At 70.7% G+C, this 115,343-nt stretch carries 92 protein-coding genes and 7 pseudogenes (2 of these 99 cut by a window edge); 52 read left to right on the top strand and 47 right to left on the bottom strand.

Features of this window, described 5'->3' with window-relative positions; all coding sequences use genetic code 11:
- The 5 genes and pseudogenes from ACZ58V_RS32560 to ACZ58V_RS32540 all read right to left on the bottom strand — a co-directional run.
- A protein-coding gene (locus ACZ58V_RS32560) for a hypothetical protein (protein WP_468195675.1) crosses the window boundary here: on the bottom strand, nt 1-86 show its 5' portion. 616 nt of this gene lie to the left of the window's left edge; only the first 86 of its 702 coding nucleotides appear in the window; the start codon lies at nt 84-86; its stop codon lies beyond the left edge, outside the window.
- A gap of 83 nt (nt 87-169) precedes the next feature.
- Complete coding sequence (locus ACZ58V_RS32555; RefSeq protein ID WP_468195672.1) at nt 170-922, bottom strand: transposase family protein; 753 nt, start codon at nt 920-922, stop codon at nt 170-172.
- 515 nt (nt 923-1,437) lie between these two features.
- Nucleotides 1,438-1,716: pseudogene (locus tag ACZ58V_RS32550) on the bottom strand (leucine zipper domain-containing protein); the annotation flags it as partial.
- Between the two features lie 101 nt (nt 1,717-1,817).
- On the bottom strand, nt 1,818-3,449 hold the full coding sequence (locus ACZ58V_RS32545; RefSeq protein ID WP_471294550.1) for an MFS transporter: 1,632 nt from the start codon (nt 3,447-3,449) through the stop codon (nt 1,818-1,820).
- Nucleotides 3,450-3,543: 94 nt separating this feature from the next.
- Entirely contained in the window at nt 3,544-4,560 is a 1,017-nt protein-coding gene (locus tag ACZ58V_RS32540; protein ID WP_471294782.1) for an NAD(P)/FAD-dependent oxidoreductase, read from the bottom strand.
- A 417-nt stretch (nt 4,561-4,977) separates the two neighbouring features.
- On the opposite strand from ACZ58V_RS32540, the gene ACZ58V_RS32535 reads away from it, so the two are divergent.
- A complete protein-coding gene (locus ACZ58V_RS32535; protein WP_471294548.1) occupies nt 4,978-5,601 on the top strand; it encodes a TetR/AcrR family transcriptional regulator in 624 nt (207 codons plus the stop codon).
- 481 nt (nt 5,602-6,082) lie between these two features.
- Nucleotides 6,083-6,376: a hypothetical protein gene (locus tag ACZ58V_RS32530; protein ID WP_471294546.1), complete on the top strand. Its 294-nt coding sequence runs from the start codon at nt 6,083-6,085 to the stop codon at nt 6,374-6,376.
- Nucleotides 6,377-6,628: 252 nt separating this feature from the next.
- Here the strand turns inward: ACZ58V_RS32530 and ACZ58V_RS32525 are convergent, their stop codons facing one another.
- Nucleotides 6,629-7,252, bottom strand: coding sequence for a TetR/AcrR family transcriptional regulator (locus ACZ58V_RS32525; protein WP_468195662.1), 624 nt, complete (start codon nt 7,250-7,252; stop codon nt 6,629-6,631).
- A gap of 183 nt (nt 7,253-7,435) precedes the next feature.
- On the opposite strand from ACZ58V_RS32525, the gene ACZ58V_RS32520 reads away from it, so the two are divergent.
- From ACZ58V_RS32520 to ACZ58V_RS32500, 5 genes and pseudogenes are all read left to right on the top strand, one after another.
- The gene (locus tag ACZ58V_RS32520; RefSeq protein ID WP_468195659.1) at nt 7,436-7,858 is read left to right on the top strand and encodes a nuclear transport factor 2 family protein; all 423 of its coding nucleotides are present in this window, start codon (nt 7,436-7,438) and stop codon (nt 7,856-7,858) included.
- A 132-nt stretch (nt 7,859-7,990) separates the two neighbouring features.
- A complete protein-coding gene (locus ACZ58V_RS32515) occupies nt 7,991-8,407 on the top strand; it encodes a nuclear transport factor 2 family protein (protein WP_471294542.1) in 417 nt (138 codons plus the stop codon).
- A 73-nt stretch (nt 8,408-8,480) separates the two neighbouring features.
- Nucleotides 8,481-9,071, top strand: a complete 591-nt coding sequence (locus ACZ58V_RS32510) for a flavodoxin family protein (RefSeq protein ID WP_468195655.1) — start codon at nt 8,481-8,483, stop codon at nt 9,069-9,071.
- Nucleotides 9,072-9,285: 214 nt separating this feature from the next.
- A pseudogene (locus ACZ58V_RS32505) lies at nt 9,286-9,384 on the top strand (Rrf2 family transcriptional regulator); the annotation flags it as partial.
- Nucleotides 9,385-9,464: 80 nt separating this feature from the next.
- Nucleotides 9,465-10,217, top strand: coding sequence for an SDR family NAD(P)-dependent oxidoreductase (locus ACZ58V_RS32500; protein ID WP_471294539.1), 753 nt, complete (start codon nt 9,465-9,467; stop codon nt 10,215-10,217).
- Here the strand turns inward: ACZ58V_RS32500 and ACZ58V_RS32495 are convergent.
- On the bottom strand, nt 10,214-10,651 hold the full coding sequence (locus tag ACZ58V_RS32495; protein ID WP_471294536.1) for a recombinase family protein: 438 nt from the start codon (nt 10,649-10,651) through the stop codon (nt 10,214-10,216). The genes ACZ58V_RS32500 and ACZ58V_RS32495 overlap by 4 nt on opposite strands.
- A gap of 620 nt (nt 10,652-11,271) precedes the next feature.
- On the opposite strand from ACZ58V_RS32495, the gene ACZ58V_RS32490 reads away from it, so the two are divergent.
- The 5 genes from ACZ58V_RS32490 to ACZ58V_RS32470 all read left to right on the top strand — a co-directional run bounded on the left by ACZ58V_RS32490 (nt 11,272) and on the right by ACZ58V_RS32470 (nt 15,140).
- Nucleotides 11,272-11,676, top strand: coding sequence for a hypothetical protein (locus ACZ58V_RS32490; protein ID WP_468195632.1), 405 nt, complete (start codon nt 11,272-11,274; stop codon nt 11,674-11,676).
- Nucleotides 11,673-12,497: a hypothetical protein gene (locus ACZ58V_RS32485; protein ID WP_471294534.1), complete on the top strand. Its 825-nt coding sequence runs from the start codon at nt 11,673-11,675 to the stop codon at nt 12,495-12,497. Before ACZ58V_RS32490 ends, ACZ58V_RS32485 begins: the two co-directional genes overlap by 4 nt.
- Before the next feature lie 38 nt (nt 12,498-12,535).
- A complete protein-coding gene (locus tag ACZ58V_RS32480; protein ID WP_468195627.1) occupies nt 12,536-13,057 on the top strand; it encodes a roadblock/LC7 domain-containing protein in 522 nt (173 codons plus the stop codon).
- 68 nt (nt 13,058-13,125) lie between these two features.
- On the top strand, nt 13,126-13,500 hold the full coding sequence (locus tag ACZ58V_RS32475; RefSeq protein WP_189727443.1) for a roadblock/LC7 domain-containing protein: 375 nt from the start codon (nt 13,126-13,128) through the stop codon (nt 13,498-13,500).
- A 98-nt stretch (nt 13,501-13,598) separates the two neighbouring features.
- Nucleotides 13,599-15,140, top strand: a complete 1,542-nt coding sequence (locus ACZ58V_RS32470; protein WP_471294531.1) for an FAD-dependent monooxygenase — start codon at nt 13,599-13,601, stop codon at nt 15,138-15,140.
- Between the two features lies 1 nt (nt 15,141).
- Here ACZ58V_RS32470 and ACZ58V_RS32465 read toward each other — a convergent pair whose 3' ends face one another.
- The 6 genes from ACZ58V_RS32465 to ACZ58V_RS32440 form a co-directional block, all read right to left on the bottom strand.
- Entirely contained in the window at nt 15,142-16,122 is a 981-nt protein-coding gene (locus tag ACZ58V_RS32465; protein WP_471294529.1) for an alpha/beta fold hydrolase, read from the bottom strand.
- A gap of 101 nt (nt 16,123-16,223) precedes the next feature.
- A complete protein-coding gene (locus tag ACZ58V_RS32460) occupies nt 16,224-16,718 on the bottom strand; it encodes a lamin tail domain-containing protein (protein WP_468195621.1) in 495 nt (164 codons plus the stop codon).
- A 148-nt stretch (nt 16,719-16,866) separates the two neighbouring features.
- On the bottom strand, nt 16,867-18,231 hold the full coding sequence (locus tag ACZ58V_RS32455; protein WP_468195620.1) for an FAD-dependent oxidoreductase: 1,365 nt from the start codon (nt 18,229-18,231) through the stop codon (nt 16,867-16,869).
- 127 nt (nt 18,232-18,358) lie between these two features.
- Nucleotides 18,359-21,094: a SpoIIE family protein phosphatase gene (locus ACZ58V_RS32450; protein ID WP_471294526.1), complete on the bottom strand. Its 2,736-nt coding sequence runs from the start codon at nt 21,092-21,094 to the stop codon at nt 18,359-18,361.
- Between the two features lie 190 nt (nt 21,095-21,284).
- Nucleotides 21,285-21,830 carry a hypothetical protein gene (locus ACZ58V_RS32445; protein ID WP_468195616.1) on the bottom strand — a complete coding sequence of 182 codons (546 nt, stop codon included), beginning with the start codon at nt 21,828-21,830 and terminating at the stop codon, nt 21,285-21,287.
- A gap of 28 nt (nt 21,831-21,858) precedes the next feature.
- Nucleotides 21,859-22,242: an ATP-binding protein gene (locus ACZ58V_RS32440; RefSeq protein ID WP_471294524.1), complete on the bottom strand. Its 384-nt coding sequence runs from the start codon at nt 22,240-22,242 to the stop codon at nt 21,859-21,861.
- Between the two features lie 295 nt (nt 22,243-22,537).
- Between ACZ58V_RS32440 and ACZ58V_RS32435 the strand changes: the two genes are divergently transcribed.
- Complete coding sequence (locus tag ACZ58V_RS32435) at nt 22,538-22,768, top strand: DUF397 domain-containing protein (RefSeq protein ID WP_454641476.1); 231 nt, start codon at nt 22,538-22,540, stop codon at nt 22,766-22,768.
- Nucleotides 22,769-22,824: 56 nt separating this feature from the next.
- Entirely contained in the window at nt 22,825-23,739 is a 915-nt protein-coding gene (locus tag ACZ58V_RS32430) for a helix-turn-helix domain-containing protein (RefSeq protein WP_468195611.1), read from the top strand.
- A gap of 53 nt (nt 23,740-23,792) precedes the next feature.
- On the opposite strand, the gene ACZ58V_RS32425 is transcribed toward ACZ58V_RS32430, so the two are convergent.
- Together ACZ58V_RS32425 and ACZ58V_RS32420 are read right to left on the bottom strand one after the other, a co-directional pair.
- The gene (locus tag ACZ58V_RS32425; protein WP_468195609.1) at nt 23,793-24,620 is read right to left on the bottom strand and encodes an SAM-dependent methyltransferase; all 828 of its coding nucleotides are present in this window, start codon (nt 24,618-24,620) and stop codon (nt 23,793-23,795) included.
- 139 nt (nt 24,621-24,759) lie between these two features.
- Nucleotides 24,760-26,166: a GH1 family beta-glucosidase gene (locus ACZ58V_RS32420; protein WP_468195607.1), complete on the bottom strand. Its 1,407-nt coding sequence runs from the start codon at nt 26,164-26,166 to the stop codon at nt 24,760-24,762.
- A gap of 120 nt (nt 26,167-26,286) precedes the next feature.
- On the opposite strand from ACZ58V_RS32420, the gene ACZ58V_RS32415 reads away from it, so the two are divergent.
- Complete coding sequence (locus ACZ58V_RS32415; RefSeq protein ID WP_471294519.1) at nt 26,287-27,969, top strand: hypothetical protein; 1,683 nt, start codon at nt 26,287-26,289, stop codon at nt 27,967-27,969.
- A 16-nt stretch (nt 27,970-27,985) separates the two neighbouring features.
- Here ACZ58V_RS32415 and ACZ58V_RS32410 read toward each other — a convergent pair whose 3' ends face one another.
- From ACZ58V_RS32410 to ACZ58V_RS32395, 4 genes are all read right to left on the bottom strand, one after another.
- Nucleotides 27,986-28,168 (bottom strand): hypothetical protein, encoded by a 183-nt coding sequence (locus ACZ58V_RS32410; protein WP_471294516.1) that lies wholly within the window; start codon nt 28,166-28,168, stop codon nt 27,986-27,988.
- A gap of 95 nt (nt 28,169-28,263) precedes the next feature.
- The gene (locus ACZ58V_RS32405; RefSeq protein WP_471294513.1) at nt 28,264-29,007 is read right to left on the bottom strand and encodes a YoaK family protein; all 744 of its coding nucleotides are present in this window, start codon (nt 29,005-29,007) and stop codon (nt 28,264-28,266) included.
- Nucleotides 29,008-29,364: 357 nt separating this feature from the next.
- Complete coding sequence (locus tag ACZ58V_RS32400) at nt 29,365-29,487, bottom strand: LysE family transporter (protein WP_468195602.1); 123 nt, start codon at nt 29,485-29,487, stop codon at nt 29,365-29,367.
- A gap of 51 nt (nt 29,488-29,538) precedes the next feature.
- On the bottom strand, nt 29,539-29,727 hold the full coding sequence (locus ACZ58V_RS32395; protein WP_468195600.1) for a hypothetical protein: 189 nt from the start codon (nt 29,725-29,727) through the stop codon (nt 29,539-29,541).
- Between the two features lie 110 nt (nt 29,728-29,837).
- On the opposite strand from ACZ58V_RS32395, the gene ACZ58V_RS32390 reads away from it, so the two are divergent.
- From ACZ58V_RS32390 to ACZ58V_RS32330, 13 genes are all read left to right on the top strand, one after another.
- On the top strand, nt 29,838-30,281 hold the full coding sequence (locus ACZ58V_RS32390) for a DUF6086 family protein (protein WP_471294509.1): 444 nt from the start codon (nt 29,838-29,840) through the stop codon (nt 30,279-30,281).
- Nucleotides 30,282-30,732: 451 nt separating this feature from the next.
- The gene (locus ACZ58V_RS32385) at nt 30,733-38,214 is read left to right on the top strand and encodes a hybrid non-ribosomal peptide synthetase/type I polyketide synthase (protein ID WP_471294506.1); all 7,482 of its coding nucleotides are present in this window, start codon (nt 30,733-30,735) and stop codon (nt 38,212-38,214) included.
- Nucleotides 38,211-39,467: an MFS transporter gene (locus tag ACZ58V_RS32380; RefSeq protein ID WP_468195592.1), complete on the top strand. Its 1,257-nt coding sequence runs from the start codon at nt 38,211-38,213 to the stop codon at nt 39,465-39,467. Before ACZ58V_RS32385 ends, ACZ58V_RS32380 begins: the two co-directional genes overlap by 4 nt.
- Nucleotides 39,464-42,967 carry an amino acid adenylation domain-containing protein gene (locus tag ACZ58V_RS32375; RefSeq protein WP_471294503.1) on the top strand — a complete coding sequence of 1,168 codons (3,504 nt, stop codon included), beginning with the start codon at nt 39,464-39,466 and terminating at the stop codon, nt 42,965-42,967. Before ACZ58V_RS32380 ends, ACZ58V_RS32375 begins: the two co-directional genes overlap by 4 nt.
- Nucleotides 42,960-45,671, top strand: a complete 2,712-nt coding sequence (locus ACZ58V_RS32370; protein ID WP_471294501.1) for a beta-ketoacyl synthase N-terminal-like domain-containing protein — start codon at nt 42,960-42,962, stop codon at nt 45,669-45,671. The genes ACZ58V_RS32375 and ACZ58V_RS32370 overlap by 8 nt, the downstream gene beginning before the upstream one ends.
- Nucleotides 45,668-47,758: an amino acid adenylation domain-containing protein gene (locus ACZ58V_RS32365; RefSeq protein WP_468195585.1), complete on the top strand. Its 2,091-nt coding sequence runs from the start codon at nt 45,668-45,670 to the stop codon at nt 47,756-47,758. The genes ACZ58V_RS32370 and ACZ58V_RS32365 overlap by 4 nt, the downstream gene beginning before the upstream one ends.
- Nucleotides 47,755-48,537 carry a thioesterase II family protein gene (locus ACZ58V_RS32360; protein ID WP_471294498.1) on the top strand — a complete coding sequence of 261 codons (783 nt, stop codon included), beginning with the start codon at nt 47,755-47,757 and terminating at the stop codon, nt 48,535-48,537. The genes ACZ58V_RS32365 and ACZ58V_RS32360 overlap by 4 nt, the downstream gene beginning before the upstream one ends.
- A gap of 16 nt (nt 48,538-48,553) precedes the next feature.
- Nucleotides 48,554-52,267, top strand: a complete 3,714-nt coding sequence (locus ACZ58V_RS32355) for a non-ribosomal peptide synthetase (protein WP_471294496.1) — start codon at nt 48,554-48,556, stop codon at nt 52,265-52,267.
- Between the two features lie 61 nt (nt 52,268-52,328).
- On the top strand, nt 52,329-53,534 hold the full coding sequence (locus ACZ58V_RS32350; protein WP_468195578.1) for a hypothetical protein: 1,206 nt from the start codon (nt 52,329-52,331) through the stop codon (nt 53,532-53,534).
- 90 nt (nt 53,535-53,624) lie between these two features.
- Complete coding sequence (locus ACZ58V_RS32345; protein WP_471294493.1) at nt 53,625-54,743, top strand: serine hydrolase domain-containing protein; 1,119 nt, start codon at nt 53,625-53,627, stop codon at nt 54,741-54,743.
- Nucleotides 54,744-54,887: 144 nt separating this feature from the next.
- Entirely contained in the window at nt 54,888-55,655 is a 768-nt protein-coding gene (locus ACZ58V_RS32340) for a class I SAM-dependent methyltransferase (protein ID WP_468195573.1), read from the top strand.
- A 36-nt stretch (nt 55,656-55,691) separates the two neighbouring features.
- On the top strand, nt 55,692-56,045 hold the full coding sequence (locus ACZ58V_RS32335) for an antibiotic biosynthesis monooxygenase family protein (protein ID WP_468195570.1): 354 nt from the start codon (nt 55,692-55,694) through the stop codon (nt 56,043-56,045).
- A gap of 158 nt (nt 56,046-56,203) precedes the next feature.
- Nucleotides 56,204-56,377 (top strand): CsbD family protein, encoded by a 174-nt coding sequence (locus tag ACZ58V_RS32330; protein WP_184586600.1) that lies wholly within the window; start codon nt 56,204-56,206, stop codon nt 56,375-56,377.
- A gap of 33 nt (nt 56,378-56,410) precedes the next feature.
- Here the strand turns inward: ACZ58V_RS32330 and ACZ58V_RS32325 are convergent, their stop codons facing one another.
- The 5 genes from ACZ58V_RS32325 to ACZ58V_RS32305 form a co-directional block, all read right to left on the bottom strand.
- Nucleotides 56,411-56,896, bottom strand: coding sequence for a S26 family signal peptidase (locus ACZ58V_RS32325; protein WP_468195568.1), 486 nt, complete (start codon nt 56,894-56,896; stop codon nt 56,411-56,413).
- The gene (locus tag ACZ58V_RS32320; RefSeq protein WP_468195566.1) at nt 56,896-58,803 is read right to left on the bottom strand and encodes an ABC transporter ATP-binding protein; all 1,908 of its coding nucleotides are present in this window, start codon (nt 58,801-58,803) and stop codon (nt 56,896-56,898) included. The genes ACZ58V_RS32325 and ACZ58V_RS32320 overlap by 1 nt, the downstream gene beginning before the upstream one ends.
- Nucleotides 58,800-59,354: a thioredoxin domain-containing protein gene (locus tag ACZ58V_RS32315; protein WP_471294490.1), complete on the bottom strand. Its 555-nt coding sequence runs from the start codon at nt 59,352-59,354 to the stop codon at nt 58,800-58,802. Before ACZ58V_RS32315 ends, ACZ58V_RS32320 begins: the two co-directional genes overlap by 4 nt.
- Before the next feature lie 70 nt (nt 59,355-59,424).
- Entirely contained in the window at nt 59,425-60,000 is a 576-nt protein-coding gene (locus ACZ58V_RS32310) for a MauE/DoxX family redox-associated membrane protein (protein WP_471294486.1), read from the bottom strand.
- A gap of 107 nt (nt 60,001-60,107) precedes the next feature.
- Nucleotides 60,108-60,299: a hypothetical protein gene (locus tag ACZ58V_RS32305; RefSeq protein ID WP_189727417.1), complete on the bottom strand. Its 192-nt coding sequence runs from the start codon at nt 60,297-60,299 to the stop codon at nt 60,108-60,110.
- Nucleotides 60,300-60,591: 292 nt separating this feature from the next.
- Here ACZ58V_RS32305 and ACZ58V_RS32300 point away from each other — a divergent pair, with 292 nt between their 5' ends.
- On the top strand, nt 60,592-61,785 hold the full coding sequence (locus tag ACZ58V_RS32300; RefSeq protein ID WP_471294484.1) for an XRE family transcriptional regulator: 1,194 nt from the start codon (nt 60,592-60,594) through the stop codon (nt 61,783-61,785).
- Between the two features lie 9 nt (nt 61,786-61,794).
- Here ACZ58V_RS32300 and ACZ58V_RS32295 read toward each other — a convergent pair whose 3' ends face one another.
- Genes ACZ58V_RS32295 through ACZ58V_RS32280 form a run of 4 tightly spaced genes read right to left on the bottom strand, consistent with a single transcriptional unit; the run spans nt 61,795 to nt 67,342 of the window.
- Nucleotides 61,795-62,808: an ABC transporter ATP-binding protein gene (locus ACZ58V_RS32295; protein ID WP_468195555.1), complete on the bottom strand. Its 1,014-nt coding sequence runs from the start codon at nt 62,806-62,808 to the stop codon at nt 61,795-61,797.
- The gene (locus tag ACZ58V_RS32290) at nt 62,801-64,846 is read right to left on the bottom strand and encodes a dipeptide/oligopeptide/nickel ABC transporter permease/ATP-binding protein (protein ID WP_471294481.1); all 2,046 of its coding nucleotides are present in this window, start codon (nt 64,844-64,846) and stop codon (nt 62,801-62,803) included. Before ACZ58V_RS32290 ends, ACZ58V_RS32295 begins: the two co-directional genes overlap by 8 nt.
- A gap of 14 nt (nt 64,847-64,860) precedes the next feature.
- Complete coding sequence (locus ACZ58V_RS32285) at nt 64,861-65,787, bottom strand: ABC transporter permease (RefSeq protein ID WP_471294477.1); 927 nt, start codon at nt 65,785-65,787, stop codon at nt 64,861-64,863.
- A gap of 13 nt (nt 65,788-65,800) precedes the next feature.
- On the bottom strand, nt 65,801-67,342 hold the full coding sequence (locus tag ACZ58V_RS32280; protein ID WP_471294475.1) for an ABC transporter substrate-binding protein: 1,542 nt from the start codon (nt 67,340-67,342) through the stop codon (nt 65,801-65,803).
- A 217-nt stretch (nt 67,343-67,559) separates the two neighbouring features.
- Between ACZ58V_RS32280 and ACZ58V_RS32275 the strand changes: the two genes are divergently transcribed.
- Nucleotides 67,560-70,721 (top strand): RICIN domain-containing protein, encoded by a 3,162-nt coding sequence (locus ACZ58V_RS32275; protein WP_471294473.1) that lies wholly within the window; start codon nt 67,560-67,562, stop codon nt 70,719-70,721.
- Between the two features lie 66 nt (nt 70,722-70,787).
- On the opposite strand, the gene ACZ58V_RS32270 is transcribed toward ACZ58V_RS32275, so the two are convergent.
- Nucleotides 70,788-72,233, bottom strand: coding sequence for a glyceraldehyde-3-phosphate dehydrogenase (locus ACZ58V_RS32270; RefSeq protein WP_468195542.1), 1,446 nt, complete (start codon nt 72,231-72,233; stop codon nt 70,788-70,790).
- A 146-nt stretch (nt 72,234-72,379) separates the two neighbouring features.
- Between ACZ58V_RS32270 and ACZ58V_RS32265 the strand changes: the two genes are divergently transcribed.
- Complete coding sequence (locus tag ACZ58V_RS32265; RefSeq protein ID WP_471294470.1) at nt 72,380-73,264, top strand: hypothetical protein; 885 nt, start codon at nt 72,380-72,382, stop codon at nt 73,262-73,264.
- A 16-nt stretch (nt 73,265-73,280) separates the two neighbouring features.
- Here the strand turns inward: ACZ58V_RS32265 and ACZ58V_RS32260 are convergent, their stop codons facing one another.
- Both ACZ58V_RS32260 and ACZ58V_RS32255 read right to left on the bottom strand, forming a co-directional pair.
- On the bottom strand, nt 73,281-73,640 hold the full coding sequence (locus ACZ58V_RS32260) for a 3-hydroxybutyrate oligomer hydrolase family protein (RefSeq protein ID WP_471294468.1): 360 nt from the start codon (nt 73,638-73,640) through the stop codon (nt 73,281-73,283).
- Nucleotides 73,641-73,652: 12 nt separating this feature from the next.
- Nucleotides 73,653-74,990, bottom strand: a complete 1,338-nt coding sequence (locus ACZ58V_RS32255) for a CitMHS family transporter (RefSeq protein WP_468195533.1) — start codon at nt 74,988-74,990, stop codon at nt 73,653-73,655.
- A gap of 165 nt (nt 74,991-75,155) precedes the next feature.
- Here ACZ58V_RS32255 and ACZ58V_RS32250 point away from each other — a divergent pair, with 165 nt between their 5' ends.
- The 6 genes from ACZ58V_RS32250 (at nt 75,156) to ACZ58V_RS32225 (ending at nt 82,181) form a co-directional block, all read left to right on the top strand.
- Nucleotides 75,156-76,079: a LysR substrate-binding domain-containing protein gene (locus ACZ58V_RS32250; RefSeq protein WP_468195531.1), complete on the top strand. Its 924-nt coding sequence runs from the start codon at nt 75,156-75,158 to the stop codon at nt 76,077-76,079.
- A gap of 119 nt (nt 76,080-76,198) precedes the next feature.
- A complete protein-coding gene (locus tag ACZ58V_RS32245; protein WP_471294466.1) occupies nt 76,199-77,419 on the top strand; it encodes a CaiB/BaiF CoA transferase family protein in 1,221 nt (406 codons plus the stop codon).
- Nucleotides 77,409-78,374, top strand: coding sequence for an HpcH/HpaI aldolase/citrate lyase family protein (locus ACZ58V_RS32240; RefSeq protein ID WP_471294464.1), 966 nt, complete (start codon nt 77,409-77,411; stop codon nt 78,372-78,374). The genes ACZ58V_RS32245 and ACZ58V_RS32240 overlap by 11 nt, the downstream gene beginning before the upstream one ends.
- Before the next feature lie 152 nt (nt 78,375-78,526).
- On the top strand, nt 78,527-78,964 hold the full coding sequence (locus ACZ58V_RS32235) for a Fur family transcriptional regulator (RefSeq protein ID WP_189727404.1): 438 nt from the start codon (nt 78,527-78,529) through the stop codon (nt 78,962-78,964).
- A gap of 51 nt (nt 78,965-79,015) precedes the next feature.
- The gene (katG, locus tag ACZ58V_RS32230; RefSeq protein ID WP_471294462.1) at nt 79,016-81,241 is read left to right on the top strand and encodes a catalase/peroxidase HPI; all 2,226 of its coding nucleotides are present in this window, start codon (nt 79,016-79,018) and stop codon (nt 81,239-81,241) included.
- Between the two features lie 166 nt (nt 81,242-81,407).
- A complete protein-coding gene (locus ACZ58V_RS32225) occupies nt 81,408-82,181 on the top strand; it encodes a carbonic anhydrase (protein WP_471294460.1) in 774 nt (257 codons plus the stop codon).
- 46 nt (nt 82,182-82,227) lie between these two features.
- On the opposite strand, the gene ACZ58V_RS32220 is transcribed toward ACZ58V_RS32225, so the two are convergent.
- On the bottom strand, nt 82,228-83,625 hold the full coding sequence (locus ACZ58V_RS32220; protein WP_471294458.1) for a Tat pathway signal sequence domain protein: 1,398 nt from the start codon (nt 83,623-83,625) through the stop codon (nt 82,228-82,230).
- A gap of 115 nt (nt 83,626-83,740) precedes the next feature.
- Complete coding sequence (locus ACZ58V_RS32215; RefSeq protein WP_471294456.1) at nt 83,741-85,459, bottom strand: VanW family protein; 1,719 nt, start codon at nt 85,457-85,459, stop codon at nt 83,741-83,743.
- Between the two features lie 218 nt (nt 85,460-85,677).
- On the opposite strand from ACZ58V_RS32215, the gene ACZ58V_RS32210 reads away from it, so the two are divergent.
- From ACZ58V_RS32210 to ACZ58V_RS32200, 3 genes are all read left to right on the top strand, one after another.
- Nucleotides 85,678-86,943 (top strand): glycosyltransferase family 4 protein, encoded by a 1,266-nt coding sequence (locus tag ACZ58V_RS32210; RefSeq protein WP_471294454.1) that lies wholly within the window; start codon nt 85,678-85,680, stop codon nt 86,941-86,943.
- Nucleotides 86,940-87,749 carry a transferase gene (locus ACZ58V_RS32205; protein WP_471294452.1) on the top strand — a complete coding sequence of 270 codons (810 nt, stop codon included), beginning with the start codon at nt 86,940-86,942 and terminating at the stop codon, nt 87,747-87,749. Before ACZ58V_RS32210 ends, ACZ58V_RS32205 begins: the two co-directional genes overlap by 4 nt.
- Before the next feature lie 187 nt (nt 87,750-87,936).
- The gene (locus tag ACZ58V_RS32200; RefSeq protein WP_468195509.1) at nt 87,937-88,599 is read left to right on the top strand and encodes a YceI family protein; all 663 of its coding nucleotides are present in this window, start codon (nt 87,937-87,939) and stop codon (nt 88,597-88,599) included.
- A gap of 22 nt (nt 88,600-88,621) precedes the next feature.
- Here the strand turns inward: ACZ58V_RS32200 and ACZ58V_RS32195 are convergent, their stop codons facing one another.
- The 4 genes from ACZ58V_RS32195 to ACZ58V_RS32180 all read right to left on the bottom strand — a co-directional run bounded on the left by ACZ58V_RS32195 (nt 88,622) and on the right by ACZ58V_RS32180 (nt 92,016).
- Nucleotides 88,622-88,930 (bottom strand): molybdenum cofactor biosysynthesis protein, encoded by a 309-nt coding sequence (locus ACZ58V_RS32195; protein ID WP_471294450.1) that lies wholly within the window; start codon nt 88,928-88,930, stop codon nt 88,622-88,624.
- 269 nt (nt 88,931-89,199) lie between these two features.
- Nucleotides 89,200-90,201, bottom strand: a complete 1,002-nt coding sequence (locus ACZ58V_RS32190; protein WP_471294780.1) for an MASE1 domain-containing protein — start codon at nt 90,199-90,201, stop codon at nt 89,200-89,202.
- Nucleotides 90,202-90,260: 59 nt separating this feature from the next.
- Nucleotides 90,261-91,091 carry a PP2C family protein-serine/threonine phosphatase gene (locus ACZ58V_RS32185; RefSeq protein WP_468195502.1) on the bottom strand — a complete coding sequence of 277 codons (831 nt, stop codon included), beginning with the start codon at nt 91,089-91,091 and terminating at the stop codon, nt 90,261-90,263.
- Nucleotides 91,092-91,170: 79 nt separating this feature from the next.
- A complete protein-coding gene (locus ACZ58V_RS32180) occupies nt 91,171-92,016 on the bottom strand; it encodes a DUF817 domain-containing protein (RefSeq protein WP_471294447.1) in 846 nt (281 codons plus the stop codon).
- A 101-nt stretch (nt 92,017-92,117) separates the two neighbouring features.
- On the opposite strand from ACZ58V_RS32180, the gene ACZ58V_RS32175 reads away from it, so the two are divergent.
- Entirely contained in the window at nt 92,118-92,723 is a 606-nt protein-coding gene (locus ACZ58V_RS32175; protein ID WP_471294445.1) for a DUF998 domain-containing protein, read from the top strand.
- 78 nt (nt 92,724-92,801) lie between these two features.
- Here ACZ58V_RS32175 and ACZ58V_RS32170 read toward each other — a convergent pair whose 3' ends face one another.
- Nucleotides 92,802-93,338 (bottom strand): cupin domain-containing protein, encoded by a 537-nt coding sequence (locus tag ACZ58V_RS32170; protein WP_471294442.1) that lies wholly within the window; start codon nt 93,336-93,338, stop codon nt 92,802-92,804.
- 192 nt (nt 93,339-93,530) lie between these two features.
- Here ACZ58V_RS32170 and ACZ58V_RS32165 point away from each other — a divergent pair, with 192 nt between their 5' ends.
- Nucleotides 93,531-94,445: a threonine ammonia-lyase gene (locus ACZ58V_RS32165; RefSeq protein WP_471294777.1), complete on the top strand. Its 915-nt coding sequence runs from the start codon at nt 93,531-93,533 to the stop codon at nt 94,443-94,445.
- 65 nt (nt 94,446-94,510) lie between these two features.
- On the opposite strand, the gene ACZ58V_RS32160 is transcribed toward ACZ58V_RS32165, so the two are convergent.
- Nucleotides 94,511-95,119 carry a pyridoxamine 5'-phosphate oxidase family protein gene (locus ACZ58V_RS32160; protein WP_471294439.1) on the bottom strand — a complete coding sequence of 203 codons (609 nt, stop codon included), beginning with the start codon at nt 95,117-95,119 and terminating at the stop codon, nt 94,511-94,513.
- A gap of 280 nt (nt 95,120-95,399) precedes the next feature.
- Here ACZ58V_RS32160 and ACZ58V_RS32155 point away from each other — a divergent pair, with 280 nt between their 5' ends.
- On the top strand, nt 95,400-95,750 hold the full coding sequence (locus ACZ58V_RS32155) for a transglycosylase family protein (protein WP_468195490.1): 351 nt from the start codon (nt 95,400-95,402) through the stop codon (nt 95,748-95,750).
- Nucleotides 95,751-95,794: 44 nt separating this feature from the next.
- On the opposite strand, the gene ACZ58V_RS32150 is transcribed toward ACZ58V_RS32155, so the two are convergent.
- Together ACZ58V_RS32150 and ACZ58V_RS32145 are read right to left on the bottom strand one after the other, a co-directional pair.
- Nucleotides 95,795-96,331 carry a GNAT family N-acetyltransferase gene (locus ACZ58V_RS32150; RefSeq protein ID WP_471294436.1) on the bottom strand — a complete coding sequence of 179 codons (537 nt, stop codon included), beginning with the start codon at nt 96,329-96,331 and terminating at the stop codon, nt 95,795-95,797.
- A 60-nt stretch (nt 96,332-96,391) separates the two neighbouring features.
- Nucleotides 96,392-98,257, bottom strand: a complete 1,866-nt coding sequence (locus tag ACZ58V_RS32145) for a SpoIIE family protein phosphatase (RefSeq protein WP_471294432.1) — start codon at nt 98,255-98,257, stop codon at nt 96,392-96,394.
- Nucleotides 98,258-98,573: 316 nt separating this feature from the next.
- Here ACZ58V_RS32145 and ACZ58V_RS32140 point away from each other — a divergent pair, with 316 nt between their 5' ends.
- From ACZ58V_RS32140 to ACZ58V_RS32110, 7 genes and pseudogenes are all read left to right on the top strand, one after another.
- Nucleotides 98,574-102,749, top strand: coding sequence for a HAMP domain-containing protein (locus tag ACZ58V_RS32140; protein ID WP_471294430.1), 4,176 nt, complete (start codon nt 98,574-98,576; stop codon nt 102,747-102,749).
- Nucleotides 102,746-103,339, top strand: coding sequence for a response regulator (locus tag ACZ58V_RS32135; RefSeq protein WP_468195481.1), 594 nt, complete (start codon nt 102,746-102,748; stop codon nt 103,337-103,339). The genes ACZ58V_RS32140 and ACZ58V_RS32135 overlap by 4 nt, the downstream gene beginning before the upstream one ends.
- A gap of 115 nt (nt 103,340-103,454) precedes the next feature.
- Nucleotides 103,455-105,554 (top strand): telomere-associated protein Tap, encoded by a 2,100-nt coding sequence (gene tap / locus ACZ58V_RS32130; RefSeq protein ID WP_471294428.1) that lies wholly within the window; start codon nt 103,455-103,457, stop codon nt 105,552-105,554.
- A 3-nt stretch (nt 105,555-105,557) separates the two neighbouring features.
- Entirely contained in the window at nt 105,558-106,115 is a 558-nt protein-coding gene (gene tpg, locus ACZ58V_RS32125) for a telomere-protecting terminal protein Tpg (protein WP_471294425.1), read from the top strand.
- 75 nt (nt 106,116-106,190) lie between these two features.
- Nucleotides 106,191-106,946, top strand: a complete 756-nt coding sequence (locus tag ACZ58V_RS32120; protein ID WP_471294423.1) for a VOC family protein — start codon at nt 106,191-106,193, stop codon at nt 106,944-106,946.
- Between the two features lie 287 nt (nt 106,947-107,233).
- Nucleotides 107,234-107,707 (top strand): annotated as a pseudogene (locus tag ACZ58V_RS32115) (dihydrofolate reductase family protein); the annotation flags it as partial.
- Between the two features lie 214 nt (nt 107,708-107,921).
- Complete coding sequence (locus tag ACZ58V_RS32110) at nt 107,922-108,104, top strand: amidase family protein (RefSeq protein WP_471294421.1); 183 nt, start codon at nt 107,922-107,924, stop codon at nt 108,102-108,104.
- A 261-nt stretch (nt 108,105-108,365) separates the two neighbouring features.
- Here the strand turns inward: ACZ58V_RS32110 and ACZ58V_RS32105 are convergent.
- Both ACZ58V_RS32105 and ACZ58V_RS32100 read right to left on the bottom strand, forming a co-directional pair.
- Nucleotides 108,366-109,358 (bottom strand): annotated as a pseudogene (locus ACZ58V_RS32105) (type I glutamate--ammonia ligase); the annotation flags it as partial.
- A gap of 413 nt (nt 109,359-109,771) precedes the next feature.
- A pseudogene (locus ACZ58V_RS32100) lies at nt 109,772-111,290 on the bottom strand (amino acid permease).
- 928 nt (nt 111,291-112,218) lie between these two features.
- On the opposite strand from ACZ58V_RS32100, the pseudogene ACZ58V_RS32095 reads away from it, so the two are divergent.
- Nucleotides 112,219-112,329: pseudogene (locus ACZ58V_RS32095) on the top strand (IS5 family transposase); the annotation flags it as partial.
- Between the two features lie 72 nt (nt 112,330-112,401).
- On the opposite strand, the gene ACZ58V_RS32090 reads toward ACZ58V_RS32095, so the two are convergent.
- The 3 genes and pseudogenes from ACZ58V_RS32090 to ACZ58V_RS32080 all read right to left on the bottom strand — a co-directional run bounded on the left by ACZ58V_RS32090 (nt 112,402) and on the right by ACZ58V_RS32080 (nt 113,964).
- A complete protein-coding gene (locus ACZ58V_RS32090; protein WP_471294418.1) occupies nt 112,402-112,755 on the bottom strand; it encodes a hypothetical protein in 354 nt (117 codons plus the stop codon).
- 127 nt (nt 112,756-112,882) lie between these two features.
- Nucleotides 112,883-113,370: pseudogene (locus ACZ58V_RS32085) on the bottom strand (lamin tail domain-containing protein).
- Between the two features lie 288 nt (nt 113,371-113,658).
- Nucleotides 113,659-113,964 carry a helix-turn-helix domain-containing protein gene (locus ACZ58V_RS32080; protein ID WP_468195472.1) on the bottom strand — a complete coding sequence of 102 codons (306 nt, stop codon included), beginning with the start codon at nt 113,962-113,964 and terminating at the stop codon, nt 113,659-113,661.
- Nucleotides 113,965-114,028: 64 nt separating this feature from the next.
- Here ACZ58V_RS32080 and map point away from each other — a divergent pair, with 64 nt between their 5' ends.
- Entirely contained in the window at nt 114,029-114,796 is a 768-nt protein-coding gene (gene map / locus ACZ58V_RS32075) for a type I methionyl aminopeptidase (protein ID WP_471294415.1), read from the top strand.
- Between the two features lie 301 nt (nt 114,797-115,097).
- Here map and ACZ58V_RS32070 read toward each other — a convergent pair whose 3' ends face one another.
- Nucleotides 115,098-115,343 carry the 3' portion of an aldo/keto reductase gene (locus tag ACZ58V_RS32070; protein ID WP_471294413.1) on the bottom strand. It continues 744 nt past the right edge of the window, so only the last 246 of its 990 coding nucleotides appear in the window; its start codon lies off the right edge, out of view; the stop codon is at nt 115,098-115,100.

Here is a 115,343-nt window from a genome sequence, read left to right as displayed (position 1 = left end):
AGGTCTTCGGGGACCGCGTACGGTGCGTTCCTGGTCGTGCGGGTCCACGGATTGAGCACCTGATCCTCCGCTATCCGCGTCGTCATGGCATGCAAGCCTACGAGCATCCTGCGAGCGGACCGTCACCGTGCCGGTCAGCCATCGGCGCAGGGAGCCCTTCCCATCTTGATCAGGTGGCGAGTTCGAGGGCAACGACGGCACGGACAGCGGCTGTGATCCGGGTGGTGCTGCAGCGGAGTTTCCGCAGGAGCCGCCAAGACTTGAGGATGGCCATGGCGCGTTCGCCGAGGCTGCGGATCTTGGCGTGATCGCGATTGTGGCGTCGGCGCCAGCCGCGCAGGTGCTTGCCACGGATCGGGACACGGATCGCAGGGCCGGCGCCCTGGTACGCCTTGTCGGCCCAGCACTTGATGTCGTCTGCGGCGAGGGCGGCGGGTATGCCGTGGGTCCGGGCCGCGGTCAGGTCGTGTGTGGCTCCCGGCAGTGCGTCCGAGGCCCAGATCAGGCGTCCGGCGGGATCGGCGAGGACTTGCACGTTCATCCCGTGGTGCTTCTTCTTCCCGGAGTAGTACGGCTGGTCGGCGGCGATGCGGTCGATTGGTAGCACGGTGCCGTCGAGGATCACGTACGCCTTCTTCCGGACGGTCGTCATGGCCTGCTCCAGCGTGGGCGCGAGGGCGGCCAGCAGGTCGACGGCCTCGTGTAAGTAGCGGTAGGCCGTGGCGATCCCGATGCGGAGACCCGCGGCAAGGCGAGCGTAGGTGTCGCCGCAGCGCAGGTGGGCCAGGACGAGCAGGGCCTGCCGGCCGCAGGTCAGGCGACGCCAGCGTGAACCGATCCGACGACGGTGACCTGCGAGAAGACCGGAGAGATGCCCCAGAGTGCGGCTGGACAGATCGATGCCGGAGGGGTAGACAAGCACGCGAAAGCTCCTGGCGGACTGGTGATCTAAGCCGTGAACCCGTCTACCAGGAGCCTTCTTCATGCCCGCCGCCGGGGCTGCCAGCCCAACCACCCGTGAGGTTGGAAGAGGTTCACTCTGCCAGCGGCCGGCTGGCTACCGCCGATCCCGAAAGCCTGGCGGTGCACAGCGCACTTGTGCGTGCCGACGAGGTCCGCCGGCTCACCGTAAGCAGGCTGTTGGAACGTGCGGCGCAGGTCGAACTGGGAGACACGCGATGGCAGCTGTCCCCGTTGAGGGCGTAGGACAGGTTCTTCGGGGGTGTGGCTCTGCGGTGGATCGTTGCGATCGACTCGTTGACTAGGGGTACAAGTGCGTGCATTTCCTGTTCGGCTGCCTTCGGGTCTCCGGTACTGGACCGTGGTAGATGACGATCTTGAGGTCGTCGGGGACGCTGACCATTTCCTGCGGGAGATTCGGCTGGCGCGAGGGCGGGCGGAGCTGACGACGAAGGCGTACGCCGAGGCTCTCGTCTTCGGGCCGATACGTGCCGGGCCCAGCTTGCGGTCCTGTCGCAGCCTGCAGACATGGGCCTCGGTGGCGGCTGCGGTCCGGTGCGGTGTGCTGCGGGGACGGCTGGAACGGTCGATGAGTCCGCTCTCGCCCTCGGACCGCCAGCGCCGATTCCACTTGTGGGCTGTGGGACGGGAGATGCCCATCTCGGCGGCCACATGGGCCACAGGACGGCCCAGACCGACACGTTCGACGAGCAGCCGCCTGCCATGAATGGTCAGCCGGGCATTACGGTGGGACACGAAGACCTCCGTGCGGTGTGTTCCTAGACAGCTCCACCACATCGGAGGTCTTCGCCATGTTCAAGACCCGCCAGTGTCAACAACGCTCGTGATCAATACACCTAGCGGGTGGACCCGGTGTGCTCCCGCACAGTGGCCGCCTCGCTCGCCGTCGTCCCGGCCCCCGGCTCGGCGCTCTTCCTCGCGAAGCCGCGCCGGCCCGGCAGGACGGCGAGGACGATCAGTGTTCCGGCGGCCATGATGATCCCGCCGATGAGGCTGGTCTGGGCGACTCCGTGGGCGAAGGCCTGGTGGACGGCGTCCACGGCGGCCTGGGCCTGCTGGGGTCCGGCGGAGGGATCCTGCGCGACCCGCTCCGCGACGGCCAGGCCGGCGCCGACCGAGTCCTTGGCGGTCTCCATCGCCTCCGCCGGGAGCCGGTTGCCCACCAGGTCGGTCAGCTCGTCCCGGTAGGCCGTGCCCAGCAGCGAGCCCAGCACCGCGATGCCCAGCGCCCCGCCCAGCTCGAGCGCGGTGTCGTTGACCCCGCCGCCGACGCCCAGCTCGGACTCGGGGAAGGAGCCCATGATCGTGTCGGTCGCCGGGGAGATGGCCAGTCCGAGCGCGAGGCCCAGCATCATCAGCGGCGCCAGGAAGTCCCCGTACGTCGACCCCTTGTCGATCTGGGTGAGCAGGAACATGCCCGCCGTGCCGACGGCCATGCCGGTCACGGCCATCACCTTCACCCCCAGCTTCGGGGTGAGCATCCCGGTCAGTGCGGACCCGAGGAACACCGCACCGCCCAGCGGCAGCAGCCGTACACCCGTGTCGAGGGCGCCGTAGCCGAGGACGAACTGCAGGAACTGCGTCGCGTAGTAGATCACGGCGAACATGCCGAAGAAGAAGAACATCACCGCGAGCATCGAGCCACTGAAGGGCCGCAGCGCGAACTTCCGGACGTCCAGCATCGGGTGCGGGTGCCGCAGCTCCCAGGCGACGAAGGCGACCAGACCGACACCGGCGACCACGGCGGCGGTGACGGGGCCGGCGCCCCAGCCGGAGTGCGGGCCCTCGATGGCGGCGTAGATCAGGGAGCCGACCGTGACGATCGACAGCAGACCACCGACGTAGTCGATCCGGCCCATGCCCTCCGCCTTGGACGGCGGTACCAGGGCGAGCGCGCCGAACACGGCGAGGACGGCGATCGGCACGTTGATCAGGAAGGTCGAGCCCCAGGCGTGGTCCTCGAGCAGCCAGCCGGAGACCAGCGGGCCGACGGCTACCGCCACCCCGGAGGTCGCGGCCCAGGCGGTGATGGCCTTGGCCCGCTCGCTCCGGGGGAAGGTCGCGACCACCAGAGACAGCGTGGCCGGCATCACGACCGCGGCACCGACACCCATGATCGCGCGGGCCACGATGACCAGCGAGGTCTCGTCGACGATGCTCCCCATCACCGAACCGCCGGCGAAGATCAGCAGACCCAGCACCAGCGCGCCGCGTCGGCTGTACTTGTCGCCGATCGCACCCAGCACCAGCATCAGCGCCGCGTACGGAACGGTGTAACTATCGACGACCCACTGCAGATCGCTGCTGCTCAGGCCCAGGTCGGTGGTCATGTCGGGGGCGGCGACGATCAGCGACGTGTTCGCCATCACCGTGATCAGCAGGCTCAGGCACAACACGAGCAGCGCCCACCAGCGCCGCGCGTACGGCCCGGTCATCTTCTCCACGGGGGTGTTCGCAAGGAAGGGCATCAGTAGCTCCTGAGGGGGACGGGGCGGACGAGCGGAATCACTTGATTGCCCGTGAGGCGAGCGGGCGACGGGCTGAGATCTCCGGGCTTCAAGATCATCCTGTGGCCCCTTGTGGGCTTCCCTCGGCGATCCCCTGGAGGGCCGCGTCGGTGTCCGCGATGGCCAGCATCCTGTTGATGTCGGCGCCGGCCAGTGCGCCGGCCGCTGCGGAGGCCCCGACCTGGGCGACCAGATCGGTGGCGTTGCCGGCCACCCACACACCCGGCACCTCGGTGGTGCCGGCCATACCGGAGGCGAAACCGCGGCCCGTCGGCAGGTCCCGCACCGGCAGGCCCAGACCTTCCAGGCCCTGGGTGCGGGCCTGCATCGGCGCGGCGACCGCGAGGACGCGGCGGGCCACGACCTGGCCGTCGGCCAGGCTCACCCCGGCGAGGGCACCGTCCTCGTCGTTGACGACCTCGGTGACCGGGGTGTCGATGACGCGGATGCCGCGGGCGGCGAAGCGGGCGCGGCTGTCCTCGTCCAGGTCGGTGCCGTGGGTGAAGTAGGTCAGGTCCTCGGTCAGCTGACGGAACAGATACGCGTGGCCGATGGAGGCCGCGCCGGTGGCGAGGATGCCGATGGGCTCGTCGCGCACCTCCCAGCCGTGGCAGTACGGGCAGTGCACCACACTGTGTCCCCAGTGCTCGGCGAGCCCGGGCACCTGTGGCAGCACATCCGTGAGGCCGGTGGCCACCAGGATGCGGCGGGCGGTGATGCGGCGGCCGTCGGCCAGGGTGACGGTGAACCGCAGGTCCCCGTCCGCCGACGGGGCGGCAGGCTCGGCCGAGACCACCTCGCCGAACACGACGCGTCCGCCGTACTGGCGCACTTGTTCCCGGCCCCGTCGAAGGATTTCGGGCGGCGGGGTGCCGTCCAGGGCGATGAGGCCGTGCACGGCCTCCGCGGGCGCGTTGCGCGGGGAGCCGCTGTCGATCACGACGACCGAGCGGCGGGAGCGGGCGAGGATCAGTGCGCCGTTCAGCCCCGCGGCGCCCCCGCCGATCACCACCGCGTCGACGGTCCCCTCGGCCAGTGCGTCGCTCGTGTACGGAGGAGTCGTCACAGCCATGGCCTCCTGCCTTTCCTTGTCAGTCATGGTTCGGTCAACCCTTCGAGTTCTGGGTGGTTGGAGGGTGGTCAGCTGTTCAGGAAGCCCAGGATGTGGTCGGCGGCCGTCTTGGGCTGTTCGAGGTGCAGGAAGTGCCCCGCGCCGGGGACAGCCCGACGTTCGTGATGTACAGATCCAGTCCGGCGGTGAAACTCGCCGTCGCCAGGTCGCGAGGATCAGACCGGGCTTGCCGGCCTGGAAGGCGTCGCAATGCCGGGCGGCGCGGAGGAGTGCAAAGGCATGGGTTGCTCTCCATAGCGCCTGGCGTGCACGCACCCTGTCCGGTGAGCTCAGGATGGTTGTTTACTGAACAGTCCGAAACCTAGGTAGTTCTGTACTGAGTTGTCAAGAACGGCAGGTCGGCTTTACCTTCTATGTATGGCGAGACCACGAAGCTTCGACCCCGACCACGTCCTGCATGCCGCCGAGCGGCAGTTCCGCACCTCGGGCTACAACGGCACGAGCGTCGACGACATCAGCACCGCCACCGGCCTGGGCCGCGGCAGCCTCTACGCCGCGTTCGACGGCAAACACGGCGTGCTGCTGCAGGCCATGGCCGGCTACTTCGCCCGGCTGGGGCAGGGTCCGCGGAAGATGCTCGCCGGACCGGACGAGGGCGCCCTGGAACGACTGCACGCGTACCTGCTCCGCGCCGTGCACGGGGTGCCACTCGCCGCCGACGTACCCCCCGCCCCCGACCGGACGGCGGCGGCCTGCTTCGCCGCCAAAATGGCCCTGGAGATCGGCGCCTCCGACCCCGAGGTGCAACGCCTGGCCAACGACTGCTTCGCCGTAGTCCGGACGGCGGTGGCCGAGTGTGTGCGAGCGGCCCAGCGCAACGGCGACATCGACCCCGACGCGGACCCCGACGACCTCGCCTACCTCCTGCTGACCATCATCCGCGGGACCGATGTCGTAGGCGCGTACGGCCACAGCCCCGACCGCCTGACCTCGATCGCGGAAAGCGCGTTCGCCCTGCTGCCTCGCCCCCGCCACCCCTGACAAGGACACAGCCGGCCTCGTCGCACAGGCACCTGATGCGGCAGGCCCACTTCGACGCCGCGGAGGCACAGCCCGTAGGTTTACGCGCCGCCGTGACCTCATGTGTTGGCGCGTGCTGTGGTGTTCCGGGGTATGCGGGGTGGGCACTGCTCGGCGCTTCGGACGTGAGGCGGTTCCATGGATGCTGTTGCCCAAAATGAGGGCCAGGACCCGCTTGCCGACCGTCTGATCAGGGCCGGTGCCGCGTTCGAGGGCAGTGCGGAGATCGCCGAGGCCCGTGCCATGGCCCGCGACTGTGAAAGCACTGCTCCGCGGACGTCTCGTACGAGCCGAACGCCAGGTCCGCGATCAGCGGCCTCGGGGAACATCGGTACAGCGGTTAACGCTAAGCCGGTGATCATGGTCCGGCCGGTGCGAGCGCACTGACGCGATTCTCGTACTCGCGGCGGGCCTTGCGCTGGGTTGGGACCGCAGGAACGCCGTGGCCGCCGTCGAGTGGCTGGCAGCGGGCGAGGAGTCCGAGGTGCACGGCGGGGACGGCGGTAACGCGCAGGGTGTAGCCCTAACCGCGCCGTACGGTCACGCCCTGGTCGAGCACGGCCCGCTCGACGTCGTCCAGCTCGGCGGCGCGGAGGAAGTCCAGGTGCCGGTGAGAACTCTGTCACCGGCCGCAAACGGCGGTGATCAGTCCTCGGACCTGGTGGGTTGGGGCAGTTCCGGCGTGCTCGTCGCCTCAGCGAGTGCGAGGCGACCGCCCTTCAGCTCGGGCACGTAGTTGTAGATCGTGTTCCTGGAGACGCCGAGGAGCTTCGCGATCGAGGTGACGGTGTTCTCTGGGGCATGACCCAGATGCACCAGAAACCCGCTGCGGGGTGATCTTGAACGTGTGACGGGATGAGCGGCGGGTGTCGGTGGTGAGGGCGTTGACGCGGTTCTCGTACTCGCGGCGGGCTTTGCGCTGGGCCGGGATCAGGGCGTGAGTAGGCACCGTCGCGGCATGTCCGTCGTCGGACAAGAGGGGGGAATGTCAGCGCCGCACGTACGGTGCGTCCGCCCTGGGGATCAGCTCCAGCGCCGACCGGGCCGTCTGCCGGAGCGTCGTGGCGTCGACACCCGCCTTGGCCATGTTGTCGATGCCCCTGACCACGCTCAGCAGCAGATATCCCAGGGCCGTGGCGTCGACGTGCTCGGCCACTTCTCCCGCGTCCTGGGCGTCGCGTATCGCGGACGCGAGGGCGCCGGCGAGATCCTCGAACGCGCGACGGGCCGTGCCCGCCACCATGTCGTCCTCTCCGGCGCGGTCCGCGGTGACCTTGCTGAGGAAACATCCCCGGCGGGGCGACTCGGTCGCGAAGGCGTCGGCGAGTGAGACGACGTAGCGCTCCAGACGGGCCATCGGCGAGGTGAGCACCGCGTGCGGGCCCTCCCGCAGCTCCTCGCGGGCCTGGGCGACGAGGCCCTGGCAGTAGTCGGAGAAGACGCGCACATAAAGGGCGTGCTTGTTGCCGAACGCCTTGTAGATGCTGCCCTTGCCCAGGCCGGTCGCTTCCATGAGGTCATAGGTGGACGTGCCGTCGAATCCGGTGGTCCAGAACCGGTCGCGGACGACATCGAGCACGGTGGTCTCGTCGAAGCCTCGGTTTCGCCCCATGACCTCACGATACGTCATTGTGGTCCAGGTGGACCAGAACGGTCGGCAACCCGGCCCTCCATGCCGGCGCGGAGGGATCGCCCGACGCCTCTCGGTTTGTTGACCGGTTGGACCACTTCATGCTTCCATTGTGGTCCAACCGGTCAACAAAACCGCGTCGGTCAGCAACCCTGTGGAGGACTGATGGCTCAGAGCCGAACGAAGACGGAGACGGAGACGGAGCGGAACAAGGCCGTCGTCCTCGAATTCCTGACGACCGCGTTCAACTCGAAGGACTTCACCGCGCTGGACCGGTACCTGCACCCCGACTACATCCAGCACAACCCGTTCATCCCGCCGGCCAGGGCCGGGCTGCGCAAGTTCATCGCGGACCTGCCCGACGCCAGCCGGTACGAGCCGGGAGCGATCATCGCCGAGGGAGACCTGGTCATGATCCACGGCAGGTACTCCGGCAGCACCGAGACGCCCCTCGTGGTGGTCGACATCTTCCGCTTCGAAGAGGGCCTGGTGGTGGAGCACTGGGACGTCCTGCAGGACGAAGTGCCCGCGAGGGACACGGTGGCGGGCAACCACATGTTCACCACCCCGCAGGCCGGCCGGGCCTGAGACACCGGACCGGCGAGGCGGGCGGCACGCGCCGCGCGGGCCATGCCGGCGAGGGGCTCGACCGCACTTGCCGTTCCAGGGCCAAGGCCCGACCGACACCTGATGCAGACGAAGAGACAAAGGACAAGGACGATGACAACAGACACTCAGACCTCGCGGACCGTGGCCAAGAAGTTCGTGGAGCGCCTCGGCAAGCATGACCCCGACGGCATCCAGGAACTGTTCGCCGAGGAGATCGACTGGCACGTCCCCGGCAGTGACGCGCTGCCCTGGACCGGGCGCCGTACCCGCCGGGAGGAGGTCGCGCCGTACTTCACCACGATGTGGTCGCACTTCGCGCCCGGCAGGAGCAAGGCCGTGCTGGAGCGCGTCATCGTCGACGGTGGTGACGTGGTGCTGCTGGCGGTCTTCACGCACACCGTCGCGGCCAATGGCAAGGAGTTCACCACACCGGCGGCCATGCACCTGGCGGTCGAGGACGACCGGATCGTTCGCATGCACGTGTACGAGGACACGCTGACCGTCGCCGAGGCGTTCAACGCCGGCTGAGCGAAGAGTACTCAAGGGCCCCGCGGCCTGGATCCCGCGCGGCCGGACATGCAAATCCGAAGGAGCAAGTAACGTGACCACCCCTGTCGTCTCCATCGCTTACCACTCCGGCTTCGGCCACACCTCCGTCCTCGCCGAGGCCGTCCGCGATGGGGTGACCACCGCCGGCGCCACCGCCCACCTGATCAACGTCGAGGAGATCTCCGAGGAGCAGTGGAACCTGCTCGACGCCTCGGACGCGATCATCTTCGGCTCGCCCACCTACATGGGCAGCGCCTCCGCCGTCTTCCACGCCTTCGCCGAGGCCAGCTCCAAGCGCTGGTACACCCAGGAGTGGAAGGACAAGATCGCCGCAGGCTTCACCAACTCCGCGGGCAAGAGCGGCGACAAGCTCAACACCCTGCAGTACTTCACCGTGCTCGCCGCGCAGCACAGCATGCACTGGGTCGGCCTCGGCCTGATGCCCGGCTGGAACGCCTCCACGGCGTCCGAGAACGACCTCAACCGCCTCGGCTTCTTTCTCGGCGCCGCCGCCCAGAGCAACATGGACCAGGGAGCCGAGGGCGTACACAAGGCCGACATCGCCACCGCCGCCGAGCTCGGCAAGCGCGTCGTCGAGGTCGCCCGCGTCTACGCCGCAGGCCGCACCGCCCTCGCCGCCTGAGCGACCGACGCCGGGGCGGATGCGCGGCCCGGACGACGAGGTGGTGTGCTCGACGAAGCGCACCGGCAACTGCTCCGGACCGGGCAGCAGCACCGCAGACTCGCGATCAGCGGCGCGCAGCGACGCCATCATGAGGCGGTCGCCGGCCTTGGGGAACATCGGTACAGCGGTTATCGGTGAGATTGATCTTGAAGTTGGAGGACCCCGGCGGGGCGAGCTGCGCAAGGCCGGTCTGGCCGATTCGGCGGGGGCGGGCTGGATGCTCGCGCGGGACCTGGCGGCGATCACCCTGCTCGATGTCTACCAGGCGATCGCCGTCGACTTCCCCTGACCGGGGCATTCTGCACCCATCAATGTAACAACAATAGTTACGTCAAGAAATTGGAGAATCTCATGGGACAGCTGGAGGACAAGACCGCCCTTGTCACCGGCGCCTCCAGCGGCATCGGCCTGGCGATCGCCCGCCGTTTCGCCGCCGAGGGCGCGACCGTCTACCTGACCGGCCGCCGCAAGGCCGCGCTGGACGCCGCCGTCGCGCAGGTCGGCGCCCGAGGCATCGCCATCCAGGGCGATGCCTCGGACCTCGGCGAGCTCGACCGGCTCTTCGCCGAGATCGCGAACCGCAGCGGCCGCCTGGACATTGTGGTGGCCAACGCGGGGGTCGCGGACTACAGCCCGCTCGGCGCGATCACCGAGGAGGAGTACGACCGCACTACCTCGATCAATATCAAGGGCACGGTCTTCACCGTCCAAAAGGCGCTGCCGCTGCTGACGGCCGGCGCCTCGGTGCTGCTGCTCTCCTCCAGCTCGGCCCTGCGGGCGCGCCCGGGCCTGGGCGTCTACGCCGCAACCAAGGCCGCGATCCGCAGCCTCGCCCGCACCTGGGCCGCCGAGCTGGCCGGCCGCGGAATCCGCGTCAACACCCTCACCCCAGGCCCTGTCGAGACCCCGGGCCTGGACGAGCTCCACGCCGCGTTCCCGCACCGCGATCAGCCCACCGCGGCCGAGCCCGCCCCACCGACCCCGTTCGGCCGCGCCGGCCATCCCGACGAGGTCGCCGCCACCGCCCTCTACCTGGCCAGTGACCAAAGCAGTTTCACCACCGGCGCGGAACTGTTCGTCGACGGCGGAGCCACACAGCTCTAGGCGCCAAATCGCGGGACGCGCTGTAGGTCGCGCTGGAGTTCGCCGGCGGCGGCGAGGGTCTGCACCATGAACTTCACGGTAGACAGCAGCTCGCCGGTGCGCGGGTGGCGGGCGGTGAGGTCCATCGCGGAGAACGCGCCGTCGTGGATGCGCAGCGCCACCTGGTCGCGGTGGAGGACGTCGAGCACGTCGAGGATGTGCCCGGTGCCGCGGACGAGGCGGAACATCTCGGAGATGTGCACCGTGTCGCCGGGCCGCGCGTAGTTCAGCAGTTCGCGGAACTTTGGGCGCAGGAGAGGGTGGAGGCGGCTGGAGGTGCAGGGGTCCTCCTCGAAGACGACCGGGTCCGCGATCCCGGCCTCGTCCAGGACGAGGTTCTGCCGGGCAGTGGACTGCTGGTCGGTGGAGACCCGCTTGTAGACCAGGTTCGCCACTCGGGGCCACTTCCGTACGGAGGGTCGGACCTTACCTGTCGTCAAACCCTGTCAGTAATCACCATCGGATCTGATTGGATTCGTGCCGCCTCGAACCCCCGGATTACACGGGTTCATTGGACGCGTCGCCCGCCTGTCATCAAACGATTGTTTGCCGACAGGCGCAAGCTGGCCGGCGAGCAGTATGGGGAGATCGGAGATCAGGGCGCGAGCCCCCCGCTGACTGTGGAGCCGGGCCGATGAGTGGGCGCCGCCGTGGGGCGGATGCGTGACAGCGCTGGGCGACGTCGTGCACCTCGACCTGATTACCCGTCAGTTAAGTCGCCAAAGTGGTCAGCATGAGTCCTGCCAAAGCCTGCGAAGGCTTGCCGAACCTGCAAATCGCCGCGGGGATGCCCTGGTGTGCGTAAGTCGTGAAGGTGCAGATCAGGGTGAGTGACCAACCGCCCTATGGAGCCCTGTGATGCATCCTGCCCGCTTCCGATCAACCCCGTTCACCCACCGCCCGCTTCCCTGCACATTCCTTTGGAAAATGCCAAAGCGTTCACCTGCACCGAGCACACACCGTAGTGTCGTGCTCACGTTCGCGGGAACGGCCGTGCAGGGGAGGGGGATTCGGCGTGCCCGGAATTGACGAGAGTCTGCTGGAGGCCATGCGGTTGCCCGGCGCGCGAGGGGCATCGGTGGTCGACTGGATCAGTGGTCTCGCCCTGGGCGCGGTGGGTGACGCACCGGGCGGTGACCTGGAGGCGGCGGCGGCTGAGACCGCCGAACTCGCCCGTCTCGCCACCGAAAGCGGCCTCCTCGCGCCGGCCGGCGGCGATGAGGGAGAGGTGTCCGGCAAAGAACCACCCGTACAGGATTTGATCATCACGAACGCCGACTCGTACCACCTGCTCAGGTTCGTCAGCACGACGTTCGACAGCACCGTGTTCCTGCACTTATGGCTCGACCGCAGTGACGGCAACCTGGCTCTGGCCCGCATCCGGCTGGCCGAGATGGCGGACCGACTGGTGCTCGGATGACCATGACGATCCGCACCTCACGCACGGACGAACCGGCCTCGGCCTTGCTCGGCACCCTCGCCGAGCAGGGCGCGAGCGGCGCCCTGTCCACCGAGTCGGGCATCGTCTACCTGGCTTCCGGGCACGTCGTCCACGTCGAATCCGCCGTCGCACCCGCCCTCGGCGACCTACTCACCCACAGCGGTGCGCTCGCCCCGGACGGCTGGTGGGCCGCGATCGACCAGGCGGGCCGCCGCTGCCGGGTCGGCCGGCAACTGGTCGACAGCGGCCATCTCGCCGCCGGCGCGCTGGAACTGTGTCACCTGGGCGCCCTGTTCGACGCGGCGTACTTCGTCCTCGCCCACGACGGACCGGCACTCCGCTTCCGCCCCGGAGTCGCGCACTGGCTCGGCGCGGTCCGCTCAGTTCCGGTGGACGCGGTCCTGCGTGAGTCGAGACGCCGCCGCGAACTGCTGCACCGCATATGGCCCGAACCCCGCGTCGACCTCGCCCCGCTCGCCCGGGTGCCCGACGCCGCTCCCTCGGACCTGCCGGCCCGCCGCAGCCGCGCCCTCGCCCAGGTCGACGGCGTCCGCACCGCCGCCCAGATCGCCACGGCCCTCGCCTGCCGCACCTTTCACACGCTCGTAGAACTCCGCCGCCTGGCCGCCGCCGGGATGGTCGTCCCCGTAGCCACGGCCCCAGCCGCGGCCGCCCCCGCCCCAGTCCCCGCCCCCGCGTCCGCGTCCGCCGAGCCTGGCCCCGCCCCTCGTCCGGTGGCACCGGACGAGCCCGACACCGCATTGCTGCGACGGCTCCTGCACGCCTTGGAGGCACTGTGATCCGCGCGCGAAGACAGCGTGCCGAAAGGAGAATGCTCATGGCCGTCGAGACCGACGTCCTGGACGAACTGCGTCGGCTCCGCACCCGCATACCCCGGCTGACGGGCTCCCTCGCGGCCACCGTCGACGGACTCGTCCTCGCCCACGACGTGCCCGAGACCGAGCCGGAGGGACTCGCCGCACTCACCGCCGCCGCCCTCGGTGTCGCGTACCGCATGACCGACGCCTCCGGCCGGGGCGACTTCCGCGAACTGCTGGTACGCGGCTCCCGGGGCTACGTCGCGACCTACGCGGCCGGAGCCACCGCTGTTCTCACCCTCCTCGCCGAGGACCGCGTCAACGTCGGCCGCCTCCACCTGGAGGGCCGGCGTAGCGGCGCCCGGATCGCGGATCTGGTGGCCACACGCGTAGGACCGGGCACCGGCCGCCACGCCGACCGGCCCGCGCCCGCCGAACACCTCGCCGCAGCGCCCCCGGCCACGGCTCGCCCCATCGGCACCCTCCCGGTCCGCACACCGCAGCGGCCCACCCACCAGCCACGCCCGCAGACCGGCATCTGAGCCACCCGAACCACTCAAACCTTCCGACCGACCCACCGAAGCAAAACGGAACGAAAGGAACGAAGCGCATGGCCAACACCGAGACCGCGCTGAAGGAATGTCTGAGCTCCATCGAGGGGGCTACGGCAGCAGCCCTCGTCGACTACACCAGTGGCATGGCCCTCGGCACCCTCGGCGGCACCAAGGACTTCAATCTGGAAGTCGCCGCCGCCGGCAACACCGACGTCGTACGGGCCAAGCTGCGCACGATGGAACTCCTGGGACTGAAGGAGGAAATCGAGGACATCCTGATCACCCTGAACTCCCAGTACCACCTCATCCGTCTGATCAAGGGGCGCGGAGGCAGCGGGCTGTTCCTCTACCTCGTGCTCGACGGCAGCCGGTCCAACCTGGCGATGGCCCGCCACCAGCTCCGCCGCATCGAAGCCGACCTGGAGGTCTGAGCCCACACCACCCTGAACCGGCACCACGGGAGCCCTCCGGACGCAACACGGTGCGGAGGGCCCCGGCCTGAGGTACGGCCGCGAGTACCGTTGAGGCCATGACGGCACCCCTGGACGTGCTGGTGGTGGGCGCGGGCCCGACCGGACTCGCGCTGGCGACGCAACTGCGCGCGTACGACACCCCGTTCCGGATCGTGGACCGCTCACTGGACCGTGCCCGGGAGTCACGCGCGCCGGCCATCCAGCCCCGAACTCTGGAAATGCTGGCCGGGTTCGGCGTGACGGACGACTTGGTCGACCGGGGCAGTACGGCGGTCCGGCTGCACCTGCATCTGCCCCGACGGGAGCTGCGGGTGCCGGTGTTCGACGTCGGCTGCGAGGACACCCCGTACCCCTTCCTGCTCTTCCTCCCGCAGTCGGAGACCGAAGCCGTCCTGACGGCCCGGCTGGCCGCCCGGGACGTGACCGTGGAACGGGGCACGGAACTGGTGAGCGCGGAGCGGGAGGGGGGGTTCGTCAGCTGCCGGCTCCGGTGCCCGGACGGCAGTGAGGAGACCGTGCGGGCCCGCTACGTCGTCGGCTGCGACGGGGCGCACAGCACCGTGCGCGTCCAGGCGGGCATCGCCTTCGAGGGACATGCCTATCCGCAGACGTTCTTCCTGGCCGACCTCGAGGCCGACGGGCTGGATCCGGGCGCCGCGCACACGTACATGACCGCGGCCGGGATGCTGTTCTTCTTCCCGCTCGGCACACCGGCCACCTGGCGGATGATCGCGATGCGCCCGCCGGGTTCCCACGGGGAGGTGACACTGAGCCTTCTCCAGCAGCTCGCCGACGACTGGACCACCGACCGCGCCGGCCGCAACGACCACCGGCTGGTCCTGCGCGATCCGGTCTGGATGACCGCCTTCCGCATCCACAACCGCGGCGCCACCCACTACCGCCACGGCCCGTTCTTCCTCGCCGGGGACGCGGCACACATCCACAGCCCGGCCGGGGGGGGTCAGGGCATGAACACCGGCATCCAGGACGCGCTCAACCTGGGCTGGAAGCTCGCCCACGTCTGCCGGGGCACGGCGCCCGAGGAGTTGCTTGAGACGTACGAGGCGGAGCGGGCCCCGGTCGGCCACGGCGTGCGCCGCCTCACCGACCGCGCGTTCACCCTCGGCACGAGCAGCAACCCGGCCTTCCGGCTCGCCCGTACCCATCTCGCCCCGCGCCTGGCCCCGCTGCTGCTGCGCACGACCCGCCCCCGCGCACGGCTCTTCCGCACGGTCTCCGAACTCGGTATCAACTACCGCCGCGGACCTGCCTCCACCACCGGACCGCACCGACCACGACAGGGCCCCCAGGCGGGGGACCGGCTCCCCGATGTCCCACCCGGACTGCACCAGCACACCGCCGCACCGGGCTACCACCTCCTGCTCACCGGCCCTGCCCACCTCTGGCCATCGCCTGTGCCGGCGCGCGGACGCCACGACCTGCTCAGCGTGCACCACTTCGGCACGGACAGCCCCTGGCCGGACGTCACCCACGCCCTCGTGCGCCCCGACGGGTACCTGGGTTACGTGGCGCGCGGAAACGACCTGACCGGTCTGCGTACCTACCTCCAGCGCTGGCTGCCGGGCCTGGCTCTCTAGGTCAGCGAAGACCCGCGAGCCACTCGATCAGGAGCCGATTGGTCTTGCCGGGCCGTTCCTGCTGCAGGAAGTGGCCGCAGCCCTCCAGGATGTGAGAGGCCGTCAGACCAGGCAGAGTGGTCGGGTACGCCTCGATCGCGTCGGCCAGCCAGGTCGTGGAGGCGTCCAGGCCGCCGCCGATGAAGAGTGACGGCTGAGTGACGGGGGCGCCGGCGAAGCCGGCCAGGTCCTGCCAGTCGCGGTCCATGTTGCGGTAGCGGTTCAGGGCTCCGGTCATCCCCGTACGTTCGAACTCCCCGGCGTAGACGTCGAGGTCGGCCTCGTCCAGCCAGTGCGGCAGCGGGCCGGCGGGGAAGCGGTCGCGCAGCCTTCCGCCACGGCCGACGAAGTGCGGGTCGGGGGCGTCGGTTTCGGGCATCGTGCCGGCGGACAGGGCGGCGTAGAAGCCCGCGAGCCAGCCGCGTACGTCCGGCTCGATCTCGGCCTCGGCCCGGCCGGGCTCCTGGAAGTAGGAGACGTAGAACTCCTCGTCGCCGCCCATCCGGGCGAAGACCTCGCCGGGCCTCGGGCCGCCGGGCGGGGTGTAGGGCACGCTCAGGAGCCCCACCGCGCGGAACACCTCGGGCCGGACCAGCGCGGAGGTCGCGGCGATGCTCGCACCCCAGTCGTGTCCGACGACCACCGCGGACCGCTCGCCCAGTGCCTGCACCACGGCGACGTTGTCCTCCACCAGCTCCCGCATCCGGTACGACTCCACCGCCGCGGGCCGGGACGAGCGCCCGTAGCCGCGGACGTCGACAGCCACCGCGCGATATCCGGCGGCGGCCAGCGCCGGCAGCTGGTGGCGCCACGCGTACCAGGACTCGGGGAACCCGTGGAGCAGCAGAACCAGCGGTCCGTCTCCCTGCTCCACGAGGTGCGTGCGACCGGCCGGTGAAGGCACCAGACGGTGGGTCGGGCCGGTGGCGGACGTCTGCGGCATGGATCCTCCCGGGGGACTCGGCTCCCTTGATCATGCTGCGCCCGGAGGGAAGAACGTGAGTCCTGTTGCCGTTCCGGCAACAGGACTCACGTTCACGCATCTCAACCGTGGTACGTGATGTACCCGTTGCCGTCCTTGTCGGAGCCGCTCTTGGTGTACGAGTGCACGTCGGCACGGCTGCCGGACGGCTTGTACACGTAGATCGTGTCCTTGTCGTTGTTCCACATGAAGTTGCAGTTGTCGCGGTAGACGACGTTCTTGGTGTCGGAGTCGGACCCGTTGCCGCCGCGCAGCTTCACGTAGTCACCGGGCTGAAGAGTGTGGCTGGCGGTGAAGGTGAACTTGTTGCCGGCGGCGTCCTTGACGACGTACCCCTTGAGGTTCACGGTCGTCGACCGCGAGTAGTTCTCGATCGTCAGGTACTCCTCGTCGGTGTTCCCCGTCGAGCAGCTGTTTGAGTCGCGTCCCGGAGCGTCGTACTGGATGCCGCGGATCTTCAGTGCGGAGCTGTACTCGGCGGCCTGGGCCGGAACCGCCGTCAAGGCGGTCAGGGCTCCGGCAATCGCCGCCGTGGTGGCGACAAGGCGTATGTGCATGGACGTTCGTCCCCCCTTGCAAGGCCTTTTTGTGAAGGCCGCGTGATGATTCGGTGAAGCATCCGGATCGTACACGCTTCAAGCACGCATAAGGGCGGGTCCGGTGACATTGCCACCGGACCCGCCCCACAGGCCTACAGGACGGGCGTCAGGCGCCGCTGGCCCGCAGCATGTCCTCGCGCTCGACGAGCTTCACGCGCTCGCGGCCTTCCGGTTCGCCCAGCGCCTTCTCCGCGGCGTCCAGCTTGTACCAGCCATCCCAGGTGGTGAAACGGACGTTCCGCTCGGCGAGGAACGCGTCCACGGCCTCGGGAGCGGGGGTGGCGGGCGTCTGCAGCCGGCCGTTCGCGTAGTCGTCAAGCAGGTTGGACACCGTCTCGTTGGCGTCGCCCTTGGTGTGCCCGATGAGGCCCACGGGGCCGCGCCGGATCCAGCCGGTGACGTACGTGGACTGCAGGTGCTCGCCGGACTCCTGCATGACCCGACCGCCCTCGTCGGGGACGGTGCCGGAGTCGATGTCCCAGGGCAGCTTGGGGAGTTTGTCGGACAGGTAGCCCACCGCGCGGTAGACCGCGCCGATGTCCCAGGTGTTGAAGGTGCCGGTGCCCTTGACGTTGCCCGTGCCGTCGAGTTCCGTGCGCTCGGTGCGCAGGCCGACGACCTTGCCGTCCTCGCCGAGGACCTCGACCGGCGACTCGAAGAAGTGCAGGAAGAGTTTGTGGGGCCGGTCGCCGACGTCGCGGATCGCCCAGTTCTCCAGGGTCTTGGCGACCATGTCGGCCTGCTTGTTGCCGCGCCGGGTGGCGATCGAGCCCTCGTCGTAATCGATGTCCTCGGGGTCGACGATGACCTCGATGTTGGGGGAGTGGTCCAGCTCCCGCAGCTCCATCGGGCTGAACTTCGCCTGCGCCGGGCCCCGGCGGCCGAACACGTGGATCTCCTTGGCCCGGTTGGCCTTCAGGCCCTCGTAGACGTTCGCGGGGATCTCCGTCGGCAGCAGCTCGTCCGCCGTCTTGGCCAGGACGCGCGCGATGTCGAGGGCCACGTTGCCGACGCCGAGCACGGCGACCTTCTCCGCCTCCAGCGGCCAGGTGCGCGGCACGTCCGGGTGGCCGTCGTACCAGGACACGAAGTCCGCGGCGCCGTACGAGCCGTCGAGCTCGATGCCGGGAAGGGGCAGCGCCCGGTCGGCCGTCGCGCCGGTGGCGAAGATCACACCGTCGTAGAACGCGCGCAGGTCGTCCAGGCTGATGTCGGAGGGGTAGTCCACGTTGCCGAAGAGCCGGATCTGCGGCTTGTCGAGCACCTGGTGCAGGGCCGTGATGATGCCTTTGATCCGCGGGTGGTCGGGCGCCACGCCGTAGCGGATCAGTCCGAACGGCGCCGGCATGCGCTCGAAGATGTCTATGGACACACCGGGGTCGGTGGCCACCTCGGACTTGAGCAGGGCGTCAGCGGCGTAGATCCCGGCGGGGCCGGATCCGACGATGGCTACCCGCAGGGGGCGGGGCATGGTCAGGTTCCCTTCGAGCGGCGACAAGCGATCTCGTCGGAAGCCTAAACTAAGGCATGCCTAAGTCGGTACGCGGGTCCGGTCTATGAGCTCATAAGCCAACTTTATGAGCACCTCCAAGTGCCGCTTATGGCAGCGGCTGCTCCGCCCAGATGACCTTCCCGGCGGGCAGGTAGCGCGTCCCCCAGCGTTCCGCGAGCTGGGCGACGAGGAACAGGCCCCGGCCGCCCTCGTCCGTCATCGTCGCGTATCGCAGATGCGGCGAGGTGCTGCTGCTGTCGAACACCTCGCAGATCAGGTTGCGGTCGCGCAGCACCCGTACATGGATGGGGCCGCCGCCGTACCGTAGCGCGTTGGTGACCAGCTCGCTCAGGATGAGCTCGGTGGTGAACGACAGCTCGTCCAGCCCCCACTCGGCCAGCTGCCGGGTGACCGCCGCCCGCACCTCGCCCACGGCCGCCGGGTCGGCCGGCACCGGCCACTCGGCGACCTGGTCGGTGGCGAGCGCCCGGGTGCGCGCGACGAGCAGGGCGATGTCGTCGCTGGAGCGGGCCGTGAGCTGCGAGTCCAGCACGACCCGGCAGGTGTCCTCCGGGGACTCACCGGCCCGGCTCAGTGCCTCGCGCAGCATGTCCAGGCCGACGTCTATGTCCCGCTCCCGGTCCTCGACCAGCCCGTCGGTGTAGAGCACGAGCCGGCTGCCCTCCGCCAGCTCCAGCTCCGCCGTCTCGAACGGCAGACCGCCGAGCCCGAGCGGGGGGCCGGCGGGCACCTCCGGGAACTCGACACTGCCGTCCGGGTGGATCAGCGCCGGCGGGGGATGCCCGGCCCGCGCGACGGTGCAGCGCCGGGAGACCGGGTCGTAGACGGCGTACAGGCAGGTCGCTCCGGTGACCGGGGCGCTGCCGTCCTCCTCGGTCTCGTCCTGGTCGATGCGGCCGACCAACTCGTCCAGCAGGGCGATGAGTTCGTCCGGCGGGAGGTCGAGGGAGGAGAAGTTGTGCACGGCGGTCCGCAGCCGCCCCATCGTGGCCGCGGCGTACAGCCCGTGGCCGACGACGTCCCCGACCACGAGCGCGACCCGGGCCCCCGACAGTGGCAGTACGTCGAACCAGTCGCCGCCCACCCCGGCCTGCGCCGGCAGGTAGCGGTAGGCGATCTCCAGCGCCCCCTGGTCGGGCAGGTTCCGGGGGAGCAGGCTCCGCTGGAGCGTCACGGCCATGCTGTGCTCGCGGGTGTAGCGGCGCGCGTTGTCGATCGAGACGGCGGCCCGCGCGACCAGCTCCTCGGCCAGGGCCAGCTCGTCCGCGTCGAAGGGCTCCGGCTTCTCGAAGCGCCAGAAGCTGACCACGCCCAGCACCAGGGTGCCGGCCCGCAGCGGCACGGTGATCAGGGAGTGGATGCCGTACTCCACGATCTGAGCGGAGCGCTCGAGGTCCTGTGCCTGCCAGCCGGGTGCCTCACCCAGCCGGGGTTCCAGGACGGCCCGCCCGGTGTCGAGGCTGTGGCCCTGCGGGGAGGAGTCGACGAACCTGATCCGCTCCCCGATGGGGTAGAGCGGAGCGTCCTTGCGGATCCCGCTCAGCGCCGTACGGCTCAGCACGGCCGCGGCGTCCGGCTGTCCGCCGCCCAGTACCGAGTCGAACAGGTCCACGGTGACGAAGTCGGCGAACCGGGGCACGGCCAGCTCGGTCAGCTCCTCGGCGGTGCGGGTCACGTCGAGGCTCGTCCCGATGCCCACGCCGGCGTCGTACAGCATGTTGAGCCGTTCCCGCGCGGTCTCTGCCCGGCCCGACAGGGCACGCAGCTCCGTGGAGTCGCGCAGCGTGGCGACGCTGCCGGGCGGGCCGCCCGCGCTCTCCGTGGTCCGCTGGTTGACGGCCAGGAGCCGGTCCCCGACGAGGTGCACCTCGTCCGTGGCGACGCGCCCGGAGGCCAGCAGATCGGCGGTTCCGGGGTCGAGCCCCAGGCCGAGGATGTGCCGGCCCTCGGCGTCGGCGGGCAGTCCGAGCAGGCGGTGTGCCTCGTCGTTGGCGAGCAGCAGGGTGCCCGAGCCGTCGAGGATGAGGACGCCCTCGCGGACGGCGTGCAGGACGGCGTCGTGGTGTTCGTACATCCGGGTCATCTCGTGCGGCCCGAGCCCGTGGGTCTGACGCAGCAGCCGCCGGCTCACCAGCGCGGCGCCCGCCGTCGCCAGGGCGAGGGCCACCGCGGCGGCGGCCAGCACGAGCGGCAGCTGACGGTCGGCGGTGCCGCCGACGTTCTCGGTCGTGATCCCCGCCGACACCAGGCCCACGACCCGGCCGTCCGGGTCCTTCACCGGCACCACGGCCTGCACGAGGTGGCCGATCGTGCCCTGGATCTCCTCGGTCACCGACTCCCCGGCCAGCGCGGGCGCGATGGTCCCGACGAACTGCTTCCCGATGCGATCCGGCTTGGGGTGGGTGTAGCGGATGCCGTCGGTGTTCATGACGACGACGAAGTCGACCTTCGCCTGCTCGCGGGCGGCCTCGGCGCGCGGCTGGAGCACAGCCGTGGGATCGGGACCTTGCAGCGCTTCCACTGTGCCCGGCGCGTTGGCGAAGGTCTCCGCGACGGCGAGCGAGCGGTTACGGGCCTCCTGGGTCGTGTCGTGCCGTACCTGCAGCACGAGCGCCACGACCGCGGCCACCACCAGCAGCAGCACGATCACCACGACGAGCAGGAACACCTGTCCGGCGACGCTGCGTCCGCCCACGACCGACCGCAGCCCCGCCCTCGGATGCCACCGCGACGGACCCGCCTCCCGCCGCTGCCGTGCGGACGGCGCAGCGCCGGGCCGCAGGGGCGATCGAGTCCCGGATCGACCCATGAGTCGGACCATGTGCCATGTCTACACTGCCCGGCCTCGGGAGGCGAGGGGCATCACCCATGGTGACAGCGGGCCCTCACGGTTTCGTCACGTCTCCCGGCGCCATGAGCACCCGGGAGCCGTCTGCGGCCGTGCGCGCACCCTCACCTTGGCCCGATCGGAAACCTTCCGCAAAATCTCGGCGGCCTCAGGAAGTCGGGTCTCAGGTTCCCAGAGAGCGTGCGAGCTCGTTCGTGGCCCGGGCGATCTCCGTGTCCTCGTCGTCCATCAGCCGGCCCAGCTCTCCGCGCCGGGCACGCACCGCCTGGCGCGCCGCTCGCTCCCACACCACCGGGTTTTCCCGATGGTTCAGGAGCTTCGGATAGACGGCGGCGGTGCTCTCCCACTGCCGGGCGTCGGCGATGTTCTTGAGCAGCTGGATGATCTGGGCGCGGCAGGTCACCTGCGGCAGCTTCGCCAGCTCCCACAGGAACGGAACCGTGGCGGCGGTGGCCTGCTCCACGACGAATCCGAACTGGCAGATCCGTTTCCGCAGGTCGTCGAGTGCGGACCGGGCGGTGTCGGGGTCGCCCCAGGCGATGCCGTTGAGCAGGAGGGGGATGGCCGCCGCCGAACCGGTGGAGTCCTGGATGTCGCCCCACGGCACGCGGTCCAGTGCCGTGAGCGGGGTGGCCCGGGCCACCCCGGTCGGGAGGTCGGGGCGCTGTGGGCGCTCGCTGCTCGGGTGTTCCGTCGAAGCGCTGCGCATGGCGTGGGGCCTTTCCGCGGCAGTCGTGTCAGAGGGGTGGACAGGTCGACGACCTGGCCCGGACCGTCTTGCCCGCCAAAGGACGGGGGGTCCAGCCCCATTCCTCGGACAGGTCGTCGACGACGCACAGGCCTCGGCCGTGCTCCTCGAGAGCGGAGTCGGCGGCGTGCGCGTGCAGGGGCGGATGGTCGTCGGGGTCGGAGACGGTCACCAGCAGGTGCGTGGGATGCGGGCGGAGTCCGAGCCGGACCTCCGGCGCACCCGATGTCCCCGGCGCCGCGTGCGTCGCGGCATGGGCGGTGAGTTCGGTGATGACGAGGGTCGTGTCCTCGCGGCAGTGGTCGAGCGACCGGATCCGCAGGGCGGCCGAGGAAGACCGGGCGCCGGAGGGCTGCGGCCTTGTCTCCGGCATCGGGGTGCTCGCCTGTGCCCCAGCCCCACTCGGCGGCCGGAGCACATGCTGCGCAGGTGATGACACGGCATCTCCCCGATGCGACGTCAGGACGCGGCGCCAGCACAGGGGTTGACGCCGCAGCTATTATCCACGCTGACGGCGCCCGCGTGCAATTGCACGAGAAATTGCGTGAAAATCAAGCCGTTGTGGGTACGCAAGCCGGGGCGAGCGCGGCCGAGGGATGCGGCCGGTCTCGGCGGGACGGCCGGGCACACCGTGCGCGGCTGGGTACGAGAACAGCAAGGAGACTGCGGTGCCACCAGTGCAGAACGGAGTGCAGGCGAGCATGTTGGACGCCTGCTGGATCAAGAGCCGGCACAGCAACGCCGAGGGCAACTGCGTCGAGGTCGCCCCGCTGGTCGACGGTGGGATCGCGATGCGCAACTCCCGTGATCCCGACGGGCCCGCGCTCGTCTACACGGCGGCGGAGGTGGCGGCGTTCCTGGCCGGTGCCAAGGACGGCGAGTTCGACCACCTGCTCTGAAGGGGGCGGGTGCGATAGGGTAAATCGCCCTTGTGTCTGGTCTGCTGGGAGTCAGGATGTCCGCCGCGTCGCATCGCATCTCCCGTCTGGAACCCTACCTGGACAGGCCCGAGCCGGCGCCGACTCTGCTGAAGATGCTGGTCGGTGTGCAGCTGGCCGGCTTCCGTGAGGACGCAGGGCTCGCCCAGGACCAGGCGGCGCGCGCTGTCGGGTTCAGTCCCGCGAAGCTGTCCCGCATCGAGTCGGGCAAGGGCCGCCGCCCGCCGACGGAGAACGACGTCCGCGCGCTGCTGCGGCTGTACCGCACCGACGAGTACGAGGTGTCGGTGCTGCTCAAGCTGCTGCGGCGGGCCGGAGAGCCGGGCTGGTGGCAGCGGTACGACAAGCGGCTGATGCCCGAGTGGTTCGACCGGCTGGTCGGACTCCAGGAGGCCGCCGCCACCATCCGTACCTTCGAGATCCAGTACGTGCCGGGCCTGTTGCAGACACCCGCCTACACCAGGGCCGTGGTGGAGCGCGGCCTGCCGAACGCGCCGGCCGGCGAGGTGGAGCGGCGGGTCGAACTGCGCACGCACCGGGCCCGGTTGCTGCTGCGGCAGGAGGCGCCGCAACTGTGGGCGGTCATCGACGAGTCCGTGCTGCTGCGCGTCCTGGGCAGTACCGACGTGATGCGGGAACAGCTCGCGCACCTCGTCGAGATGGCCGAACGGCCGAATGTGACCGTGCAGATCGTGCCGCTGAGCGTCACCAACGCCTCGGCGCCGGCCATTCCGGTCACGTATCTGCGCTTCGGCGGCCTCGACCTGCCCGACGTGGTCTACCTGGAGCACATCAAGAGCGCGAACTTCCTTGAGGACCGCGACGAGACGGAGGAGTACCGGATCGCGCTGGACCGGCTCGCGGACGAGGCGCTCAAGCCCCGTGACTCCCTGGAACTGCTGCGCCGGACGATGGAGCAGCGCTACCCGTGACATGCGGGTGCCTCTCGCGGGACGACCGGCGTCCCACGAGAGGCGCGCTCTTGCTACTTCTCCATCGGAATCCGTCCCACGCCGCCGAACTCGATCCACTCGTGGGTCAGCTGACGCGGCGCCACCTCCGTGTCCGGACGCCAGGTGGACACCTCCACGAGGCCCGGCCGCAGGATCTCCAGGTCCTCGAAGTACGTCTCGACGTCCTTCGGCTCACGCACGCGGCCCCAGTGCCCCTGGGTGGCCTGGTCCATGAAGTTCGTGACGAAGTCCCGGACTTCGGCATCCTCGCTGACCAGCTGGCACATCACCAGGAAACTGCCGGGCGCGAGCCGCTCCCGGACGCGGCGGGCCACCGCGAGCGGCCCGTCGGTGTCGCTGTCCGGGATGCAGTGGAACACCGAGTTGAAGAGCACGCACACCGGCTCGGAGAAGTCGATCAGCCGCTTGGTGTCGGGGTGGTCGAAGATCAGGTCGGTCTCGCGCATGTCCGCGTGGATCACGGTGGTGCGCTCGTCCTGCTCCAGCAGCGCACGGCCGTGGACCAGAACCATCGGGTCGTTGTCGACGTACACCACGTGCGTGGTGGGGTCGATGCGCTGGGCGACCTGGTGCACGTTGTCCTGCGTCGGCAGGCCTGAGCCGTGGTCCAGGTACTGCCGGATGCCGTACTCCTCGGACAGGGTCCGCACGACGCGCTGGAGGAAACGCCGGTTGTTGAGGGCCAGGCGGCGCGTGCTGGGCACGACCTTGTCGAGTTCCTCGCACGCGGCGCGGTCCGCCGCGTAGTTGTCCTTGCCGCCCAGGTAGTGGTCGTACATGCGCGCTGCCGTCGGCACGGTCGCGTCGATCTCGGTGGACAACTGCTTCTCGGAGTGCATCGTTCCCCCTGCAAAGTGCCGCGCCTACGGCCTGGCTGGACAGGAAGTACATCCTAGGGAGCGGGAGTTGGGCGGTGCCAGCCTCCCGGCGCACATCCCCCCGGATCGAACGACAAGATGATTTCCCCGGGCCGGGCCGTCACCGCCGCTGCGCGGCGATCATGGCCCGGTACCAGTGATAGCTGTCCTTCGGCGTCCGCTGCTGCGTGGCGTAGTCGACGCGGACGATGCCGAAGCGCTTGCCGTAGCCGAAGGCCCACTCGAAGTTGTCGAGGAGGGACCACACGTAGTAGCCGCGGACGTCCACGCCGGCGTCCATCGCGGCCCGCAGCGCGGTGAGATGGTCACGCAGATAGGCGACCCGGTCGCTGTCGTGGACGGCCCCGTCGGCACTCACCTCGTCGTCCTCCGCCGAGCCGTTCTCGGTGATGTGGAGGGGCGGCAGGGCATCGCCGTAGCGCTCCTTGAGCCCCACCAGAAGATCCGTGAAAGTGCCGGGTGCGACGGGCCAGCCCATCGCGGTGTGCCGTACTCCGGGCAGTCGTACCTCCTCGTAGCGGTTGTCGGTCGCCACGCGCGGCGCCGGGTCGCTCTCGCGGTACGGGGCGTCGGCGACGACGATCGGCCGGTAGTAGTTGATGCCGACGAAGTCCAGCGGCTGGGAGATCAGCTCCAGGTCGCCGTCCCGCCGGAAGTCCTGGCCGGTGATCAACTCGCCCCAGGTCTCCTCCTCGGTGGCCGGGTAACGGCCCGCCAGGATCGGCTCGGTCCACACCAGGTTGTGCAGGGTGTCGGCGCGGGTGACGGCCGACCGGTCGGCGGGGGAGTCGGTGGCGGGGAGGTGGTGGTCGAGGTTGAGGGTGATGCCCGCCTCGCGTACGCCGGCCGCCCGCAACGCCTGTACTGCCAGGCCGTGCCCGACCAGCAGGTGATGGGCCGCGGCCAGCGCACCCCGGCCCTCGCGGGCACCCGGGGCGTGCCGGCCGACGGAGTAGCCGAGGAAGGCACTGCACCACGGCTCGTTGAGGGTGATCCAGCGCGGCACCCGGTCGCCGAGACGCGCGGCGACGACGGCCGCGTACTCGCCGAACCGCTCGGCTGTCTCTCGTACCCGCCAGCCGCCGCGGTCCTCCAGTGCCTGGGGCAGATCCCAGTGATAGAGCGTGGCCGCGGGCTCGATGCCGGCCGCGAGCAGTGCGTCGACCAGCCGCGAGTAGAAGTCCAGCCCCCTGGGATTCACCGGACCGGACCCGTCCGGGACGATACGCGGCCAGGCGATCGAGAACCGGTAGGAGTCCACGCCCAGCTCGCGCAGCAGCGCAACGTCCTGCGGATACCGGTGGTAGTGATCACAGGCGACATCACCGTTGTCCCCGTTCGCCACCAGGCCGGGGGTGTGGCAGTAGGTGTCCCAGATCGACGGCCCACGGCCGTCCTCCTGCGCCGCGCCCTCGATCTGATACGAGGCGGTGGCGGCCCCGAACACGAAGCCGGGCGGAAAACTCGGGAAGTCCATCAGGCCAGTCATGTGCGCCGGAAGCTGCATCCAAGCACTTTACCGAAATCCGAAAAGGTGATCTGGTAATAGTCGGAATTGACAGAGGGGCGAGAGGAGGTGCACGGCCGCTATTCTCACCGGATCGGGCCGATTTTCCAGGAGATGACCATGGGCGATTACTACGACCTCGGCACCTACAGCCGACCCGTCACCACGTCCTCTTCCGCAGCTCAGCTCTGGTTCGATCGCGGTCTGATGTGGACGTACGCCTTCCATCACGAGGAGGCCGTCGCCTGCTTCGAAAAGGCCGCCGAGGCCGACCCGGAGTGCGCGATGGCGTATTGGGGCATCGCCTACGCGCTCGGTCCGAACTACAACAAGCCCTGGGAATTCTTCGACGACGACGAGTTGGTGCGAACCGTCGAACGCACCCACACCGCCGTCGAACGGGCCCACGACAAGGCCGTCCGGGCCACCCCGGTCGAACAGGCCCTGATCGCCGCGCTGCGCGCCCGCTATCCGCAGTCGGAAGCCGTCGAGGACTGCTCCGTCTGGAACGAGCCCTACGCGAACGCGATGCGCACGGTCTACGAACTGGCACCCCACGACCCGGACATCGCCACTCTGCACGCCGACGCCCTGATGAACCTCACGCCGTGGCAGCTGTGGGACCTGAGGTCCGGGCAGCCGGCCGAGGGCGCCCGGACCGTGGAGGCCAAGGCCGTACTGGACGGCGCCCTCGCCACGGATGCCGGCGTGGGGCATCCAGGGGTGCTGCACCTGTACATCCACCTGATGGAGATGTCCCCGACGCCGGAGCAGGCCCTCACCGTCGCCGACCGTCTGCGCGGCATCGTGCCCGACGCCGGGCACCTGCACCACATGCCCTCGCACCTCGACGTCCTGTGCGGCGACTACCGCCGGGTCGTCGCGGCGAACAGCGACGCGATCGCCGTCGACGAGAAGTACCACCGGCGGGCCGGCGCGATGAACTTCTACACCCTCTACCGGGCGCACAACTACCACTTCAAGATCTACGGGGCCATGTTCCTCGGCCAGGCGCAGGTCGCTCTGGACACCGCCGCTCAGCTCGAAGCGGCCATCCCCGAAGACCTGCTCCGCGTGCCGAGCCCCCCGATGGCCGACTGGCTCGAAGGCTTCCTGGCCATGCGCGTCCACGTGCTGATCCGCTTCGGCCGCTGGACCGACATCCTCGCCCTGCCCGCCCCCGCGGACCCCGAGCTCTACTCGGTGACCACCGCCATGCGGCACTACGCCCGCGGCGTCGCCCTCTCGGCCACCGGCGAGATCGGCCCCGCGGAGGCCGAGCGCGAGCTCTTCCGCGAGGCGGTGAGCCGGGTGCCCGAGACGCGGATGCTGTTCAACAACACCTGCCACGACATCCTCGCCATCGCGTCGGCCATGCTCGACGGAGAGCTCGAATACCGCAGGGGCGACCACGACCTCGCCTTCGCCGCCCTGGAGCGCTCCATCGAACTGGACGACAGCCTCCCCTACGACGAGCCGTGGGGCTGGATGCAGCCCACCCGCCACGCCTACGGCGCACTCCTGCTGGAACAGGGCCGCGTGGCCGAGGCCGAGGCCGTCTACCGCGCGGACCTCGGCCTCGACGCCACTCTGCCCCGAGCCCTCCAGCACCCCGGCAACGTCTGGTCCCTGCACGGCTTCCACGAATGCCTGCTCCGGACGGGCAAGACCGGCGAGGCGGCCCTCGTCGCCCAGCAACTGAAGATGGCGACCGCCCTGGCCGACGTCCCCGTCGAGGCGTCCTGCTTCTGCCGCCTGGAAACGGAGCCCGGCCCTCAGCCGGACGACGGGTGCTGCCACTGACCCGACGCGCCCCCGGTCACACCATCGCGCCACGCGGCGTACAGGGCGTCCTCGTCGACGACCGGACCGTGGCTTCCCGCTCGTGGTCCGGGTCGAAGTCGGTGTCCGCCAGGGCCTGCGCGGCCTTGACGAAGGTGCCGAAGACCGGGTCGGCGATGTCGGGGACGATCACAGCCACCGCGGCCGTGTTCGTCGGCATGTCGGCCGACCGCGGCGGTGGCGGTTCGTACCGGTTGCGGCAAGGGGGCTCGGCGACGCCGGGCCGCGTGGCGGCGCAGTAGGGCCACCCGGCATCTACGGCCCCTTGAGATCCTGCCCCGTCGCCTCCCGTCGCGGCGGTACGGCCAGTGTGGCCGCCGCGAGGAGCAGTACCGCGGCCGCGATGACGAGCAGTGCCCGCCCGGTGCCCAGCGGCACCAGCAGCAGCGTGCCCAGCACCCCTCCGGTGAAGATTCCGCCCACGGTGGCCGTCCATCGCGTCCGGGTCAGCCGCTGTCTGGCCGACATCCCGCGCAGCGTCGCCCGAGGGCGCTTCAATACGTCGTTGATGAGCTCGGCGATGGCTGTCTGGCTCAGCAGAGTCGGCATCCCCGGTACATGCACCCGCAGCGCGGTGGAGGCACGCACCCCCATGGCCAGCGCGACGAGGGCGACAAGGCCGTGATCGGAACCGGCGGCCTCGGTGCCGTGCCGCCACAGGGCCATCGCACCGGCCCACACCAGCAGCACGGCCTCGCAGACGAGCCCGGCCTGGAACCAGGCCCTACCGCGCTCCGCGAGCCACTTCAGCACGACGGCCGCGAGCGCAGCCCCGGCCATGAACGCGCCGATCGCGGTGGCGGGCCGCGCCACCGGGACGTCACCCTCACCGGCGAGTGCGAAAGACAGGAAGAGCACGTTGCCGGTCGCCAGCGCGCAGAACACCCTCCCCATCGTCAGAAAGCTGACGGCGTCGACTGCACCGGCCAGCAGGGTGAGGACGGTCATGATGGCCACCCGCCGGGCATCGGTCGCGAGGGCTGGAGGCGCGTCGGACATCCGGCCAGTGTGAGCAGCGCCGATGGCCCTCCGGGCGAACCGCCGCCCGGACACGCCGCTGATGGCTACGCCCGGCCTACTGTGGTCTGGCGGCTCCTCCCCGGGGCGGAGCACCTGGGGCTTGAGCCGTTCCTCGGCTGAGGGCTGGGGCGTCCTCGTGACTGAACTTGACGGAGAGTGAGGCCTGTTGAAGATCGGTGCAGCCGGAGACGAGGGAGCGGTGTGAACGAGGAGGAGATGGGGCGACTGGAGGTCAGAAGCTGAGGCACAGGGTGAGATGGACCGACGCAGCCTTCGGATTGAGAACGTTGGATCACAGCCCCTGGCCAAGCCACCGAGCTGAGCCCACGGCAGGCGTCATCGCCTGCGTGTCGTTGGTTCGACGCCTCGACGTGCTGAACGCCACGTGGCCACGCCCAACCAGACGAGATAGATCCCGCCCAGAACCTTCACCACCGTCAGCGCCCGAGCCGACGACATGACGAGAGCAGACAGGCCAACCGCGGCAAATGTCGCGTGGAGGACGTCGTCTCAATTGGTGCAGCGGCGGTAGCAGATGAGGGTGCTGGCGATGCCGACGAAGGCGAGGAAGATGATCGCTGCCAGGACCGTGCGGTCGTCACACCGTCGCCGACCGCCGCCCTGGGCCCGCACGGGCGGCTCTGGTGCCACGTCCTGGAAGATCTTCCACAGCCCGTCCGGCACCAACTGCTCAACCATGCCCATGCCAGAGCAACGAGCCTCCGCCTTCAAGGCCCGCCTTACTCAGGTGCCTACTGCACGCCTGATCTTCTACCCTCTGCCGGGGCGGCTGAGCAGGGGGATCGACGATGAGCATGTACTTCGACATCGGTGACGAGACGCTGTGGAACCCCTCGAACGGTGCCGGCCGCCTCTTCGTGCGGCAGGTCGAGGTCTTCGAGGCGGAACTCAAGCTGCCCTCGGGAATCGGTCACAAGCATTGGGGCGACCCGGACACACTCGAGGTCGATCCGGCCGTGTACGCGGAGTTCGCACGCTGCTTGGTCGCCTGGCACTGCCGGACGGGACACTCCGTGATCCTCGCACTCTCCGAGGGATTCGTGGCGACGGCGGTCGCGCTTGCGCGGCGTGCCGGAATCGAGGTGGAGGCACCGAGTCCAGGGATCGGCCATATGTCTGGTGGTGTCCGGCCCGACGTGCAGGTTCCCAGCAACCCTCGGACCGCGTCAGCCGCTGTCTTCACCGCGTTGGACACCCGGGCGCGGGAGATGGACCGCTGGATGTCCCGCTGAGACGGTGTGTCCAGGGCCACCCCTCGCCGACCCGACAGCCTGGACCGGCTCGCGGTTTCTGCGGCCTGCCCGACCCACTGAGAAGTCTTCCAAGGGCGGCTGATCGGAGCCTCGTAGACGATCTCGCAGTGAGCGGTGGGCACCAGGATGTTCGCCGTCTCCACGGGCTGCCCATGGTCGCTGCAGTACGTGAGAAGTGACGCCTCCTCAGTGGTCGCCTGCCTCGGGCTCGCCATCAACTCGTTTACTGCCTGCGGCACTGCGCCCACCACTGCCAGGACCCCTCGCCCGTGCCCATCCGAGGTGTGAGAGCTGGTGCTGGAGTGACCTGTGATGCGTGTCATATCGAACGTGGGTGCAGATTGCATCGAGTCGGGGCACGTAGCTTGCAGGCAACGACGATCTTGAGTCCACGGGGGACATGATGACCGCGTCAGCCAGTACGGGACCGATGACGTTCGCCCAGGAGCGGCTGTATGTCAGCAGTGAGGCGGAGGGGCATGACGTCTACCTGGTGACCGTGGCGATGCTCATCGACGGTGACCTCGACGTCGAGGCGCTGCGCTGGGCCGTCCAGGAGGTGACGGCTCGTCATGACTCGCTGCGGGCCACCTTCGTCTTCGAGGGCGGAGCGCTGGTCCAGCGGATCCCGGACCGATCGGCAGGGCCCTCGTGGACGGTCACCGAGGCCGATCCGGCCGCCGAGCGGGCGGATGCGGTGCGGGAGTTGGCCGGTCGGCTGAGCGCGCCGCCGTTCGATCTGGCGGCCGGACCGCTGGTCCGCTGGGGACTGACCCGGATCGGCCCGGGGGAGTTCGGGCTGGTCATGGTGGCCCATCACATCGTGTGCGACGGCTGGTCGCTCGGTGTGATCTTCCGCGACCTCGAGACCGCGTACGCGGCACGCGTGACGAACCGTGGAGAGCGGCTCTTCGACGCCGAGGCACCCAGTCCGCTCGTCTGGGCGGAGCGCGAGCGCGCGTTATGGGCGGAGGGTGACGCCTCGTCGGCCGATCTCGACTTCTGGCGCGGTCACCTGGCCGGGATGAGGCCTCTTTCCCTGCCGACCGACCTGCCGCGCCCGGCGGTTCCCAGCGGTGCCGGTGGATCCCTGCTGGTGCCCCTCGACGAGGAGTTGGTCACCCGGCTGCGCGACACCGCACAGCGGGCGGGCGCCACCGTCTTCATGGCCTTCGCCGCGACCTACGCGACCGTCCTGGGCCGGTACGCCGACCAGGACGACGTGGTGATCAGCAGCCCGGTCGCGGGCCGGAACTCCGAGGAGGAGCAGTCCCTCGTCGGATGCCAGATCAACATGGTCCCGCTGCGCCTGGACGTCTCCGGCCGTCCGGGCTTCACCGACCTGCTGCGCCGGACCCGAAGCGCCGTACTCCCGGCCATGGCACGGCAGAACGTGCCCGTCGATGTGCTGGTCCGGGAACTGGGCCTGCGCGGGGCCGCCGGACGATCGCCGCTCATGCAGTGCTCGCTGGCCGTACAGAACTTCGACGCGGCACTGCCGGAGCTCGCCGGAGTGACGGTCACCGAAGTCGAGGTGCACAGCGACAGGGCGAAGTGGGACGTGGCCCTGACCGTCGATCTCTCGGGTGAGCACCCCTCCCTGCGGCTCGAGTACGACGCCGACATCCTGCTCGCGCCCAGTGCCGAGACCCTGGTGCGCCACCTGCTGGCGGCGCTGCGGCACGCGGTGGAGTCGCCCGACGAGCCGCCCCGGATGGTGGACGCCGAGGAGGCCGAGTACCTCACCCTCGGGGTGAACCCGACGCCGGCCGCGGCCGAGACCGAGAGCGTGCTCGCCCGGTTCCGGCGAGCCCGCACGGCCCACCCCGACCACCCGGCGGTGACCGACGGGACGACCACGCTGACCTACGCGGAACTCGACGCCCACGCCGACCGGGTGTGCCGAGAGCTGCGCAGCGCCGGAGTGGCACCGGGCGCGCGGGTGGGTGTCTGCGGACAGCGGAGCCCCTGGAGCGTGGTCGCGATGCTGGCCGCGTGGAAGGCCGCGGCGACGTACGTACCGCTGGACCCCGCAGGCCCGAGCGAGCGCCTGCGGTCGATCACGGCGCGAGCGGGGATCGGCCTGGTCCTGGCCGACCGGGCGAGTCGACCGGTGCTCCAGGAGTGGCTGCCCGCTCTGGACTGCCTCGTGGTGGATACGCGGGAACACCTCGCAGCTCCCGCACTTCCCGCAGCCCCTGCCGACGTCGTCGACACCCCGTCACTCGAGGAGAGCGCCCCCGAACAGGCCGCGTACGTCATCTTCACCTCCGGCTCGACCGGGGAGCCCAAGGGCGTCGAGGTGCCGCACTCCTGCCTCTCCCAGCTCTTCGTCGGCCGGCCCGCCGGGCTGGAGACGGACCGGACGGATGTGTGGCTGTGCACGCACTCGTTCGCGTTCGACTTCTCGGTCTGGGAGATCTGGGGTCCGCTGACCACCGGCGGCACCTGCGTCATCGCGGGGAACGACCAGGTGCGCGACCCGGCGGCGCTCGCCGCACTGGTCGCCGGGCGCGGGGTGACGGTCCTCAGCCAGACGCCCGGCTCGCTCTACCGCCTGGCCCCGGAACTGACCGCCGCGGCCCGGCCGGACGAATCGCAACTGCGCTACATCGTGCTCGGCGGCGAGGCACTCGACTGGGACCGGCTGGCCCTGCTGCTCGGTGACAGCGGCCTCGACGCCACCGTGGTCAACATGTACGGGATCACCGAGGGGACCGTCCACGTCACCGCGCGGCCGGTCCATACCTCCGCACTCGACTCGGTGCCGACGAACTCGATCGGTGTTCCGCTCCCGCAGGCCCGCTGCTACGTGCTCGACGAGTACGGCGAGCCCGCCGGACTCGACGTGCCGGGCGAGCTCTGCATCGGAGGCGGGCACGTCGCCCGCGGCTACCTGAACGACACCGCGCAGACCGCGGAACGCTTCACACCCGACCCGTTCCGCGCCGGCGCAATGATCTACCGCACCGGCGACCTCGCCCGCTGGCGCACCGGCGGCGAGCTCGAGTATCTGGGACGCGACGACGACCAACTGAAGGTGCGGGGCCACCGCGTGGAACCCGCGGAGGTCGAACGGGCCGTGCTGCGGCTGCCCGGACGGCGCCGCCCGTCGGCCTGCGCCGTCTTCGCCCATGACGACACCCTGGTCGCCTTCGTGGTCGTCGACGGGCCCTTGCCGGAGACCGAACTGCGCGATCACCTGCGGTCGGTGCTCCCGCCCTACCTCCGGCCGAGCCGCTTCGTCCAGCTCGACAGCATTCCGCTGACACAGAACGGGAAGGCGGACCGTGCCCGCATGTTCGGCCTGCTGTCCCGAGAGCAGCCGATCGACGAGCAGCAGACCGACGAGCGGACAGCCGTGTCCGGGTGCGTTCCGGTTGCCTCCCGGGGACGGGACCTCGCGGACCTCACGCGGACCGTGCTGGCGACCTGGCAGGCGGTGCTCGAACAGTCCGGCATCGGGCTGGACGACAACTTCTTCGACGTGGGCGGACACAGTTTCGCCCTGCTGAAGGTCCACGAGGCACTGGGCAGGGCCGGTCTGGAGATCAGCGTCACCGATCTCTTCCACCACACCACTGTCCGAGCCTGCGCCCGGTTCCTGCACGGGAAATACGGCACCTCCCCGGCGGACGGGACAGAGCTCCTGCCGACGGGCCGGTCCTCCGGTCGCCGGCGCCCCGTCGACGGGCGCATCGCCGTGGTCGGCATGGCGGCGCGGCTGCCCGGCACCGGCGAGGATCTGGACGCGTTCTGGCGGATGGTGGTGGCCGGTGAGCACGCCGCCGCCCGCTTCGGCGAGGAAGAGCTGCGCGCCGCGGGCGTGCCGCGCAGCAGCCGCGACGCCGCGGGCTATGTCCCGGTGCGAGCCGCTCTCGACGATGTCCGGGGATTCGACCGGAAGTTGTTCGGCTACTCGCCGCTGGAGGCGTCCCTGCTCGACCCGCAGCAGCGGATCCTGCTCGAGTGCGCCTGGCGCGCGCTGGAGGACGCCGGGTACGCCCCTGCGGGGCCGGAGGAGAACCGCACCGGTGTCTTCACCGGAATCGGCGGCAACGCCTATCTCCAGGAGGTGCTCGCCAACCCGAAGATCTCGCAGAACGCCGGGCCCCTCCAGGTGGTCATCGCCACCGACAAGGACTTCGCGTCCACCCGCATCTCCTACAAGCTCAACCTCCAGGGGCCGAGCATCACGGTCCAGACCGCGTGCTCGACGTCCCTGGTCGCCACGCACATGGCGGTGCAGAGCCTGCTGGCGTACGAAAGCGACCTCGCCCTCGCGGGCGGCTGCTCGCTCGCGCCGCCCTCCCGGCACGGTTACGTCCACGAGCCCGGCGGCATCTTCTCCCCGGACGGTCTGTGCCGGCCGTTCGACGAGCACGCCGAGGGCACCATCCCCGGTGACGGGGCGGGCGTCGTCGTACTGAAGCGGCTGGAGGACGCACTCGCCGACGGGGACGTCGTCCACGGCGTCATCCTCGGGTCCGCCGTCAACAACGACGGTGCCCGCAAGGTCGGTTACACCGCACCCGGCCCGTCCGCCCAGGCCGGGGTCATCCGCGCCGCCCTCGAGGTGGCGGGGGTCCCGGCGGAGTCGATCGGCCTGGTGGAGGCGCACGGCACCGCCACCAGACTCGGCGACCCGGTGGAGGTCTCGGCTCTGCGCGAGGTCTTCCTCGACGAGGCGCGGGACGCGGAAAACACTCCGCTGTACGTCAGCGCCGTGAAGTCGAACACCGGTCATCTCGACGCCGCGGCCGGAGTGGTGGGCCTGATCAAGGCCGTACTCGCCGTACGCCACGGCACGGTGCCCCCCATCGCGAACTTCACCCGCCCCGCCGAACGGCTCGCCTCGGAGGGAACCGCACTGCGTTTCCCCGCCACGCCACTGCCATGGCCACAGGGGCCTACGCCCCGGCGCGCGGGGATCAGCTCCTTCGGCATCGGCGGGACCAACGCCCATGTCATCGTGGAGGAACCGTCCGCCAAGGCCGCCGACAACGCCGACAACGCCAAGTCCGCCTCGGCTTCGGCCTCCTCCACCCCCGAGCTTCTGACGCTCTCGGCCGCCGACGAGGCCGCGCTGGGGCGGGCCGTCCATCGCCTGGCCGACCATCTGGAAGCGAACCCAAGCCTCTCCCTCGCCGATGTGGCGTACACCCTCCGCGTCGGCCGGGCTCGCCTCCCCTGGCGTGCGGCGTTCGTCGCCCCGGACACCGCTCGGGCACCGGCCCTGCTGCGCCGGGCGACACTCGGCCAGGCCGGCGTCAGCGCCGGATCGGGCGCGGTGCTGATGTTCCCCGGCCAGGGCACCCAGCGACCGGGGATGGGGCGTGCCCGCTACGACGCCGACCCGGTCTACCGTTCCTGCGTCGACGAGGGACTTGAGGCCGTCGACCCCGCTCTCCGGCAGGAGGTCGCGGACACGCTGCTCGTCCGGGCGGACTCCGCGCGCGCCGACGCGCCGGACGGCTCCATGAGCACGCTGCTCGCCCAGCCCTGCCTCTTCCTGGACCAGGTCGCCACGGCACGGAGCCTGACCGCCCGGGGACTCGAGCCGCGGGCGCTCGTCGGACACAGCCTCGGCGAACTGTCCGCGGCCTGCGTCGGCGGAGTCCTCACCCTCGCGGACGGGATGACCGCGGTGATAGCGCGGGCACGGCTGATGGAGGCCGCGCCGCCGGGTGCCATGGCGGCCGTCGTCGCACCGGCCGAGGACGTGGCGGAGCTGCTGGCCGAGGGCACGGCCCTCGGCGTCGGCGGACCCTGCGAGGAGACGGCCGGTCCGGTCATCGCGGCCCACAACGGACCGCACTCGACGGTCGTCTCCGGCCCGGCCGAGAGCATGACCGCCTTCACGGACCGCTGCCGGGCGGCCGGACTGACCACCGTACGGCTGCGCACCTCGCGCGCGTTCCACTCGCCGAGTATGGCCGTCGCAGCGGCCGACTTCGCCGGCGTGATGGCCGGACTCGGCCTCAACGCCCCCCGGACACCGCTGTTCTCGGGCGCGACGGGACGCCGGCTCGGCGATTCCGAGGCCGTCGACCCGCGGTTCTGGGCCTCGCAGATCCGCCTGCCCGTGCGCTTCTCCGACGCGGTCCGCGCCCTCTCGGACGACCTCTCGCCCGCCGTCTGGTGGGAAACGGGAGCGGGCTCCACGCTGCAGGGGCTCGTGAGCGACATCCTGCGGGACCGCAAGCCGCTGCTCGCCGGGTTCGACCGGCCACGGCACGGCGTGTCCCTCGCCTCGGGGCTGGAAGCCGTCGGGGAGCTGTGGCGCCGGGGGCTCGGCGAGCTGTGGCGGGACGAGGGCGAGAGCGTCCGGAGGGTGTCGCTCCCGACGTACTCCTTCACCCGGGAGCGGTGCTGGATCGAGCCGGAGGCCACCGTGCCCGCCCCGCGCGAGTCAGACGTTTCGCAGGACATAGAGATCGACGAACCAAGCGACGTGAAGGAAGTGGAGGCGGCCGTGAGCGACGTGACGGGGGACACCGACTCGGTGCTGAGCGCCCTGTGGTGCGAGGTGCTGGGCGTCGATGCGGTGAGCCCCGAGGACGACTTCTTCGACCAGGGAGGGCACTCGCTCGCCGCGCTGCGGCTGAGCGCCCGCATACGCGACGCCCTGGGGCTGGAGATCAGCCTGGACTCGTTCTTCGACGAGTCGACCTTCGGCGGGCTGGCCCGGGTCGTGCGGGAACGGCTGGGTTCACCGGCACCGACCGCACCGCCGCGCGCGCAGACCCCGGCGGCACCTGTCACGGTCACACCGGCGTCGGTGACTGCCGCACCGGTGCCCGTGCCGACGGAGCACCGCCCGACGGCGGCCGGCGACCTCACCACCAGCGTCTACTTCTTCTCCTCCGCACAGGGCGACCTCGGATCCGACTACGACCTGATCCTGGCCGCAGCCCGCGAGGCGGACGCGCTCGGCTACGAGGCGATCTGGACGCCGGAGCGGCACTTCCACGAGTTCGGGGCGCAGTACCCCAACCCGGCGGTGCTGAGCGCGGCGCTGGCGACGGCCACCGAGCGCATCCACGTCCGGGCGGGCAGCGTCATCCCCGCGCTGCACAACCCCCTGCGCCTGATCGAGGACTGGCGGATCGTCGACCGGATCTCGGGCGGCCGGATCGGGGTGTCCTTCGCCCCCGGCTTCCACCCCAGCGACTACGTGCTGGCCCCCGACCGGTTCGCGGGCCGCCGCGACACCTTCGAGGACGATGTCCGCCGGATCCGCACGCTCTGGTCCGACGGCGTCGCACCGGACGCCGTCGACGGCACGGGCGGCACGATCCAGGTGTCCCTGTACCCGAGGCCCGTCCAGCCGGTCCTGCCGACCTGGCTGACCGCGACCTCGAACGACGAGAGCTTCCGCCGGGCCGGCACGCTGGGCGTCAACCTCCTCACCGCCCTGCTGGAGCTGAAGACCGACGAACTCGCCGACAAGATCCGGATCTATCGCAAGGCGCGCGAGGAAGCCGGGCACGACCCCGAGACCGGCCGCGTCACTCTGATGGTCCACTGCTACGTGGGCGAGTCGGAGGACATGGTGGAAGAGGTCTGCCACGACCCCTTCCTGCGCTATCTGCGCAGTCACACCCAGCTGCTCGGCACGCTCACCGCCGCCCTGCCGGAGGAACGGATCGACCTGGACCGGGCAAGCCCGAGGGACGTCGACGCCATTCTGCGGCGCGCCTACCGGAAGTTCCGCGGCGAGCGGGCCCTGCTGGGCGATCCGGCCACGGTGCGGCAGCGGTGCGAGCTCCTGCGGGAGGCCGGAGTGAACGAGATCGGCGCCCTGGTCGACTTCGGCCTGACACAGCGCCAGGTACTGGGCAGCCTGCGGCGGCTGGCCAGGCTCCGGGACGACATGGCGGGAACCGGCGCCGCGACAGCCACCCGATGAGCGGCGTGTTCAGAAGGTTCCTGACCGCCACCGCCGTCTCGGACACCGCCAACGGCGTCTTCGCCGTGGCGGCGACGATCACGGCGGCCGCGGCGTCGCACTCGGCGATGGCGGTGGCCGCGGTCACGGTCGCGGCGACTCTCCCCTGGCTGATCGTGGCGGTGCCGGCCGGTGTCCTGGTGGACCGGATCGGGGCCGTCCGCGCGGTCACCCTCGCCAACCTCGGACGCTGCGTGGCCATGTTCGGCCTCGCGGGACTGATCTGGGCCGACGTGGCGCTCGCGGTCACCGTCCCGGTGCTGGTCTTCGTGGTCTCCTGCCTCCAGACCGTGGTCGACACCGCGGCCGAGGTCGTGACGGCGAACGCGGTCGACGACGCGCGCCGCACCCGGGCGAACGGTCTGCTGGCCGTGTCGACCCGGCTCTTCTACCAGTTCCTGGGACCCGCCCTGGCGGGCGTGCTGGTCGACGTCGACCATGTGCTGCCCAGCGTGCTGTCCGGTGCGGCGTGCCTGGCCGCCGCGCTGGTCGCCGCCCAGCTGCCGCGCACCGAAGCCGGAGTGCGGTCGGACTCGGGCGAAGGCTCCACCGGTTTCTGGGACGGGGCGAGGATCGTCTTCTCGCAGCCGATCCTCGCGACCATCGTCGCCGTGGGCGGTCTGACGACGATCGCCAACAGCATCTTCTTCACCCTCCTCGTGGTGTACGCGATCTCGCCGGGCCCCCTCGGACTGTCCGCCTCGCAGTACGGCTTTCTCGTTGGCGCCATCGGGGTGGGCGCGGCCGTCGGGGCCCTGATGACCCACCGGGTGGAGCGGTGGCTGGGCCGGAGCACGACCCTCACCCTCACCCGGGTGGGCTGGGCGCTGGTCTTCGCGGGCCCGCTGTTCGCCGAGGGATTCCCGCTGACAGCCGTCATGACGGTCGGCAGCGCGCTCGGCGGCATGTGGTCGGTCGAGTCGATGTCCGTACGGCAACTCACCGTCAGCCGGGCGGACCTGGGCCGCGTCAGCGGTGCCTCGCGGATGCTGACCTATGGGATGACACCGGTCGGTTCGGCGATCGGCGGCACCGTCGCGCTCGCCGTCGACGCCCAGGTCCTCTTCGCCGTGTCCACCGCCCTGACCCTGCTGACCATCATCCCGATCCGGGCCTACCTGTCCGATCGGGCGATCGAGGCGGCGACCCGGAGGCCCGAACCCGACGCCGAGAAGGTGCCGGTGTCCGACTGCGAGGGGGACAACACCCAGTGAGCACCGACGCATCGCGTCCCGTGCCGACGACCGAGGCCTGGGAGCCGCTGCTCGACGAGGCGCTGCGCCATGCCACACGTCCTCCCGGCACCTGGGCCGACGCCACCTTCGGCGAGCTGGGCGGCTCCTCGCTCCAGGCGTACCACCTGGTGGCGCTCGGCGAGCGGCGGCTCGGCCGGGCACTGGACCTGAAGCTGCTGCTGAGCGGCGCCCGGCTGGGTGACGTACTCGCCGACGCGCGGCCGGTGGCCGACCGGCCCGTCTCGGTGCCGCCCCCCGGTGACCGACCGTTGCTGCCCGGTCAGTCGCAGATGCTGACGGCTCATCTGGCGGGACGCGACGCGACGTACCGGCTGATGTTCTCCGTGGTGGCCCAGGACCTCGACACCGCGCGGGTCACCGCCGCGCTGCGGGCGCTGGCCGCACGGCACGAGTCCCTGCGGACACGGTTCGTCGCCGAGGGCGACGTGTTCGCCCGGCGGGTCCTTCCGCAGTGGCCGGTCCCGCTGCGCGAGGTGGAGCTCCCGCCGGGCGGCGGCAGCCTCGCCGAGCGGATGGAGGCGCTGGTCGGCCCGGCCGCCGGAAGGTTCCTGCGGCCCTTCGAACAACCGCCCTGGTGCGCGTTCATCGGCCGCTCCGCCGCTGTCGGTGACGTCCTCACCCTGGTGTTCCACCACGCGATCGTCGACGGATGGAGCATCGGCGTCCTGCTGCGCGAGTTCTCGGAGTGCTACGGCAAGGGCCGGATCGAGGACCCGAACACCCCTGTACCGGACTCCTCGCTGTCCCGGTACCAGGCCAGGGCGGAATCGGGCCGACTCGCCGAAGACCTCGGCAGGGTCGCCGAACGGCTGGCCGGAGCGCCGAGCGACCTCCGGCTCCCTTGGGCGGCCGGGGGAGAGGACGGGCTGTTCGCCCCGGACGGCAGCCGTCTGCTTTTCGTACTGCCGCCCGATGTGCGGGACGCCGTCGAGGCCGTGGCGCGGCGGGCCGGTGTACGCCGCCCGGTCGTCCTGCTGGCGGCCTGGGCCCTGGTGCTGGGGCGCCGGGCAGGCGTCGACGACCTCGTCCTCGGGATGCCCGCGAGCGGGCGTTTCCGCGCGGACCAGTTCGACGCGGTCGGTCTGCTGACCCGGGTGGCACCGGTCCGGCTCCGGCTGGAGCCGGAGCTCACGGTGGACGGGTACCTCGCCCGGGCGGCCGCCGACTACGACGCCGCGATACGGGACTCGGAGGCCCCGTACGAGGACATCGTGCGCCACCTCGACGCGCGCCCGGTCCGCGGCTCCAACGCGCTGACCCCGTTCGCCTTCGCCGCGCACGACGAACTCGTCCCGGCCACCCTCGACCTCGCCGGAACACCGGCCGAGGTGGTCGAAGGGCACTGCCGTGGCGCGGTGTTCGACGCGATCCTCTACCACCGGCGCTGGGGAAGCGAACCGGCCCTCGCCCTGGAGTACTCGCACTCCCGGGTCGGACCGCAGACCGCCACCGCGCTGGCCGGCGCGCTGCTCGCGACACTGCTCGAGTTCGAGCGGACCCCGGACGCACCGATCAGCGGGCTCACCGGACTGTCGGCCGCCGAACGAGCCCGGATCGCCGCGCCGAGGCACTGCACCCCCGACACGACGGACGGGCCCGAATGCCTGTGGGAGCGCTTCGTGTCGACCGCCGGGAGGAGTCCCGATGCCGTCGCCGTCACCGATCCCGCCGACGGCCACACGCTGACCTACCGCCGGCTCGAACAGGCCGCCACGCGCTACGCGTCCGTCCTGCACGACGCGGGTGTCCGAGCCGGGGACCGGGTGATCATCCAGGTCGACCGCTCGGCCGCGGAGGTCGTCGCCGTACTGGCGGTCCTGCGGACGGGGGCCTGCTACGTCCCCGTGCCGCAGCAGATGGCCGGCACCTGGCGCGACGAGGTGCTCCGCGTCACCGGGGCCACGGTGGCCGTGGCCTCCGCCGACCACTGCCGGGACTGGCCGCGGCACATGCGGCTGGTGGCACCGTGGTCCCCCGACACGGCTCCGTACGAGGAGACCGGGGCGCTCGCGGAACCGCACCCGCGCGCCGGGGACAGCCCGGCCTACATCTCGTTCACGTCCGGGACCACGGGTACGCCCAAGGGAGTCGAGATACCCGACCGCGCGGTGATCCGCCTGGCCGCGGACACCGGCCTGCTGCGCCCGGCGGACGACGAGGACCCCGGTCGCCGACGCTCGATGCTGCGCATGGCACCCCTGGCCTTCGACGCCTCGACCCTGGAGCTCTTCCACCCGCTTCTCAACGGGGACCGGATCGCGATCCTGCCACCGGGCCCCGCCTCGCCCCGGGCGATCCGCGCCTTCCTGCGGGACGAACAAGTCACCCACGCCTGGCTGACCTCGGGGATCTTCCGTCTGGTGGCCCAGTACGACGCCGCCTCGCTCGGCTCGCTGCGCCAGCTGCTGACCGGCGGGGACGTGGTCTCACCGGACCATGTCCGGGCCGTCCTGGAGGCCTCGCCCGGACTGTGGGTCACCAACGGGTACGGCCCGACGGAGAACACGACGTTCACCACCGTCCACCATGTGACCTCGGCGGACGAGGTCGGCGACGCCGTTCCGATCGGCCGGCCCATCGAAGGCACCGGAGTTCTCGTGCTCGACGAGACGGGCCGTCCGGTCCCGCCGGGGGCCGACGGCGAGCTGTACGCCACCGGCCTGGGCCTGGCCCACGGCTATGCCGGGGACGCCGAGCGCACCGCCGCGGCCTTCGTCACCGTGCCCTGGCTCGCCGGCGAACGCGCCTACGCCACCGGGGACATCGTCCGCTGGAACGAGGCCGGAGAGCTGCTGTTCCGGGGCCGCCGCGACCGGCAGATCAAGGTACGCGGCCATCGGGTCGAGCTCGCCGCGCTCGAGTCGCACATCAGATCCTGGCCGGGTGTCGTCGACGCGGACGTGAGCGCCGTCGGCGACGACCCCACCGACCGTGCCGTCCTCGCCTCGGTCGTCGGCCCGGAGCGGTCCGCTCTGCGGCGGCTCGTCCCCTCGCTGACGGACACCTTCCCGTCGTACGCGCTCCCCGGCCTGTGGTGCCTCGTGCCGTCCCTGCCCCTGAGCCGCAACGGCAAGGTGGACACCGACGCGCTGGCGGCCCGGGCGCTGACGACCGAGCGCTTCCTGGCCGAGAGCCCCGCACCGGCCGCCCCCACGGCACCGGCCGCACCCGTGCCGGGCGAGGCCCCGGCGGAACCCGACCCGCCCTCCCCGGCGCCGTCCGAGGACGCCGTCGTGGAGCAGGTCGCCGATGTCTGGCGGCACCTTCTCGGCGGCGACGACTTCCACTACGACGAGGCGTTCTTCGACGCGGGCGGCGACTCCATGCAACTGACCGAGATGCGCAACGCGCTGCGCAAGCGATTCCCGGGAGTCCGGATCACCTCGGTCGACATCTACCGGGCCCCGACGGTCAACAAGTTGGCGGCCCGCATCAGGGAGGGCATGCGCGGTGCGTGAAGCGGAGACGGAGACGGAACCGATCGCCGTCATCGGCGTGTACGCCCGTACCCCGGGCGCGGGCGACGATCTCGACGCCTTCTGGCACATGGTGGCCGAGGGCCGGGAGGTGGTGACCGCCCTGTCCGACGCCGAGCCGGTGGCGGAAGGGGCGACGACCGCCCCGGCCGTCGGTAGCCGGTCCGACCGGGTCGCCCGGCGCGGAGTCCTCGCGGACATCGGGCAGTTCGACGCCGAAGCCTTCGGCATGCCCCCGCGGGAGGCCGAACTGACCGACCCTCAGCACCGGCTGCTGCTGGAGGCCGCGTGGGTGCTTCTGGAGCGGGCCGGGCACGGCACCGGCGGCGGGCGCGACGGCCGCGCCGGCAGTCGGGTCGGCGTCTTCGCCGGCGCGGGCCTGAACTACTACCTGCTGCGCCACATCCTCACCGATCCCTCGATCGAGCAGGCGGAGGGGCTGCTGCCCCTCGTCCTGGCGAACGACCGGGACCACCTCGCCGCCAAGATCGCCTATCGGCTCGGTCTGACCGGCCCGGCGATGACCGTGCAGACCGCCTGCTCGACCTCTCTGGTCGCCGTGCACCAGGGCGTCCGGGCGCTGCGCGGCCGGGATGCCGACCTGGTGCTGGCCGGTGGGGTGAGTGTCGAACTGCCGCAGGACGAGGGCTACTCGGTCACCTCGGGCAGCGTGCTCTCCCACAGCGGCCGCTGCCGCCCGTTCCAGACCGGCCGGGACGGCTCCGTACCGGGCAACGGTCTCGGCCTGGTCGCCCTGCGGCGGCTCGGAGACGCGCTCGCCGACAACGACACCGTCCTGGCCGTGATCCGCGGCTCGGCGGTGAACAACGACGGCGGCGACAAGGCCGGATACACCGCTCCGGGATTCGCGGGCCAGGTAGACGTGTTGCGCACCGCCTACCGGGACGCCGGAGTCGACCCCGCGACGGTCGGATACCTGGAGGGACACGGCACCGGCACCGAGGTCGGCGACGACATCGAACTCGCCGCACTCGCCGAGGTGTTCACCCGCGATGGGGAGGACGAACCGCTGCCGCTCGGCTCGGTCAAGGCCAACATCGGGAATCCGGGCGCGGCCGCCGGGGTGATCGGCCTCATCAAGACGGTGCTGGCCCTGCGCCACGGCGTCCTCCCGCCTCTGGTGGGCGCCGGTGACGATGCCGCCGCGGACGACCTGCCGGACGGCTTCGTGCTGGACCCTGCCGCCCGGCCGTGGGCCACGGAGCCGGGCGTGCCGAGACGGGCCGGGGTCAGCTCGTACGGCATGGGCGGAACCAACAGCCATGTCGTGGTCGAGGAGTTCCGGCCCTCCCCACCCGGGCCCGAGGAGGACCTGGCGGCGGCGCTGATCCCGCTCTCGGCGAGGGGAGAGGAGGGAGTGCTGCGCTACCGGGACGCCCTGGCGGCCCACGTGGCCGCCCGTCCCGGCCGGGTCGGCGATGCCGCCCGCACCTTCACCTCCGGCCGCCGCCGCTTCCCCGTACGCCTCGGCGCGGTGCTCACCCCGGACGGCCTGGCCCGCGAGTCCCTCCAGGACGCGCCCCGCCGGGCACCTAGGAAGACACCCCCGATCGTGTGGGCCTTCGGCGGCCAGGAGGCCGGCGTGCGCGGCGTACTGGCGGGTCTGTACCCCCGTTACGCCGTGGTGCGCGATCGGGTGGAGCAGGTCCTCGCCCACCTGGGGGAGGAGGACGGAACGAGGATCCGCGCCGTCCTGCTGGACGAGACCGACCGTGCGGCGCCCTCCGCCGAACTGGCCCAAGTCGCCTTGTACATCAGTCAGTTGGCCATGGCCGACCTCCTGGCCTTCCTCGGCGTCGCACCCGCCGCCGTACTGGGCCACGGCATCGGGGAGTACACCGCGGCCTGTCTCGCCGGCGAGTTCCCGGCGGTCGTGGGCGCCGACCTGCTGGCGAATCCCGACCCGGAGGGTGCCGACAGTCTCGCCCTCAAGCCGCCGGCCCTGCCCGTCGTCTCCGCGTGCACCGGCCGGGCAGTGGATCAGCGGAAGGGCCGCGACCCCGGCATCTGGGCCGCCGGGCCGCCGCAACCCGTGCGCTTCCCGGACGCCGCCCGCACGCTCACCGACATGGTGAAGGGCGCACTGGTCGTCGAGATCGGGCCCGGCCGGTCGCTGAGCGACCGGCTCCGCCCGCACATCCGGGACGACGGCCTGTACGACGTGCTGCCGATGCGGCCCGCCACAGGCCTGGTGTCCTTCCTCACCCAGCTCGGCCGGCTCTGGTCGGCGGGGGCCCGGGTCGACCTGGAACGGGCCAACGGGGCCGACGGCTACCGCCGGGTGCCCCTGCCCACCTACCCGTTCGACCGGAGGCTGCACTGGATCGACGCACCCCGCCCCAGGGCGCCCGCCCCGGCCGCCCGGCAGAGCGGCAACGGCAACCTCGCGTCGACCGAGGCGGAGGCGGAGGCCGGGACGCTGTCCCTGGTGCTCCGCGCCTGGGAGGAGACGCTCGGCCTCAGGGACATCGAGCCCGATGCCGACCTGTACATGCTCGGCGGGGACTCCTTCACCCTGGTCCGGCTGGCCGTCCGGCTCTCGCGGAGCTGCGGCCTGGAGATCCCGGCGAGGAATCTGCTCGGCGTCGACCTGACGCCCCGCGCCATGGCCGATCTGATCGACGAGATGACCAACGGGACGCAGGGGGAAGCGAGTCGACCGTGACGCAGCACGAAGTGATCGAAGCACAGCGCGTCACGGTGGAGGCCCCCGACCGGGCCTCGGCCGCCCTGGCGGCCGCCGTCGTGGCGGCGCGGGTCTGCCACACCGGGCACGTCACTGTCGAGGTCGGATCGGACACCTCCGGCGAGGGGACGAGCGTGCCCCTGGCGGACGGCGGACACCAGGCGGTGACCCGGCTCGCCGAGGCGATCGGTGAGCGGTGCCGACGGGGCACGGTCCGGCTCGACGTGCACTGTGACAGCTGCCGCGAGGGCGCGGCAGACCACCGGCCCTGCCGACTCGAACTGCCGGACAGCGGGAAGGACGGGCTGCCGACAGTCGTCCACGGGTGCGGTGGGACCTTCACCCGATGGGCGCCCGAGCGGACAAGGACCCTGCTGGAGCGGCTCGTTGCCACTCCCGAGGCCGGTCTCGACCATCTGGTGGTCGCCGGCGCGGAGGAGCGCCGGATGCTCCTGTCCCTCGGGGGAGCGCGGGTGGCCCGCCCGCCGTCCTCGCTGCACGATCTGATCGTGCGGACGGCCGAGCTCCACCCCTCACGGGTGGCCGTCACCGCCGGGGACGAGTCGCTGACCTACACGGAACTCCTCGTCCAGGCACGCGCGTTCGCGGACCGGCTCCGGGCCGAGGGCGTCCGTCGAGGCGACGTGATCGGAGTGAGCACCTGGCGCTCCGTGGAACTCCCCGGGGTACTGCTGGGCATCCTGCTGGCCGGCGGGGCGTATCTGCCGCTCAGCCCCGAGGCACCGCCCGCCCGGCTCCGGACCATGATCGAAACGGCCGGGGCGCGGATCGTCGTATGTGCCGAAGAAGCCGCGGGAAAGGTACGGCAGGCCGCGCCGGACGTGACCTCGCTGACCCTGTCCGGCGTACGGCTGTCAGGGCCGCCCTCCGCCGGGCCGGTCCCCGGAGCGGCAGGTGAGCTCCGGGCCCGCTCGGACGACCCGGCGTACGTCCTGTTCACCTCCGGCTCGACCGGGCGCCCCAAGGGCGTCGTCGTCCCGCACGGCGCCATCGTCAACCGCCTGCTGTGGATGCAGGACCACCTCCGCCTCGACGGATCGGACATCGTCCTCCAGAAGACCCCGTTCGACTTCGACGTGTCCGTGTGGGAGTTCTTCTGGCCGTTGCTCGTCGGGGCCCGCCTCGCGATGGCCCCGCCGCTCGCGCACCTCGACCCGGAGGAGATGGCCGAGACCCTCATCCGGGAGGAGGTCACGGTCGCCCACTTCGTGCCCTGCGTCCTGGAGCAGTTCCTGCGGGAGCCGCGGGCCGGGGAGTGCACCCGGCTGCGCCGGGTGCTCTGTAGCGGTGAGGTGCTCCCACCCGCGCTGGCGAACCGGGCGGCCTCGACGCTGGGGGCCGGTGTCCACAACCTCTACGGACCCACCGAGGCCGCGGTCGACGTGACAGCCTGGGACTGCCGCACACCCGAGCCGGGCCCCGCCGTGCCGATCGGTGGGCCGATCGACAACGTCAGCGCCTACGTGCTCACGCCGAACGGTGAACCCGCGCCCTTCGGAGCGGTCGGCGAACTCCATCTGGCCGGGGCCTGCCTAGCCTCGGGGTACGCCGGTGCTCCGGATCTCACCCGTGAGCGGTTCGTTCCCGACCCCTTCGCGACCGGGCCGGGCGCACGGATGTACCGCACGGGCGACCTCGTCCGGTGGTCCACCGCGGTGTCGTCCGCCGACGGCCGCGCGGTCCTCGACTACCACGGACGGATGGACCAGCAGATCAAGATCCACGGGGTGCGCATCGAGGCGGGGGAGGTCGAGCACGTGCTCGACCAGCACCCGAAAGTGCGGGCGAGCGCGGTCGTGAAGACCGAGGGACCCGGCGGGGACCGGCTGGTCGCCTGTCTCGTCGTCGACCCCGCCGACCCGCCAGGCCGGGCGGAGCTGCGCCGTCACGCGCTGGACCGTCTCACGCCCGCCATGGTCCCGACCCGGTTCACCGTCCTCGACCGCTTTCCGATGACCGCCAGCGGCAAGATCGACCGGTCGAGGCTGCGCGAGCTCGGTCGGCAGGGCGGCTCCGAGCCACAGCAGGAGGCGTTCCCGGCATGAACTCCGTTCTCTTCCCACTCGACCCCGGCCTCAGGCAGCAGGAGCCACCGTCCGGACTCCCGCTCGTGGTCGTGCCGCACGCGGGCGGGACCGCGCACGCCTTCCGCGGCTGGACGACACCGGCCCGGACCCGGGGGCTCGAGGTGTTCGGCACTCGCACGGTGACGCCCGCCGCGGGCTCCCCGGCTCCGAGTGTCCGGGACCGGGCCCACAGACTGGCCCAGTCCCTGGCCGAACTCGGTGAGCGCTATGTCCTGGTGGGCCACAGCCTCGGCGGACTGATCGCCGCGGAGGCGGTCCTGCACCTGGAGCGGCACCATCCCCACGCGGTACCGGCGCTGCTCGTCGTCTGCGCCACCAACCCGCCCCAGCTGCACCGACCGATGCCCGTGCCGAACGGAACCGAGGCGGAGGCGGTGGACTTCCTCCGCGGGGCGGGCGGCACACCGGCGGCCGTGCTCGAAGACCGCGGCATGCGTGAACTGGCCGTCGCGATGCTCCTGGGAGACCTCACGTCGCTGCGCGGCTTCGCATGGGACGGCCGTCGTCTCACCACCCCCACCGCCGTGTACGCGGGCCGCACCGACCCGCTCGCCCCGCCCGAGTCGCTCGCCCGCTGGACGGGCGCCGCCGAGTCGGTGACGACCCGGGACTTCGACAGCGGTCACTTCTTCCCGCACGACCGGACGGCGGAGGTGCTCGACGCGATCCGGCTCGATCTCGCCGGCCGCGACGCATCCCGGGTCATCGGTCGCCCCCACCACGCCCACCGGCCCTGACCTCTGGAGCTCCGCCATGTCCCGCATCGAGACGCCGCTGTCCTTCGGCCAGCAGCGCATCTGGTTCGTCGAGCAGGTCGCGCCCGGGAACGTCGCCTACATCAACCCCGATGTCAGGATTCTGCGCGGTGCGCTCGTCGTCGACGCGCTCGGCGCCGCCGTCCGGACGGTCGTCGAGCGGCACGACGCCCTGCGCACCAGGATCACCCCCGCGACCGGTGGTCAGGAGCCCATGCAGTGGGTCGATCCGCAGGCCGGGCAGCCGCTGGAAGTGGTGGAGATGTCCGCCGCGGACCTGTCCACCGACGCCCTGCGGCCGGACATCGAGGCCTTCGTACGGGAAGCCGCCGGACGGCCCTTCGACCTGGCGTCCGAGTCGCCGATGCGCACCTACCTGCTGCGCTGGAGCCCCAAGCTGCACGCGCTGGTCGTGATCGGGCACCACATCGCGCTGGACGGCTGGTCCCTGACCAACGTCATCGAGGAGATCGCCCTCTTCTACAACCGCGAAGTCGGCGCCACGGACCAGAAGCCCCGGGAAGTGACGGTCCAGTACCCCGAGTTCGCCGCATGGCAGCGGGAGCACCTCGACGAGGACCGGATCCGGGAGGAGACCGAGTTCTGGCGCGGCTACCTGGAGGGAGCCCCCGCCGAGATCGAGCTGCCCTGGGACCGCCCGCGTCCCGAACGCCGCGACATGACCGGCTCCATGATCAACATCATGCTGCCCGACGAGATCCACGACGCGGCCCGGCAGCTCGCCTCCACGGCACGCTGCACCCTGTACATGGTGCTCGCGGCGGCGCTGTCCGTGGTGCTCACCAGATACTCCGACCAGCGGGACGTCGTGCTGGGCACACCGGTCGCCGGAAGGACCAGGACGGAGTTCGAGTCCACCGTCGGACTCTTCCTGAACCTCATCTCGGTCCGGGTCCAGGTCGACGACGAGGCCTCCTTCCTGGACCTGCTCAAGTCCACCCGCAGCTCCAGCCTGAAGGCGATACAGCACCAGGAACTCCCGTTCGACCAGGTCCTCCAGGGCCTGTCGGTGCAGCGGCAGGACAACGTCTCGCCGGTCTTCCAGGTCTCGCTGTCCGTCGCCAACCTGCCCGACCTGCCCTTCGAGCTGGCCGGTCTTGAGCCCACCGAGCACATCTGGGTCGAGCTGAGCGGGTCGCGGTACGACCTGACGACCACCTTCGTGCCCGAGGCTGGCGGCCTGCGCCTGCGGCTCCAGTACGACACGGCCCGCTTCGACGAGAGCACCCTGCGCACCCTGGTCTCCCACATCGGCCAGGTCCTGCTGCAGGCCGCCGGCACACCGTCGGTGCGGGTGGCGGATCTCGACCTCGCCTCCGAGGAGGAGAAGAACCGGGTGGGCGAGTTCTCCGGGCTGGGCACCGTCGAAGCCGCGTCCCGGCCCGTGCCGGACGTCCTCACCCGGTTCGGTCGGGCAGTGCGGGCCTCGCCCGACCGGCTCGCGGCACGATCCGCGGACGACACCCTGACCTTCCGCCAACTGGACCGGGAGGCCGACTCGTTCGCCGACGCACTGGCCGCCGAGGGCATCGGCCGCGGCGATGTGGTCGCGGTCCGTCTGCCGCGCGACCTCGACTTCCTGGCCACCGTGCTCGGCGTGTGGAAGCTGGGTGCGGTCTTCCTCCCGCTCGACGCCGCACACCCCGCCCAGCGGATCGCCTTCATCCTCGACAACGCGAACGCCCGGCTGGTGGTGACCGACGAGGACACGGAGGCGGTGGAGGGGGTCCGCACGGTGAGCCCGGCCGGCCTGCGGGGGCGTACCGCCGAGCGGGCCGCCCGCCCGGAGGCCGAGGCCGAGATGACCGCGTACATCATGTACACCTCGGGTTCCACGGGTGATCCGAAGGGCGTGGCCGTCGCCCGCACCGCGCTCTCCGCCTTCTGCGCCGCAGCGGTCGACCTCCTCGGGTTCACCTCCGACGACGTCTCGCTGAGCCTGACCACCACGTCGTTCGACATCTCCCTGCTGGAGTACCTGGTTCCGCTGCTGGCCGGTGCGTCGGTCCACCTGCTCCCGGAGGGAGCCACCGACCCGGCGGCGGTGGGGCGGGCACTGGCGACGACTCCACCGGTGACGTACGTGGGCGGCACTCCCACCGTGTGGAAGTCCCTGCGCGAGGCGGGAGTCGAGGTAGCGGCCGGTACCAAGCTGATGCTCGGCGGCGAACCGCTGCCCGGCGAGTTCGCCGCCTATCTGGACGGGCGCGGGCTCGCGTACTGGAATTTCTACGGACCGACCGAGGCCACGGTCTACTGCACCGTCCAGAGCTCCGACGGGGGCGGGAAGGCCGACGCCGCTCCGGTCGAGACGACCTCCTGCGTCGGTGCCCCCTTCGGCCTCAACCGTGCCTACGTCCTCGACGCGTCCTACCGTCCCTGCCCGGTCAACGTACCCGGCGAGATCTTCCTGGCCGGCCCTCAGGTCGCCCAAGGGTATGTCGGGCAGCCGGAGCTCACCGCCAGCCGCTTCCCGCTCGACCGGATCGCGGCCGACGGGTACCGCCGCTATCGCACCGGGGACGCGGGGCGCTGGGACGCCCAGGGGCGGCTGCGCTTCCTGGGGCGGCTCGACACCCAGGTCAAGGTACGCGGCTTCCGGGTCGAGCTGGAGGAGATCGAGAAGCGGCTGGCGGAGTGCCCCGGCGTCGCCGACGCGGTGGTCGGCGTCGACCCGGAGACCGCCGACCGGCTGATCGCCGGCATCATCCCCGAGGGCGACGCCCTGCCCGAGGCGGCCGAACTGCGCGAGCGGCTCTCCCGGACGCTGCCCCCGTACATGATCCCGTCCCTCTACGTCAGGCTGGACGCGCTGCCGATGTCGGCCGCCGGCAAGCTCGACCGCCGCGGCCTGGCCGACACCACCGAGCCGGCGCCGGTGGCCGACCAGGACGGCGGCTCGCCCCACGAGCAGCTGATCCGTGGCGTGTTCCGGGACCTGCTGGGGCGCGACGACATCGGACGCGACTCCAACTTCTTCGAGCTGGGCGGGCATTCGCTGCTCGCGGTGCAGATGGTGCTGCGCTTCCAGGACATGTTCGGCGTCACCCTGGAGACGGCCGAGGTCTTCCGCTTTCCGACCCCGCGGACCTTCGCCGAGCGGCTCGGGCGCCCGGAGTTCGTTCCGGAGCCTTCCGTCCCGTTGCGGGCCGCGGGCGGCGAGCCGACGGTGATCTGCCTCCCGCCGGTCAGCGGCACGGCGTGGAGCTTCGTCCAGCTCCTGCCGTATCTCCCGAAGCACATGCCCGTCCACGGTGTCCTGTCGCCGGTCCTCGAGGCGGACGGGCGATCCGCCGATCCGGCCGCCGTACTGGACGAGTTCGTCTCGGCGGTGGAGGACATCGACGTGCTGGGACCGATCGTGCTGGTCGGCTGGTCCATCGGCGCGGCGCTGGCACCCGGCGTCGCGGCCGAACTCCAGGAACGCGGCCACCAGATCGAGCACGTGGTGATGTTCGACGCCGCCGACGTCGACCTCGCCGGGCCGCCGCCCCGGGTGTCCTGCGGTCTCACGCACTTCCTGGCCGCGGACCGCACCTCGGTCCTCGACGGGCGGTACTGGGAGAGCCACTTCGAGGGCGAGACGGACACGATCGCGACCGCCGCACCGCACCTGCGCATGCTCGACCCCGACAAGCTGGCCGAATCCGGGCCGCGGCTGCGGAAGAGGCTCATGGAATTCGGTGGCTGAGCCGGCCGGGCCGAAGGCCCGCCGCCGAGCCGCTGAACAGCACCCACGTACGGAAGAGGCCATGACCGAAGACCTGGAAGGCATGAACCACACCGACAACGGGGACGGTCCGCCCCTGCGCGAACGGGTCGCCGCAGCCGTGGAGGTGGCCCGCGCCCACGCCGTGGACGTGGACTCCGCGGGCCGCTTCCCGGCCGAGGCCGTCGCCGCGCTGAAGCGGCACCGGCTGCTCGCCCCCGAGCCCGTCCCCGGCCAGGGACTGTGGACCGCGCCGCAGACCGTCGCGGTGGCCCACGCGCTCGGCCAGGCATGCGCCTCCACCGCCATGATCTGGGCCATGCACCAGGGTCAGATCCAGGCGGTCGCCCGCCAGCCCAAGACCAGTACGCCGGTCCAGGAGTTCATCGACTCCGCGTGGGAGACCCAGCCACTGGTGGCAAGCCTGATGTCGGAAACCGGAGCCGCGAGCCCCCGCGAGAGCCGAGCCCACTGCCGTGAGGACCCGGACGGCAGCGGCGCCATCGTCATCGACAAGAACGTGTCGGTCTCCTCCTACCTCCAACAGGCCGACGCCGGGCTGCTGGTGGCCAGGCGCTCGGCCGACGACGCGGTCACCGAGGGGGCCTTGGTGCTGGTGCACCGCGACGAACTGGTCATCTCCCCATGGCGCGACTGGCAGGCGCTCGGCATGCGGGGCACGGGCAGCGGCGGCGGCCGGATACGGGCCCGGACGCATCGGGACCGGATCCTGGAGGAGTCGTTCAGCGAGGCCTCGGCCCGCGTCATCATGCCCCTGTCGAACCTGGGCTGGGCCGCGTGCTGGCTCGGCATCGCCGAGTCCGCGTTCGCCACCGCACAGGACGCCTTCCGGCGCCAGCAGAGCCGGACCGCACCCGACGTCCTCACGGCCAGGACGATGCGGCTGGGACGGGCGTCGGACACCATCGACGAACTCACCGAGCAGATCCACTCGCTCGCCGGCCAGTACGAGGAACTGCGGGGGACCGCGAGCGACACCATGGTGCGCCGCTCGAACGCGCTGCGCCTGACGGCCGCCGCCCGGGCCAACGAGAGCGTGCTGGACTCCTTCCAGGTCATCGGGGTGGACGCCTACCGGGAGCCGTCGGCGAGCAAATGGAGCCTGAGCCGCCAGATACGCGATGTGCTCTCCGCCCGGGTCATGATCAGCGAGGACCGGATCCGCCTCGGCAGCGGCCAACTCGCCCAGCTCCCGCGCAGAAGCAGCCTGCAGGACGCGATCGGCTGACCCGGGCGGGAACCGGACCGCTCGCTCGACATGCTGGGCGGCCGAACAGAGGACACAGGTGCCGACAGGCGGCGGAGGATGGGCGTGGACGTGGACGCGGTGACATCGCGATACGACGGAGAGGTCCTGGAGAACGGCGACCGGACCCAGGACCCTTGGGAGGGAGTGGACGCGGCGGCACTCGCGCGGGCCGTGCGCGCACAGGCGGCGCGACCGGTGGCGGGCATCGACGACATGGCGTCGTATCTCGCCGCCCAGGTGTCCGACGCGTCGCACCGCGAGGTCATCGGCCCGCTCCTCGACGGGCAGGGAGCCGGCGGTGTCGTGGTCCGGGCGGGCACGGTCCTCGCCTCGTGGGGCGACCCCACGCGCGCCGAGATGGCCTTCAGCGCCACGAAGAGCGTGCTGTCGCTGGTGGCGGGCATCGCCTACGACGACGGGGCGCTGCGCCTTGACGAGCCGGTGTCGAGGACCGTGGACCTGCCCGAGTTCGACACCCCCCACGGGCAGGCGATCACCTGGCGCCACCTGCTGGACCAGACCAGCCAGTGGGAGGGTGAGCTGTGGTCCAAGCCGACCTGGGTGGACGCACAGAGCACCCGCGAGGGGACCGAGTCGGCTGGCGGACCTCCCGGCGCCGGCTGGGCCTACAACGACGTGCGCGTCAACCTGACCGCCCTGGCGCTCACGGTCCTGCTCCGCCGCCCCCTGCCTGACGTGCTGCGCGAGCGCGTCATGGCCCCGACCGGTGCCTCCGACGGCTGGTCCTGGCACGGCTACGACCACGCGGTGATCGCCCTCGACGGCGCCGAGGTGCCGGTGGTCTCCGGCGGCGCGCACTGGGGCGGGGGACTGTGGATCAGCGCCCTGGACCTGGCCCGCATCGGCCGGCTCTGCCTGCGGGACGGGCGGTGGGGCGGGCGTCAGGTCGTGTCGCGCCGCTGGATCGAGGACCTGTGGACGCCCTGCCCGGTGAAGCCCGAGTACGGCCTGTCCTGGTGGCTCAACGACCACGGCACGGTATGGCCCCGGGCCCCGCGCACAGGCCGCTGCGCCCGCGGCAACGGCGGCAGCCACCTGCTGTGGGTGGACCCGGCACGCGACCTGGTGATCGCCTCACGCTGGGGGAGCGAGGTGGAGCGGCTCCTGGCCGAGGTGTCGTCGGCGGTGCGGCCCTGTGCGCCTCAGCCGGGCAGACGGCCCGGGTGAGTCTCCGTGGCCGGGCGGGCTGACCTGGAACGGATCGCGCGGGAGCACGCCCTCCTCGACCAGTCGGGTCAGCCGCGCGGCGAGGAACTCGTCGATGTTACGTTCGCTCAGGGAATGTGACCCTGAGCGCCGAGGGAGCCTGCCATGCGCACCGCCCCGCACATCGCACTCGACGCGGCCGGACCCGCTGCCGTCGACGGCCGCCACATCCGGGCCCTGACCTTCCAGTCCGTACGGATGGAGTACCTGGGGCGCGTACTCGGGGAGCTGAGCCTCGCGGCGGCCGGCAGCCGGGCGCTCGTCGTCGGCAGCGGGCGCGGCCTGCTGGCCCGCGGCTTCGCCCGGCTCGGCTTCGAGGCCGTCGCCGCCGATCCGTCCCCCGCCGCCACGGCCCTGGCCCTGGACGCGGACGACGGGCTGGGCGTCACCTACCTGACGACGCCCGCGGAGCAACTCGACGTCCCCGACGACTCCTTCGACCTCGTGTACTGCGCCGACACCCTCGAGATCACCGAACGGCCGGACGTCGTCCTCAGGGAGGCGGCGCGCGTGCTGCGCCCCGGCGCGGCCTTCGTCTACGACACGGTGAACCGCACCGCCGTGTCCCGCCTCGTCTACCTCGGTGCCTTCCAGGCCTTCCCGGGAACACGGATCATGCCCCGGGGCCGATACGCCGCGCACCGGCTGCGCCGCCCGGTGGAGCTTGCCGAGTCCCTCGACCGGGCGGGGCTGTCCGCGAGGGACGTCTCGGCGTTCAAGCCGCGCGACGCACGCGACCTGGTGCGCGCGACGTACGGGCGCCGGCGTGGCGCGCTGACCGACGATCAGCTGCCGGAGCTCGTCGACATGGTGCTCGAGCCGGAGGGCAGCCCGGTGGTGACGTATCTGGGGTACGCGATTCGCCGGGCATGAGCCCTGCCCCCGGTGAGGCTGCCTTACAGTGACGCCATGAGCAGTCACTCCGGAGCGCCTGTCACGCCCGTCGAGGCCTTTGAGCCCCCCTATTACGTGGCTGTCTTCACTACGGTGCGAACTCAGGACCAGAGCGGCTACAGCGAGACCGCGGCACGCATGGAAGACCTGGTGAAGGGCGTCCCCGGGTTCCTGGGGATGGACCACGCGCAGACTCCTGCCGGGCTGGGCATCACCGTCGGGTACTTCCGCGACGCCGACGCCCTCACGGAGTGGCGGAACAACGCCGAGCACCGCGCGGCACAGAAGCGCGGGCAAGCCGAGTGGTACCAGAGCTACACGCTGCATGTGGCGAAAGTGGAGCGGAGCCACGGGTTCACACGGGCGTAGGTCCCGCAGAGCCTGGCCGTCGACGCGCGTGATGACTGTGGGTGACACATCCTTACCGTTCGGGCCCATCAGTACGCCGTAGGGCACGTTTGGCCGTCCCTCCCGAGGTCACTCGGCAGGTGACCCCGAAGTCGGACCCGACTTGGAGTGAGCGAATCGTGGCTGGAGAGCAGAAGTCAAAGGCGAAGGCCGAGCAGGCCAAGGGAAAGGCCAAGGAGACGATCGGCCGTGCGGTGGGTAACGAGCGGCTGACGGCCGAGGGCCGGGCGGAGCAGTCCAAGGGAGACGCCCGGCAGGCCAAGGAGAAGACCAAGGACGTCTTCAAACACTGAGCCCGTGGGGGCCCTGCCGCGGCAGGGCCCCTTTCACGTGCCCGTCGGGAGCCCCGCGGTGCTAGTGTCACCGCGGCGGACCCGGCAGACGACCACGGCCGTGAGCCGCTCGTAGGGAATCGGCCCGGCATGCCGTGAATCCCAGCTGGTCGCGCGATGGTCGCCCAGGACGTAGACGTGCCCGGCGGGCACCTTCTCCGCCCCCGGAACCGCTTGGCCCGGAAGAGCCGCGACCCGCTTGATCATGCACGTGGGTGATGCGGAGTCGGCGGTGCGCGGGCCGGGGGCCGGCTTCAGCCTGATCGCCACCACTGTTCCGCGTCGTACCACCCGCATCAGGGACATGACGTGCACCAGGCGCACCGGCAGCCTGGTGGCCAGCAGCCGGTCCCCGTCCGCGAAGGCCGGACGCATACTGCCCCCGCTGACATCGAGCAGTACGCAGCACCTGCGCAGGACGAGGGCGAGCACCCCGACCGTCAGGACCACTGCCGCCGGACCCGCCAAGCTCATCGGCATCACGGGCATGCCTCCTCCGCCTCGGCCGGCTCGTCCCGGTAGCCGCTGGACTGGAGTGTGAACAACCGGTGGTAGGTGCCGCCGCGGGCGAGGAGCCGCCGGTGGTCGCCGAGTTCGCGGACCTGCCCGTCCTCCAGGACGGCGATGACGTCGGCGTCCTTGACCGCGCCGAGCCGGTGGGAGATCAGCACGCTGGTCCGCCCGGCACGGCGTTCGCGCAGCCGGGCGTGGATCTCGTACTCGGCCGCCGGGTCGAGGCCCGAACTGGGCTCGTCCAGGATCAGCAGATCCGCGTCCGCACGCAGGAACGACCGGGCCAGGCCCATCCGTTGCCACTGTCCGCCGGACAACTGGACCCCGCTCCCGCTGCCGTCGCCCTCACCCGAGCGGAAGGTCCGGCTCAGCATGGTGGCGTAGCCGCCCGGCAGCCGGGCGAGATCCTCGTGCATGCCGGCCAGCCGCGCCGCCTCCTCGCAGCGCCGGGGTGCCTCGAGCGCGGTCAGCTCGCTGATGGCGATGTTCTCCCGGGCGGTGAGGTCGTAGCGCATCGGGTCCTGGAACGTGGCGGCGACGCGTGCGCGCAGTTCGGCCGCCGGGATGTCGCGCAGGTCGGTGCCGTCCCACAGGATGCGTCCGCGTGTGGGGTCGTAGAACCGGCACAGGAGCTTGACCAGTGTGGACTTTCCGGAGCCGTTGACGCCCGCCAGGGCGAGTGCCGTGCCGCGTTCGATACGCAGGTCCACGCCCCGCAGTACCCAGGGCAGTTCGTCCTCGTAGCGGAACCAGACGTCCTGGATCTCGATCGCCTCGCGCAGCGGGCCCGCCGGGCGGGGCCGGTGCGCAGCGGGCAGGTCGGGGCCGAGCCGGACGATGGTGACGTAGTGGTCGAACATCACCAGCGAGTGGTGCGCCTGGCCCAGTTCACCGGCCAGTCCGCCGATGCCGCTCTGCACGGCGGGGATCGCGGCCAGCAGCATGGAGACGTCGCCGACGGTCATCGCCCCGCGCGAGGCGGCCCCGACCGCCCACAGCAGACCGGCCCCGGCGAGGACGGCGGCGGCGGTCTGGAGCGCAGACTGGATGCGCAGTTCACTGCGGTCCATCCGTTCCCGCAGGACGTCGGCGGTACGGCGCTCGCTCATCATCCGGCCCCGCAGGAAGCCCCCGGCACCGTAGAGCCGGATCTCCTTGGCGGCTTCGACGCTGGTGAGAAGGGTCGCGTAGAAGATCTCCCGGCGCTCGGAAGGGCTGATGTCCCAGAACGTGCGTGCGCGTCTGCGGCTGAGTGTGATCTCCGCCCAGAGCACCGGAATGCCGGAGAGGGACACCACGGCGGCCAGGAACGGGTCGAGGACCGCGAGGGACCCGACGAACCCGGCCAGCAGCACGGCGCTGCGGGTCAGACCGGCCGCCCCTTCGACCACCTGGGACGGGGCGAGTCCCCCCGCCTGCTGCGCCAGCCGCAACTGGTCCAGGAACTCGGGGTGTTCGAACCGGCGCAGCCCGGTGAAGGTGTCGACGGCCGCGTGCAGGTCCTCGTGGGCGCGCAGGCTGGTCGCGCGCATCATCCGGGCGCGCAGATAGCCGGTGAGCTGAGGGGCTACGGCGGCCACCGTGCTGATGGCGGCCAGGGCGGCCGCCGGAGCGGCGATTCCGGCGGTGGACGTTCCCGACGCTCCCGAGGTGAGCGTGTCGAGGATGTCCTTGACCAGCCAGGTGGCCGCGACGGGCGCGGCGGCCGACACCAGGGTCACGGCGAGATGGCTCGCCAGCACCCACGGGGACGAGCGGAACGCGAGCCGGAGCGCCAGGCCCAGGGCACGGCCCAGGTCCCGGGCGCCGGGAGTGGCGGGAGCACGGCCAGGGCGGTCCGGCGTACGGGCGGCGCCGGCGGGTGTGCCGCTCATGCCGACCCGACCGGCGAGGCGGTGAGCGCCGCGTTTTCCACGGCCAGCACGGTGGGCGCCGTTCCGCCCGCGGCCGCGACGGCGAACTGGGAGGGAAAGGCCGTGACGCCGAAGGCCGCGGTGCAGGGGCCGTCGGATTCCTCCACCAGCACCCGTGCGACGGGGGCGAGTTGACGTGCCAAGCTCTCGGCCTCCGCCGTCTCGTCCGGCGTGGCACCGGGCGACACGACGACGGCGATCACCTGGCGACGACCACCCATCGTCCTGGCCGCCTCGACAAAGGCGGGCAGCTTGTTGCGGCACGGCAGGCAGCCGGTGGTGAAGAACGCCACCAGGGCCCCGTCGGCGATGTCCCTCTCGGTGAGCGGGGCGCCCTCCGCGCAGCGCGTGGCGAAGGAACCCACGGTCGCCCCCACGGGGATGCCGCCCGAGTCGGCCCCCATGGTGCTGTGGGGCCGGTCGCGGAGTCTGCGGAGGACGGCGAGGGTCAGCAACAGATCCCAGGTGCACAGGGCGGCGACAGCCACGAGGGCGACGGCCAGGTAGACCATGGTGGGCCTCTCCGGATAGGCGGAGCAGAAGACGACTTGGTGACTTGGCGACTTGGCGAATCACGGTGGATCAGACGGCCTCGTGCGTGCGGGCGGGCGGGCGGGCGGCGGGGACAGGGACCTGATGCGCGGGACGCAACAGCGCGACCACTTCGTCCCCGGTCACCACGACCACGGCAGACACGGCGCCGATCAGCCAGGCCGCGAACCAGCCCTGCCAGGACAGGGAACCGGCGCCCGGTACCCCTGGCACGGCCAACGCGACGGCGGCGAGCAGCAGGGCGTTGCGGACGAGTTGGGCCGGTCCCGGGGCGTGATCGCTGGACGCCCCGAAGCAGCGGCACGCGACCGCGGTGCCGTCTCGCAGGGCGCGGGCGACGGCGTACGTGAAGCCGGTCAGCAGGACCGCTGCCACCCACAGCCCCGCGCTGCCCCACCCCGGCACGAGGAGCAACAGCACGGTCGCGCCCTCGAGGGCGATGATCCCGGCCGCCACCCAGACCGCCCGGAGGCGGGACACGCGCCCCAGTGCCACGACGGCGTCCGTGAACCCCGCGAACGACGCCCGGCCGCGCGCCTTGCTCACACAGGCGATCGCGAAGACCAGCGCGAGCAGGGCCTGGCATGTCATCGAAAGGAAGGTCACGGATGCTCCTCGCGAGGAAAAACCGGAGATCAGAGATCGGAGAACGGAGAACGGCGGCCGGGCCTCGCCCCCCACCGGAGGCCCGGCCGCCTGGAACAGGGCCGTCCTTACGACGTGCAGCCGCACCGCACGAACTCGCGGCGGTTCAGATCGCACGACCAGACGCGCTGCGTGTACTGGTTGTGGGAAGAACAGGGCTGGTTGCGGATGCAGCGGTACCACCACTCGCACGCCCCGGCGGTCTCCCGCGGCAGCAGGCGGTCCAGCATCCGGTCGGCGAGAGTACGAATCGACTTCATCGGGCGATGTCCTTTCGTCGAGTGGTCCCCGTGACGCACGGGGCGGTTGATTCGGCAGGTCGGCCTCGGACGGGCTCGACCGGCAGGGCACCCAGCCTGGGCGGACGAGCATTCCGGGCACCAGGGACTTCGGGTGTCCCGGACGCGGCCGGCGCTGTCCGGGCTGTTCGCGGCCCTGTCCGGGTCCTGTCCGGCACCGCTGCGGCGGTGTCCGGAACACGAGAGTGACGGGACGGGGATTGGCAGAATTCCGGATTGTCCGTTGCCAGAGGCACGACGAGGATGGCCGGACATGGGGAGACAGCGTCCGTTGCCGCACGAGGCGCGCAGCGCCGCGGAGTTCGTCGCCTGCTTGCGATGGCTCAAGGAACAGGCCGGCCTGACCTACCGGCAGTTGGAAGCGAACGCGGAACGGCGCGGTGACGTGCTCGCGCGCAGCACCGTGGCCGACGCGCTGCGCCGCGACTCGCTGCCGCGAGCCGAGGTGGTCGTCGCGTTCGTCCGCGCGTGCGGAGGAAACGAGGATCCCGCCGTCTGGCTGGAGGCAAGGGACCGGCTGGCCGCCGCCGAGCCGCCGGAAGCGGACGACGGGGCCACGCCCGTGGACGGCGGGTCGGCGCCCGCTCACAACGGGCAGACACCCTTGGACGACAGGTCGACACCCGCGCACGACGGACAGAAACCCGGGCACGACAGCCCGACGCACGCGGGCGATCACCCGGCACACGCCGCCGATGCCCCGACGCCCGGTCCGACACCCGCCTCGACCGCGGAGCACCCCACCGGGCCCCCAGCCGTGCGCCCGGTCGCCGACCCCGTCGCGGGCCGGGTGAAGAACCGACGAGTCCTGGCCGCGTGCGCCGTCGCCGCGCTCCTGCTCGCCGCCGTCGGAGCCTGGGCGCTGCTGCCCGGCGAGACGAGCGACCGGGGCACGGGAACGCGCGCGGCCGGTGCCGGACCACGCCTGGACCCTTCCGCGGTCCCCTCCTCGACCACCGACGTCGAGGGCCCGCCACCAGGACCCTCCCGGATCCGCCCGGCCCTGGCCCCCAAGCTGTGCGTCACCGAGGGCCACGACCGCAAGGGGCGCTACCGGAGCCAGGTCGCCGTCCAGCGCCCCTGTGCCGACGCCACACCGCCCGACCTGTCACTGGTGTCGGTCGGCACCACGGGCTCGTACTACATCCAGTGGCGCCACCCGGTGTATGGCGACGGCTGTCTCACCGCGCTGGGCAGCGGCCATGTCGTCGAGGGACTGCTCGAACCCTGGCCCTGGGAGAGCTGCTCGGCGGACCGCACCAGTCAGCACTTCTACTTCGACCCAGCCGGAGGCTCCGAGGCCGATGGCTATCGGATCCACGTCGTGCAGAACGGGATGTGCCTCGGCATCAACGGCGCCGACGACCGGGCGGCTGGCGCCGAGATCGCCCAGCAGCGGTGCACGGGGGCTCGGGACCAGGAGTTCCTGGTGGACGCCGTCGAATGACAGCACCCGTCAAGCCGTGACCGCGGGTGTCCCCTCAGGTGTCTCCTCCAGAGGGAAGTGGCATGCCGCGCCGTGGAGGGGCGCACCCGGCGGAGGCTCGGGTGCGGCTTCGGCGCACAGGTCACGCGCCCGAGGGCACCGGGTCCGGAACCGGCAACCGGACGGCGGGTCCGCAGGAGACGGGATCTCGCCGGTGAGCACGATGCGTTCCCGCCGGCGACCGCTGCCGGTCACAGGCGAAGGGGCCGCCGACAGCAGCGCCTCCGTGTACGGGTGGCGCGGCCGCTCGTAGACCTCCTCCGTCGGGCCCGTCTCCACGATCCTGCCGAGGTACATCACGGCGACCCGGTCGGCGAGGTGCCGCACCACGGACAGGTCGTGCGAGATGAACACGTACGACAGCCCCAGCTCGTCCCGCAGGTCGCACAGGAGGTTGAGCACCTGAGCCTGGACCGACAGGTCCAGCGCGGAGACGGGTTCGTCGCAGACGATCACTTCGGGTTCCAGCGCCAGGGCCCGGGCAATACCGATCCGCTGCCGCTGACCGCCGGAGAACTCGTGCGGGTGGCGGGCCGCGTCCGAGGCGCGCAGGCCGACCATCTCCAGCAGTTCGGCGACACGCGCCGCCCGCTGGGACGGGGGGACGAGGTCGCGATGGGTCAGCCAGGGCTCCCCGATGAGATCCGCCGCGCTGAGGCGGGGGTTGAGCGAACCGAACGGATCCTGGAAGACCATCTGCACCTTCCGCCGCCAGGCGAGCAGCTCCGCACCCGACAACGCGAACGGGTCGACGCCCTCGTACCGCACGGTGCCCGCGTCGGGACGCTCCAGCCGCAGGAGGAGCCTGGCCAGCGTGGACTTGCCGCAGCCGGACTCGCCGACGAGGCCCAGGGTCTCCCCGCGCCCGAGAACCAGGTCCACCCCGTCCAGGGCCCGCAGCCGGGTGCCGCCGCGCACGGTCCGCCGGACGGTGAAGCTCTTGGCCAGACCGGCGGCCTCCAGCAGGGTCCCGCGTTCAGGCATCGGCCAGTTCCTTCCCGAAGTGGCAGGCGGCGGCCCGGCCGGATCCGGTGCCGGTCAGCGCCGGACGGTGGGTCACGCACCGCTCCTGGGCCAGGGGACAGCGCGTACGGAAAGCGCAGCCGGCCGGCACCGCGGCCGGGTCCGGCGGGCTCCCGGGAATCGACGTCAGGCGGGAGCCCCGGTGCTGCTCGGCCGGCACCGACTCCAACAGGCCCCGGGTGTACGGGTGGTGGGGCCGGCCGAACACCTCGGCCACCGGCCCGGTCTCCACCACCGTCCCCGCGTACATGACGGCTACCCGGTCCGCGTGCTCGGCGGCGAGCCCGAGGTCGTGCGTGATGAGGACGAGCGCCGTCCGCTGCTCGCCCCGCAACTCGCCGAGCAGGTCCATGATCTGTGCCTGCACAGTGACATCCAGGGCCGTAGTGGGCTCGTCGGCGATCAGGACCTTCGGCCGCAGGGCGACCGCCGTCGCGATGAGGAGGCGTTGCCGCATGCCTCCCGAGAACTGGTGCGGATAGGCGTCCGCCCGGGAGCGGGCCTCCGGGATGCCCACGCGTTCCATCAGTTCCACCGCCTTGGCCCGCGCCACGCGCCGGGACATGCCCTCGTGGATGCGGAACGGCTCGGCCAGCTGCGCTCCGACCGTGTGGACGGGGTTGAGCGCGCTGAGCGCGTCCTGGAAGACCATGGCCAGACCCGGGCCGGCCAGCCGGCGCCTGGCCCGTGCTCCGAGCCCGAGCAGATCCTCGCCGTCGAGCCTGACCTGCCCGCCCACCACCTCGGCGACCGGGTCGAGCAGACCGGCGACGGCGTGTGCGGTCATGCTCTTGCCGCACCCCGACTCGCCCAGCAGCGCCAGCGTCTCGCCCGACCGCACGGCGAAGCTCACGCCGCGGACGACATGCACCGGCCCCGCCGGGGTGTGCACGTCGACGGACAGGTCGTCCACGACCAGGACGCCGCCCGGAGACAAGCCCTCGGTGCGGTCGCTGTCCACCGGGGCGGCGGTGACCGTGGACGGGGCGGCGGGCACCGCATCGCTCGCGCTCGCCGTACGGTCGCCGGCAGCGGCCGCGCTCCCCGCCACCGAACCACTGCCGTCCCCGCCCGCCGCACGCGGCCCCCGGGCACGCCGCCCGAGCCCCTGCCGCCACCGCTGCCCCGGATCCGTCGTCAGCCGGGCCCAGGAGGCGAGAACGGTCGCCGACACGGTCGTGACGACGATCGCGAGCCCCGGAAAGAGCGCGATCCACCACGCGCTCTGCAACTCCTGCCGCCCCTGGGCGACCATCAACCCCCAGCTCACGTCCGGCGGTTGAATGCCGATGCCCAGAAAGCTCAGCGAGGACTCGGCCAGCATCACGAAGCAGAAGTCGAGCGCGGCGACGGTGAGCAGCGTGGGCAGCACGCTCGGCGCGACATGGCGCCGGATGGCCGCCCAGCTGCCTGTGCCGAACGTCCGGGCCGCGTCCATGAACAGCCGGCTGCGCAACTCCGCGGCCTCGGCCCGGGCGGTACGGAGATACACGGGGATCCGGGCGACGGCCAGCACCAGCACGATGCTCGCGGCACTCGGGGAGAACACGTACAGCACGACCACGGCCAGCAGCAGCGACGGGAAGCTGAGGATCACATCGGCCACCCGCAGCGACACGCTCTCGCGCCAACCACCGTGATAGCCCGCCCACATGCCCCACACCGAGCCGATGACCAGCGAGCACAGCACGGCGGGCACCGCCACGGCCAGGGTCGTCCCGGCCGCGGCCAGCAGCCGCGCGGCGACGGGCCGGCCGAGGGAGTCGCTGCCGAGCACGAAGGCCCAGCCGTGGTCGAGACCGAAGGGAGGCCGGCCCGGGTCCCGCAGATTCTGACGGGTCGCCAGATCCCCGGCCAGGAGCGGCCCCAGTACGGCGCTCAGCGCGACCAGGAACAGGAGCAGGGCCGCGGCGCAGGCGAACCGGTCCCGGAGCAACAGGGCGAACCAGCGCCGCCGTACTGTCGTACCGTCCTTCTGGGATGTGGCTTCTTGAAGCATGTCCCGTCCTTGGCTCATGCCGTCGCCCGCTGCCGTACCCGCGGGTCGAGGAGCGCGTGGCAGAGGTCGACCAGGATGTTGAGGGCGAAGATCGCCAGGGCGGTCAGGAGCACGGCCGCCTGAAGCACCGCGAAGTCGCGCTGCAGCACCGAGTCGATCATGAGCTTGCCGATGCCGGGCCAGCCGAAGATCGTCTCGACGACGACCGCCCCGTTGACCAGCCCCACGGCCAGATCGCCCGCGACGGTCAGCGCCGGTGCGGCGGCATTGCGCAGGGCGTGCCCGAAGACCACCCGGAGTTCGGAGGCCCCCTTGCCGCGCGCCACCTTCACATACGGGGCGGACAGCGCCGAGACCATGGCGCCCCGCACCACCTGGACCAGCACACCGAACGGGCGGATGAACAGCGTGGCCACGGGCAGGACCCACGCCGCCGCGCCGCTCGTGCCGGAGGTGGGCAGCCAGCCCAGGGTGACCGCGAAGACCAGCACGCCCATGATGGCGACCCAGAAGTCGGGGACGCTGGCGGCCGTGGAGGACAGGAAGCTCGCGATCCGGTCGGTCGCCGAGTTCGGGCGGTAGGCCGCCAGACTGCCGATGACCACCGCGCCCAGGATGGCGAGCAGCATGGTCCAGCCCGCCAGCTGGAGGGTCGCGGGGAAGGCCCGCAGGACGGCCTCGCCCGCCGGCTGGGCGGTGCGCAGCGACTCACCGAAGTCGAGGTGGGCGACCTGGGCGAGATAGTCGCCGAACTGGGTGATCAGCGGGTCGTCCAGGCCGTTGCGGGCGGAGAACTCGGCCCGCATCTCGGGCGTCGCGCTCAGCGGCAGATACAGGTTGGCGGGGTCCCCCGTGAGGCGGGCCAGGAAGAAGACTCCGAGGACCACCACGAGCAGCGGGAGGACACTGGAGACCGCGCGGCGGCGCAGCAAGGTCAGCACGTGATGTCCTCCCTCAGTCCGCGCGGCGCATGTCGGCGAGCCGCATCTCGTCGTTGGTGGCCGAGTCGGGCCGGTAGCGGACCTTGGGGGAGAGGGACAGCAGTCCGGTCATGTTGGCCATGACGGCGTCCCGCACGACCTCGTCGTTCTGATGGGTGAACGCGTCCGCGAACGCCTTCTGCCGTTTTCCGCCCGAGGCGAGCTGCGCCTGCTCGATGAGCGTGTCGAGCGCGCCGGTTCCGTAGCTGCTCTGGGCGCCCTCACTGCCGTAGATCTGTCCCATCGTGAAGGCGGCGTCGCCCGCCTGGTTGCCGTGCTGGGCCTGGAGCAGAGTGGGGCCGGTGTCGCCGGCGGGGAAGGGACGCAGCAGGTACTCCAGCCAGGCGTTGACGTCGAGCATCTTGATCCTGACCTTCAGCCCGGCCTTGATCAGACCGTCCTGGACGACCTCCATCGCCTCGGCGGCCTTCGGGTAGATGCCGTTGCGGCCGATGAGGGTGATGGTGGTGCCGGTGCGGACTCCGTCGGCGCGGGCCTCGGCGACGAGCTTTCGGGCCCGTTCCGGGTCGTACGGCCATGGCTTGATGCGCGGGTTGTAGCCGGTGACGCCCTTCGACACGAGCTGCCCGCTGGGCCGGCCGGCGAAGACCGCGGTGACCAGCCCCTCCCGGTCGATCGCGTAGTTGACGGCCTGCCGGATCCGGAGGTCGTCCAGGGGCGGCTTTGCGGCGTCCATGCGCAGGTACGACACCTCGTTGGTGGCGAACTCGACCGCGCGGTCACCGGCCCCGTCCTCGGGGGCGAGCCCGATCGCGACGTCCGCCTCGTTGTTCGTCACCATGGCCGCGCGCACACTGCCCTCGGCGCGCCAGACGTAGGTGGCCGCGGCGAACTCGGGAGCCTTGCCCCAGTAGCCGGGGAAGCTTCTCAGCCGCAGCTGACGGCCCTGGTTCCAGTCGTCGATGCGGTAGGGCCCTGTGCCGACCGGCTCGCGCACCCGGGAGTCGGGGTCGGTGCTCGTCGGCACGATCTCGACGAAGGACAGGCGCAGCGGCAGGATCGGGTCGGGTTTCGCCGTGGTGACCCTGAGCGTGGTGTCGTCGACGGGTGTGGCGGTGAGCTCGCTGTCCGCGAAGATGTAGCCGTCCACGTTGCAGTCGATGCCGGAATCCGTGGCGCGCCGGATGGAGAAGGCGGCGGCCGCCGCCGTGAAGGGCGTCCCGTCGTGGAAGGTGACACCCTCGCGGAGGGTGAAGGTCCACGAAGTGGCCGCATCCCGGGTCCACTTGGTGGCGAGGGCTGGTTCCAGGCGTCCGGTGGACGGTTCGCGCTCGGTGAGCGCCTCCGTGATGTTGGCCCGTGTGACCCGGCCCGTCGCGGTCAGCGAGGCGTCACAGGGTTCGAGAGTCGGCGGTTCCTCGGGCAGGACGATGCGCAGGGTGTCCGGACCGCCGCCGATGGGGTCGGCACCGGCCACCGAGCAGCCGGAGACGGCGAGCAGGGCGGCGAGGGAGGCGACGATCGGATGACTGCGGGTGGTGCCTAAACCGGTCACTGCGCCTCCGTGCTCGCTCGCGTACACAACAGAGAACATCGTTTAGATATGTGGACGGCAGGTGGATGGTCATTATTGGGGTGGCGAGGCGGAACGCGTCAAGGGGTGTGCGTCGGTTCCCAACTCGCCCCACCTCTTGACGTGTTGATTGCCGTCCTAAAACATTCGGGAAACTCGATTGGTTCTGCGCGGTTCTGTTCACTCCCGAAGGGAATCCATGTCCAGCAGACATCGCCTCGCCCCGGCCTTGGCGGTCGCCATCCCTCTCGTCCTCGGCGCGGGACTCGTGACCGTGCCTCCTGCCGCTGCCGCCGAACCGCCCGGCAGCGCGGTCACGGTACGGATCGACCCGTCCTACCGGCAGCAGGAGTTCGAAGGGTGGGGGACGAGCCTCGTCTGGTTCGCCAACATCACGGGCCGCTACCCGGAACCCATCCGTCAGAAGCTCGCCGAGATGCTGTTCGGCGAGGACGGCCTCCGCCTCAACATCGCGCGCTACAACATCGGCGGTGGCAACGCGCCCGACGTCCGCAAGGACTACATGAAGACCGGCGCGACGATGGACGGCTTCTGGAAGGCCCCGGCGGGCACCACCAGGGAGGACACCGACTGGTGGAACCCCGACGAGCCCGAGCACTGGGACTGGTCCGCCGACCCCGGGCAGCGCTGGTGGGTGGACCGGGTCAAGAACAAAATCACCAAGTGGGAGGCCTTCAGCAACTCGCCGCCCTGGTTCCAGACCGTCAGCGGCTATGTCTCGGGCGGCTTCGACGCCAACACCGACCAGATACGACCGGACCGAGTCGACGACTTCGCCGCCTACCTGGTCAAGGTGACGGAGCAGCTGGAGAAGAAGCACCGCATCAAGTTCGACACCCTCGCCCCGCTCAACGAGCCCAACACCAACTACTGGGGCACCCAGATCGGCCCCGACGGACAACCCACCGGCGGCCGCCAGGAGGGCGCCCACGCCGGCCCGGAACTCCAGCAGAAGGTCGTGCTGGCCGTGCGCCGCGCCCTCGACAAGGCGAAGACCCGCGCCACCGTCTCCGCCATGGACGAGACCAACCCGAGCACCTTCGTCCGCAACTGGAACGCCTACGACAGCTCTGCCCGAGCGGCCGTCGACCAGCTCAACGTGCACACCTACGGCACCGGCATGCGCACCAGCGCCCGCGACAGCGCCAAGGCCGCCGACCGGCCGTTCTGGATGAGCGAGGTGGAGGGCACCTGGGGGACCGGCACCGACTTCACCGGCATGGAACCGGGGCTCGGCATCGCCACCCGGGTCGTCGAGGACATCCGTGAACTGGAGCCGTCCGCCTGGGTGTTGTGGCAGCCCGTGGAGGACTCCATCCCCCAGGCACAGGCGGGCAAGAACTGGGGCAGCATCCACATCCCGTTCAACTGCACGGCGAAGGACACCCTGGAGAGCTGCCCGATCCGGGCCAACACCAAGTTCCACACCCTGCGCAACTTCACCCACCACATCCGCCCCGGCGACCACTTCGTGAAGGCCGACGATCCCTCCAGCGTCGCCGCCGTTCGCAAGTCCGGCCGCGGAGCGACCGTCGTGCACGTCAACAGCGGAACGGCCCCGCGCGCCGTGACCCTCGACCTCTCGCGCTTCGGGCGCGTCGCACCCGGCGCCAAGGTGACCCCCGTCGTGACCAGCGCCGACGGCGCCCTGGTCCGCGGCACACCGGTGAAGGTGAAGGACGATGCCGCCACGCTGACCGTCCCCGCGAAGTCGGTCACGAGCTTCCTCGTCGACGGTGTCTCGGGTACCGACAAGGACGCCGCACTCGTCCAGCCCGGCCACGTCTACCGCCTCAAGGGAGCCCAGAGCGCCAAGTCCCTGGCCCCGTCCGGCGAAGGCGACGGCGTCGTCGTCCGGACGGCCGATCCGGCCGCCACGTCCCAGCTGTGGTCCGTGAAGCAGCTGACCAGGGGCGACGGCAATCGTGAGCGTTACGCCCTCGTCAACGCCGCCACGGGCACGCGACTCGCCGTGCGCGACAACGAGGCGGTGCTGGAGGAGAGCGACACCCCGGCCGGGCAGTGGATCATGTCGACCACGGGGGACGGCACCTGGACCTTCGTCAACGCCGCCACGGGCCGACTGCTCGACGTCGTCGGGCAGTCGACAGCGGACGGCGCCCGCGTTTCGGCCTTCCTCCCGACCTCCAACGCCAACCAGCGGTGGGCCGTCACCGACGAGACCGTGCTCCGGACAGAGCAGGCCAAGGCGTTCACCGTCCCGGGCCGCACGCCCGAACTGCCCGGGACCGTGACACCCGTCTACCGGGACGGTGCCCGAGGAGCGCTCCCCGTGCAATGGACGCTGCCCTCCGAGTCGCGGTGGCGCAAGCCCGGAACCGTCCGGGTCAAGGGCCGGGCGACCGACGCGCTCGGCCGGACCGTCCGGGCCGAAGCGGTCGTCACCGTGGACACCATCGCCTCGACGCTCCCGGCCCGCGCCAAGACCTACACCGGCGGTCGCCCCGGCCTGCCCACCATGGTCACCGGCGTCGGACGGCACGGCGGAACGGCCGGCCTCCCGGTCATCTGGGACGCCGCACCCGACGGCGCGTTCGACGACGCCGGGGTGGTGACCCTGCGCGGCACCGCCCAGGTCCCCGGCGGAACGACGGCAGCGGCGGCCGTACGCGTCCAGGTCACCGCACCCCGGGAGACGAACACCGCCCTCGACGAGGGTGTGACGGCCGCCGCGACGTACACCGAGAGCGGCTACTCCGCCGAGGGCCTGCGCAACGGGAACACGTCCGAGAAGGCCTGGTCGAACTGGAGATCAGGCTCGAAGAACCCGTCCGACACCATCACCCTCACCCTGCCCGAGGCGCGCGATCTGACCCGGGTCGTGACCCACTTCCACCGCGACGGAGCCAACCTCAGTTTCGCGGAGTCCCTCAAGGTGCAGACGCGCGGGGCCGACGGCACCTGGGCCGACGCGAGCGACGAGGTCGCCGTAGGCACCGAGGGCACACCTGTGGTCGACGTCCCGGTGCGCGCCACCGGCCCGGTGACCGGGGTACGCGTGGCCATGACGGCACGCCCGGGCGGCTACATCACCCTCGGAGAGATCGAGCTGCGCGCCAAGGCGGCGGGGACCTCCTCGGACGCCGGGGCCGCCTCGATCGAGGTCGACGGTGTGCCGGTCGGCGGCTTCGACCCGGACCGGACGAGCTACCGCGTGACCTCCGACCGCCCTGACCGGGCGGACATCACCGCGACGTCCCGTGACCCGTACGCGACCGTGACCGTCCGCAAGGAGGCGTCACGAGCAGCCGTCGTGACCGTGAGCAGCGAGGACGGCTCGCGGACTCGGGAGTACCGGATCGAGCTGACCCGATCCTGACCTGTCCCTGGCGCACGAGAACGCGGGGCGTGCCGCATGGGCACGCCCCGCGTTCGTCGGCCGGGATCAGACCGCCGGAGCCGGGTACGTCGGGTACTCCACGCCGGACACGTGCTGCACGACACGGATGACCTGGCACGAGTAGCCGAACTCGTTGTCGTACCAGAGGTAGAGGATCGCGTTGTCGCCCTCGACCTTGGTGGCGCCGGCGTCGACGATCGAGGCGTGGCGCGAGCCGATGAAGTCGCTGGAGACCGCGTCCGGGGCGCTGATGAAGTCGATCTGGCGCTTCAGCGGCGAGGTCAGGGAGACGTCACGGAGGTAGTCGAGCACCTCCTGGCGGGTGGTCTCGCGCGCGAGCTGCAGATTGAGGATCGCGATGGAGACGTCCGGCACCGGCACCCGGATGGAGCTGCCGGTGATCTTCGCCTTCAGCTCGGGCAGCGCCTTGGAGACGGCGGAGGCGGCACCGGTCTCGGTGATGACCATGTTGAGCGGCGCGGAGCGGCCCCGGCGCTCGGACTTGTGGTAGTTGTCCAGCAGGTTCTGGTCGTTGGTGAACGAGTGGACGGTCTCCACGTGGCCCCGCTGGACCCCGAACTCGTCGTCCATCGCCTTCAGCGGCGGCACCAGCGCGTTCGTGGTGCACGACGCGCAGGACAGGATCTGCTCGTCCGGCTTGATCGTGTCGTGGTTGACGCCGTGGACGATGTTCGGGACGTCGCCCTTGCCGGGAGCGGTCAGCACGACCTTGTCGATCCCGGGACGCAGGTGCTGCGACAGGCCCTCGCGGTCGCGCCACTTGCCGGTGTTGTCGATGAGGATGGCGTCCTTGATGCCGTACGCCGTGTAGTCGACCTCGGACGGGTCGTTCGCGTAGATGACCTTGATCTCGTTGCCGTTGGCGACGATCGTGCTGTTCGCCTCGTCGACGGTGATCGTGCCCTGGAACTGGCCGTGGATCGAGTCGCGGCGCAGCAGCGAGGCGCGCTTGACGATGTCCTGATCACCCCCGCCGCGGACGACGATGGCCCGCAGCCGCAGACCGTTGCCCGAGCCGGACTTCTCGATGAGCAGCCGGGCCACGAGCCGACCGATGCGGCCGAACCCGTAGAGGACGACGTCACGGCCCTCGCGGCGCTCGATCTTGTTGGCCCCGGTGGCACCGGCGACGGCCTCGGCGGTGAACTCCGCGATCGACAGACCGCGGTCGTCCTCGCGGTACGTCGCGGCGAGCATGCCGATGTCGATCTGCGACGGACCGAGGTCCAGTGCGGCGAGAGTCTGCAGGAACGGCAGCGTCTCGGTGACGGAGAGCTCCGCACCGGCGATCTGCCGGGCGAACCGGTGGGTCTTGAGGATGCTGACCACCGACTTGTTCACCAGGGAGCGGCTGTGCAGCAGGATCGTCACGTCCCGCTCCCGGTGCAGCTTCCCGATGATCGGGATCATCGACTCCGCGATCTCCTCGCGGTTCTTCCAGTTGGTGAACGAGTCGTCGTTGACAGTCACAGATCCATCTTTCGAGCTAGGCGGCGCTCATATGTTAAACCGTCGATTTCCCGATCATGAACGGGGTACCACCGGAAGCTCCCGCGAGCCCAGGACGGCGTGGCCTGAGACGATCGAAACGGAGCTTCCACGCGAAAGGGACGCTCATGGAGTACGACGCCGTGGCCGACGAGCTGTACGCCCTGCGGCCGGAGGAGTTCACCGCGGCCCGCGCCTCGGCCGTCGCCGCCGCCCGTACCGCCGGTGACCGGAACCTCGCCGAGCGGATCGGCGCGTTGCGCAAGCCCAGTCTCGCGGCCTGGGTCGGCAACCTTCTGGTCCGCGGCCTCCCCGGCGAGGTCGAGCCCCTGCTCCGCCTGGGGGAGGGACTGCGGCAGGCCCACCGCGACCTCGACGGCACACAGCTGCGCGAGCTGAGCCGGCAACAGCACGCGGTCGTCCGCGCCCTGTCCGCTCAGGCCCGGCAGCTCGCCGCGGAGGCCGGCCATCCGATCGGCGACGGCACGCAGCGCGAGGTCGAGAACACCCTGCACGCCGTCCTGGCCGACCCCGAGGCCGCCCAGGCCTGGGCGAGCGGCCGGCTGGTCAAGCCACTGAGTGCCGTCGTCGGCTTTCCGGCCGTCGCGGAGAGCGCCGTCGCGGAGAGCGCCAAGGGGCGGAGCCGCCCACCCGCCGCGGCGGCCCCTTCCCGCCCGGACCGCAAGACCGACGGGCAACAGCGGAAGCGAGTGGCTCAGGCCCGGCGGGACGCCGAGGCCGCCGAGCGTGAGCTGCGGGCGCTGCAGGACGAGGCGGCGGCCGCCGGCCGGGCCGCGGAGGAGGCGAAGCAGCAGCTGGACCGCCTCCAGCGGCGCGTGGGAGAACTCACCGAGGAACTGGACCGCATCAGGGGCGAGCACGAACAGGCCCGCTTTGCCCAGCGGACGGCCCGGGAGCAGGCGCGCACGGCGGACCGCCGCGTCCGCGAAGCGGAGCGCAAAGCAGCGACGGTTGCCGCCCAGCTCGAACGCCTGACCTCGGCGAACGCCTGACAGATGGCCTCCGTACTCAGTCGGGCACCCGGACCGCGTCGGACCGCACGCCGATGCGGTCCCCGGGCGCGGGCGACAGCGCGATGGGCGGCACATCGGCCCGCGTGAGAGAGGGTGGCTGGCCGGGTTCGCCGCCGCGGGGCACGGTCCGTACGACCTGGCTGGGCGGCAGGGGACGGCCCTCGGTGAGCCGGGCACTCATCCGCTCCTCGGAGGTCTCGGCCCTGTCGGGGAACGCCAGGCGGTAGGCGCACAGTTCGCCGTGGCGGCCGTCGTACGAACGCGAGGTGACGGAACCGACGAAGGACGGCAGGGCGGAGGTGGCGAGGGACAGGGCGAGCAGCAGCGGAATGGACCGTGCACTGCGGGCAGGCACGCTGAGCCCCCGTCACAGGGAGAGGGCACCGGTGAGGAGGGCGCCGGCGGTCATCACGAGCGTGGTGGCGAAGGCCCAGCGGAAGATGAAGCGCTGGTGCTCGCCGAGCTGGACGCCGCTCATGCCGACCAGGATGAAGGTGGAGGCGGTGAGCGGGCTGAGCGGGAAACCCGTCGTCATCTGGCCGAGGATGGCGGCCCGGGCGACCTCCGCCGGGTCGGTGCCGAAGCCGTGCGCCGTCTCGGCGAGGACGGGCAGAACCCCGAGGTAGTAGGCGTCCGGGGTGAAGACCAGACTCAGCGGCATGCCCGTGACGGCCACCAGCACCGGCAGATGGCCGCCCAGGGAGTCCGGGATCACGGACACGAGCGCCTCGGCCATCTCGTCGATCATCCCGGTTCCGGTGAGGACTCCGGTGAGCACCCCGGCCGCGAAGATCATCGTGGTGACGAGGACGACGTTCTTCGCGTGCTTGTCGAGCAGCGCCTGCTGCTGTTCCCACGTGGGGTGGTTGACCAGGAGGGCCACCGCGAACCCGAGGACGAACAGCACCGGCAGAGGCATGACCTCCAGGATCAGGGAGACGACGAGGAGGACGGTCAGCAGCAGATTGAAGACGGTCAGCCAGAGCCGCGGCGGTTCCGGCACCCGGACCGCACCGGGGCCGTCGCCGGGCGCGGTCGGAGTCGTAGGAACCGGTTCGCCGGCGACGGCCTCCCGGCCCGGCACCGCGAGTGCGCCCAGGCGCTGCCGTTCCCGGCGGCCGATCAGCCAGGCCGCCACCAGGACCCACGCGATGCCGAAGCCCATCGCGGGCAGCACAGGCGTGAAGACGTCCGAACTCTCCAGCTTCAGCGCCGCCATGGCACGCACCGTCGGCCCGCCCCAGGGAACCATGTTCATCACGCCCGCACCCAGACAGACGACCCCGGACAGCACCAGCGGACTCATGCCCAGCTTCCGGTAGACGGGCAGCAGCGCCGAGACGGTGATGAGGAACGTCGAAGCCCCGTCGCCGTCCAGGGCCACGCACAGCGTCAGGACGGCCGTGGCGACGGTGATGCGCAGCGGGTCGCCCTGCGCCACCCGCAGCAGACCGCGGATCAGCGGATCGAACAGGCCCGCGTCCACCATGAGGCTGAAGTACAGAACAGCGAAAGCGATCATGATGCCGGTGGGCGCCACCGTCGACAGCCCGTCGAGCACCATCCCGCCCAGCTCGCCCGCGAAGCCGCCCGCCAGCGCCGCCAGCACCGGGAGCACCACCAGCGCGACCAGGACCGAGACGCGTCTGGTCATGGTGAGCAACAGGAACAGGGCGATCGTGGCGAAGCCCAGGGCTGCCTGCATGGTGACGCTCGCTTTCTCGGTGGCGGTCCCCGGCGGCGGAGAGCGGGGCGTACGGGGATAGCCGAGAGTGTCCGAGCGCCGGAAGATCCATGTCCAGCATCAAACCGGGATCTGTTCATGCGATCCGCGCATCAATCGCCCCGCGCTGACGTACGCTTCCCGGCCATGGAAGCCACCTTGCGCCAGCTCTCGGCGTACGCGGCCGTCGCCCGGGAGACGAGTTTCACCGCGGCCGCCGCCCGGTTGGGCGTCTCGCAGTCGTCCCTCAGCCGCGCGGTCGCCGACCTGGAACGGCAGGTCGGAGCCCAACTCCTCGAACGCGACACCCGCAACGTGCAATTGACCGCCGCCGGCACGGAAGCGCTGCGGATCGCCGAGCAGATCCTCAGCGCCCACCGGGCCGGGATGAGGGAACTGGACCGCTTCCTGCTCGGCGAGTCCGGCACCGTCGCCGTCGCCACCCTGCCCTCCGTCGCCGCGGTGCTGCTCCCGCAGGTCATCTCCGGCTTCCGGCAGGACCGGCCAGGCGTGGCCGTACGCCTGCTGGACGGCCTGGAGCGCGCGGTGCTGAACCGCGTCCTGTCCGGCGACGCGGACTTCGCGATCACCACGGTCGGGGTGCCCCCGGAGCGGCTGGAACACCGCCCCCTGGTCCGGGACCGCTTTGTCGCCGTCCTGCGCGAGGACCACCCGCTCGCCGAGCACGACGAGGTCGGCTGGGCGGACCTGGCCCGCGAACCGTTCCTGGCCGTCGGACGCGACTCGAGCGTGCGCCGGCTGACCGATGCCGCGTTCGGCCAGGTCGACGCGCACGCCGTGCCCGCGGCGGAGGCCGGCGGTGTCGCCACCGTGGGCGGGCTCGTGGCCGCCGGCCTCGGCGTGAGCGCGCTGCCCGCCCTGGTCCTGCCCCTGCTGGGCACCGGGCCCTTCGTCTTCCGGCCGCTCGTCCACCCCGTGGTCGACCGGCGCCTCGACATCGCCCTGCGCGCACGGCGCACCCTCCCGTGCGTCACGGAGCGCTTCCTGGAGACGCTCGAGGACTTCCGCGCCCAGGGCAGGGAACTGCCGCCCGGGGTGTCCTGGGCCTGAGCCGTCCCGGCGGCCATTCATGCGCATACCGCATTGATTGATGGCCTTCTTTTGCTGGACAGGCATTTCTGCGTCTCGGCAGTCTGAAGAGCCAGCAGCTGAGCCGAGGGGACGCATCCGTGTCGGACAAGGACAAGCCGAACGCCACCGCGCAGGGACAGTTGCGCGGGCTGAAGGTGGTCGAGTTCGCCCATGTGGTGGCCGGCCCGCTCGCGGGCTCGATGCTCGCCGACCAGGGCGCGGACGTCGTCCACGTCGAACCCCCGGGTGCCGGCGACGCCGCCCGCGCGATGGGGCCCCGGCGCGACGGCGTTCCGCTGTGGTTCAAGGTCGCCGGTCGCAACAAGCGCTCCGTCACCCTCGATCTGCACCACGAGGCGGCCCGTGCGGTCGCTCACCGCCTCGTCGCCTGGGCGGACGTCGTCATCGTCACCCTGCGCGCCGGGCGGCTGCGCGGCTGGGGTCTCGACTGGGAGGCCGTGCACCGGATCAACCCCAGGGCGGTCCTGCTGCAGATCTCCGGCTTCGGCGCCACCTCCAGCCAGGCCGACGCCCCCGGCTTCGGCAAGATGGGCGAGGCCCGCAGCGGCGTCGTCCACCTGACCGGTTCCCCCGACGGCCCGCCCGTCCACACCGGCTTCTCGCACGGTGACGCCGTGACCGGCCTGATGGGCGCCTACGCCGTTCTCGCCGCCCTCCACCGGCGCGACCACGACCCCGACTTCGACGGCGAGTGGATCGACCTCGCCCTGTTCGAGCCCCTCTTCCGGCTCGTCGAGTGGCAGGTCATCGTCCACGACCAGCTGGGCACGGTGCCGCAGCGCTCCGGCAACCAGCTGGCGGTCGCCCCCGCCGCCGTGATCAACACCTACCGCTCCCGCGACGAGCAGTGGATCACGGTGACCTCCGCGACCCTGCGCTCGGTACGCAACGTGGCCCGGCTGCTGGGCCTGCCGGAGGAGGAGTTCGCCACGTCGGAGCAACAGCACGCACGACGCGGGGAGTTGGACGACGGTCTGCGGGCCTGGGTGGCGGAGCGCTCCGAGGGCGAGTGCCTGGAGGCGTTCGCCCGCGCCGAGGTCGTGGCCTCCCGGGTGTTCGACGCGGCCGACATCGCCGCCGACCCCGTCTACGCCGAGCGCGAGGACATCGTCACCGTCGCCGACCCCGACCTCGGCGAAGTACGCATGCAGGCGGTCATCCCGCACTTCCGGCAACACCCCGGCCGCATCTGGCGCACCGGCCCCGCACTCGGCCAGGACAACGACCTCGTGTACCGGGACTGGCTCGGACTGAGCGACGAGGAACTCGCGGCCCTGGAGAAGAACGATGCCGTCTGACGCCGGCCGACCCACGAGCGGCGAGGAGCGCGCCACGGCACCCCTGCGTGCGACGACTCCCCTGCGCGCCACGGCCCCTCTGCGCTCCCTCCTCTTCGTCCCCGGCCATCGCACCGACTGGCTCCCCAAGGCCCGAGCCGCCGGCGCCGACGCCGTCATCCTCGACCTGGAGGACGCGGTACCCGCGTCCGACAAGCCGTTCGCCCGCGCCCGGGTCACCGAGGCACTGGCGGAGGCCGCCGCGCAACCGGCAGGGGCCATGCCCCTGTTCGTCCGGGTCAACCCGCTCGACGACTGGACCGCCGCCGACGAACTGCGTGCCGTCGTACGCCCCGGAACGGCCGGGATCGTCCTGCCGAAAGTGCACACCGCCGCCGACGTACGGCTCGCCGACCGCCTGATCACCTGGTGCGAACAGGAACACGGCCTGCCCGTCGGCACGACCGCCCTCGTCCCCCTGCTGGAATCGGCCCGTGCCCTCCACGACGCCTACGACATCGCCGCCGCGGCCCCCCGGGTCGCACACGCCGGTGCGCTGACCGCGCCCGGCGGCGACGTGGAGCGCGCCGTCGGCTACCGCTGGAGCCCTCAGGGCACCGAGACACTGGCGCTGCGCTCCCGCGTCCTGCTCGACGTCCGCGCCGCCGGAGCGCCGTACCCGGTGACCGGACTGTGGACGCACCTCGCGGACCTGACGGGCCTGCGCGCCTTCGCCGAGCAGAACCGCGCCCTCGGCTACGACGGCATGATGGCCATCCATCCGACGCACATCCCCGTTATCAACGAGGTCTTCGCCCCCACCCCCGAAGAACTCGACCGCTGTGCCCGCCTCGTCGCCGCCGTGGAGTCGGCCCAGCGCACCGGCACCGGCGCGCTCACCTTCGAGGGCCAGATGGTCGACGAGGCCATGGCCGCGACGGCACGAGCGGTGCTGACACGCCACGGACACGGCTGACACTCGCCGACGGCACCCCACGACCCCATCACTGTGACGGAGTTCACAAACCTGCGATGAAGCCCGCCACACAAGGCCTCACGAAGACGACACCAAAATTGAACCGTTCGTTTTCTTGAACCGCTCGTGTTTATGCCGTTAGGTTGTCCGGCATGACCGCATCCCGGAACCCGACCACCGCCGAAGAGCTCCGCGGTGCCGGCCTGCGGGTGACGGCCGCCCGCGTCGCGCTGCTCGAGACCGTGCGGGACGGTGACCACCTCGGCGCCGAGGCCATCGCCTCCGAGGTCCGCGGCCGTGTGGGCCATATCTCCGTCCAAGCCGTGTACGAGGGACTCCACGCACTCACCGGGGCAGGACTCATACGCCGCCTCGACCCGCCGAACAGCCCGGCCCTCTACGAGGGACGGGTCGGCGACAACCACCACCACCTCGTCTGCCGGTCGTGCGGGGCCGTCGCCGACGTCGACTGCGCGGTCGGCCACGCCCCCTGTCTGACCGCGTCCGACGACCGCGGCTTCGCCGTCGACGAGGCCGAGGTCATCTACTGGGGCCTGTGCCCCGCCTGTTCCACCGCACGCAGTTCCTGAGCAATGTGATCCACCCGAGCACTGTGATCCACCCCGTCCGGAAGGATTTCCATGACTGAGAACCACGACGCGATCGTCACCGAACCGAAGTCGGAGGAGACGGGAGGCGGCTGCCCGGTCGCGCACGGCCGCGCCCTGCACCCGACCCAGGGCGGCGGCAACCGCCAGTGGTGGCCCGAGCGGCTCAACCTGAAGATCCTTGCCAAGAACCCCGAGGTGGCCAATCCTCTCGGTGGGGACTTCGACTACGCCGAGGCCTTCAAGAACCTCGATCTCGACGCCGTCAAACAGGACATCGCCGAGGTACTGACCACCTCGCAGGACTGGTGGCCCGCCGACTTCGGCAACTACGGCCCGCTGATGATCCGTATGGCCTGGCACAGCGCCGGCACCTACCGCATTCATGACGGCCGCGGCGGCGCCGGCGCCGGCCAGCAGCGCTTCGCCCCGCTCAACAGCTGGCCGGACAACGGCAACCTCGACAAGGCCCGCCGTCTGCTGTGGCCGGTCAAGAAGAAGTACGGCCAGTCCATCTCCTGGGCCGACCTCCTGATCCTCACCGGCAACGTCGCCCTGGAGCAGATGGGCTTCGAGACCTTCGGCTTCGCCGGTGGCCGCGCCGACGTCTGGGAGGCCGAGGAGGACGTCTACTGGGGCCCCGAGACCACCTGGCTCGACGACAAGCGCTACACCGGCGACCGCGAGCTGGAGAACCCGCTCGGCGCGGTCCAGATGGGCCTCATCTACGTCAACCCGGAGGGCCCGAACGGCAACCCGGACCCGATCGCCGCGGCCCGCGACATCCGTGAGACGTTCGGCCGCATGGCGATGAATGACGAGGAGACCGTCGCCCTCATCGCCGGTGGCCACACCTTCGGCAAGACCCACGGCGCCGGCCCCGCCGACAACGTCGGCGCCGACCCCGAGGCCGCCTCCATGGAGGAGCAGGGCCTGGGCTGGAAGAGCACCTACGGCACGGGCAAGGGCGGGGACGCCATCACCTCCGGCCTGGAGGTCACCTGGACCACCACGCCCACCCAGTGGAGCAACGGCTTCTTCAAGAACCTCTTCGAGTTCGAGTACGAGCTCGAGCAGAGCCCGGCCGGCGCCAACCAGTGGGTCGCGAAGGACGCCCCGGAGATCGTTCCGGACGCGCACGACTCGTCGAAGAAGCACCGCCCGAAGATGCTCACCACCGACCTGTCGCTGCGCTTCGACCCGATCTACGAGCCCATCTCCCGCCGGTTCTACGAGAACCCGCAGGAGTTCGCGGACGCCTTCGCCCGCGCCTGGTTCAAGCTGACCCACCGTGACATGGGCCCGAAGTCCCTGTACCTCGGCCCGGAGGTCCCGGAGGAGACGCTGATCTGGCAGGACCCGCTGCCCGAGGCCGAGGGCGAGACCATCGGCGACGGGGACATCGAGACGCTGAAGACCAAGCTCCTCGAGTCGGGCCTGTCCGTCTCGCAGCTGGTGTCCACCGCCTGGGCCTCGGCGTCCACCTTCCGCGGCAGCGACAAGCGCGGCGGCGCCAACGGCGCCCGCATCCGCCTGCAGCCGCAGCGCGGCTGGGAGGTCAACGAGCCCGACGAGCTCGCCCAGGTCCTGCGCGTCCTGGAGGGCATCCAGCAGGAGTTCAACTCCGGCGCCGGTGCCAAGAAGGTCTCCCTCGCCGACCTGATCGTCCTCGGTGGCTCCGCCGCGGTCGAGAAGGCCGCCAAGGAAGCCGGCTTCCAGGTGCAGGTCCCCTTCGCCGCGGGCCGCGTGGACGCGACGGAGGAGCACACCGACGCCGAGTCCTTCGAGGCGCTCGAGCCGACCGCCGACGGGTTCCGCAACTACCACGGCAAGGGCAACCGCCTGCCGGCCGAGTTCCTGCTGCTCGACCGGGCGAACCTGCTCACCCTGAGCGCCCCCGAGGCGACCGTCCTGGTCGGCGGCCTGCGTGTCCTGGGCGCCAACTACCAGCAGTCCCCGCTCGGTGCCTTCACCAAGACGCCCGGTTCGCTGACCAATGACTTCTTCGTCAACCTGCTCGACCTGGGCACCACGTGGAAGTCGACGTCCGAGGACCAGACCACGTTCGAGGGCCGCGACGCCGACACCGGCGAGGTCAAGTGGGCCGGCACCCGCGCCGACCTGGTCTTCGGCTCGAACTCCGAGCTGCGGGCGCTCGCCGAGGTCTACGCGAGCGACGACGCGAAGGAGAAGTTCGTGAACGACTTCGTCGCCGCGTGGGTCAAGGTCATGAACCTGGACCGGTTCGACCTGGTCTGATCATCCCCGCCTGACAGAACGCCCCGGGCCGGCCGGCCCGGGGCGTTCCGCCTTTCCCCTGAAGGACCGTCAAAAACCGTTCAAGGTAAGAACATCACTTACCCAACTCTCACCATGAAACGGCAAGGAACGCGGCCGGGCGCACATCCGGGCATACGTTCTGGTCGTGAACACAGATTCCGCTGCCCACAGAGGCGCCGGCCGTGAACCGCACCCCTTCGCCGGTCCACGGCCGACCACCGGTGGCACCGTCCGCCGCACTCTCCTGCGCACCGCGCTGACCGGGGCCGCAGCCCTCGGCGCGGGCCTCGGCGGCGCCCGACCGGCCACCGCCGCCCCCACCCGAGGCTCACGGCCCAGCACCCCGGCCGAGGCCCTCGAAGAGCTGGCAGCGGGCAACCGTCGCTGGCGCGCCTACCGCGAACGCCACCCGCACGAAACCCCCGCGATCCGGCGCACGTTGGCCACAGCTCAGCACCCCTTCGCGGTCGTGCTCGGCTGCATCGACTCTCGTGTCCCCCCGGAGCTGGTCTTCGACCAGGGACTGGGTGACCTGATGACCGTCCGCACGGCCGGTGAGGTCCTGGACGAGGCCGTGCTCGGCAGCGTCGCCTACGGCGTTCTGGAACTCGGCATACCCCTGGTCGTCGTGCTCGGGCACCAGTCGTGCGGCGCGGTGCGTGCCGCCGTCGAGGCCGAGCAGTCCGGGAAACACCTGCCCGCGCACATCCAGTACCTGGCCGACCAGATAAGTCCGGCCATAGACCACAGCAAGGAAGGCGACGCCCGCGTCGACGCGACCGTCGACGCCAATGTCAGGCTCGTACGCTCCAAGCTGGAAGCGGAGCCCGACCTCGCAGCCAAGATCACCACCGGCAAGCTGGCGATCGTGGGCGCCCGCTACGAACTGACCGACCAGACCGTCCACCACGTCCGTTGAGAAGCTGCCCGGTCCGCCGCACGCGTCGGCGGACCGGGCAGCCCTGTCACGCCTCCAGCGGATTGAAGCGCGCCGCCGCCATCAGATACCAGGCGGTCGCCCCCGTGTGCCGGTACGGGTAGTAGCCGAAGCCGAACCCGGTGTCCAGCGGACTGCTCGCGGACACCACCCCACAGCGCTCGGGAAGCGCCTTGCCGCCGACGGTCTGACCGCCGCCCAGCAGATCCTGGGCCTGCTCGATCGAGGCGATCAGACGCCGGGCGCGTGCCTCGTCACCACGGTCCCGCCGGTCCCGCAGGGCGAGCGCGAGGTGAGCGGTCCCCTCGAACCACACCCCGTTGCGGTCGGGCCTGGGCTGGCCCTCGGCGATCGGCGCGTCCTCGTTCGCCACGAGGCTCGCCGAGCTGAAGGTGACCCCCTCGTACGACTGCCCCGCGGGCACCGTGCTGTTCGCACGCCCGGCATGATCCAGGACGGCCAGTTCGGCCGCGGCCCAGTCCAGCGAACGCGAGTAGTCACGGCCACGTGAGCCGAGCGCGAGATGGGTCCAGGTCTGTGTGTCCTCCGGGATGGGGGACTTGTTGACCGTCACGCCGTCGTTCGTGCCGGTGTAGAAGAAGCCCCCCGACGGTTCCCACATCCTCCGCACGAACGCCTCGGCCCGCCCGCGTCGCTCCAGCCACACCCGGTCCCCGGTGAGCCGGGCGAGCCGGCCGAAGAGACACACCAGGTCCGTGTTGTGCTCGGTCGAGGTGAACGGCAGCCTCTGGTTCGCCCCGTCCACCCCGAACTTGTAGCCGCCCAGGGGCTCGTCGGTCCGGCCGGTGCGCTCGATCCACTCGCCGATCCGTACGGCGCCGGCGAGGAAACGGCGCGCTCGGGTACGGCGGGCGAGCGCGCTCAGCGCGATCCCCGCCCAGGCCATGTCGCCCACCGCCGTACCGGTGAAGCCGAACTGTGTGCCGACGTTGGCGGTGCCGTCCGCCCGGACGAAGCCGTCCGGCTGCAGTGAGCCGTCGTAGAAGGTGTACGGCCCGACGTTGTAGGCCTGCCGGAGCCTGCCGTCGTCGTACGCCGGGTCGTGCGACTGGGCGTACAGCAGGGCGTCACCCAACGCCGTGGCCCGGGTGAGAGCGCCCGCGGTCCGGGCCGCGAGGTGGGCCAGGATCGCCAGGGCGTTGTCGTAGGTGAACGCGGTGCTGAACAGGCCCGCCTGGTCGGTGTAGCTTTGCGTCAGGCGGATGCGGCCGTGGTCGGGATAGGCGTCCATGGCCGCGGCGAGGAAGGCCCGTCCCCGAGCCGGGGCCGATCCCCGGCCGACGCCGGCCGAACCGGCCGCCATGGCCTGCCCGGAGCCGGCCGCGGCGAGCCCCGCGGCGCTGATGCCGAGTCCGGCACCGATGAGCGAACGCCGGCTGAACGCCGGGCCTTGTCTGCCAGTCATGGGTCTCCCTTGAGAGCGCTCTCAGCAGTGCGCGCTCATTCTGCTGACGCCCTGAGGACGGGTCAACGCCCCGGCAGGAAAGGAGAGTTCCGGGAGAAGACGAACGGGGGGTGGATCACTCGCACACGATCTCGTCACGCGGCGTGTAGTGCGTGCGGTACGGCTCCCGCTTCACTTCCCTGCCGTCGTTGTAGAAGACGCGCTCCACGGTGACATCGAAGCCTTCGAGAGGCGTCTGCGGCACGCACTCCTTGTCGTCGCTCGTCTTCTTCGCCGGCTTCTTCACCTCGGTGCGCGGACCCTTGACCGACTTGATCTCGTCGTACTTGCGGGTGCCGAGGAAGGAGACGGTCACGGACGTGTCCGTGGACTCGGCCTGGATGTAGATCGCCTTGCCGGAGTCGTTGGTGAACCTCAGGTCCAGGCTGCCCCAGGCGACCGTGGCCTCGCGGCCCTCCGGGTAGCGCTCGATGTAGAAGGAGTGCGCGCCGTGCTCCACGGGCTTGACCCCGGCGAAGAACAGCGCGTTGTACATGGTCGTCGCGACGGCCGAGACCCCACCGCCGGACGCCTTCGTGAACTTGTCGTCGAGGATGATGATGCCCTCGACGAAACCGTTCGCCTCGGTGCGCTCGCCGACGGTCCGGTTGAAGCTCCACGTCTCGTTCGGCTTGACGACGGAGCCGTTGATGAGTTCCACCGCCCGGCCGATGTTCTTCGTGCGGTACTCGGCCGGTTCGAAGTGGACGGTGAAGGAGGACATCTTCTCCGTCAGCCCCAGCTCCGGCGCGTTCTCCCGGGTGACCTCCGGCTGGATCTCGCGTACGGCCACCTCGCCGTCGCGGTCGGCGCCCGAGCGCGTGAGCAGCGGCAGCACCGCCTTGCCCAGCGCCTTGTCGGTGACCTCCTGGCCCACCCTGGCGTCCTCGGCGACCACGACCTTGTCGCCGTCCGACCCCAGCCTGGCGTTCTCGGCGGTGGTGGTGACGTCGTCCAGCGGGCCGGCCACGGCGGGGTCGGTGCGCAGCCCCTTGGCGTCGAGCTCCGGTCTCAGCCTGCCGCCGCCGTCCGGCCGCATGGCCAGATGCTCGCCCAGCGCGTCCTGGCCGACCGTGAACCGCTTGCCGCCAGCGGTGAGCGTGACGGGCGCCGACACGGCCGGCTCCGCGAAGGTACGCACCGCCCGCCTGACCTCGTCGGCGGAGACCTTCGGCCTGGTCTCACGGGCCGGCAGCGACGTGACCGCGTCGGCGTCCCCGCGCAGGAAGGACGCGCGCAGGGGGCCGACCGCGGCGTTCACGTCCAGCGCGTACCCCGTGCGCGGCGCGACCTCCTCGACCCGCCCGCCGTCGAAGGAGACGGCACCGTCACGGACCTTCTGGTCGAGCCCCTTCGCCAGCCGCCCGAGGGCCGCCCGGGCCTTGTCCTCGTCGAGACGTACGACCGGCTCGATCACGCCGCCCGAACGGAAGAAACCGCCGAACACGCTGAACGGATCGGCACCGGTGCGTGCCGCCCGGTCGACGGTCTCCCGGACGTCGAAGGAGAGCCCGGCGCGCCGCGGATCGACCGAGCCCGTGCGCTCCCCGACCTTCACGCGCAGTTCCCGCGAGCCGTCCGCGCCCAGGTGCCGCTCCAGCTTCCGCACCGCCTCCGCACGGCTCAGCCCCCCGATCTCCACCCCGCGCACGGTCGTGCCGGTGTCGATCTCCCCGCCCGTGAGCATCAGCCCGGCCAGATACAGACCGCCGACCCCCACGGCCAGCGCACCGCCGGCCAGGGCGACGGGCGGGAGGGACGTGATGCGTGGAACGGAGGCTATTCGGGGGCGCATGGGTCTCCTGAAGATCGATACGAGGGTGCACCCGATGACGCGACGCTGCTGGGGGCAAACACGTCAAGCTATCCACAACCGGGCGGCAAACGGGTATGGCCCAGACCACTTATGTCCGAGATCACGTCAGAACCGGCGAGAACGCCCGCCCTGCCCCCCACGGCCACAGAGTGGTAACGACGAACAACGCTCCGGTCGTTGACGCGGTCTAGGCCACCATGAAGATCTCTTTCCTGATCCACAACGCCTACGGAATCGGAGGCACGATCACCACCACGTTCAACCTGGCCGGGGCACTCGCCGAGCGGCACGACGTCGAGATAGTCTCCGCGTTACGCCACCGCGAGCACCCCAACCTCACCCCGCACTCCCGGGTGCGGCTGCGGTCGCTGGTCGACCTGCGCAAGGAAGCGGACGATCCGCTGCACCGGAGACCGGCGCGGGTGTACCCGCCCGCCGAGTACCGCCACCACCAGTACAGCGAGCTGACCGACCAGCGGATCGGCGAGCACCTCGAGTCGCTCGACGCCGACGTCGTCATCGGCACCCGCCCGGGTCTCAACGTGCACATCGCACGCCAGGCCCCGCAGCACGTCCTGCGCGTCGGCCAAGAGCACCTCACCCTGGACAACCACTCGCCGCGGCTGCGCACCGCGCTGCGCCGCGCCTACCGCCGCCTCGACGTCGTCACCACCGTCACGGAAGCGGACGCCGCCGCCTACCGGCGCAAGATGTGGCTGCCCGGCGTCCATGTGGAGGCCCTCCCGAACAGCGTTCCCGACCCCGCGCTGCCTCCCGCCGACGGCACCGCCAAGGTCGTGATCGCCGCCGGCCGGCTGGTGCGGGTGAAGCGCTACGACCTCCTCATCGAGGCGTTCGCCCAGGTCGCCGCCGCGTTCCCGGACTGGCAGCTGCGCATCTACGGCAAGGGCGAGGAACAGTCCAGGCTGCGCCGGCTCATCGAACGCCTCGGCCTGTGGAACAACGTGTTCCTGATGGGGGCCGCCACCCCCATGGAGGCCGAATGGGCCAAGGCCTCGATCGCCGCGGCCACGTCCGACTTCGAGCCCTTCGGCATGACGATCGTCGAGGCGATGCGCTGCGGACTGCCCGTCGTCAGCACCGACTGTCCCTACGGCCCCGGCGAGATCATCAAGGACGGAGCCGACGGCCGGCTGGTACCCGTCGGAGACCCCGACGCCCTCGCCTCGGCCCTGCTGGAACTCGTCGGCGACGACGAGCGACGCCGCCGCATGGGCCGCACCGCCCTGGAGAACGCCCACCGCTTCGCCCCGGTCCCTGTCGTCGCACAGGCCGAACGCATCATCGACGAGGCCATGACGGCCAAGAACACAGGCCGGCGGGCCCCCGGGCACCACCGCCGGACGGACAGTCCGCTGGCCGGACGCGGCCACGCAGCCCGCGACCTCGCCCACACCGCGGCCGCCGGCGCCCTGCGCGCGATACGGAAGGGACAACGATGAGCAAGAACCACGACACCCCCCTGCGCACCGACTGCGCCATCGACACGGACGGCCGCGTCACCTTCCACCTCCCCACGACCTCGGCCGCGCGCCCCCAACTGCTCCTGGCGCTGCGCCCCAAGAAGGGCCGGCCCGAGACGACCCGCCACCACCTCGAACTGGAACCCGACCCGGCCGACGGCAAGTGGCACGCCGCGCTGGAACCGCACCAGGCCCTCGACGAAGGCCGCTGGGACCTCCATCTGCTTCCGGAACCGGGAGCCGAACGACAGCGGCTGCGCCCCGGCCTGCGGGACCTGCGCGCCCTCGTCGACGGACACCTCCGCGACCGGCCCTCGCCGGTCGCCGTCCGGATCCCGTACGTCACGAAGGACGGCTTCCTCGCCCTGCGGGCATGGCTGCGCACCGCCCACGCCGAGGCCCGCACCCTCGACGTCACCGACCGCGCCATCACGGTCGAGGCCCGCCTGCACGGCGCCCGGCTCCACGATGACGCCACCGTACGGCTGCGCCTGCGCGGCAGCGACACCGTACGGAGTCTCCGGCCACGGGTCGACGAGGACGGCAGGGGCTTCTCCTTCACCGCCGACCGGAAGGACCTGGCGGTCGACGGTGGGGGAGCCGGCCGGTTCTGGGACGCCTTCGTCCGGCCCACCGCCGACGCGCGGCCGATCAGGATCGGCCGGCTCCTCGACGACGTGGCGGACCGTAAGCACGTGTACGTCTACCCGGCCATCACCGCGGCCGGAACTGCCGCGCGTCCTTACTACACCGTCGACAACGACCTCGCGATCGAGATGACGTGAGCCGAATACCGACATGCCCGAAATGAAAATCCATGGAGTTTCGGGTGGTTATTTCGTCAGTACGCCGCGACAGGCGTGTGTGGGTTTTGTGTAAAGCGGCGGCAAAAAGGTCAGGCGCTCGTTCTCAACAGCCGCAAAAGGGAAGGGGACTTGCGGCAGTAACCAAACTCAAGTACCTAGATGAATCATGAACCTGTTCAACCGCGTCGTGTCGTCCCGCCGGCAGGCGCCGCCTGGCCCCCCACAGCGTCCGGCCGGCGCACCGGCATCCCCCACTGCCGTGCTGCCGGACCCCCACCTGACGAACCTCACCGGTGAATGGGTCGTCGACCCCGCGCACAGCAGGATCGGCTTCTCCGTCCGGCACGCCATGGTGACCACCGTGCGCGGCTGTTTCCTGGAGTACGAAAGCCGGCTCTACTTCGACGCGCGCGACCCCACCCGGTCGCGGGCCGACATCACCCTGTTCACCTCCAGTGTCGACACCGGGGTGGAACAACGCGACGCCCATCTGGTCGGCCGTGACTTCCTGGACGCCGCGACCTATCCGCGTATGCGCTTCACCAGCACCGGCGTGGAACAGGCGGGGGCCGACCTCTTCCGCATGTCGGGCGAGCTCACCATCAAAGGCGTCTCACGCCCCGTCGTACTGGATTTGACCTACATCGGACACGTCACCGACCCCTTCGGATACGAAAGAGCCGGATTCGACGGCACCACCACCATCAACCGCTCCGACTGGGGGCTGACCTACAACAGCAGGCTGGCCGAGGGCGGTGCGATGGTGAGCGAGAAGGTGCGCCTGCAGCTCGACATCGCCGCCATCCGCATGGCCCCGTCGGCCGGCTGACGACTCCGGGCGGCCGTACGGCTCAGGACACGGCGTCGGCCCCGGCCACGACCCGGAACGTGGCCGGGCCGAGCGCGAGGGCCCCGTCGCTCAGCGGCACGCACCGCACGCCGCCCCGCCCACGCAGGGCACGCTGGGCGCCGGGGCCGATCGTCACGTCCATCCAGGCGCAGGGCCGGGCGGCCCGGTGCACGGCGAACTCCACTGGCCCGTCTCCGCAGTCGAGGGAGATCGTCGTACCGATGCAGGAGTCGATGTCGATGCCTCTGAGCAGGATGTTCCGGCGTGTGTGCCGAAGGTCGGCGTCCTCCGGGAGGCTCTCCGAGGCCATGATGGTCACCGACGCGTTCCGGTGGGCGGGCCGGGCGTAGTAGCGGTCACCGACCAGTCCCAGACCGCGGCGTACCTCCGCCCGGGGGACGCGTTCGTCCGACGGGCCGGGGGAGAGGGTCCGTCCGACGGTCGTCCGGCCAGCCGGTGCGCAGGCGACACCAGCAGCTGCAGCACCTCCACCTCGGTCATGACGCCCACCCGACGTCTGGGTGACCACTCCCGGGCTTGTGTCCGCCGGCCGGCGGAGGCGTACGGTGCCCCGGCCCGTCACTCCTCCCGTCTGCGCCCGAGCCCGCCCCGGTCCGGAGGGCCCCGGCCGTCCGCCGACTCGCCCGCGGTGAGGTGCTCCAGGACCTCGACCAGTTCCTGGCAGGCGCGCTCCACGGAACGCCGGGTGTTGATCTGCTCGGTGATCACGGCCGACAGGATGAGCGCCGTCAGGGCCATCGCCCCGTTGAAGGCCTGCAGCTTGAGCATCACCTCCACGCGGCTGAGCCCTTCGAACGGCCCGCCCCGGTCGGTCGCCGCCACCGTGACCATGATCGAGGCGAAGAGGGCGCACAGCATGCTGCCCGCCAGCTGGAAACGCAGAGCCGCCCAGATCAGCAGGGGGTAGACGAGAAACAGCAGACTCAGCCAGCTGTGCGCGGCCAGCGGAACGACACAGCAGGCGATCAGCGCCAGGCCGGTGGCCTCCTTCCAGCGCGTCAGGCGCAGGGGCGGGCGGATGCGGGCCAGCAGGAGCAGCACCGGGGTGACGATCAGCACCCCCATCGCGTCACCCACCCACCAGGCCAGCCACACGGCCCAGAAGCTCGGCCCGTCGAGCTTGTCCGTGACGATCAGGAGGCCGGCGCCCACGGTCGAGCTGATCAGCATGGCGGTGAACGCCCCCAGGAACACCAGGGCGAGCCCGTCCCGCAGCCGCGCGAGATCGTTGCGGAATCCGGCTCGGCGCAGCAGCAGGTACCCGACGACGGGTGCCGCCGTGTTGCCCGCCAGGACGCCGAGCGCCGAAGGCGTGAGGGAGGTGATGGACAGGATGACGCAGAAGGCACCCAGGGCGATCCCCGGCCAGCAGCGCAGCCCGAAGAGCAGCAGGAAGGCGACCGAGACGCCGGTGGGGGGCCAGATGGGTGTGACGACCGCGCCCTCGACGACCAGCTCCCGCAGCAGGCCCAGCTTGCCCGACACGTAATAGCAGGCGGCGACGGCCAGCGTCTGCAGAGCGAGGACGACCGGCGTACGCAGATCCTGGCTACCCACCACAGCAGCCATCAGACACCGAGGCCGCCGCGTCGGCGAGGTGAGAGCGGGGCCCTGCGGCCCTATGGCTGAGCGTCCGGCCCGTCGAGGCCGACCACCAGGACGGCGGCGTCGTCGTCGTGCCCCACACGCTCGGCGCCCTTGATGACTGCGGCCGCGAGCGCGTCCACGTCCATGCCGGCCACCGCCGCGATGCCGGCGAGCCGCGTCACCTGGTCCAGCCCCTCCTCGAGCCGCATCGACGGTCCCTCCACGACACCGTCCGTGAGCAGCACGAACACACCGCCCGTGGTGAGCTCGTACCGGGTCACCGGATACGGCGGCCCCGCCTGGACGCCGAGAGGCGGACCGCCCTCGTCCGCGGTGAGGCCGGACTTCCCGTCGGCCGTGGCCCAGATGCAGGGCAGATGCCCCGCCCGCGCGCTCTCCAGCACCCCGGCGCACGGATCGAGCCGCATGAAGGTGCAGGTGGCGAACAGGTCCGAGCCGAGGGACAGCAGCAGATCGTTGGTCCGGGCCAGGACCTCGCCCGGCTCACTGGTGACGGAGGCCAGAGCCCGCAGCCCGGCCCGCACCTGCCCCATGAAGGCGGCCGCCTCGATGTTGTGGCCCTGGACGTCACCGATGGACAGACCGATACGGCCGTCGCCCAGCGTGAAGGCGTCGTACCAGTCGCCGCCCACGTTGAGGCCCTGGCACGCGGGCGCGTACCGCACGGCCAGATGCAGCCGCCGGGCGACGGGCAGATCCCGCGGGAGCATGTCGCTCTGCAGCGCGAGGGCAAGCTCGACGCGGGAACGCTGCATCTCGGCCTGCGCTCGCGCCTGGGCCGTCAGATCCCCGAGCCTGGTCAGCAGCTCGTCGCCGTCGTCCGTGGTGCCGGTGCGGGACATTGATCACTCCGGCGAGGGTCGTCACGGTCGGTGACAACCCTCGGTGTAAATCAGGTAAAATGCGTCCATAGGATGATACTCAGTCGAGGACTCCGGCGACGACTCGCGCTCCCCGCTCTCGCTCACCGCACCGACCGGACCCCCCGGAGTCCGCACGCCGGCCGACCGCCGCCAGGACGAAGGTCACGCTGATCAGCAACGCCCAGGCGCCGAACTTCCCCACCCCCACCGGCTCCCATCCGTGCTCCTGATACGGATAGCGCCACGCGCCGACCAGGGTGGCCAGATTCTCCGCCACCCACAGAAAGAACCCGATCAGGACGAACGACACGGCCAGCGGCATCCGCCGACGCACGCCCCGCACCGTGAAGCGCACCGACGTCCCCGTCGTGACGGCCACGAGCAGCCCGGCCAGCACCCACCGCACGTCGGGCAGCCAGTGATGGCTGAAGAAGTTGACGTAGATGGCCGCCGCCACCGCGGCGGTCGCACGCGGCCGATAGCGCACGATCTCCAGGTCGAACAGGTGCCAGGCACGGCAGATGTAGCTGCCGACAGCCGCGTAGAGAAACCCTCCGTACAGCGGGACACCGGCGAACTTCAGCACAGCCGGCTCCGGGTAGCTCCAGGAGCCGAGCGACACCTTCACCAGCTCGAAGGCCAGACCGATGGCATGGCAGACCGCGATGACCGCGACGTCCCGCCCGTTCTCCCAGCCGCGCATCCAGAACACCAGCGTGAGCAGCACGCCGTAGACCACCAGCAAGTCGTAGCGCGCCACAGGGAGCTCGGGCAGCAGCGTGGACACGGCCACGCCGCACAGCAGGGCGATGGCGAACGCGCAGGCCCGCGTCTGTGTCCACGCGAAGTCGAGCAGCTGGCGCATCGGAGCGGCCCAGGGGCCGGCGAAGCTTGAAGGGATCATGGTGCCCGTTAGGACGACACCGCACGCCGACCGGTTGCGGCGAACCTCCCCACCCGCCACTCGTGCGGCGAGAAGCCGAAGATCCGCTTTACGGTGTCCTGGTGCGATCTGTTCCGAAATGGGTCCTGCTGTCGTCCGGCTGTGCACCCGTCGCGCTGATCATGGGCTGGGCGGTGTCGGCATCCCTGCAAGGCCCCTCCTACGATCCCGCCGCCCAGACGATCAGCGTCCTCGCGGCTCCCGGCGGCTCGAGCTACTGGGTGATGACGGCCGCCTTCATCACCCTGGGCATCTGCCACCTGCTCACCGCGTGGGGACTGCGCCCGGCCGCGCCCGCGGGACGCGCGGCCCTGGCGGTCGGAGGTGTGTCGGCCTTGGCGGTGGCCCTGTTTCCGGCGCCGAGCAGCGGCGGCTCCCTCTCCCACGGTTCGGTCGCCGTCGTCGGCTTCGTCGTCCTCGCGGCCTGGCCCGTCCTGGCCGCCAGAAAGGGCGACGCCGTGCCATGGGCCCTGAGGCCCCTTCCCTCTCTGGGGGCGACCGCCGTGATGGCGCTGGGCGCGGCATGGTTCCTGGCCGAACTCCACCAGCAGGGTGCCCCTGGCGCGGTTGAACGCGCGGTGACGACGATCCAGTCGGTCTGGCCGTTCGCGGTCGTCCTGTCCTGCTTCTCCCTTCCTCGGTCCGCACGCGACGAGTACCGAGGCTGACCTCTCAGTCCCCGCGCATCGGCGCAGTTCGCCGCCCCACAGCGCGACGCGCCCGGGTCCGATCGGGGCCTTCCCGTCTCAGCCGCGCGCGGCGAGTGCCTCGCGCCACGCCGGGCTGTCGACGTAGTGGTTGTCGAACCGCTCCGAGGAGTCCTTGATCTCCTGCGGATCGGCCTCGCCGCGCATCACCCGGCCGAGGAGCCGCAGATAGTCGAAGCGGCCGGCGCCCGGGGTGAAGACGAACAGAACGTCGGCCGTCCTGCCGGGCGCCGCGGCGAAGGCGTGCGGGGTGTGCGGCGGCACGATGAGGAAGTCGCCCGCCTCCAGGACGGTGATCTCCTCACCCACCAGTACCTGAAGCGCTCCGTCGATCACGAAGAACATCTCGGACGCCTTGGTGTGCAGATGGGCGGGTGCTCCGACCGCGCCTTCGGCGAACGTCGACCGGTAGCTGGTGAGCCGCCCGCCGGTGTGGCCGGAGTCCGCGAGAAGGGTCATGACACTGCTGGGGTCACGGGTCGTCTCGGCGTCGGCGGCGCGGGTGAGGACGGGGCCGAAGTCCGCGGTCTGCGTCGTCTGCGTCGTCTGCGTGGTCTCGTTCGTCTTCGTCGTCATGACTACGACTCTATGGAGCCGATCGACCGGCTGTGGGGTGCATTTTGAGGCCACAATGGTGGGTCAATCGGTAGTGGCCCTCCCTCCTTCGTCGTGGCCGGGCCAGGCTGCCGCGTCGTGCAGAGGACGCGCCTCGACGCCAGGTGATCGACCCCGGTGTTCCTCGACACCCCGCTGTACCGCGGCGAGGCCATGGAACCCGATCTCGGGTGCACGGTGAGCATCAAGCTCGAAACGGCCAACCCGGTCCGCAGTTTCAAGGCCCGCGGCACCGAGGTGGTCGCGAGCCTGCTCGACGGCCATGGCTCACGGGCCGCGGTGTGTGCCAGCGCGGGCAACCTCGGCCAAGCCCTCGCCTGGTCCGGTCGCGGCCGGGGGATCGACGTGACCGTCGTGGCGTCCCGCTTCGCGACAGTGACCAAACTTGATCGCATCAGCGCCCTGGGCGCCAGGCTGGAGCTGGTGGACGGCGACCATGAGATGGCTCGCGACCGGGCGGCGGCCAGCGCACGCCACGACGGCATCCGGCTGGTCGAGGACAGCCTGGACCTCGAGACCTGCGAGGGCGCGGGGACCGTCGGCCTGGAACTGGTGGACACCGTGCGGTCCTTCGACGCCGTCCTGATCGCCCTCGGCGGCGGGGCACTGGCCACCGGTGTGGGCCATGTGGTGAAGGCATTGGCTCCTGAAGTCGAGGTGATCTGCGTCCAGCCGCTCGGCGCACCGGCGATGACCCACTCGTGGCGCAGGCGGCGCGTCGTCACCACCGACTCGACGGACACCATCGCCGACGGCGTCGCCGGCCGACGGCCCGTCCCGGCCGTGCTGGACGACCTCCTCCTGATCGACGACGACGCCGTCCTGGTCCAGGAGACGTCGATCATCGCCGGTATGCGCCTGCTCCTCGACCACGCCGGCCTCATCGTCGAACCATCGACCACGCCGGCCTCGTCGTCGAACCCATCGGCCGCGCTCGGCATCGCGGCGATCATCGAGGACCGTGACCGCTTCGCCGGACGGCACGTGGTCACCATCGTGTGCGGCAGCAACGTCGACGTGGACGCCTGTCACCGCTGGGTCGGCGCCGCTCCCGCCCACAGGTCCTGACTCATCGCTCCACGTGGCGGGGGAGAGGCTGCGGCGGCCGCCTGCCTCAGAAGGCCGGCTGACGCTCAGCGGGAAGCCAGCCCCCGCTCCTGGGCCGCCGCTCCGAAGTAGTCGCCACCCTTGCGCTTGACGTCGTCGGTGCCCCAGGCCTGCTCGCCGTCGGCGGCGGCACCGTCCGTTCTGGTGGTGTTCTGCCGGAGCGGCGCCTTGACCAGCCTCGGTATGTGCTTCGAGCAGTGGATGTACGCCTCCTCGACCTCCACCTCCACCCACACATGGGGACGGCGGCCGGGTACCGGATCGACCGGTAGGTCCGGATACCTCTGGCGCATCGTGTCGTCGGTGACCAGCCGCGCCCGGCCGTTGACATGCAGGCCGATCCGGTCCTTGGAGAAGTCGATCATCAGCAGGCCGACGTGCGGGTTCTCCCGGATGTTGCCGAGCGAGGCCATGACACCGTTCCCGCGGTACTCCGGGTATGCCAGGGCCCCTTCGTCGAGTACCTGGAGAAAACCGGGAGGGCCTGCCCGGAAGGTGCTGTCGCACTCGCCGTGGCGGTCCGCGGTCGCGAGGAAGAACATCTCCTGGCGGGCCACGAACTCCTGCATGCGTGGGTTGAGCCGGTCCAGCACCTGCTCGTCGTAGAACCGGTCGGCGCGGTCGACGGTGCCCAACTCACGTTGGATCTGGTGCTCGCCCCGACTTCCGGGCCGGTCTGCCCGCTCATCGTGGTGCAACGGTCCTCCTGACGGGGATCTCGGTGTTCACCTCGGCGCAGGTGACTGATTCAGTCACCTGGCAGGCCGAAAAGCACCACCGGCCATGCACGAGAGAGTAGAGCACGACGAATCTCAGCCCTCTGTCTTCTTTTGGCGTAGGAGTTCTTGTTCTCAGTTCGCCACTTATGTGACGAGATGCAACGGTCTGCATATGGTTTCGTCACAGAACGCTGAAATGATCACAACGAGCGACTGTCGCCGCCGCAGGGCGAGTCCGGCACTCGTGCTCTTCGCGGCCGCCGTGATACTCGGCGTTGCCACCAGCGCGGAAGCCCTGCCGTCTGCCCGGTTCGGGCCCGACTGGGACGCCATCGCCGCGTGCGAGTCCGGCGGGAACTGGAAGGCGAACACCGGCAACGGCCATTACGGCGGCCTGCAGTTCACCCAGTCCAGCTGGGTAGCGGCCGGAGGACGCAAGTACGCCTCGCGCGCCGACCTGGCCACCCGCAAAGAGCAGATCACGGTGGCCAAGCGTTTGGCCGCGTTGCAGGGAATGTCCGCATGGTCCTGCGCGCGAGTGAACTAGCCGGAATCGCCGCCGATTTCTGAGTCACTCATGACGTGGCTTCGTCACATCGGGAGCGAGAACAGGCGTACTGGTTCCGAAGGCCAGTACGCGTGGTCGCGCAGCGCGGTCACCATGGTCCGCAGGGGCATGGACACCAGGCGGTTCCCCGGCTGTTCGACACGTACGTCGTTGTCGAGCGGGTGCCACCCGAGGCGCTGGTACAGCGGCACGAGGGCAGGTCTGCAGAACAGAAGCGCGTGCTGCGGTCCCATCGTGCGGGAGTGATCAAGTGCCGCCTGGACCACGAGCCGAGCCAACCCCCGGCCTTGCATGTCGGGTGCGACGGCCACTCCGCCGACGCCTACTACTTCCGTCTCGACGTCGCCCAGGGCGACGGGCAGCCGTAGCAGGCCCGCGTGCGCCACAAGTCGGTCGCCGTGCCTGATGCCGAAGTGTTCCTCCTTGGGCAGCCAGGTCAGACCGGCAGCGGCAACACCGAAGGGGTCATCGCCGTCGCCGAGGATCTCGTCCTGCTCCGTCTTCGTGTAGCGGGGGAGCCGCACCACCGCCGGTGCCGCGGGGAATTGGTCGTCGGACATCCCCACATGATGATCTCTCCCGCGAAGGCGAGCCAGGCAACTGCCCAGCCACCCGGCGAATCAGTACTCACCATGAGGGTGACCGGTGGTGATGGTCCCCGCGCTCCTGAGTACCGGCACCGCTTCGAGCACGAGGATGGCGAGGTCGTCGGCGATGGGCTGGGTGCTGAAGTCATGGGTGGTCTGACGGATGCGCTCGGCGATGGCCTTGGCGCCGAGCCCTGTGCAGGTGGCGAGTATGCGCGCGAGCCCGTTGTCGTCGTCGAGTTGGTGTGAGCCGTTGCGGCGTTCGGTGACGCCGTCGGTGACACAGAGGAGCGTTTCGCCTGGTGTGAGGGTGATGGTGTCGGCGTGGTAATTCGTGTGCTCTTCGACGCCGAGGAGTATTTGGGGGCGCGCGGCGGATGTGACGGTGCCGTTCGTCGTCAGTCGTAGAGGTGGCGGGTGTCCGGCGCTGGCGATGGTGCACTGGGTGTTGCCGGTGGCCGGGTCGGGTTCGAGTTCCCCGTAGAGCAGGCTGAGCAGGCGGGCGCCTTCGTGTTCGCCGCGGAGTGTGGTGGCTTCGGCGGCTTCCTCGGTCATCGCGTGGTTGAGGCGGTTGAGAAGGGTTTCGACGCCGTGGCCCTCGCGTGCGAGAAGCCGTACGAGGTGGCGGGCGAGACCGGTGACGGACATGGCTTCCATGTCGTGGCCGGAGACGTCGCCGAGGAGGAAGCACCACCGGTGCCGGCCCATGGGGAACAGGTCGTAGAAGTCGCCGCCGACGGTCTGGCCTTCCGCCCAGGGCTCGTAGACGATCGCCGTGTCGATGCCGGGGATGGCGGCGAGCGAGGTGGGGAGCTGGCGGCGCTGGAGCGTACGGCTGATGGTCGCCTGGCGGGTGTAGTGGCGGGCGGTGACCACCGCCTGGGCCGTGCGGCGGGCGACGTCCTCGATGAGTCGTACGACGGTGTCGGTCAGTTCGGGTTGTCCTGCCTGGCCGATGAGGAGTGTGCCGTGGTACCGGCCGCCGGCGACGAGGGGGAAGGCCAGCGCGGAGCCGCCTGTGTTGGGAGTCTTCTCGCCTTCGGGCCAGGGCCAGGGGAGGCCGGTCGTGCTGAGCGCTGCGCTCGGGGGGTCTTTCTCCAAGGACCGGCGGAGCGTGCGGATGTGCTGTTCGTCGGTGTGCCAGACGCGGGAGAGCCGTAGGCCGGCGTGGTCGGTGGTGAGCCATATGGCGCACCAGTCGGCGAGTCTGGGGACCAGGAGCTGTCCGGCGAGGGCGGCGACCATGTCCTCGTCCAGCTGTCCGGCGAGGAGTTCTCCGGCCTCGGCGAGGAACCACTGCCCTTCGCGTTCGGCCCACTGGGCTCGGTGACCGGGGTGGCCGCGAGGCAGAGCGGGCTCGGGGGGTGGCGGCGGGCGGCGGGTGACCTCGGCCGGGAGGCCGGCGACGCGGTGCTCGGTGGTGGCGAGCGGGGGCACCGTCGCGCATTCCAGGCGGACCCATGTGGCTTTCCCGGTGCGCCGGGAGGTCACGCCCCAGGATTCGGCCAGTGTGTGCATGAGGTGCCGGCGGTAGCCGTGCACGGGGCTGTGCGGGCTTGTCGTGCCGCCGGGACGGCCGGCGGGACCGTGCTCCAGCACCTCGACCACGACACCCACCCATTCGGCCCGGGGACCGGCCTGTGCGGCCCCGTCCCCGGCCCAGGGGCCGGGCGCGGACGGTCCCGGTCCGACCTCGAGGTGACAGGCCACTTCGAGGCCGGACCCGGCGTGTGCGGCAGCGCTGGTGACCAGTTCGCTGGCGAGAAGCACGGCATCGTCGACGGACCGGTCGCTGATCGCCGGCGCCTCGGGGGAGAGGGGTGCGGTCCGTTCGGTGAGCACGGCGCGCACGAACTTGCGTGCCGCTGCGGCCGCGAGTTCGTTGGCGGGTACATGCATCCGTGCCGCTGTTGTTGAACGCGGACCGAAGGACCGTCCTGTCTGCGACCCCGCTTGTGGCCTCACGGCAACCCCTGCCCAGCTCACTGCGGACGAGTACAGGACGAATGTAGCCTAAATGGGGAGTGGTCATATTTTGTGCCCGGAGAAGTGAGTTGCCATGGATTCTGTCGCTCGCTCTGAACTCGTTTCCTCTGAGCCGGAATCCGGGGAGCGGGAGCCCGGTGGGCCCGGTTCCGCGGCCGCGGGTCGGCCTGCACCCGGCCCGGGGGGCGAGTGGGTGCATGTGGCCGAGTTGCGTCCGCTGCTGGCGGCCATGAATTCTCTCTGCGACGGCGATTTCACTGTACGTATGGGTAACGTGCCCGAAGGAATTGTCGCGGAGCTGGCGGGGGTGTTCGACCAGATCACCACGCGGAACGCGCATCTGGCTTCGGAGCTGGAGCGAGTGCGCCGGGAGGTGGTCCGGCAGGGGCGGCTGGACGAGCGGCTGGCGGCGAGTCCCGGGTCGGGCGGGTGGACGACGAGTGTGGATGCTGCCAACGCGCTGCTGGAAGCACTGGCCGTCCCGATCGTCCATGCCACGCGTGTCCTGGACGCGGTCGCTGACGGTGATCTGACGCAGCGCGCCGAGCTCCACGACGGCCGGCGCCAGCTGCGCGGTGATCTGCGGCGCCTGGGACGCGGGGTGAACCGCATGGTGGAGCAGCTTTCGCTGTTCACCGGCGAGCTCACCCGGGTCTCCCGGGAGGTTGGTACCGAGGGCCGTCTCGGCGGGCGTGCCACGGTGCAGGGGCTGGCCGGCGACTGGCGCTACGTGACCGAGGCCGTCAACACGATGGCGTCCCGGCTGACCGCGCAGGTGCGCGACATCGCCGTGGTGACCACGGCGGTCGCGCGCGGTGATCTGACCCGGCAGGTCACGGTGGAGGCGACCGGCGAGCTGCTGGAGCTGAAGCTGACGGTGAACACGATGGTCGACCAGCTGCGGGCGTTCGCCGACGAGGTCACCCGGGTCTCCCGCGAGGTCGGCACGGAGGGACAGCTGGGCGGCCGGGCCCAGGTGCCGGGCGTGTCCGGGGTGTGGAAGGACCTCACGGACAACGTCAACTTCATGGCGTCGAACCTGACCTCGCAGGTGCGCAACATCGCCCAGGTGACCACGGCGGTCGCCACCGGCGATCTGAGTCAGAAGATCACGGTGGACGCCCGGGGCGAGATCCTGCAGCTGAAGCTGACGGTGAACACGATGGTCGACCAGCTGTCGGCGTTCGCGGGTGAGGTCACCCGGGTCGCCCGCGAGGTGGGTACCGAGGGCCGTCTCGGCGGCCGCGCCCAGGTCCGCGGGGTGTCGGGGGTGTGGAAGGACCTCACCGAGAACGTCAACTTCATGGCGGACAATCTCACCTCGCAGGTGCGAAACATCGCCCAGGTGGCGACGGCGGTCGCCCAGGGCGATCTGGGCAAGACGATCACGGTGGAGGCCAAGGGCGAGATCCTGGAGCTCAAGTCGACGATCAACACGATGGTCGACCAGCTGTCGGCGTTCGCGGGTGAGGTCACCAGGGTCGCCCGCGAGGTGGGCACCGAGGGCAATCTGGGCGGGCAGGCGCAGGTCCGCGGGGTGTCGGGGGTGTGGGAGGAGCTGACGGACAACGTCAACTTCATGGCGTCGAACCTGACCTCGCAGGTGCGCAACATCGCGCAGGTGACGACGTCCGTCGCCAACGGCGACCTGTCGAAGAAGATCACCGTCGATGCCCGCGGCGAGATCCTGCAGCTGAAGGAGACCGTGAACACGATGGTCGACCAGCTGCGGGCGTTCGCCGACGAGGTCACCCGCGTCGCCCGCGAGGTCGGCACGGAGGGCCGCCTGGGGGGCCGGGCCCAGGTCCGCGGGGCGTCGGGAGTGTGGAAGGACCTCACGGACAACGTCAACTTCATGGCCTACAACCTGACCTCGCAGGTCCGCAACATCGCCCAGGTGGCCACGGCCGTCGCCCAGGGCGATCTGTCCAAGAAGATCGATGTGGACGCGCGCGGCGAGATCCTGGAGCTGAAGACCACCATCAACACGATGGTCGACACGCTCTCCTCGTTCTCCTCGGAGGTCACCCGGGTCGCCCGGGAGGTCGGCAGCGAGGGACAACTGGGCGGTCAGGCGCGTGTCGAGGGCGTCTACGGAACGTGGAAACGACTGACCACCAACGTCAACGAGCTGGCGCTGAATCTCACCACCCAGGTCCGGGCGATCGCGGAGGTGGCCAGCGCGGTCACCCAGGGCGACATGTCCCGCGCCATCACGGTCGAGGCGCAGGGGGAGGTCGCCGAGCTGAAGGACAACATCAACCTCATGGTCTCCAACCTCCGCGAGACCACCCGCGCCAAGGACTGGCTGGAGTCGAACCTGACCCGCATGGCCGGACTCATGCAGGGCCACCGCGACCTGGTGGAGGTCGCCGACCTGATCCTGCGCGAGCTGACCCCGCTGTTGAACGCACAGTTCGGTGCGTTCTTCCTGGCCGAAGCGGGGGCGCCACCCGGTGAGGGTCTGCAGTTCATCGCCGGGTACGGCACGGACCAGGCCGGCGGGGGCAGCCCGCTGCCGGGCACCGGTACCCCGGGCCGCGGGCTGATCGCACAGGCCGCGCAGGAGAAGAAACGCATCCTCATCACGGACGTCCCGCCCGACTACATCACCATCAACTCCGGGCTCGGCACCGCCCGCCCGGCCAGCATCGTCATCCTGCCCATCATCTTCGAGGACCAGGTGCTCGGAGTTATCGAGCTGGCCTCGCTCAGCAAGTTCAACGATGTGCACCTGGCCTTCATCGACCAGTTCGTCAACACGATCGGCGTCTCGACCAACACGATCATCGCCAACTCCCGTACCGAGTCGCTGCTGTCGGAGTCCCAGCGGCTCACCTCCGAACTGCGCGAGCGGTCCGACGAACTGCAGCGCTCCAACGCCGAACTCGAGGAGAAGGCCGCACTGCTCGCGACCGCCTCGCAGTACAAGTCGGAGTTCCTGGCGAACATGTCGCACGAACTGCGCACCCCGCTGAACTCCCTGCTGATCCTGGCCCGGCTGCTCGCCGACAACCCCGACGGACACCTGGCCGAACAGGAGGTGCAGTTCGCGACCACCATCCACCGCTCCGGCTCGGACCTGCTCCAGCTGATCAGCGACATCCTCGACCTGTCGAAGATCGAGGCCGGGCGGATGGACGTGCGCCCCAAGACGCTCCCGCTGATCAAACTGCTCGACTACGTCCACGCGACCTTCCGGCCACTGACCATCGACCGCGGCCTGGGCTTCGAGATCGCCGTCGAGAAGGACGTACCGGCCGAGCTGTACTCCGACGAGCAGCGCCTGCAGCAGGTACTGCGCAACCTGCTGTCCAACGCCGTGAAGTTCACCCACGACGGCCATGTGGAGCTGCGCGTCAGCCGGGTACCGGGCATGCACTTCACCGAGGAGACGCTCAAGAACGCCGAAGCCGTCATCGCCTTCTCCGTGAAGGACACCGGGATCGGCATCGCCCCCGACAAGCTTCCGATGATCTTCGAAGCGTTCCAGCAGTCCGAGGGCACCACCAACCGCAAGTACGGCGGGACCGGCCTCGGCCTGTCCATCAGCCGGGAGATCGCCGGAATGCTCGGCGGCAAGATCGTCGCCGAGAGCGAGCCGGGCGTGGGCTCCCGCTTCACCCTCTACATCCCCGCGCTCCACCCCGGCGCCACCGCCGTACAGGGCCCCGCGGACCTGCGCACCGTCGGCACCGCGCCCGCCCTTCCCCCGGAGCCCGCGCCGCCGGCGGCCACAGCCGCGGACCCCTCGCCCGAGCACATGCTCGACAGCACGGAAGCCCTCCAGCCCGACCCCACGGCCCCGCACCTGCCGGAGGACCTGACGGGCAGACAGACCAACGAACCCGCCAACGGCCGCGAGGACACCTGGCCGGAGACCACCCGGCTCAAGGAATGGCTCAGCGGCCGCCCCGGCCGCGTCCTGGCGGGCCGCCGCATCCTCATCGTCGACGACGACATCCGCAATGTCTTCGCCCTCACCCACGCCCTGGGCCGAGTCGGCATCACCGTGCGATACGCGGAGAACGGCCGGGAGGGCCTTGAGGTCCTGGAACGTGCCTCTGACGTCTCCCTGGTCCTGATGGACATCATGATGCCGGAAATGGACGGTTACGAGACTATCCGTACCATCCGGGACACCCCTCGCCTCGCCCACCTGCCGATCATCGCGCTCACCGCCAAGGCCATGCCCCAGGACCGCGACAAAGCGATCGACAGCGGCGCCAACGACTACGTGCCCAAACCGGTCAACATCGACCGCCTGCTCTCCGCCATCTGCGACCTGCTCGACCCGCCCGACGACCGCCCGCTGCCCGCACCGGACCCCGGCACCGCCGACGACCCCGAAGAGCCGCCACCCACTCATGACACCGCCGACGATCCGCCCGAGGACGCACGATGAACACCAACCTGGCCAACCCGTGCAGCATCCTCATCGTCGACGACATGGAGGAGAACCTCATCGCCTTCGAAGCCGTACTCGGCCCACTGCACCAGCACCTGGTCCGCGCACGCTCAGGTGAACAAGCCCTGAAAGCCATGCTGCGTCAGGAGTTCGCCGTCGTCCTCCTCGACGTCCGCATGCCCGGCATGGACGGCTTCGAGACCGCCGCCAACATCAAGCGCCTCGACCAGACCAAAGACGTCCCCATCATCCTGGTGACCGGAACCGAAGGCGGCGCCGACTACGCCTACAGGGGATACGCCATCGGCGCCGCGGACTTCATCGCCAAACCGGTCGACCCCTGGGTACTGCGCACCAAAGTCACCGTCTTCCTCGATCTGCACCGCAAGAACCGCCAGTTGGCGATGCGCGCAACCGGCACAGACACGGACCGGCTCTCCGAGATCGCCCAGCAGCTCACCGAGATCAAGCTGCTGCTGCGCAACAGTCCGGAAGCCGAGGCCGACACGGCAGCACTCGCCGACCGCCTCGCAGAGGTGGAGCGCGCCGTGGGAACCCTCCTCCCGGACCGCACCGGCACTGAGTAAGCGCATTCAGCTTCCTCCTCCTCACCCGCACGGAAACAAGGCCTGATTGGGTTAAAGGACGAGGTTAAATGACGAGGTAACGATTGCTAGGGTGGCCGTGCGAAGGGAGATCCGCATGGCCACCGAGGAAGAGCTGTTCGCGTCCGTCGACGCCCTGTTGGAAGAGGAGCCGCAGCTCCCGCCCCCGGCGGAACGCGCCCGGCTGCGTGAGGCCGCCGGTATCACCCAGGCCCGTCTCGCTGTCGCGTTGAAGACGTCGACGCAGACGGTGAAGAACTACGAGAACGGCAGGAGCGAGCCGAAGTCGCCGCGCCTGGAGGCGTACCAGCGCCTGCTCAACGGCTGGGCGGCGAAGTACCCCGCGCACGGCACCCCGACTGCTCCAGCCACCGCGCCGCAGCCGGAGACGTCGGCCACGCTCACCGGTCCGTCCGCCCTCGAACCGGAGAGCGCCGTGCCGGTGGCGACGCCCGCCGTCCCGACCACCCCCCAGCACCCCGCCCGCCCGGCGACGTCGTCGCAGCGCCCGGCCGCGACGAAGGCCGCGAAGCCCACCGCCGACTCCGGTTACCCGCACGGTCCGCTCGCCGTCCTGGACGGTGACGGCTCCGCATACGGCGTCGACGGGATCGTGCTGGACTGCCCCGCCTCCACGGTCCCGGAGCTGGTGGAGTGGACGCTGCGCGAATCCGGGCTCGGCGCGTCCAGGCTGCACCGCAACGGCCGTGACGCCGACCCGCTGATCGTGCTCACCACAGCCGCCGCCGTGAAGCTCGGACTGCCCGAGCGGTTGGAGGACCGCAGGGGCCTGCGGCTGGCGGAGGATCACCCGGTCGTCAAACAGGTCACCAGGGCGAAGTGGAAGCTGACCAAACGCGGATTCGGCCCGTGGGCCCGCGTGTACCGCCCGGCCGAGGGCAATCAGAGGCAGTGCGTGCAGCTCGCGATCCTGCCCTGGGACGCCCTCGACGAGCGGTCCTGGCCCGGTGTGACGGACTTGGAGCCGGCCGACATCGCCCGCGTCCTGGGCGTCTACGCACAGCGGGTCCTCACCCCGCGCGGGTCGACGGCCGTCTCCGGCCTGGAACTGATGACAGCGCTGCGCCCGCCCACACGCGCGGTGCAGGATCGTACGACCGGCCAGTGGAGTTCGGGCCACAACCCCGGCTCGCTCGGAACGGAACCGATCCACCCGGCCCCACCGGAATGCGTCCCCGAACACCCTCTGGTCGTGCACCACGACTGGAAGGGCGGCTTCCTCGACGAGGAGGCCTACCAGTGGGTGCGCGACGTCAACCTCCTCACCGGGGACGAGGTCTCCCTGCCCTGGGCACTCGGGCTCGACCTGAACACCGCCTTCCTCGCCTCCGCCGCCCGCCTGGTGGTCGGCCTGTCCGCCCCGGACCACTTCCGTGCCCCGGTGTTCAACCCGAAAATTCCCGGCTCCTGGCTGGTGGACCTCTCGCACGTCGAGCTGGACCCGCGTCTGCCCAGCCCGTTCACACCGTCCGGCACCCGTCCCACCGGCCCGGCCTGGTACCAGACGCACACCGTCGCCTACGCCCAGGAACTGGGCTACAACGTCCAGCCGCTGGAGGCCTACCTGCGGCGGGAGACCGGCGCCTACCTGGACCCCTGGCACGACCGGCTGCGGACCGCGTACGTCGACACCATGGCCGACCTCGGCGTCAGCCGGGACCTGGACGACCGCGCGTTCCTCGCGGCGATGGAGCGGCACAAGGACACCGACCCGGCCCTGGCCGCCGTGCTCGCCGCCATCAAGGCCACCGTGAAGGGCGGAGTCGGCAAGCTCCGCGAGCGCCCCCAGGGCAAGGACTACCGGGAGGGCGATGCGTGGCCGGCCATGGAACGCCCGACCTGGCGCCCGGACATCCGTGCCGCGGTCATCTCCAAGGCCCGGGTCAACATGCACCGCAAGCTGCACAACATGGCCAGGATGACGGGCCTGTACCCACTCGCCGTGCTGTCCGACTGCGTCGTCTACCCCTCGCCGTCCCGCTCGCCGACCGACATCCTCCCGTACAGCACGTCCGGCAAGCCCATCCCCGGCACCTTCCGCCTCGGGCCCACCCCGGGCCTGGCGAAGTTCGAAGGCGTCCAGGAGATGTCCTGGGCGGTCGACCTGATGGAAGCGGGCTACAACCCCGCCCGCCACATCAAGGGCGGCGACGCCGTGCTGGAAGAAGGGGAGTAACCGGTGACGGAGATCGAGGACGCGATCGAACGTGCGGACCGGGAGTCCTTCACCCGGGAGCCACCCAAGACGCTGAAGGGCCGGATCGGCTACCTGATCCGGCAGTTGGGCAGCGCGAAGGCCGTCGCCCAGGAGATCGGTGTCACCGCCGACTCCGTCAACCGCTACCGGCGCGGCGCCCGCAAGCACGCCCGCGCCGACGTCGCCACGAAGATCGACGAAGCGGTACGGGCCCGCTGGCAGCCGCATGTGCGCAAGCGCCGCCAACGGCAGGCCGCCACCACGGGCGGGATCACCGTGGAGACGAGGGCCCGCTTCGGCTACACCGCGCCGATCGGCACAACCGACGACGGCCGCTTCCGCCGCCTCACAGTGCACCTCCCACCGGAGTACGCCGGCCGCCTGTTCGACGCACGCGACGCCGGCGCCAGCGACCAGCAGATGCGGCAGATCATCGCCGACGGGTTCAAGGACGTGTACTTCCAGGACGGCGGTGCCCGCGCGATGGGACTGTCGGACGTCGCCATCAACGACATCGACTACCTGGATCTCGACTACTGACGCAGCCCCCGGAAGACACGGCAGGCCGACGGTACCTGCGGACGTCTTGCAGAGCGGCTGCATAGGATCGTCGGCATGCCACTGCGACCTGTCAACGTGAACATGAAGGCTCTTGACGACTCGGCGGTCGGCCGATTCTGGGCGGAGGCTCTCGGCTGGGGTGTTTCCAGCGAGGGACCCGGCGTGACCAACGTCGAACCCGTCGGTGGCTACGTTTGGCCGGACCCGGTCGCCGTCTGCGTCGACGTCGTCACCGTCCCGGAACCCAAGACAACGACAAAGAACCGCGCGCACCTCGATCTCGCCACCACCTCCGTGGCCCATCAGGCGGAATTGATCGCGCGCCTCCGGACTCTCGGTGCGATGCCCGCCGACGTGGGCCAGGGCGACGTGCCGTGGACGGTCCTCGCCGACCCGGAGGGCAACGAGTTCTGCGTGCTGGAGCCCCGGGAGATCTATCGGGACACCGGGCCGATCGCCGCGGTGGTGGTCGACTGCGTGGATCCGAGGGCCGTGGCCCGGTTCTGGGGCGAGGCGACGGACTGGACCCTGCACGAGGTGACGGACGATCAAGCGGTACTGCGCTCCGCCAAGGGCGTCGGCCCGTATCTAGAGTTCCTCCGCACACCCGGCGTGAAGACCGTGCCGGACCGCGTTCACATCGACCTGCTGCCGTACCCCGGTGACGACAAGGCAGCAGAGGTGACCCGTCTGCGCACCCTCGGCGCCACCGACCTCGACCTCGGCCAGGGCGACGTCCCGTGGACATGCCTGGCCGACCCGGAGGGCCACGAGTTCTGCGTCCTCGGCCGTCCTGACACGCAGCCTTGACGACACCCCTACACGTGAGCCCTGTCTGCTTATCCGGCCGCTCAGACGTCCTTGGATCCGACAGCACCGGCGGGTGGGCTGGTCCTTGCCCGGCAGTCCGCTGCACTCCGAGCCGGGACGTGGCATGCGTTCCGTGCAACCGGGTGGGCCTGCTCCCTTGCGGCCAACCCTCTGGTGAGGCACCTTGGTCAACTGTGACTTAGCCCTTCAGCTGCCGAGTTGAGTGTTGCGGTTGGCGATGCGAGCGGATCCCGCCCCCTACACGTAGCCGGGGTCATGGCACATGCGGCACGGCCATCGCCGGTTGGTACGAGCACTCCGACGCGATGCTGCTCGGCCGCGAGACATACCAGATCTTCGCGTCGTACTGGCCGACCGCCGACCCCGACAACCCGTTCACCCATCGGATGAACAGCATGCACAAGTACGTGGCGTCCCGGACCCTGACGTCCGTCCAGTGGCAGAACTCCACGCTGCTCAAGGGCGACATCGCCGATGCCGTACGCGAACTCAAGACGTCCGACGGCGGCAACATCAACGTCGTCGGCAGCGGCGACCTCGCCCAGACCCTCATGCAGCACGGCCTCGTCGACGAGTACCGGCTGACCATCCATCCGGTGATCCTCGGCACCGGCAAGCGACTGTTCGCCGACGGAGCGATCCCCACCGCACTGGAGCCGGTCAGCGTCTCGACAACGAAGGCGGGCACCTTCATCGGCGTCTGCCGGCCCCACGGCAAGCCCAGCTACGACAGCTACTGAGCCCTGCGCGGCCGGCGCCCGGACGTCTTCTTGCCCGCGGCCTGCCACGTGGTCCTCGCCGTCGCCTTCCCGGCCCGCATCTTCGGCAGCCCGTGTACGTCAGCCTCCTCGCCACGCAAGGCCCTGGCCCTCCGGACGGAGGCGTGACCGGGGACGCGGTCCGTCCCGGGTCGACGGACAGGACGTCGCCCACCCCGGCCTGAACCTCCACCGCATGACCGAGGCGCCCAGTCATGCCGGCCTGCCCGCCATGTCCGTCCCTTGCGGATCCACCGCTCGAGGACTGCCCGTCGGCCTTCAGCTCGTGGCACCGCTCTACGCCGACGCGCTGATGGTGACGGTGGCCGCGCGGTACGAGCGGGTCACCGACTGGTGGACGCGTCATCCGGACCTCTGACGGGCTGACGCGTAGCGGTCGGCCCTGGGGCGGTCACGGATCGCGGAGGGCAGGCCTTCACGCCGCTGCCCACGGCGCGCCGCACCCACGGCGCGCCGCACCCACGGCGAGCCTCACCCACGGCTGGCCGCCGAAGGTGATCCCGGGGTAGACGCACACGTCGCCGGCGGGACAGCCGATGGCGGCCCGCTGCGTGCCGGGCTCGCCAAAGCTCGAGTTGCTGAGCTCACCCGTTGGATCTCTGTGGGGCGAAGGTGAAGATCAAGCACGGTGGAAACCCCGCTCGCGCTCAACGTCGGTGACCTGCCTGCGGTGCCAGGCGAGTTCGGCCTGGGCCGCGCGGGCGTAGTGGTTCATGACGGTCTCCCCGAGTGCGTCGTACACGACCTTGTTGCCGATGAAGCTGTTCATGGCTTCGGTGAGGCCGGCTGGCACGGGGGTGGCGTCGCTTGCCGTGTAGGCGTCGCCGCCACAGGGCGCCGGAAGCTCGGGGCGGTCCTGGATACCGTGGATGATGGCGGCGCAGGCGGCAGCGAGGGCGAGGTAGAGGTTGGCGTCGGCGCCCGGCAGGCGGACTTCGAGGTGGGCGCTCTCGCCGACACCGGTGACGCGAACGGCGCAGGTGCGGTTGTCGAAGCCCCAGGTGTAGCTGGTCGGGGCGAAGGTGTGCGGAGCGTACCGCTTGTAGGCGTTGGGGGTGGGGGCATACAGCGGAGCCAGGTGTGGCATGCCGGACACCAGGCCGGCAATGGCCCGTTCCAGCACCGGAGGCAACTCCGCGCTCCGGTGGTAGGCGAACGCGTTGCCGTTGGCGGACCACAGCGACAGGTGCAAGTGCAGGCCGCTGCCAATGCCGGTGGCGGGTGCGGCCATGAACGTCGGAGTCATACCGCGCCGCTGAGCGAGGTCCGGCACGATGAGCCGGAAGGCGCAGTAGGCGTCGCACGCCGACATCACCTCGCCATAGGCGAAGGTCACCTCGACCTGGCCTGCCGCACCCTCGGTCTTGATCGCCTCGACGGGAACGCCCGCTTCCCGCAGGGCATCGTGGAGGTCCTGGAAGAAGTCAGCGACTTCCGGGGGATGGCTGAGGGCGTAGTCGAGGTCGCCAGACCAGGCCGGGCGCAGACCACGGTACGCCGACCTGTGCGCCTCCTGGCCAGTGCCCTGGTACAGCACGAATTCAACCTCCGTGCCCAGCGCCACGTGATAGCCGAGACCGGCCAGGCGCTCCAGCTGAGTGCGCAGCATGTGGCGGGGAGCGACCTCGACGGGCCGGCCGTCGTGGTGGAAGACGTCACCCATGATGAGGGCCGTGCCGGGCTGGTGGGGCAGGAGGCGGATGCTGCTCGGATCCGCCTTCACACCGAGGTCGCCATAGCCCTGCTCCCAGCCGGTGAGGGCGAAGCCATCGAGCGGGGTCATGTCGGCGTCTGTGGCCAGGACGTAGGCGCACATCGCCGCCTCGGAGTTCATCCGGTCCACGAAGAGGGGAGCGGTGAGGATTTTGCCCTTGGGCCGGCCCTGCATGTCCGGCACGGCGAGTCTCACCGCTGTGATCTCCCCACTCTGGACGGATTCCATGAACCCCCCCAGCGTGACGGCTCCAGTGGGCCAGGGCCCGAGCGCCGTGGGCTGCTCGTCGCGCTGCTCGTCGTGGCTGTGCATCAGACGTCCTCCTCTAGACCGCCCTGCTGGGCGGTGCTGGCGTGGGTGGTGAGCTGGCAGTCGCGGCGTCCGCGGGTGATCCAAGTCAGCCAGGCCAGCACCAGCGCGATGGCCAGTGTCACGCCGGCGTAGTTGAAGGACTCGCGGGTCATGGGTGCGGACTGAGGCAGGCAGAAGATGACCGTGAGAATCACGACGTAGGCGACGGCGATGCAGCCAATCATGCGGCGCCGACGGCCCAGGCTCCACGGACCGGGCTCGTAGTCCGCGCCCATGCACAGGGCGAGGCAGACCCGAATGCCATAGGCGGGGATCATGCCGACCGTGTTGATCGCGGCGATGGCGCCGCAGGCGGCTGGAGACCATAGGGCGGGCAGCGCAAGGACCAACGGCATACAGACCGACAGCCCCACAACTGCGGCAGGCGTCTAGGCGCGACTGCTGACACGCCACCAGGTCTGCCGGCACGAGACGCGGCTGCGGGAGAACGCGTAGAGCATCCGGCTCGCGGCCCCGACCCCTGCTGCCGCGGAACGGCATGGCCACGATGACGACGAGCAGCAGGGCCTTGGCACCAGCGGCGCCCAGGACATCGAGGAAGATCTGGGAGGGTGACACGCCGGTAGGCGGATTCTGGGCGGCGTTGTATTCCTGGACGGCGGCCAGCATCCCGGCCAGCAGGATGCAGTCCGCGATCCACGAGACCGCGATGGCGCGGACGATGTCCTCGGGCGCCGAAATCTGCGCCTGTGTGGTCTCCTCCGCGACGTGGGAGCTGGCGTCGCACCCGCGGAAGATGCAGCCGGCGAGCAGCGCCCCGATCAGGCAGACGTGGAGCGGGCTGGTGAACCCGGTGTCATTGTTGAAGTGGGCGAAGACGAACTGCGCCGACCGGTGCTGGGCCGGGGCGAAGACGAGCGAGCCGACGATGATCGCGACGCCGGTCAGCTGCCACCACACCGAGATGGAGTTCAGCACGGCGACCAGGCGTACGCCGCGTAGGTTCGACAGGCCGTGCAGCAGCGGGATGCACCCGAAGACCAGCATCGTCGCGGTGTCGGTCGGCATCACACCCCATGGCATTTGGGCGAAGCCGCCGATGAACACGGCGGCGCCGCAGCCCATCCCGGCGATCGCGCCGAGCAGGCCGAGCAGGTTGAGCCGGCCGGTGGTCCAGCCCCAGCGGGGACCCCCGAGTCTGTCGGCCATCAAGTAGGGACCGCCAAAAGCGGAGTATGCGGAGACGACACCGGCCAGGGACATTCCGACCAGCAGCGTCATGAAACCGATGACGATCCAGCCGGCCAGCATCACCACGGGCCCGCCGTGGTCCAGGCCGTAGCCGAACAAGCTCATTCCGCACAAGCTCATTCCGCCGGCGAGGTTGCAGATGACGGAGAAGCTGATCGCGAAGTTGCCGAACACGCCCACCTTTCGGGTGAGTTCGGCCTTGACGCCGAGCTGGGCCAGGATGGCGTCATCGTGGGCCAAAGGAGGGGCCCCTGTTCTGCGAGACACAGAGTTCCTCTGAAGATACGGGGGACGAAAAGAGGACGAAAGGAGGCAGTATCAGCCAAGAGGGTGACCGGCTGCTCATCGGCAGCACGCCCCCTGTCGGCAGGCAGCGTCACGAAGCCGCCGGAACGCGGTCCGCCAGTCGCGGCCCAGGCTCCCGCCGACCTGCGCCCAAGGCCCGCTGGTGGCAAGCGGGCCGATCTCCTCGAACACCAGGTTCGCGCCTGCCTCACCACAGGTGACAACCTCCAGCACGCCACCGGCGACAACCACCAGCTCCTCACCCGGGTGAGAACCCTGGAACCAGATCAGGCGGCAGCACGCACTAGCCTCCGACGGATGATCCGAGAGGAGGGGTCTGCTGCAGGATCGGGTGACATCTGAACTGGTCTGCCCTGTGGGGCGGGTGGGAAGCATGTCGCTGTGCCGAAGCCTTGTCCGGAAGAGTTCCGCGAGGACGTCGTGCGGGTCGCGAGGAACCGCGGCCCGGGAGTGACGCTCGAGCAGGTGGCCGCCGGCTTCGGTGTCCACGCGGTGACGCTGTCGAAGTGGATGCGTCGTGCGGACATCGACGACGGGGTGAGGCCGGGAACGACTGGACGCGTTCTGGGGTAGGGCGACCTAGGAGGCCCCACAGGTCAGAGAGAGGAGCGAGTCGTGAAGAAAGACCGGTCGAGCGTGCGCCGCCGTTGGCGTGGCGCGCTCGCCCTGGGTGTCTTCGGAGCCATCGTCGCGGGGCCACTGGAGTACTTCGACTCAGGTGTCGGCTGGAATGTCCTTCTGGCGCTCTTGGTTGGTGCTGCGGCCGGAAGTGTGGTGGGCTTCCTGTTCCCTTCCCTGCTGAGCTCCCGCCAGGGGAAACGCGCTACGGCGCCACCCCCGGCCCCGCCACCGCCGCGGCCACCGAGGCCACCACAAGGGAGGTAGGGGCGCCCTGCTGGTCACCGCCGCTGGCGTCCAGGACTCAGTGGCCGGCACCCAGTTGCTCGGCCGGGTCGCCGCCGAGCAGCCCGGCCTGCGCAAGGTCTGGGTCGACGGCGGCGGCCCCACGCCGCCCGGCGACATCTAACCAGCAAGCCCTCCAGCGAAAGCGCCGGCGAGACCGTCCGAGGTCCTAGATTTTGGGCCCCGGGTTTTTGGGCTGTCCTCCCATGCGGTGGTCGCTCCAGTCGATGCCGTCGTCGTGCTCTTTGCTCGCCGCGAGCCCGAGGATCCCGAGGAGGGGAGCGGCGATGAGGATTGCTCCGCACAGGCTGTCGATTGCCACGTACGCCGCGGCGGCGACGAGGGCCCAGAACAGGATGTCGCACACGATCCGCGCCCACAGCGGGAACGGGGCGCGCCATGCGTGGTAGCGGCGGTACATGCGCATGAACTTGCCGGACGCCCGCTTGGACCGGCTGGCCTTCCCCCGGTCTGGCCTTACCGTGGGGCCGTTGCCGTGCGGACGTCCTTTTTCCTTGCCCATGGGGCTCTGTGTCCCTTCGAGTGTTCCTTGACCACCAAACGGGACGCACCCGGCCTCTGCGGCCGGGTGCGTCGTTGTTCTGTCGGGGCGCGGGGTGGTGTTCGGTGCACGCCCGCTGTGTGGTGGGTTAGCGGTGGTGGCTGCCGCTGTGGTGGCTGTGGCCCCAGGACTCGCGGTCGGTGCGGCGTCCGTTGTCGTTGCGGGGGTGGCGGTGTCGGAGTGGTTGTCCCAGACGTAGTGGCGGCGGTCCTGGTAGAGGTCGCTGTCGGTGTCGCGGCCGATGCCGGTGTGGACGCTGTCGGTGGAGCGGCCTTCGAGGCGGTGGTGGTCGAAGGTGTAGGTGCGGCTGTTGTCGTCCTTGAGGGTCCAGCCGTCGAGGTTGACGGTGTGGCGGCCGGTGTTGGTGACTTCCGCTCATTCCCGGTTCAGGGAGCGGTTGGAGCGGTCGTCACGGCCGGGGGAGTCGTACTGGGCGTCCGAGATCTTCACCTTGGGCCGCTCGGGGCGAGCGTGGTCGGCGGCGGATGCCGGCAGCGTCACTGCTGAGACGAGAGCGCCGGCGGTGAGCGCGGCGGCGGTGAGACGGCGAGCGGTGACGGAAGCGAAGGCGGACAAGAGGTCCCTTTATGGTGCGGACACCCTTCCCTGGGGAGCAGCTGCGGGCTGCCCGGGGCAGTGGGTGTGGTGTGCGTCGGCGGCCGGCTGGCCGCGCACGCTCTGTCCATGCCGTGGAGGAGCTGTGGGGGAAACATGGCCGCTGTTACTTGTTGTCCGCTTTCTATGACTCTCGCATGCGGCATCCGTCTATGCCGCCCGTGCGCGATGTTGACGCACCGACAGTCTGAGAGGTCTTGCGTACCGGCACAGCGCGGTCAGTGAACCGCTGGCTGTCCGAGTGCGGCGTTACGAAGCCAGCGATGGGTGCCGTGTGACAGGCAGGGCCGACTGATCCTCGACGGTTCGCTCCGCCTGGCTGATCTCGGCCCAGACGGCGTCGAGAGACAGGCCGAGGGTGTCGGCGATCGCTGCGATGGTCGGAAAGGCGGGGGTGGCCACACGGCCGGATTCGATCTTCCGCAGAGTTTCCGGCGAGATGTGCGAAGCGAGCGCCACGTCCAGCATCGAGCGGCAGCCCCGGGCCCGGCGGAGCAGGGCGCCAAGGCGCTGTCCGCGTTCTACCTCGGCGGGGGTGAGCGGCAACCTGACCATGACCCCATTTTAATACCGGTACAGTTAGACCGGGATAGTTATTGGACGTACATGAGAGGCCCCCATGATCGAGATCCTGAACTCCGCGCGGCTTGAGCGGGCGAGGGACACCGGCGCCCTGGTCGGAAACATCCTGAACACGCTGAAGCGGCGCAGCACGGTCGGGACGAACCTGCTGGACATCGACCAGTGGGCCAAGGAGATGATCACCGAGGCGGGAGCGCAGTCCTGCTACGTCGACTACGCGCCTTCCTTTGGGCGCGGCCCGTTCGGGCACTGCATCTGCACGGCCGTCAACGACGGAGTGCTCCATGGGCTGCCTCACAACTACACGCTGGCAGACGGGGATCTGCTGACTCTCGACCTCGCCGTAGCCAGGGGCGGGGTGGCCGCGGACGCCGCGATCAGCTTTCTGGTGGGCAAGGCCAGGCCGGCGGAGAGCGTCGCGATGATCGAGACGACCGAACGTGCACTCGCCGCCGGCATCGCCGCCGCCAAGCCTGGGGCGCGCATCGGCGACCTCTCCCACGCCATCGGCACGGTCCTGAGCAAGGCGGGCTACCCGATCAACACCGAGTTCGGAGGCCACGGCATCGGCTCGACCATGCACCAGGACCCACACGTCGCGAACACCGGACGGCCCGGCCGCGGATACAAGCTGCGCCCCGGACTGCTGCTCGCCCTGGAGCCCTGGGTCATGGCCGACACCGCCACACTCGTCACCGACGCCGACGGCTGGACGCTGCGCAGCGCGACAGGCTGCCGGACCGCGCACAGCGAGCACACCATCGCCATCACCGACAGCGGAGCCGAAATTCTCACCCGACCGTAAGGGGGGCAGCGCTGAGGTAAGCCCAGAGGCCGCCCGTTGTTGATCTTGAGGGCCGGAAGCGGCCCCAGATCGTTTCATCATGATCACCCCAGGTGGGCCTCCGGATAGCGGGGTGTTTCATGAGCGACCACCTGTGAAACATCCACGCCCGGCCCATCGGTGGGACCGAGGGCGCCTTCCGCGCACGTCTCAGCCCATAGGCATCCGAACGCGCTCACACGACACCGTCCGCCTCGCCCCAGCGGCCCTGCGCTGGTCTCGCCGGAGCCGGCCTAGGTGGCATCTGTCCCGGGGTGGATCATCAGATCCAGGTGGGCACGTGCCCCTTGGTGTAGCGGGCGCCGAAGCCGCCCTGGGGCAGGATCTCGTCGATGGCCTTGAGATCGGCGTCGGTGAGGGTGAGGCCGGCGGCGTCGGCGTTTTCCTCGATGCGCTTCGGGGTGCGGGTGCCGGGGATGGGCACGATGTGCTCGCCCCGGGTCAGGAGCCAGGCCAGGGCGAGTTGGGGGACGGTGGCACCCTTGGCCGCCGCGAGCTCGGCGAGCCG

The organism is Streptomyces sp. NPDC040589 (genome assembly GCF_055594445.1).
The sequence above is the reverse complement of the archived record's forward strand: the minus strand, read 5'-3'. Positions and strand labels throughout refer to the sequence as shown.

Excerpts from the sequence above, each read along its gene's own strand:
- ACZ58V_RS32545 (WP_471294550.1), bottom strand. The coding sequence starts at position 3,449 with ATGCCCTTCCTTGCGAACACCCCCGTGGAGAAGATGACCGGGCCGTAC.
- ACZ58V_RS32540 (WP_471294782.1), bottom strand. The coding sequence starts at position 4,560 with ATGGCTGTGACGACTCCTCCGTACACGAGCGACGCACTGGCCGAGGGG.
- ACZ58V_RS32535 (WP_471294548.1), top strand. The coding sequence starts at position 4,978 with ATGGCGAGACCACGAAGCTTCGACCCCGACCACGTCCTGCATGCCGCC.
- ACZ58V_RS32525 (WP_468195662.1), bottom strand. The coding sequence starts at position 7,252 with ATGGGGCGAAACCGAGGCTTCGACGAGACCACCGTGCTCGATGTCGTC.
- ACZ58V_RS32520 (WP_468195659.1), top strand. The coding sequence starts at position 7,436 with ATGGCTCAGAGCCGAACGAAGACGGAGACGGAGACGGAGCGGAACAAG.
- ACZ58V_RS32515 (WP_471294542.1), top strand. The coding sequence starts at position 7,991 with ATGACAACAGACACTCAGACCTCGCGGACCGTGGCCAAGAAGTTCGTG.
- ACZ58V_RS32500 (WP_471294539.1), top strand. The coding sequence starts at position 9,465 with ATGGGACAGCTGGAGGACAAGACCGCCCTTGTCACCGGCGCCTCCAGC.
- ACZ58V_RS32485 (WP_471294534.1), top strand. The coding sequence starts at position 11,673 with ATGACCATGACGATCCGCACCTCACGCACGGACGAACCGGCCTCGGCC.
- ACZ58V_RS32480 (WP_468195627.1), top strand. The coding sequence starts at position 12,536 with ATGGCCGTCGAGACCGACGTCCTGGACGAACTGCGTCGGCTCCGCACC.
- ACZ58V_RS32475 (WP_189727443.1), top strand. The coding sequence starts at position 13,126 with ATGGCCAACACCGAGACCGCGCTGAAGGAATGTCTGAGCTCCATCGAG.
- ACZ58V_RS32470 (WP_471294531.1), top strand. The coding sequence starts at position 13,599 with ATGACGGCACCCCTGGACGTGCTGGTGGTGGGCGCGGGCCCGACCGGA.
- ACZ58V_RS32465 (WP_471294529.1), bottom strand. The coding sequence starts at position 16,122 with ATGCCGCAGACGTCCGCCACCGGCCCGACCCACCGTCTGGTGCCTTCA.
- ACZ58V_RS32460 (WP_468195621.1), bottom strand. The coding sequence starts at position 16,718 with ATGCACATACGCCTTGTCGCCACCACGGCGGCGATTGCCGGAGCCCTG.
- ACZ58V_RS32455 (WP_468195620.1), bottom strand. The coding sequence starts at position 18,231 with ATGCCCCGCCCCCTGCGGGTAGCCATCGTCGGATCCGGCCCCGCCGGG.
- ACZ58V_RS32450 (WP_471294526.1), bottom strand. The coding sequence starts at position 21,094 with ATGGTCCGACTCATGGGTCGATCCGGGACTCGATCGCCCCTGCGGCCC.
- ACZ58V_RS32445 (WP_468195616.1), bottom strand. The coding sequence starts at position 21,830 with ATGCGCAGCGCTTCGACGGAACACCCGAGCAGCGAGCGCCCACAGCGC.
- ACZ58V_RS32440 (WP_471294524.1), bottom strand. The coding sequence starts at position 22,242 with ATGCCGGAGACAAGGCCGCAGCCCTCCGGCGCCCGGTCTTCCTCGGCC.
- ACZ58V_RS32430 (WP_468195611.1), top strand. The coding sequence starts at position 22,825 with ATGTCCGCCGCGTCGCATCGCATCTCCCGTCTGGAACCCTACCTGGAC.
- ACZ58V_RS32425 (WP_468195609.1), bottom strand. The coding sequence starts at position 24,620 with ATGCACTCCGAGAAGCAGTTGTCCACCGAGATCGACGCGACCGTGCCG.
- ACZ58V_RS32420 (WP_468195607.1), bottom strand. The coding sequence starts at position 26,166 with ATGCAGCTTCCGGCGCACATGACTGGCCTGATGGACTTCCCGAGTTTT.
- ACZ58V_RS32415 (WP_471294519.1), top strand. The coding sequence starts at position 26,287 with ATGGGCGATTACTACGACCTCGGCACCTACAGCCGACCCGTCACCACG.
- ACZ58V_RS32410 (WP_471294516.1), bottom strand. The coding sequence starts at position 28,168 with ATGCCGACGAACACGGCCGCGGTGGCTGTGATCGTCCCCGACATCGCC.
- ACZ58V_RS32405 (WP_471294513.1), bottom strand. The coding sequence starts at position 29,007 with ATGTCCGACGCGCCTCCAGCCCTCGCGACCGATGCCCGGCGGGTGGCC.
- ACZ58V_RS32400 (WP_468195602.1), bottom strand. The coding sequence starts at position 29,487 with ATGTCGTCGGCTCGGGCGCTGACGGTGGTGAAGGTTCTGGGCGGGATC.
- ACZ58V_RS32395 (WP_468195600.1), bottom strand. The coding sequence starts at position 29,727 with ATGGTTGAGCAGTTGGTGCCGGACGGGCTGTGGAAGATCTTCCAGGAC.
- ACZ58V_RS32390 (WP_471294509.1), top strand. The coding sequence starts at position 29,838 with ATGAGCATGTACTTCGACATCGGTGACGAGACGCTGTGGAACCCCTCG.
- ACZ58V_RS32385 (WP_471294506.1), top strand. The coding sequence starts at position 30,733 with ATGACGTTCGCCCAGGAGCGGCTGTATGTCAGCAGTGAGGCGGAGGGG.
- ACZ58V_RS32380 (WP_468195592.1), top strand. The coding sequence starts at position 38,211 with ATGAGCGGCGTGTTCAGAAGGTTCCTGACCGCCACCGCCGTCTCGGAC.
- ACZ58V_RS32360 (WP_471294498.1), top strand. The coding sequence starts at position 47,755 with ATGAACTCCGTTCTCTTCCCACTCGACCCCGGCCTCAGGCAGCAGGAG.
- ACZ58V_RS32355 (WP_471294496.1), top strand. The coding sequence starts at position 48,554 with ATGTCCCGCATCGAGACGCCGCTGTCCTTCGGCCAGCAGCGCATCTGG.
- ACZ58V_RS32350 (WP_468195578.1), top strand. The coding sequence starts at position 52,329 with ATGACCGAAGACCTGGAAGGCATGAACCACACCGACAACGGGGACGGT.
- ACZ58V_RS32340 (WP_468195573.1), top strand. The coding sequence starts at position 54,888 with ATGCGCACCGCCCCGCACATCGCACTCGACGCGGCCGGACCCGCTGCC.
- ACZ58V_RS32335 (WP_468195570.1), top strand. The coding sequence starts at position 55,692 with ATGAGCAGTCACTCCGGAGCGCCTGTCACGCCCGTCGAGGCCTTTGAG.
- ACZ58V_RS32325 (WP_468195568.1), bottom strand. The coding sequence starts at position 56,896 with ATGCCGATGAGCTTGGCGGGTCCGGCGGCAGTGGTCCTGACGGTCGGG.
- ACZ58V_RS32320 (WP_468195566.1), bottom strand. The coding sequence starts at position 58,803 with ATGAGCGGCACACCCGCCGGCGCCGCCCGTACGCCGGACCGCCCTGGC.
- ACZ58V_RS32315 (WP_471294490.1), bottom strand. The coding sequence starts at position 59,354 with ATGGTCTACCTGGCCGTCGCCCTCGTGGCTGTCGCCGCCCTGTGCACC.
- ACZ58V_RS32305 (WP_189727417.1), bottom strand. The coding sequence starts at position 60,299 with ATGAAGTCGATTCGTACTCTCGCCGACCGGATGCTGGACCGCCTGCTG.
- ACZ58V_RS32300 (WP_471294484.1), top strand. The coding sequence starts at position 60,592 with ATGGGGAGACAGCGTCCGTTGCCGCACGAGGCGCGCAGCGCCGCGGAG.
- ACZ58V_RS32295 (WP_468195555.1), bottom strand. The coding sequence starts at position 62,808 with ATGCCTGAACGCGGGACCCTGCTGGAGGCCGCCGGTCTGGCCAAGAGC.
- ACZ58V_RS32290 (WP_471294481.1), bottom strand. The coding sequence starts at position 64,846 with ATGCTTCAAGAAGCCACATCCCAGAAGGACGGTACGACAGTACGGCGG.
- ACZ58V_RS32275 (WP_471294473.1), top strand. The coding sequence starts at position 67,560 with ATGTCCAGCAGACATCGCCTCGCCCCGGCCTTGGCGGTCGCCATCCCT.
- ACZ58V_RS32265 (WP_471294470.1), top strand. The coding sequence starts at position 72,380 with ATGGAGTACGACGCCGTGGCCGACGAGCTGTACGCCCTGCGGCCGGAG.
- ACZ58V_RS32255 (WP_468195533.1), bottom strand. The coding sequence starts at position 74,990 with ATGCAGGCAGCCCTGGGCTTCGCCACGATCGCCCTGTTCCTGTTGCTC.
- ACZ58V_RS32250 (WP_468195531.1), top strand. The coding sequence starts at position 75,156 with ATGGAAGCCACCTTGCGCCAGCTCTCGGCGTACGCGGCCGTCGCCCGG.
- ACZ58V_RS32240 (WP_471294464.1), top strand. The coding sequence starts at position 77,409 with ATGCCGTCTGACGCCGGCCGACCCACGAGCGGCGAGGAGCGCGCCACG.
- ACZ58V_RS32235 (WP_189727404.1), top strand. The coding sequence starts at position 78,527 with ATGACCGCATCCCGGAACCCGACCACCGCCGAAGAGCTCCGCGGTGCC.
- katG (WP_471294462.1), top strand. The coding sequence starts at position 79,016 with ATGACTGAGAACCACGACGCGATCGTCACCGAACCGAAGTCGGAGGAG.
- ACZ58V_RS32220 (WP_471294458.1), bottom strand. The coding sequence starts at position 83,625 with ATGACTGGCAGACAAGGCCCGGCGTTCAGCCGGCGTTCGCTCATCGGT.
- ACZ58V_RS32215 (WP_471294456.1), bottom strand. The coding sequence starts at position 85,459 with ATGCGCCCCCGAATAGCCTCCGTTCCACGCATCACGTCCCTCCCGCCC.
- ACZ58V_RS32210 (WP_471294454.1), top strand. The coding sequence starts at position 85,678 with ATGAAGATCTCTTTCCTGATCCACAACGCCTACGGAATCGGAGGCACG.
- ACZ58V_RS32205 (WP_471294452.1), top strand. The coding sequence starts at position 86,940 with ATGAGCAAGAACCACGACACCCCCCTGCGCACCGACTGCGCCATCGAC.
- ACZ58V_RS32200 (WP_468195509.1), top strand. The coding sequence starts at position 87,937 with ATGAACCTGTTCAACCGCGTCGTGTCGTCCCGCCGGCAGGCGCCGCCT.
- ACZ58V_RS32195 (WP_471294450.1), bottom strand. The coding sequence starts at position 88,930 with ATGGCCTCGGAGAGCCTCCCGGAGGACGCCGACCTTCGGCACACACGC.
- ACZ58V_RS32185 (WP_468195502.1), bottom strand. The coding sequence starts at position 91,091 with ATGTCCCGCACCGGCACCACGGACGACGGCGACGAGCTGCTGACCAGG.
- ACZ58V_RS32180 (WP_471294447.1), bottom strand. The coding sequence starts at position 92,016 with ATGATCCCTTCAAGCTTCGCCGGCCCCTGGGCCGCTCCGATGCGCCAG.
- ACZ58V_RS32170 (WP_471294442.1), bottom strand. The coding sequence starts at position 93,338 with ATGACGACGAAGACGAACGAGACCACGCAGACGACGCAGACGACGCAG.
- ACZ58V_RS32165 (WP_471294777.1), top strand. The coding sequence starts at position 93,531 with ATGGAACCCGATCTCGGGTGCACGGTGAGCATCAAGCTCGAAACGGCC.
- ACZ58V_RS32155 (WP_468195490.1), top strand. The coding sequence starts at position 95,400 with ATGATCACAACGAGCGACTGTCGCCGCCGCAGGGCGAGTCCGGCACTC.
- ACZ58V_RS32150 (WP_471294436.1), bottom strand. The coding sequence starts at position 96,331 with ATGTCCGACGACCAATTCCCCGCGGCACCGGCGGTGGTGCGGCTCCCC.
- ACZ58V_RS32145 (WP_471294432.1), bottom strand. The coding sequence starts at position 98,257 with ATGCATGTACCCGCCAACGAACTCGCGGCCGCAGCGGCACGCAAGTTC.
- ACZ58V_RS32140 (WP_471294430.1), top strand. The coding sequence starts at position 98,574 with ATGAATTCTCTCTGCGACGGCGATTTCACTGTACGTATGGGTAACGTG.
- ACZ58V_RS32135 (WP_468195481.1), top strand. The coding sequence starts at position 102,746 with ATGAACACCAACCTGGCCAACCCGTGCAGCATCCTCATCGTCGACGAC.
- tap (WP_471294428.1), top strand. The coding sequence starts at position 103,455 with ATGGCCACCGAGGAAGAGCTGTTCGCGTCCGTCGACGCCCTGTTGGAA.
- ACZ58V_RS32120 (WP_471294423.1), top strand. The coding sequence starts at position 106,191 with ATGCCACTGCGACCTGTCAACGTGAACATGAAGGCTCTTGACGACTCG.
- ACZ58V_RS32110 (WP_471294421.1), top strand. The coding sequence starts at position 107,922 with ATGACCGAGGCGCCCAGTCATGCCGGCCTGCCCGCCATGTCCGTCCCT.
- ACZ58V_RS32090 (WP_471294418.1), bottom strand. The coding sequence starts at position 112,755 with ATGGGCAAGGAAAAAGGACGTCCGCACGGCAACGGCCCCACGGTAAGG.
- ACZ58V_RS32080 (WP_468195472.1), bottom strand. The coding sequence starts at position 113,964 with ATGGTCAGGTTGCCGCTCACCCCCGCCGAGGTAGAACGCGGACAGCGC.
- map (WP_471294415.1), top strand. The coding sequence starts at position 114,029 with ATGATCGAGATCCTGAACTCCGCGCGGCTTGAGCGGGCGAGGGACACC.